112 protein-coding genes, 1 tRNA gene and 1 pseudogene (2 of these 114 cut by a window edge) are annotated in these 113,721 nt (G+C 63.6%); 51 read left to right on the top strand and 63 right to left on the bottom strand.

The genetic code is table 11. The features are described from left to right. The 7 genes from X751_RS156710 to X751_RS156680 form a co-directional block, all read right to left on the bottom strand. A protein-coding gene (locus tag X751_RS156710; RefSeq protein ID WP_023683251.1) for a homospermidine synthase crosses the window boundary here: on the bottom strand, positions 1-752 show its 5' portion. The gene continues 694 nt to the left of window position 1, outside the view; the window shows 752 of its 1,446 coding nt (coding positions 1-752); the start codon lies at positions 750-752; its stop codon lies off the left edge, out of view. Between the two features lie 127 nt (positions 753-879). Continuing rightward, positions 880-2,118 carry a hypothetical protein gene (locus tag X751_RS156705; RefSeq protein ID WP_023683252.1) on the bottom strand — a complete coding sequence of 413 codons (1,239 nt, stop codon included), beginning with the start codon at positions 2,116-2,118 and terminating at the stop codon, positions 880-882. Between the two features lie 2 nt (positions 2,119-2,120). Further along, positions 2,121-3,044, bottom strand: a complete 924-nt coding sequence (locus X751_RS156700) for a DUF3445 domain-containing protein (RefSeq protein ID WP_023701040.1) — start codon at positions 3,042-3,044, stop codon at positions 2,121-2,123. Positions 3,045-3,096: 52 nt separating this feature from the next. Further along, positions 3,097-3,759 (bottom strand): aminotransferase class IV family protein, encoded by a 663-nt coding sequence (locus X751_RS156695; RefSeq protein ID WP_031199162.1) that lies wholly within the window; start codon positions 3,757-3,759, stop codon positions 3,097-3,099. After that, positions 3,708-4,853, bottom strand: coding sequence for an aminodeoxychorismate synthase component I (locus tag X751_RS156690; RefSeq protein WP_023683255.1), 1,146 nt, complete (start codon positions 4,851-4,853; stop codon positions 3,708-3,710). The genes X751_RS156695 and X751_RS156690 overlap by 52 nt, the downstream gene beginning before the upstream one ends. 163 nt (positions 4,854-5,016) lie before the next feature. Further along, on the bottom strand, positions 5,017-5,733 hold the full coding sequence (locus X751_RS156685; RefSeq protein ID WP_023683256.1) for an NADH:quinone oxidoreductase: 717 nt from the start codon (positions 5,731-5,733) through the stop codon (positions 5,017-5,019). Between the two features lie 414 nt (positions 5,734-6,147). Beyond that, positions 6,148-7,986 (bottom strand): M3 family oligoendopeptidase, encoded by a 1,839-nt coding sequence (locus X751_RS156680; RefSeq protein ID WP_023744200.1) that lies wholly within the window; start codon positions 7,984-7,986, stop codon positions 6,148-6,150. A 145-nt stretch (positions 7,987-8,131) separates the two neighbouring features. Between X751_RS156680 and X751_RS156675 the strand changes: the two genes are divergently transcribed. The 3 genes from X751_RS156675 to X751_RS156665 all read left to right on the top strand — a co-directional run bounded on the left by X751_RS156675 (position 8,132) and on the right by X751_RS156665 (position 12,080). Continuing rightward, positions 8,132-9,670, top strand: a complete 1,539-nt coding sequence (locus X751_RS156675; RefSeq protein WP_023671940.1) for a sigma-54 dependent transcriptional regulator — start codon at positions 8,132-8,134, stop codon at positions 9,668-9,670. Between the two features lie 389 nt (positions 9,671-10,059). Continuing rightward, positions 10,060-11,886: a DUF882 domain-containing protein gene (locus tag X751_RS156670; RefSeq protein ID WP_023686395.1), complete on the top strand. Its 1,827-nt coding sequence runs from the start codon at positions 10,060-10,062 to the stop codon at positions 11,884-11,886. Positions 11,887-12,006: 120 nt separating this feature from the next. Beyond that, positions 12,007-12,080: transfer RNA gene (locus X751_RS156665), tRNA-Gln, on the top strand. Positions 12,081-12,218: 138 nt separating this feature from the next. Here the strand turns inward: X751_RS156665 and X751_RS156660 are convergent. After that, positions 12,219-12,857 (bottom strand): 2-dehydro-3-deoxy-phosphogluconate aldolase, encoded by a 639-nt coding sequence (locus X751_RS156660; protein WP_023744201.1) that lies wholly within the window; start codon positions 12,855-12,857, stop codon positions 12,219-12,221. 174 nt (positions 12,858-13,031) lie between these two features. Between X751_RS156660 and X751_RS156655 the strand changes: the two genes are divergently transcribed. Further along, positions 13,032-13,958 carry a rhodanese-related sulfurtransferase gene (locus X751_RS156655; protein WP_023744202.1) on the top strand — a complete coding sequence of 309 codons (927 nt, stop codon included), beginning with the start codon at positions 13,032-13,034 and terminating at the stop codon, positions 13,956-13,958. Between the two features lie 23 nt (positions 13,959-13,981). Here the strand turns inward: X751_RS156655 and X751_RS1000000167830 are convergent, their stop codons facing one another. Then, positions 13,982-14,170, bottom strand: coding sequence for a hypothetical protein (locus X751_RS1000000167830; RefSeq protein ID WP_245265740.1), 189 nt, complete (start codon positions 14,168-14,170; stop codon positions 13,982-13,984). Positions 14,171-14,187: 17 nt separating this feature from the next. Here X751_RS1000000167830 and X751_RS1000000167835 point away from each other — a divergent pair, with 17 nt between their 5' ends. Together X751_RS1000000167835 and X751_RS156650 are read left to right on the top strand one after the other, a co-directional pair. Further along, complete coding sequence (locus X751_RS1000000167835; protein WP_245265741.1) at positions 14,188-14,385, top strand: hypothetical protein; 198 nt, start codon at positions 14,188-14,190, stop codon at positions 14,383-14,385. A 163-nt stretch (positions 14,386-14,548) separates the two neighbouring features. Continuing rightward, positions 14,549-15,286 (top strand): tellurite resistance TerB family protein, encoded by a 738-nt coding sequence (locus tag X751_RS156650; protein WP_023744203.1) that lies wholly within the window; start codon positions 14,549-14,551, stop codon positions 15,284-15,286. Between the two features lie 87 nt (positions 15,287-15,373). Here X751_RS156650 and X751_RS1000000168415 read toward each other — a convergent pair whose 3' ends face one another. Beyond that, a complete protein-coding gene (locus X751_RS1000000168415) occupies positions 15,374-15,496 on the bottom strand; it encodes a hypothetical protein (protein ID WP_023710951.1) in 123 nt (40 codons plus the stop codon). 115 nt (positions 15,497-15,611) lie between these two features. On the opposite strand from X751_RS1000000168415, the gene X751_RS156645 reads away from it, so the two are divergent. After that, on the top strand, positions 15,612-16,373 hold the full coding sequence (locus tag X751_RS156645; protein ID WP_023744204.1) for an SDR family oxidoreductase: 762 nt from the start codon (positions 15,612-15,614) through the stop codon (positions 16,371-16,373). A 12-nt stretch (positions 16,374-16,385) separates the two neighbouring features. On the opposite strand, the gene X751_RS156640 is transcribed toward X751_RS156645, so the two are convergent. Further along, positions 16,386-17,570 (bottom strand): pyridoxal phosphate-dependent aminotransferase, encoded by a 1,185-nt coding sequence (locus tag X751_RS156640; protein ID WP_023744205.1) that lies wholly within the window; start codon positions 17,568-17,570, stop codon positions 16,386-16,388. An 83-nt stretch (positions 17,571-17,653) separates the two neighbouring features. On the opposite strand from X751_RS156640, the gene X751_RS156635 reads away from it, so the two are divergent. The 4 genes from X751_RS156635 to denD are packed head-to-tail and all read left to right on the top strand — an operon-like array spanning position 17,654 to position 20,587. Beyond that, complete coding sequence (locus X751_RS156635) at positions 17,654-18,340, top strand: GNAT family protein (RefSeq protein ID WP_023744206.1); 687 nt, start codon at positions 17,654-17,656, stop codon at positions 18,338-18,340. Positions 18,341-18,355: 15 nt separating this feature from the next. Next, the gene (locus tag X751_RS156630) at positions 18,356-19,327 is read left to right on the top strand and encodes a cation diffusion facilitator family transporter (protein ID WP_023744207.1); all 972 of its coding nucleotides are present in this window, start codon (positions 18,356-18,358) and stop codon (positions 19,325-19,327) included. A 58-nt stretch (positions 19,328-19,385) separates the two neighbouring features. Further along, positions 19,386-19,592 (top strand): hypothetical protein, encoded by a 207-nt coding sequence (locus X751_RS156625; RefSeq protein WP_023683268.1) that lies wholly within the window; start codon positions 19,386-19,388, stop codon positions 19,590-19,592. Between the two features lie 11 nt (positions 19,593-19,603). Next, on the top strand, positions 19,604-20,587 hold the full coding sequence (gene denD, locus X751_RS156620) for a D-erythronate dehydrogenase (protein ID WP_023744208.1): 984 nt from the start codon (positions 19,604-19,606) through the stop codon (positions 20,585-20,587). A 10-nt stretch (positions 20,588-20,597) separates the two neighbouring features. Here denD and X751_RS156615 read toward each other — a convergent pair whose 3' ends face one another. The 4 genes from X751_RS156615 to X751_RS156600 form a co-directional block, all read right to left on the bottom strand. Further along, positions 20,598-21,770: a nickel/cobalt transporter gene (locus X751_RS156615; protein ID WP_023744209.1), complete on the bottom strand. Its 1,173-nt coding sequence runs from the start codon at positions 21,768-21,770 to the stop codon at positions 20,598-20,600. Further along, entirely contained in the window at positions 21,767-22,435 is a 669-nt protein-coding gene (locus X751_RS156610) for a DUF1007 family protein (RefSeq protein WP_023744210.1), read from the bottom strand. Before X751_RS156610 ends, X751_RS156615 begins: the two co-directional genes overlap by 4 nt. 89 nt (positions 22,436-22,524) lie before the next feature. After that, positions 22,525-23,424 carry a LysR family transcriptional regulator gene (locus X751_RS156605; protein ID WP_023744211.1) on the bottom strand — a complete coding sequence of 300 codons (900 nt, stop codon included), beginning with the start codon at positions 23,422-23,424 and terminating at the stop codon, positions 22,525-22,527. 2 nt (positions 23,425-23,426) lie between these two features. Further along, a complete protein-coding gene (locus X751_RS156600; RefSeq protein WP_023744212.1) occupies positions 23,427-24,626 on the bottom strand; it encodes an amidase in 1,200 nt (399 codons plus the stop codon). A 541-nt stretch (positions 24,627-25,167) separates the two neighbouring features. On the opposite strand from X751_RS156600, the gene odc2 reads away from it, so the two are divergent. After that, a complete protein-coding gene (odc2, locus tag X751_RS156595) occupies positions 25,168-26,301 on the top strand; it encodes an ornithine/lysine decarboxylase (protein WP_023671923.1) in 1,134 nt (377 codons plus the stop codon). A gap of 147 nt (positions 26,302-26,448) precedes the next feature. Further along, positions 26,449-27,120, top strand: coding sequence for an N-acetyltransferase (locus X751_RS156590; RefSeq protein ID WP_023744213.1), 672 nt, complete (start codon positions 26,449-26,451; stop codon positions 27,118-27,120). A 69-nt stretch (positions 27,121-27,189) separates the two neighbouring features. Here X751_RS156590 and X751_RS156585 read toward each other — a convergent pair whose 3' ends face one another. The 7 genes from X751_RS156585 to flhA form a co-directional block, all read right to left on the bottom strand. Next, entirely contained in the window at positions 27,190-27,474 is a 285-nt protein-coding gene (locus X751_RS156585; protein ID WP_023744214.1) for an SCP2 sterol-binding domain-containing protein, read from the bottom strand. A 198-nt stretch (positions 27,475-27,672) separates the two neighbouring features. Continuing rightward, positions 27,673-28,221 (bottom strand): hypothetical protein, encoded by a 549-nt coding sequence (locus X751_RS156580; protein ID WP_023714023.1) that lies wholly within the window; start codon positions 28,219-28,221, stop codon positions 27,673-27,675. A gap of 28 nt (positions 28,222-28,249) precedes the next feature. Next, complete coding sequence (locus X751_RS156575) at positions 28,250-28,666, bottom strand: hypothetical protein (protein WP_023671919.1); 417 nt, start codon at positions 28,664-28,666, stop codon at positions 28,250-28,252. 13 nt (positions 28,667-28,679) lie between these two features. After that, positions 28,680-29,252 (bottom strand): rod-binding protein, encoded by a 573-nt coding sequence (locus X751_RS156570; RefSeq protein WP_023744216.1) that lies wholly within the window; start codon positions 29,250-29,252, stop codon positions 28,680-28,682. A gap of 290 nt (positions 29,253-29,542) precedes the next feature. After that, positions 29,543-29,926, bottom strand: coding sequence for a hypothetical protein (locus X751_RS156565; RefSeq protein ID WP_023744217.1), 384 nt, complete (start codon positions 29,924-29,926; stop codon positions 29,543-29,545). Between the two features lies 1 nt (position 29,927). Further along, a complete protein-coding gene (gene fliR, locus X751_RS156560) occupies positions 29,928-30,680 on the bottom strand; it encodes a flagellar biosynthetic protein FliR (RefSeq protein WP_023691740.1) in 753 nt (250 codons plus the stop codon). After that, entirely contained in the window at positions 30,677-32,764 is a 2,088-nt protein-coding gene (gene flhA, locus X751_RS156555) for a flagellar biosynthesis protein FlhA (RefSeq protein WP_023671908.1), read from the bottom strand. Before flhA ends, fliR begins: the two co-directional genes overlap by 4 nt. A gap of 123 nt (positions 32,765-32,887) precedes the next feature. On the opposite strand from flhA, the gene X751_RS156550 reads away from it, so the two are divergent. Beyond that, a complete protein-coding gene (locus tag X751_RS156550; RefSeq protein ID WP_023683279.1) occupies positions 32,888-33,187 on the top strand; it encodes a putative quinol monooxygenase in 300 nt (99 codons plus the stop codon). Positions 33,188-33,226: 39 nt separating this feature from the next. Here the strand turns inward: X751_RS156550 and X751_RS1000000166830 are convergent, their stop codons facing one another. Next, entirely contained in the window at positions 33,227-33,541 is a 315-nt protein-coding gene (locus X751_RS1000000166830) for a hypothetical protein (protein ID WP_156936365.1), read from the bottom strand. 170 nt (positions 33,542-33,711) lie between these two features. Between X751_RS1000000166830 and X751_RS156545 the strand changes: the two genes are divergently transcribed. The 8 genes from X751_RS156545 to X751_RS156510 all read left to right on the top strand — a co-directional run bounded on the left by X751_RS156545 (position 33,712) and on the right by X751_RS156510 (position 40,503). Continuing rightward, positions 33,712-33,978, top strand: coding sequence for a hypothetical protein (locus X751_RS156545; RefSeq protein ID WP_023744218.1), 267 nt, complete (start codon positions 33,712-33,714; stop codon positions 33,976-33,978). A 90-nt stretch (positions 33,979-34,068) separates the two neighbouring features. Beyond that, positions 34,069-34,722, top strand: a complete 654-nt coding sequence (locus tag X751_RS156540) for an XRE family transcriptional regulator (protein WP_027049833.1) — start codon at positions 34,069-34,071, stop codon at positions 34,720-34,722. Positions 34,723-34,759: 37 nt separating this feature from the next. After that, on the top strand, positions 34,760-35,836 hold the full coding sequence (locus X751_RS156535; RefSeq protein ID WP_023728389.1) for an extracellular solute-binding protein: 1,077 nt from the start codon (positions 34,760-34,762) through the stop codon (positions 35,834-35,836). A gap of 22 nt (positions 35,837-35,858) precedes the next feature. After that, entirely contained in the window at positions 35,859-36,731 is an 873-nt protein-coding gene (locus tag X751_RS156530; protein ID WP_023744219.1) for an ABC transporter permease, read from the top strand. Continuing rightward, entirely contained in the window at positions 36,731-37,528 is a 798-nt protein-coding gene (locus tag X751_RS156525) for an ABC transporter permease (protein ID WP_023744220.1), read from the top strand. The genes X751_RS156530 and X751_RS156525 overlap by 1 nt, the downstream gene beginning before the upstream one ends. Then, positions 37,525-38,640, top strand: coding sequence for an ABC transporter ATP-binding protein (locus tag X751_RS156520; protein WP_023744221.1), 1,116 nt, complete (start codon positions 37,525-37,527; stop codon positions 38,638-38,640). The genes X751_RS156525 and X751_RS156520 overlap by 4 nt, the downstream gene beginning before the upstream one ends. Positions 38,641-38,690: 50 nt before the next feature. Then, on the top strand, positions 38,691-40,076 hold the full coding sequence (locus X751_RS156515) for an FAD-binding oxidoreductase (RefSeq protein WP_023744222.1): 1,386 nt from the start codon (positions 38,691-38,693) through the stop codon (positions 40,074-40,076). Positions 40,077-40,134: 58 nt separating this feature from the next. After that, positions 40,135-40,503 (top strand): cupin domain-containing protein, encoded by a 369-nt coding sequence (locus X751_RS156510; protein ID WP_081725355.1) that lies wholly within the window; start codon positions 40,135-40,137, stop codon positions 40,501-40,503. 23 nt (positions 40,504-40,526) lie between these two features. On the opposite strand, the gene X751_RS156505 is transcribed toward X751_RS156510, so the two are convergent. From X751_RS156505 to X751_RS156345, 33 genes and pseudogenes are all read right to left on the bottom strand, one after another. Continuing rightward, a complete protein-coding gene (locus tag X751_RS156505) occupies positions 40,527-42,170 on the bottom strand; it encodes an MFS transporter (protein ID WP_023744223.1) in 1,644 nt (547 codons plus the stop codon). Between the two features lie 222 nt (positions 42,171-42,392). Further along, positions 42,393-43,427, bottom strand: coding sequence for an asparagine synthase C-terminal domain-containing protein (locus X751_RS156500; protein WP_084558253.1), 1,035 nt, complete (start codon positions 43,425-43,427; stop codon positions 42,393-42,395). A 55-nt stretch (positions 43,428-43,482) separates the two neighbouring features. Next, positions 43,483-44,337 (bottom strand): annotated as a pseudogene (locus X751_RS1000000168420) (asparagine synthetase B); the annotation flags it as partial. 71 nt (positions 44,338-44,408) lie between these two features. Then, on the bottom strand, positions 44,409-44,675 hold the full coding sequence (fliQ, locus tag X751_RS156490; RefSeq protein WP_023671896.1) for a flagellar biosynthesis protein FliQ: 267 nt from the start codon (positions 44,673-44,675) through the stop codon (positions 44,409-44,411). 24 nt (positions 44,676-44,699) lie between these two features. Beyond that, complete coding sequence (gene flgD / locus X751_RS156485) at positions 44,700-45,107, bottom strand: flagellar hook assembly protein FlgD (protein ID WP_023671895.1); 408 nt, start codon at positions 45,105-45,107, stop codon at positions 44,700-44,702. Further along, positions 45,107-45,550, bottom strand: coding sequence for a flagellar biosynthesis repressor FlbT (gene flbT / locus X751_RS156480; RefSeq protein WP_023744226.1), 444 nt, complete (start codon positions 45,548-45,550; stop codon positions 45,107-45,109). The genes flgD and flbT overlap by 1 nt, the downstream gene beginning before the upstream one ends. Continuing rightward, positions 45,547-45,894, bottom strand: coding sequence for a flagellar biosynthesis regulator FlaF (gene flaF / locus X751_RS156475; RefSeq protein WP_023671893.1), 348 nt, complete (start codon positions 45,892-45,894; stop codon positions 45,547-45,549). The genes flbT and flaF overlap by 4 nt, the downstream gene beginning before the upstream one ends. Positions 45,895-45,924: 30 nt before the next feature. Beyond that, positions 45,925-46,968 carry a flagellar hook-associated family protein gene (locus X751_RS156470; RefSeq protein ID WP_023744227.1) on the bottom strand — a complete coding sequence of 348 codons (1,044 nt, stop codon included), beginning with the start codon at positions 46,966-46,968 and terminating at the stop codon, positions 45,925-45,927. A 3-nt stretch (positions 46,969-46,971) separates the two neighbouring features. Next, positions 46,972-48,426, bottom strand: a complete 1,455-nt coding sequence (gene flgK, locus X751_RS156465) for a flagellar hook-associated protein FlgK (protein WP_023744228.1) — start codon at positions 48,424-48,426, stop codon at positions 46,972-46,974. Between the two features lie 176 nt (positions 48,427-48,602). After that, the gene (locus tag X751_RS156460) at positions 48,603-49,856 is read right to left on the bottom strand and encodes a flagellar hook protein FlgE (protein ID WP_023691731.1); all 1,254 of its coding nucleotides are present in this window, start codon (positions 49,854-49,856) and stop codon (positions 48,603-48,605) included. A 91-nt stretch (positions 49,857-49,947) separates the two neighbouring features. Beyond that, positions 49,948-50,616: a response regulator transcription factor gene (locus tag X751_RS156455; protein ID WP_023683295.1), complete on the bottom strand. Its 669-nt coding sequence runs from the start codon at positions 50,614-50,616 to the stop codon at positions 49,948-49,950. A gap of 220 nt (positions 50,617-50,836) precedes the next feature. Then, positions 50,837-51,430, bottom strand: coding sequence for a transglycosylase SLT domain-containing protein (locus X751_RS156450; protein ID WP_050587388.1), 594 nt, complete (start codon positions 51,428-51,430; stop codon positions 50,837-50,839). Further along, positions 51,357-52,742: a flagellar hook-length control protein FliK gene (locus tag X751_RS156445; protein ID WP_023686354.1), complete on the bottom strand. Its 1,386-nt coding sequence runs from the start codon at positions 52,740-52,742 to the stop codon at positions 51,357-51,359. Before X751_RS156445 ends, X751_RS156450 begins: the two co-directional genes overlap by 74 nt. Then, entirely contained in the window at positions 52,739-54,169 is a 1,431-nt protein-coding gene (locus X751_RS156440; protein WP_023744229.1) for a chemotaxis protein, read from the bottom strand. Before X751_RS156440 ends, X751_RS156445 begins: the two co-directional genes overlap by 4 nt. Next, a complete protein-coding gene (locus tag X751_RS156435) occupies positions 54,166-55,512 on the bottom strand; it encodes a MotB family protein (RefSeq protein WP_023744230.1) in 1,347 nt (448 codons plus the stop codon). The genes X751_RS156440 and X751_RS156435 overlap by 4 nt, the downstream gene beginning before the upstream one ends. 31 nt (positions 55,513-55,543) lie before the next feature. Then, positions 55,544-56,170, bottom strand: a complete 627-nt coding sequence (locus X751_RS156430) for a hypothetical protein (protein ID WP_023686351.1) — start codon at positions 56,168-56,170, stop codon at positions 55,544-55,546. 3 nt (positions 56,171-56,173) lie between these two features. Next, positions 56,174-57,814: a flagellar basal-body MS-ring/collar protein FliF gene (gene fliF, locus X751_RS156425; RefSeq protein ID WP_023686350.1), complete on the bottom strand. Its 1,641-nt coding sequence runs from the start codon at positions 57,812-57,814 to the stop codon at positions 56,174-56,176. Positions 57,815-58,003: 189 nt separating this feature from the next. Further along, positions 58,004-58,888, bottom strand: coding sequence for a flagellin (locus X751_RS156420; protein ID WP_023683302.1), 885 nt, complete (start codon positions 58,886-58,888; stop codon positions 58,004-58,006). Between the two features lie 281 nt (positions 58,889-59,169). After that, positions 59,170-60,054, bottom strand: a complete 885-nt coding sequence (locus tag X751_RS156415; RefSeq protein WP_023683303.1) for a flagellin — start codon at positions 60,052-60,054, stop codon at positions 59,170-59,172. 210 nt (positions 60,055-60,264) lie between these two features. Next, on the bottom strand, positions 60,265-60,996 hold the full coding sequence (fliP, locus tag X751_RS156410) for a flagellar type III secretion system pore protein FliP (protein ID WP_023686348.1): 732 nt from the start codon (positions 60,994-60,996) through the stop codon (positions 60,265-60,267). Then, positions 60,993-61,493: a flagellar basal body-associated FliL family protein gene (locus tag X751_RS156405; RefSeq protein ID WP_023686347.1), complete on the bottom strand. Its 501-nt coding sequence runs from the start codon at positions 61,491-61,493 to the stop codon at positions 60,993-60,995. The genes fliP and X751_RS156405 overlap by 4 nt, the downstream gene beginning before the upstream one ends. Before the next feature lie 17 nt (positions 61,494-61,510). Further along, a complete protein-coding gene (flgH, locus tag X751_RS156400; protein WP_023673654.1) occupies positions 61,511-62,215 on the bottom strand; it encodes a flagellar basal body L-ring protein FlgH in 705 nt (234 codons plus the stop codon). Further along, positions 62,212-62,793, bottom strand: a complete 582-nt coding sequence (locus X751_RS156395; RefSeq protein ID WP_031246985.1) for a MotE family protein — start codon at positions 62,791-62,793, stop codon at positions 62,212-62,214. Before X751_RS156395 ends, flgH begins: the two co-directional genes overlap by 4 nt. Before the next feature lie 3 nt (positions 62,794-62,796). Beyond that, positions 62,797-64,038 carry a flagellar basal body P-ring protein FlgI gene (locus X751_RS156390; protein WP_023695751.1) on the bottom strand — a complete coding sequence of 414 codons (1,242 nt, stop codon included), beginning with the start codon at positions 64,036-64,038 and terminating at the stop codon, positions 62,797-62,799. Beyond that, positions 64,035-64,562 carry a flagellar basal body P-ring formation chaperone FlgA gene (flgA, locus tag X751_RS156385; RefSeq protein WP_023686344.1) on the bottom strand — a complete coding sequence of 176 codons (528 nt, stop codon included), beginning with the start codon at positions 64,560-64,562 and terminating at the stop codon, positions 64,035-64,037. Before flgA ends, X751_RS156390 begins: the two co-directional genes overlap by 4 nt. Positions 64,563-64,568: 6 nt before the next feature. Next, positions 64,569-65,357 carry a flagellar basal-body rod protein FlgG gene (gene flgG / locus X751_RS156380; protein WP_023686343.1) on the bottom strand — a complete coding sequence of 263 codons (789 nt, stop codon included), beginning with the start codon at positions 65,355-65,357 and terminating at the stop codon, positions 64,569-64,571. 11 nt (positions 65,358-65,368) lie between these two features. Next, a complete protein-coding gene (locus tag X751_RS156375) occupies positions 65,369-65,704 on the bottom strand; it encodes a flagellar hook-basal body complex protein FliE (RefSeq protein ID WP_023701074.1) in 336 nt (111 codons plus the stop codon). Beyond that, a complete protein-coding gene (gene flgC, locus X751_RS156370; RefSeq protein ID WP_023744231.1) occupies positions 65,704-66,120 on the bottom strand; it encodes a flagellar basal body rod protein FlgC in 417 nt (138 codons plus the stop codon). The genes X751_RS156375 and flgC overlap by 1 nt, the downstream gene beginning before the upstream one ends. Positions 66,121-66,122: 2 nt before the next feature. After that, positions 66,123-66,503, bottom strand: coding sequence for a flagellar basal body rod protein FlgB (flgB, locus tag X751_RS156365; RefSeq protein ID WP_023683310.1), 381 nt, complete (start codon positions 66,501-66,503; stop codon positions 66,123-66,125). A gap of 85 nt (positions 66,504-66,588) precedes the next feature. After that, complete coding sequence (locus X751_RS156360) at positions 66,589-67,455, bottom strand: hypothetical protein (RefSeq protein WP_023673646.1); 867 nt, start codon at positions 67,453-67,455, stop codon at positions 66,589-66,591. Further along, positions 67,442-68,863, bottom strand: a complete 1,422-nt coding sequence (gene fliI, locus X751_RS156355; protein ID WP_023710976.1) for a flagellar protein export ATPase FliI — start codon at positions 68,861-68,863, stop codon at positions 67,442-67,444. Before fliI ends, X751_RS156360 begins: the two co-directional genes overlap by 14 nt. Positions 68,864-68,867: 4 nt before the next feature. Next, on the bottom strand, positions 68,868-69,593 hold the full coding sequence (gene flgF, locus X751_RS156350) for a flagellar basal-body rod protein FlgF (protein ID WP_023671749.1): 726 nt from the start codon (positions 69,591-69,593) through the stop codon (positions 68,868-68,870). A gap of 7 nt (positions 69,594-69,600) precedes the next feature. Further along, positions 69,601-71,412, bottom strand: coding sequence for a DUF1217 domain-containing protein (locus tag X751_RS156345; protein ID WP_023744232.1), 1,812 nt, complete (start codon positions 71,410-71,412; stop codon positions 69,601-69,603). Positions 71,413-71,556: 144 nt separating this feature from the next. Between X751_RS156345 and motA the strand changes: the two genes are divergently transcribed. From motA to X751_RS156315, 6 genes are read left to right on the top strand one after another with little or no spacing between them, the layout of a single operon-like run. After that, positions 71,557-72,432 (top strand): flagellar motor stator protein MotA, encoded by an 876-nt coding sequence (gene motA, locus X751_RS156340; RefSeq protein ID WP_023671751.1) that lies wholly within the window; start codon positions 71,557-71,559, stop codon positions 72,430-72,432. Positions 72,433-72,467: 35 nt separating this feature from the next. Then, positions 72,468-73,400: a FliM/FliN family flagellar motor switch protein gene (locus X751_RS156335; protein WP_023683478.1), complete on the top strand. Its 933-nt coding sequence runs from the start codon at positions 72,468-72,470 to the stop codon at positions 73,398-73,400. Positions 73,401-73,433: 33 nt separating this feature from the next. Then, positions 73,434-73,823, top strand: coding sequence for a flagellar motor switch protein FliN (gene fliN, locus X751_RS156330; protein ID WP_023683477.1), 390 nt, complete (start codon positions 73,434-73,436; stop codon positions 73,821-73,823). Between the two features lie 38 nt (positions 73,824-73,861). Beyond that, positions 73,862-74,878, top strand: a complete 1,017-nt coding sequence (locus X751_RS156325) for a flagellar motor switch protein FliG (RefSeq protein WP_023683476.1) — start codon at positions 73,862-73,864, stop codon at positions 74,876-74,878. Positions 74,879-74,891: 13 nt separating this feature from the next. Next, the gene (flhB, locus tag X751_RS156320) at positions 74,892-75,974 is read left to right on the top strand and encodes a flagellar biosynthesis protein FlhB (protein WP_023683475.1); all 1,083 of its coding nucleotides are present in this window, start codon (positions 74,892-74,894) and stop codon (positions 75,972-75,974) included. Further along, the gene (locus X751_RS156315; protein ID WP_023671756.1) at positions 75,971-76,408 is read left to right on the top strand and encodes a hypothetical protein; all 438 of its coding nucleotides are present in this window, start codon (positions 75,971-75,973) and stop codon (positions 76,406-76,408) included. Before flhB ends, X751_RS156315 begins: the two co-directional genes overlap by 4 nt. A 31-nt stretch (positions 76,409-76,439) precedes the next feature. Here X751_RS156315 and X751_RS156310 read toward each other — a convergent pair whose 3' ends face one another. The 3 genes from X751_RS156310 to X751_RS1000000167845 all read right to left on the bottom strand — a co-directional run bounded on the left by X751_RS156310 (position 76,440) and on the right by X751_RS1000000167845 (position 78,652). Further along, positions 76,440-77,210: a helix-turn-helix transcriptional regulator gene (locus X751_RS156310; protein WP_023683474.1), complete on the bottom strand. Its 771-nt coding sequence runs from the start codon at positions 77,208-77,210 to the stop codon at positions 76,440-76,442. After that, a complete protein-coding gene (locus tag X751_RS156305; RefSeq protein WP_023683473.1) occupies positions 77,207-77,917 on the bottom strand; it encodes a helix-turn-helix transcriptional regulator in 711 nt (236 codons plus the stop codon). The genes X751_RS156310 and X751_RS156305 overlap by 4 nt, the downstream gene beginning before the upstream one ends. A 492-nt stretch (positions 77,918-78,409) precedes the next feature. Beyond that, entirely contained in the window at positions 78,410-78,652 is a 243-nt protein-coding gene (locus tag X751_RS1000000167845; protein WP_031244341.1) for a hypothetical protein, read from the bottom strand. Positions 78,653-78,992: 340 nt separating this feature from the next. Between X751_RS1000000167845 and X751_RS156300 the strand changes: the two genes are divergently transcribed. Next, positions 78,993-81,341: an insulinase family protein gene (locus X751_RS156300; protein WP_280806704.1), complete on the top strand. Its 2,349-nt coding sequence runs from the start codon at positions 78,993-78,995 to the stop codon at positions 81,339-81,341. Between the two features lie 60 nt (positions 81,342-81,401). Beyond that, a complete protein-coding gene (locus X751_RS156295) occupies positions 81,402-82,595 on the top strand; it encodes a TMEM43 family protein (protein ID WP_023744235.1) in 1,194 nt (397 codons plus the stop codon). An 87-nt stretch (positions 82,596-82,682) separates the two neighbouring features. On the opposite strand, the gene X751_RS156290 is transcribed toward X751_RS156295, so the two are convergent. Continuing rightward, positions 82,683-83,714, bottom strand: coding sequence for a histone deacetylase family protein (locus X751_RS156290; protein ID WP_023725145.1), 1,032 nt, complete (start codon positions 83,712-83,714; stop codon positions 82,683-82,685). A gap of 24 nt (positions 83,715-83,738) precedes the next feature. After that, the gene (locus X751_RS156285; protein WP_023686329.1) at positions 83,739-84,392 is read right to left on the bottom strand and encodes a TetR/AcrR family transcriptional regulator; all 654 of its coding nucleotides are present in this window, start codon (positions 84,390-84,392) and stop codon (positions 83,739-83,741) included. 277 nt (positions 84,393-84,669) lie between these two features. Here X751_RS156285 and X751_RS156280 point away from each other — a divergent pair, with 277 nt between their 5' ends. The 9 genes from X751_RS156280 (at position 84,670) to X751_RS1000000166835 (ending at position 95,537) form a co-directional block, all read left to right on the top strand. Then, positions 84,670-86,349 (top strand): amidohydrolase, encoded by a 1,680-nt coding sequence (locus X751_RS156280; RefSeq protein ID WP_023744236.1) that lies wholly within the window; start codon positions 84,670-84,672, stop codon positions 86,347-86,349. Between the two features lie 156 nt (positions 86,350-86,505). After that, the gene (locus X751_RS156275; protein WP_023683467.1) at positions 86,506-87,606 is read left to right on the top strand and encodes an ABC transporter ATP-binding protein; all 1,101 of its coding nucleotides are present in this window, start codon (positions 86,506-86,508) and stop codon (positions 87,604-87,606) included. Between the two features lie 2 nt (positions 87,607-87,608). Next, positions 87,609-88,529, top strand: a complete 921-nt coding sequence (locus tag X751_RS156270; protein WP_023683466.1) for an ABC transporter permease — start codon at positions 87,609-87,611, stop codon at positions 88,527-88,529. Next, positions 88,522-89,322 (top strand): ABC transporter permease, encoded by an 801-nt coding sequence (locus tag X751_RS156265; protein WP_023671766.1) that lies wholly within the window; start codon positions 88,522-88,524, stop codon positions 89,320-89,322. Before X751_RS156270 ends, X751_RS156265 begins: the two co-directional genes overlap by 8 nt. A gap of 23 nt (positions 89,323-89,345) precedes the next feature. Beyond that, complete coding sequence (locus X751_RS156260) at positions 89,346-90,380, top strand: extracellular solute-binding protein (RefSeq protein WP_023671767.1); 1,035 nt, start codon at positions 89,346-89,348, stop codon at positions 90,378-90,380. A 62-nt stretch (positions 90,381-90,442) separates the two neighbouring features. Continuing rightward, entirely contained in the window at positions 90,443-91,639 is a 1,197-nt protein-coding gene (locus X751_RS156255; protein ID WP_023710982.1) for a serine hydrolase, read from the top strand. A gap of 32 nt (positions 91,640-91,671) precedes the next feature. Continuing rightward, positions 91,672-92,853: a serine hydrolase gene (locus X751_RS156250; RefSeq protein ID WP_023744237.1), complete on the top strand. Its 1,182-nt coding sequence runs from the start codon at positions 91,672-91,674 to the stop codon at positions 92,851-92,853. 114 nt (positions 92,854-92,967) lie between these two features. Then, positions 92,968-95,289, top strand: a complete 2,322-nt coding sequence (locus X751_RS156245; RefSeq protein WP_023744238.1) for a Tex family protein — start codon at positions 92,968-92,970, stop codon at positions 95,287-95,289. Between the two features lie 65 nt (positions 95,290-95,354). Beyond that, a complete protein-coding gene (locus X751_RS1000000166835; RefSeq protein WP_023820690.1) occupies positions 95,355-95,537 on the top strand; it encodes a hypothetical protein in 183 nt (60 codons plus the stop codon). Positions 95,538-95,548: 11 nt separating this feature from the next. Here the strand turns inward: X751_RS1000000166835 and X751_RS156240 are convergent, their stop codons facing one another. Continuing rightward, entirely contained in the window at positions 95,549-96,460 is a 912-nt protein-coding gene (locus tag X751_RS156240) for a LysR family transcriptional regulator (RefSeq protein WP_023686321.1), read from the bottom strand. A gap of 105 nt (positions 96,461-96,565) precedes the next feature. Here X751_RS156240 and X751_RS156235 point away from each other — a divergent pair, with 105 nt between their 5' ends. From X751_RS156235 to X751_RS156185, 11 genes are all read left to right on the top strand, one after another. Beyond that, positions 96,566-97,762, top strand: a complete 1,197-nt coding sequence (locus X751_RS156235; protein ID WP_023699743.1) for an acyl-CoA dehydrogenase — start codon at positions 96,566-96,568, stop codon at positions 97,760-97,762. Positions 97,763-98,010: 248 nt separating this feature from the next. After that, on the top strand, positions 98,011-101,370 hold the full coding sequence (locus X751_RS156230; RefSeq protein WP_023744239.1) for a transglutaminase family protein: 3,360 nt from the start codon (positions 98,011-98,013) through the stop codon (positions 101,368-101,370). Positions 101,371-101,376: 6 nt separating this feature from the next. Further along, positions 101,377-103,788 (top strand): circularly permuted type 2 ATP-grasp protein, encoded by a 2,412-nt coding sequence (locus X751_RS156225; RefSeq protein ID WP_023744240.1) that lies wholly within the window; start codon positions 101,377-101,379, stop codon positions 103,786-103,788. Position 103,789: 1 nt separating this feature from the next. After that, entirely contained in the window at positions 103,790-104,674 is an 885-nt protein-coding gene (locus X751_RS156220) for a transglutaminase family protein (RefSeq protein WP_023725136.1), read from the top strand. A gap of 101 nt (positions 104,675-104,775) precedes the next feature. Then, a complete protein-coding gene (locus X751_RS156215) occupies positions 104,776-105,711 on the top strand; it encodes a glycosyltransferase family 2 protein (RefSeq protein ID WP_023725135.1) in 936 nt (311 codons plus the stop codon). After that, positions 105,704-106,582: a glycosyltransferase family A protein gene (locus tag X751_RS156210; protein ID WP_023741010.1), complete on the top strand. Its 879-nt coding sequence runs from the start codon at positions 105,704-105,706 to the stop codon at positions 106,580-106,582. The genes X751_RS156215 and X751_RS156210 overlap by 8 nt, the downstream gene beginning before the upstream one ends. Then, positions 106,579-107,340, top strand: a complete 762-nt coding sequence (locus X751_RS156205; protein WP_023686315.1) for a hypothetical protein — start codon at positions 106,579-106,581, stop codon at positions 107,338-107,340. The genes X751_RS156210 and X751_RS156205 overlap by 4 nt, the downstream gene beginning before the upstream one ends. A 63-nt stretch (positions 107,341-107,403) precedes the next feature. Beyond that, positions 107,404-108,504, top strand: a complete 1,101-nt coding sequence (locus tag X751_RS156200; RefSeq protein WP_023744241.1) for a DNA topoisomerase IB — start codon at positions 107,404-107,406, stop codon at positions 108,502-108,504. 82 nt (positions 108,505-108,586) lie between these two features. After that, positions 108,587-108,961, top strand: a complete 375-nt coding sequence (locus tag X751_RS156195; protein ID WP_023671781.1) for a YciI family protein — start codon at positions 108,587-108,589, stop codon at positions 108,959-108,961. Then, positions 108,958-110,232: an RNA polymerase sigma factor gene (locus X751_RS156190; RefSeq protein WP_023707663.1), complete on the top strand. Its 1,275-nt coding sequence runs from the start codon at positions 108,958-108,960 to the stop codon at positions 110,230-110,232. The genes X751_RS156195 and X751_RS156190 overlap by 4 nt, the downstream gene beginning before the upstream one ends. Positions 110,233-110,407: 175 nt before the next feature. Further along, positions 110,408-111,922: an aldehyde dehydrogenase family protein gene (locus tag X751_RS156185; protein ID WP_023744242.1), complete on the top strand. Its 1,515-nt coding sequence runs from the start codon at positions 110,408-110,410 to the stop codon at positions 111,920-111,922. A gap of 207 nt (positions 111,923-112,129) precedes the next feature. Here the strand turns inward: X751_RS156185 and X751_RS156180 are convergent, their stop codons facing one another. Next, entirely contained in the window at positions 112,130-112,999 is an 870-nt protein-coding gene (locus X751_RS156180; RefSeq protein WP_023744243.1) for a hypothetical protein, read from the bottom strand. A 583-nt stretch (positions 113,000-113,582) separates the two neighbouring features. On the opposite strand from X751_RS156180, the gene asnB reads away from it, so the two are divergent. Then, positions 113,583-113,721 carry the 5' end (the start) of an asparagine synthase (glutamine-hydrolyzing) gene (gene asnB, locus X751_RS156175; protein ID WP_023744244.1) on the top strand. The gene runs 1,799 nt beyond the window's last position, so only the first 139 of its 1,938 coding nucleotides appear in the window; its start codon is at positions 113,583-113,585; its stop codon lies beyond the right edge, outside the window.

The following is a 113,721-nucleotide window of genomic DNA, read 5'->3' on the forward strand; positions in this document are numbered from 1 at the left end:
CCCCAGCCGAGCTCGGCCGGCTGCAGCCCTTCCGAGATGAAACCCTCGACCGACCAGGTGTTCCAGAACACGTTCATCGGCTTCGGCTTCTTGGTGCGCTGGGTGTCGCGCTCGGCGATGTGGATGCCCTTGACGCCGGCCTTTTTCATCAGCTTGGCCCAGCGGTCACGGTCGTCCTGCGCGGGTTCGGAAAACTCGAGGCCGAGGTCGCCGGCAAGGTTCAGCAGCGCCTGCTTGACGAACCACGAGACCATGCCCGGATTGGCGCCACAGGTCGAAACCGCGGTAGCGCCGCCGGGCTTGTCGTGCTTCTCCTTGATCAAGGCTTCGCGCAGCGCGTAGTTGGTGCGGCTGGCATTGTCGGCCCTGGCGTCGAAATAGAAGCCGCGCCACGGCTCGACGACGGTGTCGATGTAGAGCACGCCGAGCTTGCGGCAGAGCCGCATCAGGTCGACCGAGCCGGTATCGACCGACAGATTGATGCAAAAGCCCTGGCCGCCACCATTGGTCAAAAGCGGCGTCAGCAGTTTCTTGTAGTTTTTCTCGGTCACGTGCTCCTGGACGAAGGCGATGCCGCGCTCGTCGAGCAGCTTGCGGTCGGTGTCGAGCGGGTCGATGACCGTCATGCGCGACTTGTCGAATTTGAAATGGCGCTCGATCAGAGGCAGCGTTCCCCGTCCGATCGAACCAAAGCCGATCATCACGACAGGGCCGGTGATTTCACCGTAAACGGGCCAGTTTTCATTCGCCATTTTATCGAGCACTCCTTCAAGCAACGCGCCAAAACGGCCGTTCGACCGCCGCGCGACAAACCATAGATCATTGTCACAATAAAGCGAAAAGCAGGGATAAGGTTAGTTCCCGACGGCGCAGATGCGCCTACGGTTCGAGCAGTTTCGCGAATTCCGGCGTGAGCAGCGCTTGTGCTTCGGAGTCCGGGATTTCAACGAGATCGCCGCCGCAAGCCTGGATGACGTTGGGCAAACCTTGCAGGCCGAAGACCAGAACCTGCCTGTCGCCATCGCGCTTCAGGCTGGCGCCGAGATAGTCGCCGATCAAATCGTCGATGCCGCATTCGGCCTCGTAATCCACCTCGGTCTGGTCGCTTGGCTTCTTGCGCTTCTCCTTGACGAAGGTGGCCAGCGAGGGGCCTGGCTTGCCGTCGACCGTATCGGAAAACATGTCCTGAAGGGTAAGCAAGGCGCCACGGCGCACGTCCATGACATAGGCGTCGGAATAGTTGTTCGGATGCGCACCGCCGCAATAGAGGCTGCCGGATTCCGACCAGCTCATCAGCTTCGGCGTCAATGACGTAACTTTGGACGTCGTGTCTTCATAGCCGCCAAGCGAATCGTCGTCCATGCCCTCCATCGGCGGCCCGTCGTGGAAACCGGCATATTGCAGCGCCGCGCATGTCAAGGCGCTGAGGCTGTCATGCCAATGGCGGTTCTGCAGCAAGGCATTGGCGGCTTCGATCGGCGCACTGCCGGCGAGATCGACGATGCGCGGCCTGGCGAATTTGGTGCGCGGATCGGTGACATAGTTGTAGGCTGCATCCGGCCAACCTTCCTTGGCGTCTGCCTTGGGCGCGAAATCCAGCTTGAGATAGTCGTAGGGCGATGCCGCCATGGTGATCGGCGCATCGTCACCCGAGAATGTCATGTCGGTGAAATCATAGAGATCGCGTGGCGTCGTCGCCGGCGTCTCTGTCTGGGCACGGCTGGCGATCCTTGTCAGCTTCAGCGGCAGGGTCTTTTTGGCCGTCCAGGTGCCTTCCAGCGTCTTGCCCTTGTCGGCGGAACTCAACCGCCAGACGGCGCCGATGGGTGGAGCCTGGCCGTCGCCGCACTTCTTGGCATCGCAGGCTTCTTCCTCGGCCAATTGAAAGGTGGCGCCCTTGCTCGACTTCGCCTGCAGAGGAATATCGATGCCCTTGGTGCGGTAGAAATAGCGCGCCGCCAGTGCCTCTCCAGCCGTCGCCGGATCGCCGGTAAACTCGACGACGATGTCGATGTTGCCGAGCTTGCCGGCATAGGTGACGGGGTCGGCGAGCGCCGTTGCCGGCAACGCCAGCAATGCACCGAGCAATACGGCTTGCTCCAGGATTTTTCGGATCATCGTCACTCCAGCGTCATGGCTTGCAGGCGTTGCACCAGCCTGTCACGGTCTGACGTCATCCCCTTATAGTCGAGTTGAGCCTCATCCAGCGCCTGCAATTGCGCCGCGAAAGAGGCGGCAAGCGTTGCCCGGTCGGGATGCCGCGCCAGCACTTTCAGCGGGTCGAGGTGGATGCGGATGGTGAACAGGATGTCGCGCGACAGAGGCAGTTTGCGCAGCGTCTGGCGCTCGACGCGGATGAAGGCGTGGGTGTTGACGTCGCCGTCGGGAAATCGCGAGGGGCGCCTGGTGGCGCGGTCGATGCGCTCGACATTGGAGAGCGGATGATAGAGCGCGTCGTCGGCCTGGATCGACCAGTTGAAGCGTTCGACAGCCTGACCCTGCAGGCCGTCGAACATGCGGTTGATGAGCTCGGCCGGCCTGGTGCCCGGACCGAAGCCCGGCACCGGTGCGTGGATCTGCTGCAGCGGCCGGCCGAATTTTTCGACCAGCGACCAGGATGACGGGAAGCACAGCGAGCCGGCGGCGAGTCGCCAGCCGGTGTCGTCACGGCGCATCAGGATCAGGTCTTCCTGGACGAGCAGCGACGCTGCGACCAGCGGGGCATCGGGGAAGGTGGCGTCAGAGTCGGCTTTGGCGCCAATGACCTCAACCCCGGCATTGGTGCGCCGGTACATCCCGGGAAATGTCGACAGCAGATGTGCTTCGATGAGGCCGCGCACTTCGCGCTGGGCGTCGCGCGTGCCGTCTTCCTCGACAAACACCTTGTCGGGGATTTCGGCATACAGCCGGCGCTTTTCGGCGAGATGGTCGAAGAGATACCGGTCGACCTCGATCCACTTGTCGAGTTCGAGCGGCTTCAGCCCGATGGTGAAGAGCTTTGAGGAGCCATCATAGGGCGTGTGCGTGGGCTGACGAGAATTCATGCTTCGCTAGAAAGTGTCCAATGCCGGCGGTTATTCTCGCAGCCGCTTCGTATCAGGCCAATGTTGCCGGGATCAAGCCGCGCAGAGAATTGCCGACGAACAGTGTTTTGGCGGATTTCAACTCGTCATAGCTGTAGATCGCCTCCTGGGCGCGGCCTTCGTCCAGCAGCTCGGCGCGCAATACGCCAGGCAGCAGCCCGCAGTCGAGCCTGGGTGTCATCAGCATGCCATCACCGAAATCGGCGAAGACGTTGGTGATGGTGCCTTCGCAGATTTCACTGCGCTCATTTGCGAGCAACACTTCGTCGGCCTGGGTGATCAGATATTCGGAGCGGGCGTGAGTGTAGACTTGCCGCCGGCCGGTCTTGTGGCGCAGCAGCGTGTCGGTGGAGGAGAGCCGCACCCGTGCCAGCTGCAGCCGCCAGACCTTGTCGGCGGCGAACGGCTCATAGGGCTGGACCGAGGCGGTCACTTCGCCATTGCGCTGCAGGACGAGCCGGGTGCGCAGCGCCTTTTGCTGCGCCCCGATAGTATTCGCCAGCACCTCGCCGATCCGCTGCGGATCGCAGGCAAAGCCGAGTTCTTCCGCCGAGCCATAAAGGCGCGCGAGATGGCGTTCGAAGCGCAGAAAGCCCTGGCCGGGCTCCCAGCGCATCGTCTCGATCAGCTCGAAATCGGCGGTGTCCCCGTCGCGAAGCGCGCCTTCAGCAGACACTCCTGATACTCCTCTTGCGCCGTCGAATCGAAGACGACGCCGCCGCCGACATTGTAAACGGCCTCGCCACTGGAAAAGAGCGATATGGTGCGGATCGCCACCGAAAAGCGCATCATGCCGGCAGGCGCGATCCAGCCGATGGCGCCGCAATAGACGTCGCGCGGTGTCTCTTCCAGCTCGTGCAGGATTTCCATGGCGCGGATTTTCGGTGCGCCGGTAATCGAGCCACAGGGAAACAGCGCGCCAAAGATTTGGCGGATGCCGAGATCAGGCAGAAGCTTCGCCCGCACACGGCTCACCATCTGATGGACGGTCGGGTAGCTCTCGATGCGGAACAGTTCCGGCACTTCCAGCGTGCCGATCTCGCTGATCAGGGAGATGTCGTTGCGCAGGAGATCGACGATCATCCGGTTCTCGGCCTGGTTCTTTTCATCGCTGCGCAAGAAGGACTTCAACCGCGCGTCCTCGGCCTTGGTCGCGCCGCGCGGTGCGGTGCCCTTCATCGGATGGGTTTCGATCATGCCTAAGGCATCGATCTCGAAGAACAGCTCGGGCGAACGCGACAAGACGATGGGATCGCCGAGCGAAATCAGTGCGCCATACTTGACCGGCTGGCGTCCTGTCAGTGCGTCGAAGGCAGCAAGCGGATCGCCCGACCATTGGGCACGGACCGGAAAGGTCAGGTTGCCTTGGTAGCAATCGCCCTTGCGGATGTGGTCGTGAAGGCGCGCGAAGCGTTTGGCGTAGTCCTGAGCGGACCAACTGGCCCTGGCGTCGAAGATGGGGCCATTGGTGGCCGGCGCATCGTTGCGCGGCACGGCCTCTTCGGCCGGGGCATCGAAGACACCCAGACAAACCAGTGGCGCGCGCCGGCCTTCAGGCAACAGCGGCACCAGTTTCGGTTCGAGCAGATAGCCCGCTTCGTAGGAGAAATAGCCGGCCAGCCATTTGCCGGCATCGCTCGCCGCCTGCGCGGCCGCCAGCGCCGGCAGAAAATCCTTGCCATCATAGGCAATGATGATGTCGGCCGGGTGGTCGAAGACCAACTGACGGCCGCTTTCATCGTTGCGGAAAATGGCAGAGGGCAGGGGCATGGGGCTCGGGTACTGCGGTCGATGACGCCAGAACCGCTCTATATGGGGGCCGGGCGGCGTGCAATCGAGGGAGCGGCGTCGCAGGGCGCAAAGACAGTGGCGAATGCAAAAACAAAGACGGCGCCCGAGAGCGCCGCCTTCTGGTTATGTTGCCGATGACAGATCAGCTGTTGTTGGCGGTCCCGGCGCTCGGGAATTGGCGTGCGAACTCCTTTTCGTCGCCGGCGGCAAGCAGCTTGGCCTGCTCGACCCACTTTTCGCGAGCGATGCGGCCGTCGAAATTCAGCGTGTCCTCGATGCGCTTGACGTCGGCCGCGGTCCAGCCGGCGATCTGCGCGTAGGTCGTGACGCCAAGGCCCTTGAGCAGTTTGTCGTTGACCGGGCCGATACCGATCAGGCGACGCAAGTTGTCGGCCTTCCCAGCTGCCGGGGCGGCCTTCTTCGGGACGGCGGCGGGCTTTGAAGCCGCGGCTTTGGGCGCGGCCTTGGCGGCGGCAGGTTTGCTGGCCGCTGGTTTTGCGGCCGCGGATTTGGCCGCAGCTGGTTTGGCCGCGGCGGGTTTGGCGGGGGCAGGTTTCGCGGCCGAGGCGGACTTGGCCGTTGCCGCTGTCGACACCAGCGCGGCCGGCGCCGAACTGGAAGGCTTGGCGGATGGAGTCGATGTTTCACGCAGCCGGCGTTCGAGATCGGCGCGGGTCTTGCCGCAGGCGTCGAGTTCGCCAGTCAGACGATCGGCGTCGGCGCGCAGTCTGTCACGCTCGCTGCGGGTGCGGTCGAGATCGCCGCGCAGGCTGTCAAGTTCGCCGCGCAGCCGGCCCCAGATAAACCAGCCAACCAACACACCTACAAGGAACGCCAGGACAATGTAAAAGAAGGTCATCGTCTCTCTCCAGTCGGATCCGTCCGCCGCCGTCCCAAGTCATGACCTTGGCAGATCGGATCATCCAATGTGGTTCGGCGGCTCAGGGAACAGCCGGTCTGTCGTCGACTGTCGGCGTTCGGCTTTCCCGCCCATTGCCAACCGTCGCTGTCGCATTCGTCAGACCGCTGCCATGGGCCGGGATGCTGTCCGGCCTTAAGCCGCGCGCCCGGCTGAGCTTCGGTCGGAAAGCTATCATACGGCTTCGGGAAAGCTAACGGAAAATTTCGCCGGAGAGTTATTCAAGAACAGATATTTAGAACAAGAACAACGCTGCCGTCACATGCATTCCGGCTAAACTGTTCTGCGATTCCGCAAAGTCGAGACCGCTCCTGAACCTGTCACTCTGCGCCATCGGTCCAATGGGTGCGCGCATTAACTGTCGAGCGCTTCCAACTCGTCGATCAGGCCGCCGATCACGCCAAGCCCGATCTGCCAGAAGGCGGGGTCGGTGGCGTCGAGGCCGAAGGGCGCGAGAAGCTCCGAGTGATGCTTGGTGCCGCCGGCGCGCAACATCTCGAAATACTTGTCCTGGAAGCCATGCTCGGCGTTCTGGTAGACCGCGTAGAGCGAGTTCACCAGGCAGTCGCCAAAGGCATAGGCGTACACGTAGAAGGGGGAGTGGACGAAGTGCGGGATGTAGGTCCAGAAGACCTCATAGCCCTCACGCAGCTTGATCGCCGGCCCCAGGCTTTCGGCCTGCACCTCGAGCCAGAACTGGCCGAGCTTGTCGGAGGTCAGTTCGCCGTTCTTGCGCTCTGCATGCACCTTGCGCTCGAACTCGTAGAAGGCGATCTGGCGCACGACCGTGTTGATCATGTCCTCGACCTTCTGGGCGAGCATCGCCTTGCGCTCGCGCTTGTCGGTGGTCTGGTCGAGCAGCGAACGGAAGGTCAGCATCTCGCCGAACACCGAGGCCGTCTCGGCCAAAGTCAGCGGCGTCGAAGCCATCAGGGCGCCCTGGCCGCCGGCCAGCACCTGATGCACGCCGTGGCCGAGTTCATGCGCCAGCGTCATCACATCGCGCGGCTTGCCCATGTAGTTGAGCAGCACGTAAGGGTGCGCCGAAGGCACGGTCGGATGGGCGAAGGCGCCGGGCGATTTGCCGGGCCTGACCGGCGCGTCGATCCAGTTGCGGTCGAAGAAGGTGCGGGCGATCTCCGCCATGTCGGGGGAAAAGCGCTGATAGGCCGACAGCACAGTGTTCCTGGCATCATCCCAAGGAATCACCGCTTGCGGCGTTTCGGGCAAGGGGGCGTTGCGGTCCCAGTGGTTCATCACCTCCATGCCGAGCCAGCGCGCCTTCATCGCGTAGTAGCGATGAGACAGGCGCGGATAGGCCTCGCGCACGGCAGACGCCAGCGCATCGACCACGCTGCGCTCGACGCGGTTGGCGAGATGGCGGGAGTCGGCGATGTCCTCGAAGCCACGCCAGCGGTCGGAAATCTCCTTGTCCTTGGCCAGCGTGTTGGTGATCAGCGTGAAGGTGCGCAGGCTCTTGCGGAAGGTTGCGGCCAGCGCTTCGGAGGCGCGGCGGCGGACCTCCCCATCGGCGTCCTGGAGGCGGTTCAGCGCCGGCTCCAGCGTCAGTTCCTCGCCGTCTATGTCGAAGCGCAGATCGGTCATCGTCTCGTCGAACAGCCGGTTCCAGGCACCGCGTCCGGTGATCGATTTCTCATGGAACAGCTGCTCGACCCGGTCCTCGAGCTGGTAGGGCTTGTCCATTCTGAGGTCGAGCACCCAGGGGCGGTAATGGGCAAAGCCGGCGTCGGCGGCGAGGGCTGCTTCGAGCGCCTTGTCGTCGATCAGGTTCAGCTCCAGCGCGAAGAACAAAAGATGCGCGCTGGCGTCGGTCATCTTCTCCTGGATGTCGCCATAGAGCTTTGCGCGCTGCGGATCGGCGGTGTTGCCGGCATAGATCAGGCCGGCATAGGAGACGATGCGGCCGATCAGTTCCTCCAGCGCCTCATAGGCTGTCAGCGCCTCGCCAAGCCTGCCGGCGCTGCCGCGCTCGGCCTCCGCAGCCAGCGTGCCCTTCCAGCGGTTCTCGAAGGCGACGGCATCGGCCGCCGCCTTGGCAAGGTCGCGCTTCAGTTCGGGCGCCTCCATGCCGGAATAAAGATCGGCGAGATTCCATTCCGGCAGGTCGCCGAGTTCCGCCGCGCCCTGACCGGACGCTACCGCCGCAAGCTGCCGACCGAGAATCCTGCTCATCAACAATTACCTTCTGGAATCAAGGGGAAAGGACAAGCCGGTCAAATCCTAAGGAATTCGTTCACCGGGTTTTTTGAAACCTTGTTTAGAACCCTGTGCCAAGATGATCCATGGGAATTTCCCAGGCGGGCAACTCAAATCAGTCATGACAGGTTCCATTCTTATAGTCGATGACGATCCCGTGCAGCGCCGGCTGCTCGAGGCGGCGGTGACGAAATTCGGCCACAGCGCCATCGTTGCCGATGGCGGCGAGGCCGGTCTGAGCGCGCTTGACGGACCCAATGCGAGGGATATTTCGGCAGTCATCCTCGACCTTGTCATGCCGGGCCTCGACGGCATCGGCGTGCTGAAGGCGATGCGCGAGCGCGGCATCACTGTTCCCGTCATTGTGCAGACTGCGCAGGGCGGCATCGAAACGGTGGTTTCGGCGATGCGCCACGGCGCTTTCGATTTTGTCGTCAAGCCGGCGTCTCCCGACCGGCTGCAGACCGCGGTCGGCAACGCGCTCAAGGTCGAGGCGGTCGAGGACGAGGTCAAGCGCACGTCGCGGCGTCGCGGCGGCCACCTGACCTTCAAGGACATGATCACGCACAGCCCGGCGATGGACCGGGTGATCCGCCTCGGCCAGAAGGCTGCGGCCTCCAACATCCCGATCCTGATCGAGGGCGAATCGGGCGTCGGCAAGGAATTGGTGGCGCGCGCCATCCAGGGCAGCGGCGAACGCCGCACAAAGCCGTTCGTCACCGTCAATTGCGGCGCCATCCCCGACAATCTGGTCGAATCGATCCTGTTCGGTCACGAAAAAGGTTCGTTCACCGGCGCCACCGAAAAGCACACCGGCAAGTTCGTCGAGGCGCATTCGGGCACCCTGTTCCTGGATGAGATCGGCGACCTGCCGCTCGACGTGCAGGTCAAGCTGTTGCGCGCCGTGCAGGATGGCGAGGTCGATCCGGTCGGCGGCCGTTCCACCGTCAGGGTCGACATCAGGCTGATCTCGGCCACGCACCGCAACCTTCTGCAGCAGGTCAAGGACGGCAAGTTTCGCGAGGACCTGTTCTACCGGCTCAACGTTTACCCGATCGTCGTGCCGCCGCTGCGCGACCGCCGCGACGACATCCCCTATCTGGTCAAGCATTTCATGGACAAGGTGGCGCCGGCGGGCAATCGCCTGCACGGCATCTCGGATGCCGCACTGGCCATGCTGCAGGCCTATGATTGGCCGGGAAACATCAGGCAGCTGGAAAACGCCGTGTTCAGGGCCTCGGTGCTTGCCGAAGGCGATGTGCTCACGACTGACGAATTTCCGCAGATCCGGGCGCAGGTCGACGGCACCGTCAATCTCGACGCCGATGCGTCCTTGTCGGACCCCGGCATGGCCTTGAGCACCGGATCGCAAGGCGATGGCGCGCAGACTGATGACGCCGGTACTGCAGCTGCCGAGCTCGCCCCTCCGGCCAGGTTGCTTCAGCGTTTCGGCACATTGAGGGCGCTGGACGAGCGTGGCAATGTGCGTGCGCTGGCCGATGTCGAACTCGAAATGATCAAGCTCGCCATCGACCATTACAACGGCCAGATGAGCGAGGTCGCACGGCGTCTCGGCATCGGCCGCTCGACGCTCTACCGCAAGCTCAAGGAATACGGCATCGACCCGGAAACCGGCCGCCTCGACCGCCTTGCCTCCTGAACGCCGAATTCCACAGCTTGCCAACGCAACGCCGGGACCAGCTTGCCATGCCACATCCGGCGCTGCATAAGGGGTTGGGGCGGGAATATGGCTGATGCGACGCCGTTGTTCACGCATTAAGGCCAGCGGTAACAGATCGTGTAGCGGGAAAAGGCTGAATCTTGATCTAAACCAGCAGTTTACCAAGAAATCCTGTGTATTATTTTTGACGGGATATCGCCACGGTGTTACCGCATTTCGGCTTCAATAAGCGATGATTAACCATTAGGATCGATATTCGGATGTGAGAACCACGCATCCGTTTGGACAAATCCGGGGACAAACGGCAGCCTGCAAGGCCTTTTGATTTGAACAAAGTCGAACGACACAGAAACGGGCGGCGCGATCACATGGGCGTCTGGCCGAGATGGCTGGCAGCGTTGATCGTTGCGTTCGCTTTCCTCGCCGCAACTGCTGCCGGCGCCAGCGCTGAAACGCGCTCGCTCAAGCTCTATCACCTACACACGCACGAAAAGGCCGAGATCGTCTACAAGCGCAATGGCCGCTACGATCCGGCAGGCCTCAGGAAGATCAACATCATCCTGCGCGACTGGCGTCGCAACGAACCGACCAAGATGGATCCGCGCCTGCTCGATCTGGTGTGGGAAGCTTACCGGCAGGCCGGCGCCACCGACTACATCCAGGTCGTTTGCGGCTATCGCTCGCCGTCGACCAATTCGATGCTGCGCAGCCGCAGCCGCGGTGTCGCCAAGGAAAGCCAGCATATGCTGGGCAAGGCGATGGACTTCTACATTCCGGGTGTGCCGCTGAAAAAGCTGCGCAACATCGGCCTGAAGATGCAGGGCGGCGGCGTCGGCTACTATCCGTCGTCGGGTTCGCCCTTCGTCCACATGGACGTCGGCAATGTGCGGCATTGGCCAGGCATCAGCCGCCAGGAACTGGTCAGCCTGTTCCCCAATGGCAAGACGCTGCATGTGCCGAGCGACGGCAGGCCGTTGCCGGGTTATGACCAAGCGCTCGCCTCCTACAAGGCACGCAAGGGCGCCGGTTCTCCTGCCATCATGATGGCCAGCGCAGGCGGCAGCACCAAGAAATCCGGTGGCTTCCTGTCCGCGTTCTTTGGCGGTGGCGGTGAAGACGAAGCCGACGACAGCGCCGATGTCGCTACCGCCGCGCCGCCGCCGAGAAGCGTGAAGCCGGTGCTGGCTGCCACGAGCAACAACAACAGCAATCTGCCTGGCATCGCGATCGTGTCGCCGCAGAACGCCAAGCGCGCCAACATTCCGCAGCTTGCCGACGACAGCGCTGACGATGCGGAGCCGCAGGACACGCCGGAGACGATCATCGCCGCGCTGCCCGCCAAGGAAGTGCCGCTGCCCGCTTTCGCACCGCGGCCGAAGGCCGATGTCGGCGCGCAACAACCTGAGACCGTGCCGTTCGGCGTGGCCGATGCCACCACCGAACAGACGGTGGCGACGGCGCAGGCGCCGGCCAATGTGCCGTTCGGCACGGCCGATGCGAGCAATGCCGACCAGGGGGCCGATCAAGCTGCCGCTCCGGCGCAGGTCGCGGTCAACGTCCCGTTGCCGACCTGGCGTCCCGACCGCTCTTCGCCGCCGGCTGAGCTTGCGCCGCAGGACAAGGGCGTTCTGCTGGCGCTGGCCGATACGGCTGCCCACAAGCAGACCGCAACCGACGCGTTCTCGGTGCTGCCGTCGCAGCGTCCGGACGAGGTCAAGGCGGTTCTCGAACAGGCCAGCGCCGCCGATACAGCCGGTGCTACCGACGACTATCAGGTTGCGTCGCTTGAGCCGCGCTCTGCGTTCAACGATCCGTCAGGTGTCGATGCCGCATCGCCGCGCGGCGCTATTGCTGCCCGTCCCGCCGGTACCGATCCAGCCTCGGTGATCGGCGCCGGCGTCAAGACGACACGCAAGGAAGCCAGGGCTTCGGCCCGCGACCTGAAGCCAGGACCGAAGGCAGTGGTGGTGGCGGCCGAACCGCAGGCGGCCCGCTGGGCGCTGAGCAGCGGCGACAACATCGCCACCGTTTCCAGCCCAACGACAGCGCCGCGCTATGCCTACAACATCGTGCATACGCCGCCGAGCGAGGTCTACACCGCAGGCTTCCAGGCGGACAACCAGATGGCCGATGCCAACCGCTTCACCGGCAATGCCGTAAAATTCCTTTCGGTCGCCCGCTTCCAGACGAAGTAAGGGCGTGACCGGGGCGTTATCGACTCGAAGCCGCGCTGGGCAACCTGTGCGGCTTTTGTTTTTAGCGAGATCTCGAGCACTGGCTTCCATCGCCACAGAATGCTAACCACCAAGCTGCATTCCCGCTTCGTCTAATGGTAGGACAGCGCCCTTTGAAGGCGTGAATCGTGGTTCGAGCCCATGAGCGGGAACCAAAATCTCAACGCGTAGCAAACCCAGTCGGCGCAGCTGGCGGGTTTTTGTGCCGAGTGCAATTCCGGGAACACTGTGATTTTCCCGGAAAAGCGCGGAGCGCTTCCCTTGGGAATTGCGCAAAGACAAAGTAGCGGAGGTTATTTTCCGAGCTTGCTCGCGGTCTGTGCGAGCGCCTCGATCTCATCCCACTTGCCGGCCTTGACCAACTCGTCCGGCGCCACCCACGAGCCGCCGACGCAGATAACGTTGGACAGGCTGAGATAGTCGGCGGCGTTCTTGGCCGAGATGCCGCCGGTCGGGCAGAATTTCACGTCGGCCAGCGGCGAGGCAAAGGCCTTCAGCGAGGCGATGCCGCCGGATTGTTCGGCCGGGAAGAATTTCAGGAACCGCAGGCCGGCCTCGCGGGCAGCCATGATCTCGCCGGGCGTGATGGCGCCGGGCAGCAAGGGAACGTCGCTGTCCTTGGTCGCCGCCAGCAACTCTCGCGTGACGCCGGGGCTGACGATGAATTTCGATCCGGCGGCCGCTGCCTCGTCGAACTGCTTGGCATCGAGAATTGTGCCGGCGCCGACAATGGCGCCCTCGACCTCACCGGCGACGCGGCGGATCGCTTCCAGCGCATCGGCGGTTCTCAGCGTGATCTCGATCGCCGGCAGGCCGCCGGCGGCGAGCGCCCGGGCGAGCGGGACGGCGTCCGCGACATTGGCGATCTTCAGCACCGGAATGACCGGCTGGCCATTGAGCAGCGACAGGAGCTTTTCGGTCTTGCTGGGCATTGGCTTGTCTCTCCCTAGGTGATTTCAACCGATTAGCAGAAGGCCGATTCCGAGTCCACGAAACCCGGCCTGCCGCGATGTCACATGTCGGCCAACGAGCCTGCTGGCGAATACCGACAAGGTGTCTTTAGCTCTGCCTTGAATCCGCTTTGACCACGGTTTAGTGGCTCGGCGATGACCAATCATGAACCCGTGCGCGTCGCTGCGCTCTACAAATTTGCGAGGCTAGGCGACTTCGACGCGCTGCGAGAATTGCGCACGCCGCTTGCCGCCTTCTGCTGCGGGCGCGGCATCAAGGGCACATTGCTTCTGGCGCAGGAAGGTATCAACGGCACGGTCGCCGGCAGCGAAACCGACATAGCCGACCTGATCGCTTATCTCGAGGCCATCGAGGGTCTTGCCGATCTCGAGGTCAAATACAGCACTGCCGCCGAAATGCCGTTCCATCGCATGAAGGTGCGGCTGAAGCGCGAGATCGTCACCATGGGCGTCGAAGACCTCGACCCGGCGACGGGTGCGGGGACCTATGTCGCGCCGGCCGACTGGAACGCGCTGATCTCGGACCCCGGCACCATCGTCATCGACACTCGCAACACGTACGAAGTGTCGATCGGCACGTTCGAGGGCGCGGTGGATCCACGCACGTCGAGCTTTCGCGAATTCCCGGCCTGGGTGGAAAAACACCGCGACCAACTCGACGGCCGCAAGGTTGCGATGTTCTGCACCGGCGGCATCCGCTGCGAAAAGGCGACGGCCTATGTGAAGTCGCTCGGCTTCGAGGATGTGTTCCATCTCAAGGGCGGCATCCTCAGATATCTTGAAGAGGTGCCGGCCGAAGACAGCCTGTGGCAGGGCGAGTGTTTCGTCTTCGACGAGCGGGTCTCGGTGTCGCATGGGTTGACCGAAGGCGAGGCCGAACTCTGCCGCGCCTGCCGGCATCCGCTGACGCCGGAGGACCGGCTGTCGCCGCATTTTTCCACCGGCGTGTCATGCCCGCATTGCTACGAGGCACGCTCGGATGAGGATCGCACCCGCTATGCCGAGCGCCAGCGCCAGGTCGAACTTGCGCAGGCGCGGGGCAGGGGACATATCGGCAGTTAAGTGCCGCCGACGCCCTGACTGGATCACCACACGACAGAATAGCGGTCGATCACCCACAGCCATGTGCCGTCGGCCTGCCGGCGCGCGACCTCTGAGGTTATCGAGCCGTCGGCAAGCCTGGTCGACGTCAACGCGAGGTCGCCGTTGATGGCCGCCGGGCGCTGCTCGCCGCGCTGGAACTTTCGTCCGCTCGCGGCAAAGGCTTCGAACAAAGCGCGGGGATCGCCTCGTGGCCACGCGTCAATTCGGCTGCTCCGGTGTCGATGACGGCATCGGGTTGGAACAGCGCCACCATGCCGTCAATGTCTCCGGCCCACTGCCGGTCGATCAACAAACGTTCCAGATCCTGCGGATCGCGCGCCGGTTCCCGGCCAGGTTGATCGGTCACGGCAAGGTTCCTCCCTCGGCAATGCGGCGGCGACATTAGCGCAAGCCGAGGCCGGTATCGACACACCGATCACCGATTTGCGGCATTGCCGGCGCCGATAGTAAAGCGCGTCTCCGTCAAAATGTCAGTGTGCGGGACCTACCTCTGCAACGTCCAAAACCTGCCCGTTCACGTTTGGCGCGGGCCCTTTTCTGGAGGCACCATGTTCGACCCCAAGAAGCTTCTCGACGATCTGCTCGGCTCGCAAGTTCCCGGCACAACCGGCACCGTTCGCGACAAGGCCGGGCAGGCTGTGCAGATGGCCAAGGACAATCCGCTGGCCGCCGGTGCGCTGGCCGCGGTGCTGCTTGGAACCGGCACGGGACGGCAGGTCACCGGCACGGCCGTGAAGCTCGGCGGACTGGCTGCGATCGGCGGTCTCGCCTACAAGGCCTACCAGAATTACAAGGCCGGCAATGCACCCGAGCAGGCGCCGGCGGCCGGCCAGCCGGAATTGCTGCCGCCGCCCGCCGACACCGGCTTTCATCCTTCACAGGCGCCACAGGGGGAGGACGAGTTCACGCTGACCCTGGTGCGGGCGATGATCTCGGCGGCCAAGGCCGATGGCCATGTCGATGACGCGGAACGCCAAAAGATCGCCGGCAAGCTCAGTCTGGCCGGCATCGGCACGGAAGCGGAAAAGTTTCTGATGGCGGAGCTGGACAGCCCGCTCGACCTCGATACGCTGATCGCCGGCGCCAAGACCGATGAGCAGAGGCTCGAGCTCTACACGGCGTCGCGACTGACGATCGACCCCGATACGCGCGCCGAACGCGGCTATCTCGACCTGCTCGCCGGCCGGCTCGGCCTGCCGGATGCGCTGGTCGACCATGTCGAGGCGACCGTGTCTGCGGCCAAGGTGCCGGTTCCGTCAGGCACGGCGCCGAACCCGCGCTGGTAGACAACGCAGCCGCGCGCCTGAGGCAGGGGGGCCGAGGCGGAAAAAATGCGTTAACGTCTCGTTTACCGAGGAAGCGCATGATTTTAGTCAGTCGGATCGGCTTTCCTCCTCCCAAGCCCGGTTCAGATCAGGGCGGTCGCCAATGACCGCCCTTTTTGTTGGACCGATCACATAAAGCGCGTCGCGCTTCATGTTTTTGTCCTGATGCATGTCGTTGTCTCAAAACTGGGGCCACTTGCCATGATCGCCTTCATTTGCGATGGGTCGGTGCATTCGGATGCACCCCGATCTGTGCCGGGATGCGCGGCGCGCAGGAGCAAAATCCATGACAGCCCTCCCAGAGAAAACCGCCATCGTCACCGGCGCCGGCACCGGCATCGGCAAGAGCGTCGCCACGGCGCTGCTGAAGGCGGGCTGGAACACGGTGTTTTGCGGCCGCCGCAAAGCGGTGCTCGATGCCGCCATTACCGAGGCCGGGAAAACGGACGCCAAGGCGCTGGCGGTTGCCTGCGACATCAGCAAGGCCGGCGAAGTCGATGATCTGTTCGAGACGGTGGCCGCAGCCTTCGGCCGCGTCGACCTGCTCTTCAACAATGCCGGCATGAGCTACAAGTCGACGCCCATCGACGAGATCCCGGTCGAGGTCTGGAACGATATTGTCGGCGTCAATCTCACCGGATCGTTCCTATGCGCCCGCGCCGCCTTCAGCGTCATGCGCAAGCAAAAGCCAATGGGCGGCCGCATCATCAACAATGGCTCGGTGTCGGCCTATGCGCCACGGCCGGGCTCGGTGCCCTACACCGCGACCAAGCACGCCATATCGGGGCTGACCAAGACGCTGGCGCTCGACGGCCGGCCCTATGACATCGCCTGCGGCCAGATCGACATAGGCAACGCGCTGACCGATATGGCGCACGCAATGACCGTCGGCGTGCCGCAGGCCAATGGCACCATCGCCGCCGAAGCGGTGATGGACGTCCAGCGCGTCGCCGACGCCGTCGTCCACATGGCCAGCCTGCCGCTCGACGCCAACGTGCTGTTCATGACCGTGATGGCGACCAAGATGCCGTTCGTGGGGCGTGGGTGAACAGCCGAAGGCCTACTTCTTCAAAAACGCCTCGATCCGCTCCAGCGCGTGCAAGATGTTCTCTTCGGAATTGGCGTAGGAAAGCCTGATGTAGCCTTCGCCGAGAATGCCGAAATCGGGGCCGCCGATCAGCGCCACGCCGGCCTCCTCGAGCAGTGCCGAGGCGAGCTTCTTGGCCTTCCAGCCGGTCTTCGAGACATTGGGGAAGGCATAGAAGGCGCCCTTGGGCGTGATGCAGGAGACGCCGGGCAGCGCGTTCAGCCCCTCGACCACGATCTTCCTGCGGTTGTCGAAGGCGCGCATCATCTTGTCGACATCGTCCTGCGGGCCGTCGATGGCGGCGATGCCGGCGAACTGGCTCGGCGCGTTGACGCAGGACCAGCAATTGACCGCCAGCTTGCGGACCTTGTCGTAGAGATGCCCGCCCTTGTGGCCATTCGGCCAGATCGACCAGCCCATGCGCCAGCCGGTCATCGCCCATGTCTTCGACCAGCCGTTGAGCACGATCAGCCGGTCGCGAATTTCCGGAAAATTGAGCAGCGAAAAATGCGTCTCGCCGTCATAGGTCATGACGTCGTAGATTTCGTCGGAGAGGATAGCGACCTGCGGATGCGCTTGCAGTCCCTTCACCAGCTTCTCCATCTCGGCGCGCGGCGTGACGCCGCCGGTCGGGTTGGCCGGTGAGTTGAGGATTAGCAGCCTCGTCTTCGAGGTGATCAGCCCCAGCGTCTCCTCGGCCGAGAAGGCAAAGCCGTTCTCCTCGCGGATCGGCACCGGAATGGGCGCGGCGCCGGTGAACTCGATCATCGAGCGGTAGATCGGAAAGCCTGGGTCTGGATAGAGGATCTCGGCGCCGGGTTCGCCGAACATCAAGATGGCCGCGAACATGGTCGGCTTGCCGCCGGGCAGGATCATTACATTCTCGGGCGAGACTTCGACGCCGGTAGTGGTCAGCGTGCGCCGCACCACCGCTTCGCGCGTCGCCAGCAGGCCATTGGCCGGGGTGTAGCCATGGTGGCCGTCGCGCAGCGCCTTGATCGCGGCCTCGACAATGTGCTGCGGCGTTTTGAAGTCGGGCTGGCCGATGCCGAGATTGACGATGTCGCGGCCCTGTTGAGCCAGTGCAGTCGCGCGCGCCAGCACGGCAAAGGCGTTTTCCTCGCCGAGACGGTCGAAGGCCGAAATCGTGTGGAGCATTTTTCCCGTCCGTGTGGTTCTTGCTGTTAGGTCGCGTTTTTGTGAGCGTCTGCTCACAAAAGTCAAACGGATTGGAGTTTTGCGTGTCGGAAAATCTCAAAGATTGGCAAGCGCGTCCGCGGCCCGGGCGCAAGCCCATTGACGGCCGCTATGTCCGGCTCGAACCGCTGAGCGCCGAAAAGCACGGCGATGGGTTGTACGAGGCGTCGTCCGTGCCCGACATCGATGGACGCTTTGCCTGGCTGCCCGACTACCCGCCACAAACCCGCGCCGATTTCCAGCCATGGCTAGACAAGGTCGAGGCGAGCGAGGATCCGCTGTTCTTCGCCGTCATCGACAAGGCCAGCGGCAAGGTCGCCGGGCGACAGGCGCTGATGCGCATCGATCCCACCTATGGCGTCATCGAGATCGGCAACATCTATTGGGGGCCGCTGATCTCGCGCAAGCCGGCAGCGACCGAAGCGCAGTTCCTGTTCATGAAGTACATTTTCGACGGGCTCGGCTATCGCCGCTACGAGTGGAAATGCAACAACCGCAACGACCCTTCGAAGCGCGCTGCGGAGCGGTTCGGCTTCAAGTTCGAGGGCATTTTCCGCCAGCATCTTGTGGTCAAGGGTGAAAACCGCGATACGGCATGGTACTCGATCATCGACAAGGAATGGCCGGCGCTGCGCAAAGCCTATGAGGCATGGCTCGATCCTGCCAATTTCGATGGCGAAGGCCGGCAGAAGCGGCGGCTCGAGGATTTCCGCGCCGAGTTCGGCGCGTAACAGGAGTTTTTTTCGATGGCGCACAGCCATGATCATGGTTCGCATGCTGGGCATGGCGCCGGCCATGTGCATGGCTCGACCGACAAGAAACGCGTGCTGATCGCAGCCTGCCTGACCGCCGGCTTCATGGTTGCCGAAGTGCTTGGCGGCCTTTTGACGGGATCGCTGGCGCTGCTGGCCGACGCCGGCCACATGCTCGCGGACTCGATCGCGCTTGGCCTTGCCTGGTACGCCTTCCATCTTGGCGGAAGGCCGGCGACAGTGCGCCTGACCTATGGCTTCGGCCGGGTCAAGACGCTGGTCGCCTACACCAACGGCATCGCCATCTTCGCCATTGCGTTGTGGATCGTCTACGAAGCCTGGGGCCGGCTGATGACGCCGGCGCCGGTGCTGGGCGGGCCGATGCTGGTGGTGGCGATCGCCGGCCTTCTGGTAAACTTCGCCTCGTTCTTCGTGCTGCATGGCGGCGACCACGACAGCCTCAACATGCGCGGCGCCATCCTGCATGTGCTGGGCGACCTGCTCGGTTCGGCGGCGGCGATCGTGGCGGCGCTGGTCATCCTGGCCACCGGCTGGACGCCGATCGACCCGATTCTGTCGGTGCTGGTCTCGGTGCTGATCCTGTCCACCGCATGGTCGTTGATGCGCGAAGCCGCCCACGTCCTTCTCGAAGGCGTACCGGCAAGCCTCGACCGCGACATCATCGCCAAGGACATTGCCGGCACCGTCAAGGGCGTGCGCGAGGTGCACCATATGCATGTCTGGTCGCTGGACGGCTCCAGCAACATGGCGACGCTGCATGCCTGCCTCAACGATGGCGTCGATCCGCACCAGGCGGTCAGCGCCATCAAGAAGCGGCTCGCCGCCGAACACGGCATCAGCCACGCGACGGTCGAACCGGAATTCGGCCAGTGCGCCGACAGCCATGACGAGCACGATCATGACCACGACCATGGTGCGCCACCGCATCACGGCCATTATCACTGACAGGGAATTTCATGGCATTGGCATCCGAGTTGACGAGTTCCCAATGTGGCGGGACGGCATGATGGATCGCGACACGCGAAACGCGCTGATTGCCGCAGCCTGGATCATGCTGCTGTTCGGCATCGCGGCGTTCTATCTGCCGACGGTGATGCTGGCTGTCGGCAATATCTCGACCGTACTTGCCGGCATCGTCGGCATCGCCTTCGTGCTGGCATTCTTTCTGGTGTTCTGGTTGCGGGGTCGCAGCCAGAACAAGGGCAAATAAGAGGCTTTGAAATGCGCATCCTGATTACTGGCGCCGCCGGCATGGTCGGCCGCAAACTTGTCGACCGGCTGGCCAAGGACGGCACGCTCAACGGCCGCAAGATCACCGGGCTCGACCTGCACGACATCGTGCCGCCGCAGGCGCCGGCGATGGACGGCGTCAGCATCGCCACGCATACCGGCGACCTTGCCGACGCCGGTGCTGCCGAGAGCCTGGTGGCGTCACGCCCCGACGTCATGTTCCATCTCGCCGGCATCGTGTCGGGTGAGGCGGAAGCCAATTTCGATCTCGGCTACCGCGTCAATCTCGACGGCACACGGGCTCTGTTCGATGCGGTCCGGCTGGCGGGCTTTTCGCCGCGTCTGGTCTTCACCTCGTCGATCGCGGTGTTCGGCGCGCCGTTCCCCGATGTCATCCCGGACGACTTTCATCCGACGCCGCTGACCTCCTACGGCACCCAGAAGCAGATGAGCGAGGCGCTGCTGGCCGACTATTCCAGGCGCGGCTTCTTCGACGGCATCGGCATAAGGCTGCCGACCATCTGCGTGCGGCCCGGCAAGCCGAACAAGGCGGCGTCAGGTTTCTTCTCCGGCATCATCCGCGAGCCGCTGAGCGGCCACGAGGCGATCCTGCCGGTGCCGCGCTCGGTGCTGCACACCCATGCCAGCCCGCGTTCGGCGGTGAACTTCCTGATCCATGCCGCCGGGCTCGACGGTGCCGCTGTCGGGCCGCGCCGCAACCTCACAATGCCCGGCGTTGCCGTCACCGTCGGCGAGCAGATCGAGGCGCTGGAGCGCATTGCAGGCGCCGACGTCGTGAAGCTGATCCGCGAACAGCCGGATGAGACCATCTGGGCGATCGTCAAGGGTTGGCCGACGCGCTTCGAGGCGCGCCGTGCAACGGACCTCGGCTTCAGCGCCGAAAACAGTTTCGATGAAATCATCCGCGCTCATATCGAGGATGAGTTGGGCGGAAAGATCGCGGGTCAGGCCTGACCCGCCGAGGTCATACAGTTCCGGACAGGCTCGCCGACAACAGCAACAGCCCGAACAGGAAGACGAACGCGGCGCCGCCGATTTCGACGAATGTGTGGATACGGTTGCCCATGCGGCCATCGCCGGCGAAATAGACCGCCCAGTTCTTGGCTGTCACAGCGATCGTCGCCAACGCCGAGACTGTGATGGCGGTGCCGATAGACATCGCCAGCACCGACAGCAGGCCGCCGAGCCACAGGCCGTTGAGCAGCGCGAAGCTGAGCACAATCAGCGCGCCGGAGCAGGGGCGGATGCCGACGGCGGCTACAGCCGACCAGGCCGTGCGCCAGTCGAAGCGATCGCCCGACAGCAGCGCCGGATCAGGCGCATGCGAATGGCCGCACGTGTCGCAGACCTCGCCGGCCGGTTGATCGTGAGCGGCGTGATTGTGATGAGCGTGGTCGTGATGGGAATGATCGTGTGTGTCGTCGTCGTGCGCGGCGTGATCGTGATGATCATGCGAATGGTCGTGATGCACATGCAAGGCATGCGCCTGCGCCGCGTGGCTGTGACCGGCATGCGAATGGCCGCCATGGCCGGCGTGGGCTGCCGACAGGCTGTAGGCGGGCGCCCTGCCGAACCAGCGCTGGACCGTGGGCCCAAGCTTGCGCCACAGCAGCCAGGCGCCGAACAAAGTGACGAAGACATAGCTCATGATCTCCATGAACCAGGCTGCGTCGGTCATCGAGATCGCGGTGCCGCGCAGGACGAAATAGGCAAGCAGCATCACCAGGATCGCGGTCAGGCCCTGCAGCAGCGCCGAGACGAAGGACAGCAGGATACCGCGCCTGAGCGCCACTTCATTGGCCACCATGTAGGACGAGATCACCGCCTTGCCATGGCCGGGGCCGGCGGCGTGGAAAATGCCGTAGGCGAAGGACAGGCCGATCAGCAGCCACATCTTGCTGCCGTCCTCGCGCATTGCTTTCATCGCCGTGGCCAGTGCGCGGTAGAATTCCTGCTGGCGCAGATTGATCCACATCAGGATGTGGGCGAACGGGCCGGTCGTGGGCGCCATGCCGTCATTGACACCGATGCCGAGTGAACTCTGGGCATGGGCCTGCCCGAGAAAGTGCGTCATCAGCAGGGCAGCGGCCACGAGGCCGAATGCCAAACGCAGGGACGTTTTCATCACCGGATCTATCCTTCTGGCGGGCAATTCAGTTCGAGCTTGGTGGCGAAGATCTTGCTCATGTCGGTGCCTGTCGGGTCGTTGAAGAACGCGTCCGTCAGGGTCTTCTGGTTTTCCTTGATCGCCTCGTCTGGATCTGGCCGGATGACGCTCTTGGTGCAGTTCGAGGGCAGGCCTTCCACGGTGATGTTGCTATCCTCGGTGAAGTCGATCGCTGTGTAGAAGGTTGGATCGTAGACGCCGAAATCGATCTTGCCGGCGAGCTTGATCGGCACCTTGGGTTCGGATTCGAACAGGATGATCAACTGGTCGTTGTCGAAATTGGCCATCAGATGCGGTGGCGGCGTCATCGGCACGTCCTTGCCGTCGACGGTGACGAGCTGGAAATAGTTGAATTCGGCCAGCGAGGCATGAACGGTGTCGGCGACATCCTTCAGCTCCTTGTCGTCAAGCTTCAGGTCGGAGTTCTTGTCGAACTCCATCATCACCGTACTCGAAAACAGATCATCGAAACGCCAGAGGTGGCGCAGCGCTTTCACACTTTGGTGATCCGGAGAGAGGATCACGTCGAGGCGGGCCTCGGCGAAGACATGAGGATGCGCGCCAGCCGCTCCGACGGCAGCAAAAGGCGCCGTCAGGGCCGAAGCCAGCATGATTGCGTGCCGTTTCAGATGCATTCTCGGTCGCTGTTCCATCGGCCTCGGAGAGATTTCGAGAGGTTACCAGAAAGCGGGCGAAATTGGGACCGCGACACAGCAAGACCGGGTCAGGCGCTCTCGCGCGTCTTGAACCACTGCACCAGGAAATCGACGAAAACACGGACTTTGGCCGGCAGATAGCGACGGTGCGGGTAGACGGCGAAAATCCCGCTGCCCGACTGGATGCGGTCGTCGAGCAACGACACCAGCAGCCCGGATGCGAGGTCGGGGGCGGCGATGAAATCGGGCAGGATGGTGAAGCCCAGGCCGGACACGGCGGCGGCTCGCGCGGCCATCGGGCTGTTGACCTCGATGGGACCCGATACGTTGACACTGACTGACTCCTCGCCCTCGCCCCTGAAGCGCCAGTTGGCGAGCGAGCGGCCATTGGTGTCGACGATGCAGGGCAAGTTGGCGAGATCCTGCGGGCGTGTCGGCTTGCCGTGCTTGGCGATCAGCTCCGGCGAGGCGCAAAGCTTGATCGAAAACGGCCCCAGGCGGCGGGCGATCAGCGATGAGTTCTCCAGGCGCGAGATGCGCACGGCGAGATCGAAACCTTCCTCGACCAGATCGACAAAACGGTCGTCGAGATGGATGTCGAGCACGATGTCGGGATGCTGTTTGGCGAAATCGATGAGCGACTGGCCGATCGGCGCGTCGGCGAAGGTGCGCGCCGCCGACAGCTTGATCCTGCCGCGCACGTCGCCGGAGGATTCGCGCACGGCGTCGGCCAGGCTGTCGACCTCGCGCACGATTTCCGAAGCGCGGCTGTAATAGGTATGGCCGGCCTCGGTCAACGAGAACTGCCGCGTGGTGCGGTTGAGCAGCAGCGCGCCGAGTTCGTCCTCAAGTTCGCGCACATATTTCGACAGCAGCGCCTTGGAGCGACCGATCTTGCGCGCGGCCGCCGAAAAGCCTTCGGCCTCGACGACGTCGATGAAGGCGCGCATGCGGGTCAGTGTATCCATCATCAGGCCTTTCGAGCCGCATCGAGAATTCGCCGGCCGAGCCGTATCAGGGCAATGTCGCTGCCGGGAGGGCCGAGCAGAGAGAGGCCGAAAGGGGCACCGTCGACCGAGCCCAGCGGCAGGGTGATTTGCGGAAAGCCTGAAAGACCCGAAAGGCACAAAAGATGCAAGGCCCTTGCGCGGTAGGCTTGGAGCTGCTGCGGCTCGCTTTTGACCAGAGGTGCGGGGCCTGGAACGGTAGGCAGGACAAGAAACCCGTCCTGGCCGAGCAGCGCGGCTAGCTCGGAGCGGAACGTCAAGCGTCGCACCGCCTCGGCCCGCGCGGTCTTTTCGTCGATTGTCCGGCCGAAACCAAAGCGCTCCTCGACGCCCGGCCCGAGATCGCGCTCGCCCGAAATGATCCAGGCGCCATGCTGCTGCCAGGCCTCGGCGGCCTGGAGGCGGCGAAAGCACCAGTAGAGCTCGTCGGGGAAGGAGGCGAAGCTGTACTCTACCGGCGCCGGCTCACCGACAAGACTGGCGGCCAGCGCTCTCATCCTGGCATATTCGGCTGCCTCGGCGGGGCCGGCCACGAAAGCGTCCAGCCAGCGGATCGAAAGCGGCCGGTTGAGCGGATGCTGATGCGGGTCGCGGCCAAGCAACAGCTTGCCGATCGTCTCATAGGTTTCGATGTCGTCGGCGAACCAGCCGAACGTATCGAAGCTCGGCGCCAGCTTCATCGTGCCTTCGAGCGAGATGCGGCCATGCGTGGTGCGCAGCCCGATCAATCCGCAAAAGCTCGCCGGGGCGCGGATCGAGCCGCCGGTGTCGGAGCCGGTGGCGATATCGGCAAGCTTGCCGGCCACCGCCGCCGCCGATCCGGAGGACGAGCCGCCGGTGACGCGATCGGGAGCGGCCGGGTTCACCGGAAACGGAAAATGCGCGTTCTGGCCCATCAGCGAGAAGGCGAACTCGTCGGTCTGCGTCTTGCCGATGAAACGCGCGCCGGCGTCGAGAATCATCTGCACGGCCGGTGCCGTGCTGGACGCGGCGTGGGACTCGGCGAACTTCACCGGATTGCCGCAACCGGTGCGGTAGCCGGCGACGTCGTAAATGTCCTTCACAGCCAGGCGCAGCCCGGCCAGTGGCCCCAGTTCCGCATTGGCGACCGGCATTCGACGCAGGTCGAGAAGGGCGTTGAGCGGGCCGTGCGTGCCTGGCATCGTTCGATATCCGTATACAGTAGGCCCAGCATTGTTCGATGCCGGAAATTTTACAACCTGGAGTACGATTTTTATTGATTGTGAAATCTTTCGATCTTATATCGCGCTTGCCCAAAGTCGCACGTGCCTGTGGGTGTCCGCCGATCCTCGAATGGTGAGGGAAATCGGTAAGGTAACTGGAGCTAACCCCTCCAGTCGGTCTAGCGGCCAACCGCCAGCCCGAGGACACCTTGAAGCAACGACGGTGCGGGCCTTTCTGGTGTTCTGCCGGTCGTCCAAAGACCGGGGTTACTGAAGAGGCACACCTTCATTGCCGGCAGTGCGGACGGGTCTCCCATCCAAGCCAAGGCAGACAAAGCGAACCGAGGCCGGGCAAGGCCAAGGTTCACCGCCGCGAGACGGCGTTTCATGGTTCCGGGGTCTCCACCGGCTGGTTCCATGGATTTCCGTCCCGCCTTTGTTTGACCGCGTGTTCGCGAGGCCGAAAGCCCGCGTCCCGCAGCCTTATTGCGCGCCGCAAGGCGTTAATGGAGAGACCCCGATGGCCACCCAGCGCATCCTCGACTTCCTCGCCACCCGACGTCCGTCCGGCCCCTGCCTCGTCGTCGACCTCGATGTCGTGCGCGACAATTTCCGTGCCTTCGAGAAGGCGCTGCCCGATTCCAGAATCTACTATGCGGTGAAAGCAAACCCTGCGCCGGAGATCCTGCGCCTGCTTGCTGCGATGGGCTCGTCCTTCGACACCGCTTCCGTTGCCGAGGTCGAGATGGCGATGGACGCCGGTGCGCCGGCGGACCGTATCTCCTTCGGCAACACCATCAAGAAGGAGCGTGACATTGCACGCGCCTACCAGCTCGGCATTCGGCTGTTTGCCGTCGATTGCGTCGAGGAGGTCGACAAGATCGCCCGCGTCGCTCCCGGCGCGCGCGTGTTCTGCCGCGTGCTGACCGACGGCGAAGGCGCCGAGTGGCCGCTGTCGCGCAAGTTCGGCTGCGTGCCGGCGATGGCCGTCGATGTGCTGCGCCATGCCAGGACGCTCGGCCTCGACGCCTATGGCGTGTCGTTCCATGTCGGCTCGCAGCAGACCGACCTGACGGCGTGGGACCGTGCGCTGGCCGACGCCAAGAAGGTGTTCGCCACGCTCGCCGACGAAGGCATCGTCCTCAAGATGGTCAATATGGGCGGCGGTTTCCCGACGCGCTATCTGCGTGATGTGCCGGCGGCTCAGGCTTACGGCCAGGCCATCTTCTCGGCGCTGCGCAAGCATTTCGGCAATGCGATCCCTGAGACCATCATCGAGCCGGGCCGCGGCATGGTCGGCAATGCCGGCGTCATCAAGTCGGAAGTCGTGCTGATCTCGAAGAAGGCCGAAAACGACAATGTGCGCTGGGTGTTCCTCGACATCGGCAAGTTCGGCGGTCTGGCCGAGACGATGGACGAGGCGATCCGCTATCCGATCGTCACCCGCCATGACGGTTCGGAGACCGCACCTTGCGTGCTCGCCGGCCCGACCTGCGATTCGGCCGACGTGATGTACGAGAAGACGCCGTATCCGCTGCCTCTGTCGCTGACCATCGGCGACGATGTGCTGATCGAAGGCACCGGCGCCTACACGACCACCTACTCGGCGGTCGCCTTCAACGGCTTCGAGCCTCTCCGATCCTACGTGATCTGACGGCTTCGGCCTTCAGATCACCCCAGGCGGACGTTTGCGTCCGCCCGGGTTCGCCTGTGGAACAAGCTCCGCTCGTGAAGGATCGCGGAAATGGACATTGTAAATTACATTGATGGTGCCGTGGGAATCTCCCCCCTTGAGGGGGAGATGGCAGGCAGGCCAGAGGGGGTCGTCTCGCGTGAAGCGCCGGCATCCCTCGTCCACGACGCGGTGTCGCGTCACGTCGTGCCGACCCCCTCTGTCGCCTTCGGCGACATCTCCCCCTCGAGGGGGGAGAGTGCCCGCGCCATTCCCATCGTCGCCGAAACTGCGGCAGACATTGCATTGCGTGAAGCGTTGCTCGATCGCGCTATGGGGCCGATGCGGCGCAAGAAATCGTCGGAGAAGCTGCGGCGTGGCCGCCGGCCTTCCAAAGGCCTCGCTTTTGTCGTGCGCGATGCAACCGGCGCGGTTGCTGGTACGGTGCGGCTGTGGGACGTGCGTCTGGGCGAGGGTGGCCCGGGAGCACTTCTGCTCGGACCGCTCGCCGTCGATCCGGCGCTGAAGAACGCCGGCATCGGCTCGGCGCTGATGCGCCATGCTTTGGCCGAGGCCGCGCGTCTCGGCCATGCCGCGGTGCTGCTGGTAGGCGATGCGCCTTACTATGGCCGCTTCGGCTTCTCGGCGGAGAAGACCGGCGCGCTCGCCATGCCTGGTCCGTACGAGCGGCACCGCCTGCTGGCGCTGGAATTGATCGATGGTGCGCTCGACGGCGCGCATGGCACGCTGAAGGCTGCAGGTCGCAAGCTCAAGACACAGAGGCTGTCGCTGGCCGCCTGATTGTCCAAAAACAAACGCCGCCGGTCCTTTGCATTTCAGCGAGGGCGGCGTTTTGTTTTTGCGAAGGGCTCAGCCGATCAGCTGGCTGAGCGCCATGGCGACCGACATATCGCCTTCGACCTTTATCTTGCCGGACATGAACGCCATGGTCGGATTGAGGTCGCCGGCGATCAGCGAATCCAGATCGTCGAGCGACAGCTTGATGGTGCAGTCGGTCGGCGCATCAGTGTTTGAGACGGTCGCACCGTCAATGACGATGACGCCGTCACTGCCGGTATCGAACTTCACGGAATGTTCGAACCCGGCGCTCGCCACGCGCGACCTCATCTTCTCGGCAATGTCCTGAACGCTCATGACTGTTCTCCTGGTCTCGTTGCGTTTTGCCGCGCTTCAGTGACCGGCCTCCGCCAAAGTCGCTGTCTCGCGCGTGCCGCGATCCTGGTCGCTTGGCGCATATAGCTTCGAGTTGACGTAAACGTCAACGCGGTCGCGATGCGTCATCTCGTTTCAGTCGGAAGGAATGCGGCAGAGACATTCACCCTGCGATGAAGGTTAGTGTTCAGCAGCGGACTTCGCCGCCTCGGCCTGGGCCGATTCCGCCGGGGCCGGTTCGGTCGGCGTGGCCGGATCCTTGCGGCGGCGCATGGCGTTGTCGCGGATTTCGTCCTTGGTCAGGAAGTTGACCTGGTCGATCAGCACTTCATGCACCAGGTCGGCGCCGACGCGCGCGTTGACGGTGTCGCGTATGGCCTTGCGGAAGGCATCGAGATCGATGGTTTCCTTCTTGGTGAAGTCGATCTGAGGATTGGAGTAGAGATAGGAATAGACCTGATCGGTCATCAGGGCTTCGGCCGGAATCGACATCTTCTTTATCTCGGCCGGCTCGACCGTGTAGACGAGCTTGGTGAGGAAATAGCCGTCGATCTTGGAATCGCGGATCAGCGGCACCGAGATGATGTCGGTCTTGACGTAGTCGAGGCCACCCAGCATCGGTTTCGGCGTCTCGCCGACGCCGCGCTCACCGGCCGCCTGGAACGAATAGAACACGGCGCCCAGCGTGGCGGCGCAGATCCAGATCGCGGCGGCGATGAATTTGATCACCGGTTGTTCCCGCCTGGTGCCGAGATCATCAGCTCGCCCAACCGAATTCGCCGGCCGAATAGGTGCCGTCGGCTTCGGCGCGCTGAATGGCGTTCTTCAACAGCGTGGCGACTTCGTTGACCGCGTTGAGGTGGGCGAGGATTGCAGCCTCGTTTTTCGCGAGCTTCTGGCGCAGCCGCGCCAGACTGTCGCGATGCTGTTCCAGGAATTCGATCTCGTTGGCGCCCTTCATGGCGCGGGTCAGCTCATAGAGGTAGCGGCTCTTGCGGGCGTTGGAGGCCTTGAGGTCATAGCTGGTGTCGTTCTTCAAACCGGCCGTCTCTTCCTCGACCGCTTCCTCGATGCGGCCGATGATGGCGGCAAGGTTGCCCGGCCGTGCAAACGGGATCGGCGCTTCGGACGTACGCGCCGGCAGGTTGGAAGAGTATTTTGAAAAATCGGCCATTGAAAATCCTGGTCTAGATCTTGATTTCGGTTTTGATGGTCGTCTCGTCGCCGGTCATCGACCGTGCGGCCTTGCGCTGCAATTCCTCGACCAGCGAGGTGGACAGCCGGGTCTGCTGGTCGATCTCGGTCTTGTGCGGCCCGGTTGACACCGGGCCGATCGGCACGGTGCGCTTGCCGTCCTTGTAGTGGTCGGCGACCAGCGATTTGGCGATGCCGATCCCTCCGCGCTCGGCCATGACGTCGGCGACACGCTCGGCAAGCTGCGATTTCCACATGTCGCCGGCCAGCCCCTTGCCGTAGACGCCCTCTGTGTCCTTGGGCAGCATGTTCTGGATGAAGGTCTGCAAGACCATCGCCTCGAACTTCTTGAACTTGCTGGCGGGATCGTCATTTGCGGCGGCCTTGTCGGCGGTGGCGCGCGACAGAATCGAGCCGGCATCGACCGAAGCAGCCATGTCGACAGAAAAATTACCGCCAACGCCGTTGGCCCGCTTGGCCAGCGCGGCACGGGCAGCCTCGATATCCGCCGGGTCGACGGCTCGGGCAACATCGAGAACGATGTCACTGGGTGGAGAAATCGCCAAGAAAGTCCGCCTCTTTGCCGGGTTTCCTGAGCGACCATGCCGCAACAAGCTTGTGGCAGGCTTGCCGGCTCGAAATTCTTCGCCGGATGCTAGGCCATTGCTATCAGCAGCGGCAACTCCGGCTGGGTCGATGCGATCTGGTCGTTTGCGGTGGGCGCTGCCGGCTCGCCATGGTCAGATCGTAGGTGGCGTAGGCGCAGAGGCCGAACACGGCGCCGTACACCCAACACAGCCCGCCGCACGGAACGAAACCGAACGCCGTCCGCAGGTGACCCGGCTCTAACTTCCGATTATTCCTGCCCTCGCCTCTGCGCGATCAGATCGAGCCGGTCGCGGTCGGAGCGTTCGCGTTCGTCGCGGCTTCGGACGTCCTTGTAGGCACGTTCGACCATGTTGGTGCGCGCCGTCGCAGTGGCGATGAGCGTGATCTCCTGCCTGGCGCTTTCCAGGCTCGCTTCCTGCCGGACCAGCGCATTGGCGATGCGGCGATGGTAGAGGTCAGGGAACAGCACCGCCATCGACTGGTCGGCGTCGAAATGCTGGACAAGTTCCCTGGCCTCGGTTTCGGCGGTTGCCGCTGCCGCCAGGAAGGCCGCATGGCGCGTCTCGTGCAGGGCCTTCAGCTGCTCCTGCACCTTGACCAGTTTCTTCAGCCGTTCCTTGCGCGTGCTCATCTCACCTCGCCAGCGTCAGATCGACAAAGCCGTCGACGAACAGCGACAGCATGGTGCCGATGGCGAAGTAGAAGATGATCATGCCGCCGGCGATGACGAAAGGCAGTGAGATGAAGTAGACCGGAATCTGCGGCGTCAGCTTGTTGACGAAGCCGATCGTCAAATTGACCAGGATGGCATAGGCGATGAACGGGCTGCCGAGCCGGATGACCAGGAAGAAGGCGTCCGACACCGTGTCGGTGAGATCGACCAGGGCGGCCTGCGGATTGAAGAAGACGTTGACCGGCGCCACCGTGTAGGAGGCGACCAGAGCGCGGATGATCTCGTGGTCGAAATCGAAGACGAAGAGCAGCAGCAACGCTGAAAACGAGATGATGGCGGCGAGGGCCGCCTGCGGCTCTGGCTCCTCGATGGCGGGGCCGCCGGTGCCGCCATAGCCGATCAGCATGGCGATGGCCGAACCCATGAAGCGCAGCGCCTCCATGTAGAGCCTCGTCATCGCGCCGATCAGCCCGCCGACCAAAAGTTCGGAGATGATCATCGGCGCCAGCACCTGCGGACGCGCATCGACGAAGGGAAAGATCTTGTCCCACAGGAAGGCGAGCAGGCCACCGGTGGCGGCGATCGACACGAACAGCCGGACCTGGACCGGCACGCGGGCGCTGGACAGGCCCGGCATCAGCATGAAGCAGGCGCCGATGCGACAGAAGGCGAGGAAGGCGGCGATGACGACGCCTTGCGACAGTATGTTCACGAGATCGTCCCGAGCACCTTGATCTCGACGCCCTTGGCGATTTCGACATGGGAGAGAACGGGAAGCGTCGTGAACAGGCGCTCGATGATCATGCGCACATAGGGGCGAGCATCGGGCGCGGTGACGAGGACAAAACGCTCGCCGGCCTCGAGATGCTTGCGGATCGCCTTGGTCGCGTCCTGGCCGAATTCCTCCAGCTGGCGCGGGTCGATGTCGAATTCGCGCACCTCGCCCTTGGCGTCGCGCTTGAGGCTCTGGTGGAAGGCGAGGTCCCAGCGGTTGCCGAGGCGCAGCACCTTGAGCATGCCGCCCTCGGAGAGATCGCCGCAGATCTGCTGGGCCATGCGGATGCGGACATGCTCGACGATCTGCTCGGTGCGGCGCACATGCGGTGCGATCTCGGCGATAGCCTCGATGATCAAATGCAGGTTGCGGATCGATACGCGTTCGGCCAGCAGCAGTTTCAGCACCGCCTGCAGGCCGGGATAGGAGATGTGCGAGGTGCAGATCTCGTCGGCGAGCTTGCGGTATTCCGGATCCTGGCGCTCGAGCAGCGCCTTCATGTCCTTGTAGGACAGAAGCTGCGGCAGGTTGTTGCGGATCACCTCGGACAAATGGGTGAGCAGCACCGACATGTTGTCGGCAAAGGTATAGTTCTCGCGCTTCAGATCCTCGGCGAAGGTTTCCAGCACCGAGAAGGCGCGCATGCCGAAGGCCGGCTCGCGGATTTCCTCGCCGGGAACGTCGGGCAAATCCCGGTTGCCGAGCAGCACCATGATCTCGCCGACGCGCATCTGGTATTCGGCGACGACGGTGCCGTGGACCTTGATCTGGTAGCTCTTCGGCGGGATGCCGAAATCGTCGGCGACGCGCACTTCCGGCACGACGAAGCCGTATTGCGTGGCAAATTTCTTGCGCATCTTGGCCATGCGGAACACCAGTTCCTGATGCGACACCAGCAGCCGCGTCGACAGCTGCTTGCCGATCAGAAGCTCGATCTCGGCGGTGGTCAGCGAAGCCTTGACCGAGTTCTTCTCTTCCTCGACCTTGTTCGCCTTCTCCAGATCCTTGATCGCTTCGGCGGCGGCAGCCTCTCGGTTGGCGCGCATCGGGATGACGTAGCCAAGGCCGGCCATGCCTGCAGCCAGCGTGAAGAACGGGAAGAACGGCAGGCCGGGCATCAGGCCGAGCAGGACGAGCAGCGAGGCCGCGACATAGAGCGCGCGCGGATGCGCGCCGAGCTGGCCGAACACCGCCTGGTTGGTCGAGCCGCGCGTGCCGCCCTTGGACACAAGCAGGCCGGCGGCGAGCGAAACGATAAGCGCCGGGATCTGGGTGACGAGGCCGTCGCCGACCGACAGCTTGATGAAGACATCGGCGGCTTCGCCCATGCCCATGCCGTGCCTGATGTAGCCGATGGCGATGCCGCCGACGATGTTGATTGCGGTGATGATGAGGCCGGCAATGGCGTCGCCGCGGACGAATTTCGAGGCGCCGTCCATCGAGCCGAAGAAGGAGGATTCCTCTTCCAGCTCGCGGCGGCGCAGTTGCGCTGTCTTGTCGTCGATCATGCCGGCGGACAGGTCGGCGTCGATCGACATCTGCTTGCCGGGGATAGCGTCGAGGGTGAAGCGGGCGCCGACTTCGGCAATACGGGTGGCACCCTTGGTGATGACGATGAAGTTGACCACAATCAGGATCATGAAGACGATCAGGCCGATGACGAAATCGCTGGCCATCACAAGTTTGGAGAAGCCGGCGATGACATAGCCGGCGGCGTGCGTGCCCTCATTGCCGTGCGACAGGATCATGCGCGTGGTGGCGATGTTGAGCGATAGCCGTAGCATGGTGGCGATCAGCAGCACGGTCGGGAAGGACGAGAAATCGAGCGGCCGCTGGATCCACAGCGCCACCATCAGGATCAGCACCGACAGTGCGATCGAGAAGGCGAGGCCGATGTCGATGAGGAAGGCCGGGATCGGCAGGAACAGCACGGCCAGGATGATGACGATGCCGATGGCGAAGAAGACATCGCGGCCGTTCTTGGCCACTGTTCCTGTCGCTAAGCTTTCGCTGACCGCCATGTCGTCCCCAATCACAAGCCTGCCGAGCACGCGACAGCCCTTCGAGCCTAACCGGTCAAGCTTGCGCGAGGGTGGGAGGACTGGTTACTTGCCAGGACGACAGAGGCCTTGAGGAGAGAGATCATGCTGGTGATCATCGGCACCATTCGCCTGCCTGCGCAACGGCTCGACGAGGCAAGGCCGGCCATGCGGCGCATGATACTGGGCAGCCGTGCGGAGCCCGGCTGCATCGAATACTCCTACGCGCAGGACGTGCTCGACGTCGGGCTCATCCATGTAACCGAGGTGTGGAGCGACAGGGCCGCGCTCGACGCGCATTTCCGCTCGCCTCACATCGCCGATTGGCGGGCGAGTTGGGCATCGCTCGGCATAGGCGAGCGCAACCTCATGCTCTATGAGGCCGGCGAGCCGAAGCCGATCTGAGGACCGGGCACAGTCAAGAAGGCGAGGCCCCAAGAAAGTCTAGCAGGCGTTGACCTGTCTGCAGGACCATCCGCCGCCATCGGTATCGTGGCAGTCTTCATAGCTGCCGTAGCAGGTGTTCGTTGAATTGCGATACCAAGGGTAGCCGCCAGGACAGCAAACATCTTGTTGTGCAGTATGGATAAATTCCTTTGCCGGCCGGCTTTGGTTTTCCGGATTGCCTCCCGCCAAAAAAAGAGACATCGGGTGTGACACAACAGACCTAACCGGCATATCCATGCTTGAATTGCTCACCGCAGACGAGCTCAAAAAAATCATGCCAACAGCTAATGAAAAAAATCCCCGCGCACTCATCTTCTCCTCCTTGAGGGAAATAGAGACGGCCAAAAATAACACAGCTGCGTCGATTGCGTAAGCGATCGCTCATATACCTCGACACGCTCGCGGGGAATTGAAGCGGGGCGGCAAGCCTGACTGCGCCTCAGCGCCAGAATGGCGCCGCAAGCAGCCGGCATTATGTCGGCGTGCTGATCGTCGCCGAACTGCACAGCGATCCGTCCGATGGTGAGACGCCGGTGCTGGCGCCGGCCAAATTCCGGCATGCGGTGCTGGTGCCGACCATGAACGTCCAGTCCACCGCCGAAACCTCCAGCGCGCCGTCGCCGAGGAACTGGCGGTGGTCGAGAATTTCGACAACCGGGCCGTTGTCGGCTTTTGACCGAGGGCCATCTGATGCGACGCTACGCCGAGGACTCGACAATGCGCGGCGCGACCTGTCGGGCGAAGACTAGGCCTCGGCCGGCATCTTAAATGTCCCTACTCGGCGCTTGCCACGTGTACAGTGTCACTGTACAAATTGTTCAGTGGGAGAAAAAGACGGGATGAGCACCGACCAGGCTCCGGTCAAGAATGGCGTCGCCTCGACGGCGACGCATGCCCATCAGATGCTGGGCCAGCGGCTGAAGAGCCTGCGTCTCGGCCGGCGGCTTTCGCTGCGCGAACTCGCCGAGCTGACCGGGACCAGCGCCAGCTTCATCAGCCAGCTCGAGCGCGGCCTGACCGGCGCCAGCACCGCCTCGCTCAACCAGATGGCCTCGGCGCTTGGGGTGAGCGTGGCGATGCTGTTCGAGGATAGTGCCGCCGGGCAGCGCGGGGTCTTGCTGCGCAGCGAGCGGCCGAGCCTGCCGCCCAGCGACGGCTGCCGCAAGATGCTGCTCTCGCGTCCCCCTTTAAGCGACATGGAAGTCTATGTCGGCGAGTTCGAAATCGGCGGCTCGACCGGCCCAGCGCTCTACACCCATGGCGACGCGCACGAGATGCTCGTCGTGCTGCGCGGCATCGTCGAGGTTTCGCTCGGCGATGTCAGGCATGTGCTGGAAGAGGGCGACAGCATCGAATACGCGACATCGACAGCACATCGCTCAGAGAACATCGGCAGTGGCCGAGCCGAGGTGATGTGGATCATTGCGCCACCGACTTCGGTGCGCGCCGAACTCGATCAATACAGGGCCTGGAAACCGCTCGCAGCCAGGTAGGTTCAATCCATGCGGGTCAAATGGGAGAACAATAATCATGCTGAAAACAAGACATCTTGGCCTTGGCGCCGTGCTGGCGCTCGGCGTTCTGGCAACCGCAGCGTTCGCGCAGGAAAAGCCTGTCGCGGGTGAGGTCAAGGAAGGCTCGCTCAAGGGCAAGACGCTGACGCTCGTCTCCTATGGCGGCATCTACCAGGACGGCCAGGCCGCCGCGCTCAAGGAGTTCGTCGAAAAGTCCGGCGCCACGCTGCTCAATGACGGGCCGACAGAGATCGCCAAGCTGCAGGCGCAGGTCGAATCCGGCAACGTCACCTGGGACGTCGTCGACACCGCCGACCTGCCGCCTTACGTCTATTGCGGCAAGCTGTTCCAGAAGCTTGATTTCAGCAAGCTTGACGTCTCCAAGGTGCCCGAGGGCCAGGTCGGCGAATGCTCGGTGCCGGCCATGAACTACGGCGTCGTGCTGATGTACAACAAGGAGAAGTATGGGGATAACCCGCCCAAGAACTGGGCCGATTTCTTCGACACGGCAAAATTCCCCGGCACGCGCGCGCTCGACGGTTCGGGCGACCCGACGGGCGGCCTGCTGGAGCAGGCGTTGAAGGCGTCTGGCGGCGACCCGAAGGCGATGACGGCGGCCGACATCGACAAGGCCATCGATGTCATCCGCAAGCTCGGTCCCGACACGATCTATTGGAAGACCGGCGCTGAGTCGCAGCAGCTTGCCGAATCTGGCGAAGCCGACATGCTGATGATGTGGACCGGACGTGCCATGACGGCGGTGAAGAACGGCGCCAAATATGCGCCGGCCTGGCAGGACTGGCTGGTGGTGATGGACCAGATGACCATTCCGGTCGGCGTCAAGGATACGGATGCGGCTTATGCGCTGCTCAATGCCTATCTCGGCAAGGGGGCGCAGGAGATCCTGGCGCAGCAGACCTCCTATACGCCGATCAACAATGACGCGCAGCCCAAGGTCGATGCGTCGGTCGCCGCCTTCCTGACCAACACGCCCGAGCGCCAGAAGCAGGGTTACAAGCAGAACATCAAGTTCTGGGTCGAGAACTTCCCGGTGGCGCAGGAGAAGTGGTCGGCGCTGATGGCAGGCAACTGAACAGCCAAGTGAGAGCCAGGCCGTGAGCGCGTCCGAACCCATCGCCCAACCCGCCGCCCATGCGCGGCCGGGTCGGGCATGGCGGCCGTTCGCGCTCACGGCGCCGGCGCTCATCCTGCTTGTCGCGGTGATCGGCTACCCACTGCTCACCATCGTACTGCGCAGCCTGTCGGAACCTGAGTGGGGGCTGCGGAACTATGCCTGGTTCTTCGGCGCGCCGGTCAACCTGACAGTGCTGCAGCGGACTTTCGTCATTTCGGCCTGGGTGACGCTGGTCTGCGTCATCGCGGCCTATCCCTATGCCTATCTGATGACCGCGGTCGGGCCGCGCGTCCGGCTGGTGCTTGTGCTTTGCGTGCTGATCCCGTTCTGGGTGAGTGGTGTGGTGCGAACGCTGTCATGGGTGATCCTGCTGCAGGATTCGGGCGTCATCAATTCGTTGCTGCGCTCGGTCGGGTTCGACGGCGTCAAGCTGATCCGCACCCAGACCGGCGTGGTCATCGGCATGGCGCAGGTGCTGTTGCCGTTCATGATCCTGCCGCTCTATTCCGTGATGCAAGGTATCGACCTCAGGCTGATGCGTGCGGCGCAAAGCCTCGGTGCGCGGCCGTCGCGCGCGTTCTTCACCGTCTATCTGCCGCTGTCGCTGCCCGGCGTCTATGCCGGCGCGATCATCGTCTTCATCCTGTCGCTCGGCTTCTACATCACGCCGGCTTTGCTCGGCGGCCCGCGCTCGACCATGCTGTCGACGCTGGTGCAGACGCAGGTGCTCAGCCTGCTGCAATGGGGCAGGGGCGGCGCCATGGGCGTCGTTCTGCTGGTCACCACCTTCGTGCTGCTGGCGCTGGCAGCACCCGTGATGCGGTCCAGTCATCGGGAAGCGGGGCGGCGCTGATGGAGATGAAGCCGCTCACCCGCGTTCTTCTCGGGCTCGTCTGCCTGCTGGTGGCGATATGGCTGGTGGCGCCGACGCTGGTCGTGGTGCCGATGTCGTTCAACGAAAACAAATCGCTGGCGTTTCCGCCGCAAGGCTTTTCCTGGCAGTGGTACCAGAATTTCGCCACCAATCCGGACTGGTCGAACAGCTTCCTGAACTCGCTGAAAGTCGCCTCCATCGTTGCCGTCCTGGCAACGGTGCTCGGCACGCTTGCCGCCTTCGGCCTCGACCGCATGAAGGCGCGGCCGGCGAACCTTTTGCGTATGCTGATGCTGACGCCGATGGTGGTGCCGGGCGTGGTGCTGGCGATCGGCATCTATGCCGTCTATCTCGACACGCAGCTCGTCGGGACGCTGCTCGGCTTCGTGCTGGCCCACACCATCCTTGCGCTGCCCTTCGTGCTGATCGCGGTCTCGGCCAGTCTCGAAGTGTTCGACCGCCGGCTGGAGACAGCCGCCGCGAGCCTGGGCGCCAGCGCACTGACCACGTTTCGCACGGTGACGCTGCCGCTGATCGCGCCGGGCGTGCTCTCAGGCCTGCTGTTCGCTTTCGCCACCTCGTTCGACGAGATTGTCGTGTCGCTGTTCATCACGAACCCCTATCTCAAGACATTGCCGGTGCAGATTTTTGCCTCGATCACGCGCGACGCCGATCCGACGGTGGCGGCTGTCGGCACGATCCTGCTTTTCGCGACCACGATCCTGATCGGCGGCGGCATGCTCCTTCTTGGCCGCGAGCGGAAAGGACGCCAATGAATCCGAAGCCGACAAGCAAGGGCGCGGCGATCGATCTCGAAGCGATCAGCAAGGCCTATGGCGGCTTCAAGGCGCTGGACGGCGTGTCGCTGCGCATCGAGCCCGGCGAGTTCATGACGCTGCTCGGCCCCAGCGGCTCGGGCAAGACGACGACGCTCAACGTGATTGCCGGTTTCACCGATGTCACCAGCGGCAAGCTTCTGGTCGGGGAAAAAAGCGTCGTCGGCGTGCCGGCGCACAAGCGCAACATCGGCGTCGTCTTCCAGCATTACGCGCTGTTCCCGCATATGAGCGTCGGCCGCAACGTCGCCTATCCGCTGACGCTTCGCGGCGTCGACCAGGCGACGAGGCAGACACGCGTGGCAAGGGCGCTCGACATGGTCAAGATGGGCGATTTCGCGCATCGCTATCCCAGCGAATTGTCGGGCGGCCAGCAGCAGCGCGTGGCGTTGGCACGCGCCATCGTCTTCGACCCGCCGCTGCTCCTGATGGACGAGCCGCTCGGCGCGCTCGACAAGAAGCTGCGCGAATGGCTTCAGCTCGAGATAAAGCGCATCCATCGCGAACTCGGCACCACCTTCGTCTATGTCACGCACGATCAGGAAGAGGCGCTGGTGCTGTCGGACCGCATCGCCGTGTTCAACCGCGGGCGCATCGAGCAGGTCGGCACCGGCCGCCAGCTCTATGACGAGCCGGCAACGCTGTTCGTCGGCCGCTTCATCGGCGATTCCACCGTGCTGCGCGGCAAGGCGCGCAGCGATGGCAACAGCACCGCGCTGAGCATCGCCGGCGAGACGGTGACGGTACCGCGTAAGCTGTCGGGAGAAGCCAGTCCGGTGATGCTGCTGCGTCCCGAAAAGCTCGCGATCCGAAGAGCCGGCCAAAGTGCTGCCAATGGCGCCAACCGCCTGTCGGGGACGATCGCGGAAGCCATCTATCTCGGCTCGGAATCGAAATACGAAGTTAAGCTCGCCGACGGCTCGGCCGCGATCGTGCGCTCACCACTGACCGGCGAGAGTTTTGGCCTCGGCGACAAGGTCGAGCTCTGCTTCGACGGCACCGACGCCAAGCTGCTGGCGGACGACGCAAGCGCCGACACCACACTCACCTGATTCCATCTGGCCTGATCCCATCTGGCCTGATCCCATCTGAAAGTCATTCCATGCAAGCCAAGCGCAACGGCGACATATCGTTCTGGTATGCGGATCTGGGGGCGGTTCCCGTTCCGCGCCCGCCCTTGCCTGGAAACATCGAGGCCGATGTCGCCATTGTCGGCGCCGGCTATACCGGCCTGTGGACCGCCTACTATCTGAAAAAGGCGAAGCCATCGCTGCGCGTCGTGATCGTCGAGCGCGAATTTGCCGGCTTCGGCGCTTCGGGGCGCAATGGCGGCTGGCTGTCGGGCGGCTTCAGCTGGTCGCGCGAAAAATATCTCAAGACATCGAGCCGGCAAGGCGTGATGGCGATGCAGGCTGCGATGGCAGGCTGCGTTGACGAAGTGATCCGGGTCGCGACCGAGGAAGGCATCGACGCCGACATTCGCCGCGTCGACAACCTGACGGTGGCCACCAACGCAGCGCAGTTGGAGCGCGTGCGCGAAGAATGCGAGACGATCCGTTCCTGGGATGTCGACCCGAACCGCGTCGAGATGCTGAACGCCGCCTCAACGCGCACGCGCATCAACATCCGTAACGTCATGGGCGGCTTCGTAGTCCATGGCCAGGCGCGGGTGCAGCCGGCCAAGCTGGTGCGTGGGCTTGCCGATGCCGTCGAGCGGCTGGGCGTGCCGATCTATGAGAAGACGACGGTGACAAGCATCGCCAAGGGCAGCGTGACAACAGACCGCGGTACGGTGCAGGCGGAGACGATCATCCGCGCGACCGAGGGTTTTACATCAGGCATCCCCGGCGAGGAGCGGACCTGGCTGGCGCTCAACAGCGCGCAGATCGTGACTGAGCCGCTGCCCGCCGACCTGTGGCGCGACATCGGTTGGGAAGGGCACGAACTGCTCGGCAATGCGGCGCATGCCTATTGCTATGCCCAGCGCACGCGTGAGGGACGCATCACGATGGGCGGACGCGGCGTGCCTTATCGCTACGGCTCGCGCACCGACGTCAACGGCCAGACGCAGCAGGCCACGATCGACCAGCTGCACACGATCCTGACGACGCTCTTGCCGCAGACCAAGGGATGCCGCATCGATCACGCCTGGTGCGGCGTGCTCGGCGTGCCGCGCGACTGGTGCACCACGGTCGGCCTCGATCCCGCGACCCGCATCGGCTGGGCCGGCGGCTATGTCGGCCTCGGCGTGTCCAGCTCCAACCTTTCGGGGCGCACGCTGGCTGACCTTGTTCTCGGGGCAAACACCGAGCTGACGAAGCTGCCCTGGGTCAACCGCAAGGTCAGGCCATGGGAACCGGAGCCCTTCCGCTGGCTGGGCGTGCATTCGATGTACCAGCTTTATCGCATTGCCGATGGCCGCGAGGCGGCAGGGCTTGCGCGCACCTCGAAGCTGGCCGCGTTGGCCGACAGCATCACCGGCCACTAAAGCCATTTGTTCTCACGCAATTCCGGGGCAGACCCCTTTCCTGGAATTGCTCTTATCCATGGAGCTAGACTTGATCGATCTTTCGACCTTCCACGATCTCGCCAAGGCCGAGATCGGCGCGTTCTCTCCTAAGCCAAGCTCGATTGAAGGCGATCAGGTCGAGGCCGTGCGCTCGTTCTTTCAATCGCCTGACGGGACTGTCGATGTCGGCATCTGGGAATGCACGCCCGGCCGCTTCACCGCCGATCGTTCGGACTCGTCGGAGATCTGCCACATCATTTCGGGGCGCGTGGAACTGAGCCGCATCGATGGCGAGGTGCGGGAACTCGGTCCGGGCGATCTCCTCGTCCTGCCGCAGGGCTGGAAGGGCGAGTGGCTGATACGCGAGACCACGCGCAAGCTCTACATGATCCAGAGCGCCGGCTGACCGGCGCTACGGCTATGGCGAGCTCAGTGATCGATCGGCCCCTTCGGCGAGACCAGCGCGGTGCCGGCGGTCGTCGGGCGCTCGATCAGGCGGCGCACGCGCGGCGGTTCGTCGCCGCTGTGCAGCGCCCGCACCCGCTCGCCGACGACGGCGTCGGCATGGGTGGCGCGCCGGTTGTGGCGGATGTATTCCAGCCAGGTCGGCGTGTGGTAGTGTTCGATCCAGACTGCGGGATTTTCTAGGTCCCGAGCCAGCGTCCAGTTGCGGGCGCCGTCGCGGCGGCGGATGCGCCCGCGCTCGGCCATGGTGGCGAGGAATTCGGGCACATCTTCGTCGCGGATAATGTACTCTATCATGATGGCGATGGGGCCGCTGCGCGGCTTCAGGTCGAGGCCGAGATGCGGCTCCTTGAAGCGGTTGAGCGGGTCGAGGTTGAGAGTCGTCTGCTGCGGCAGCGGCAGGAACAGGCCGATGGCGCCGCCAACAAGCATCGCGATGGCCGCCGCAATCAGCGCGGTTTCGGCGCCATGCGCATCGGCAACGACGCCCCAGATCCAGCTGCCCAGCGCAATGCCGCCGAAGGTCGCCGTCTGGTAGACCGACAGCACCCGGCCGACGACCCAGCGCGGCGTCGACATCTGCACCGTGACGTTGAAATGCGACAGCGCGATCACCCAGCAGGCGCCGCCGATGAGCAAACCCGCCGCAGTCTGCCAGGCATTGAGGCTGATGGCGGCATTGAAGGCGCAGACGGCAAAGCCGGCGAAGGCCATCCGCACCATCGTCTCGCTGGACAGCAATTGTCTGAGACGCACGCTTATCAGCGCGCCGCCGACGGCGCCGATGCCGAAGGCGCCGAGCATGATGCCGTAGGTCAAGGCATCGCCCTTGACGACGTCGCGCGCCACCAGCGGCAGCAGCGCCAAAACCGCGCCGGCGCTGAAGCCGAAGGCGAAGCCCCTGACCAGCACCTTGCCGATGTTGGGCGACATGGCGACATAGCGCAGGCCGGCGCCCATGGCGGCGCCCAGCGTCTCGCGCGGCAGCGTCGAGACCGGCAGCTCCGGCTTCCAGCGGAAGAGCACGATGATAAGACCTATATAGCTCAGCGCATTGGCGGCGAACGCAGCAGCCGCACCAGCGGCGGCAACGATGATGCCGCCGATCGCCGGGCCGACGCTGCGTGTCAGGTTGAAGCCCAGTGAATTGAGTGCAACCGCGGCCGGCAGCTTGTTGCGCGGCACCATGTCGCCGACCGATGCCTGCCAGGACGGGTTGTTGAGCGCCGTGCCGCTGTCGATCAGGAAGGTGAAGGCAAGCAGCGTCCACGGCGTCATCCAGCCGTTCCAGGTGAACAGCGTTAGAAGTGCAGAGACGACCAGCATGAAGATTTGGGCGATCAGCATCACCTTGCGCCGGTTGAAGCTGTCGGCGATGGCGCCGGCGACGAGTGCAAACAGCATGATCGGCAGAGTGGCCGAGGCCTGGACCAGCGCCACCTGATAGGGCGACGTGGCGATGGTGGTCATCATCCAGGCGGCGCCGACGCCCTGGATCAGGCCACCGAAATTCGACACCAGACTGGCCGACCAGACGGCGCGGAAGATGCCGTGCCGGAACGGCGCCAGCGCCGAAACGCGTTCGCTGTCCGGCTCGTCATCGATCATCAGACCTGTCCCACCTTAACGTGCTGGTTTCGTCCGCCGGGACGACAATCATGGCATCCGTTTGAAATAGAGCACGACATCCAAAAGGGCGAACGCGTCTTCGAAAAAGATCATGATCCAACAACAGGATAGCAAGGCGAAAATACGTCAGCCGGGAAGGGTTCGCTACCCAGAGCGATGTTCTCATTGGTCCACTGCTCGGGCTGTCGGCCGCGCGCGAAGTCAGCTTCTGTCCCGGGCAGCGGTATGCAAGGCTTCGGTCAGCGTGCCTGTCGTCTCGCCGCCGGCGTGAAGGCGCAGGAAAAGCTCCATGCCGACAAGCCGCAGCCTGGACGGTTGCTCGCGCCGGGCCAACTGGACCATGTCCTCCAAATTGGCGGCGGGCCATTTCAAGGCATCGCGCAGGAAACCGCCGCGTAGCAAAGTCTCCGTGCCGGCCGAAAATTGCGACGACATCTCGAAGCCGATCTTGCGCGCATGGACGTTCTGGCGCGGAATATGCTTTTCAGCGACCTTTCGCAAAAGCCATTTTCCTGTCTTGTCGCGGTATTTCTGCCGCCTCGGCAAATGGATGGCGAAGTCGATCAGGCGGTTTTCCAGGAACGGGACCCGCAGTTCCACGGACGCCGCCATGCTCAGCCGGTCGTGCCGGTGCAGGATGTCCTGCAGATGCGAATAGAGGTCGTAGAGGCAACTACCGAGAAAGGCGCGATCGGCGGGCGGCGTCACCGGCTCCAGCCGGTCGAAGATCTCGGTTTGCAGGAAATTCAGCTCCGGCGACAAAGCACGCAGGACCATGCTGCGATCCATTTGTGAGTGGCTTCCAGCCGAGACCTTGTAGGGGGCATGACGCTGTTGCTCGAATCTCCGGTCGAGCGAGCGCTTCGAATGGACCAGGAGCCGGGGCCACGACCAGGAACGCCACTTCTTCATGCTCAAGGCCTGCAATGGGTAGCCGCCAAACAATTCGTCTGCGCCTTCGCCGGTGAGCAGCACCTTGACGCCATCGGCCCGGCATTGTTCAGCAAGCGCCAGCAGCGCGACATGGCTGGCGTGCCAGCCATCGCTTTCAAGATGCCAGATTACCCTTGGCCAAAGTTCGAAAAACCGGTTCCTGTCGACCTGCACCCGGCGCAAGGGCACGCCCACATGGCGGCCGGTGCGTTCGGCGTCTTCGGCCTCGCTGTGACCGAGCTGCGGGTCGACGACATAACCATGGACTTCCGGCCTGAACCGCTTTGCCAGCGCCGTTATCAGGCCGGAATCGACACCGCTGCTGCAGGCGGTGGCAACGCTGGTATCGNCTGAACCGCTTTGCCAGCGCCGTTATCAGGCCGGAATCGACACCGCTGCTGCAGGCGGTGGCAACGCTGGTATCGGCGATGCAGTGAAGTCCGACGCTGTCCTTGAGCAACGCCTCGAGCGTCGCCATCTGTTCAGCATCAGCGGATGCATCGCCGGTAATGCGCGCGGTCTCCAGCACGTCCAGCACATGCCAGAAGCGGCGCTTCTCGATAACGCCATCGGTGATCTTCCACAGGCCGGCGGGCGGCAGGCGCTCGATGCGGTCGAACAGGCTGTAGCTGGAATCGCGGCTCTGCCAGGCAAGCCGCAAGGTGATCTCGCGGCTGTCGATGTCGCGCGGAAAACCGTCGCAGGCGAGGATCGCCTTGTCCTCCGAGGCGAACAGGATTCGCTCCGGCGTGTCGGCCACCGACATCGGCTTGATTCCAAGACGGTCACGCGCAAGCCACAGCGCACTGTTGCGAGCGTCGAAATAGGCGAAGGAAAACATGCCGTCGAACAGCGGCACGGCTTTTTCGGGACCCCAGTGATGCAAGGCTTCGAGAACCACTTCGGCATCGCAGATGGTTCGAAAGACGACGCCTTGGGCCTGCAGCGTTTCGCGCAACGAGCGGTAATTGTAGACCTCGCCATTGTAGACGAGAACGCCATCGCCGGAAGAAGTCAGCATCGGCTCACGGGCGGCGGGCGAGGGATCGATGATGGTAAGTCGGCGGTGACCGAGCGCCAGCCGATTGTTGTGCCAGCTGTCATGATCGTCGGGGCCGCGATGTACCAGCGCCTGCATCATGCTGGCGACATCCGACAGGTCGTTGGCGTCGATCGGGTTTCGTTTGCGCCAGACGCCGGCTATTCCGCACATGGCCTGCCGGTGAGTTCTGCCTGAGTCATGGCCTGCAATCTAGCCGGAACACAGCCGCCTGCAAGCGCTGCCTAGAACCCGTTTTCGATGCGCTCGAAGATGACGTTGGTGAAGGCCGAGATCTGGCTGCCGATGAACGGACCGGTCAGCGCCACGACCAGCATGATGGCGACGATCTTGGGCACGAAGGTCAGGGTGATTTCCTGGATCTGGGTCAGGGCCTGGATCAGGGCGATGCCGATGCCGACCACCATGGCGACCAGCACCACCGGCGCGGACGCGACGAGCACCGTCCACACCGCATACTGGACGATGTCTAGGGCGTCGGCCTCGTTCATGTGAGCGCGCCTCTATGGAACTGTCTAGCTGGCCGGCTTTATCGAAACGCCCGCGCCGACCGGCACTTCGGTGCCGTTCTGCAGCACGGCGATCACGCCGTTGCTTGCAAGCTTGACCGAGGCCACGACGCCGGTCGTCTTGCCGTCGGCCGAGGTGATCGAGCGGCCGATCAAGGCATCGGCCTGCGACAGCGCCGACGACTGCATGATCTGGTCGAGCTTGGTGTTGGTCTGCACCGATTGCTCTACCTGCGAGAAGGTGGCGAGCTGGGCGACATACTGTGTCGAATCCATCGGTTTCGTCGGATCCTGGTTCTTCATCTCGGCGATCAACAGCTTCAGGAACGACTGGTAGTCGACCGCTGTCTTCGACGTCTGCTGGGTACCCTGGTTGGCGCCCGTGGGGATCGTCGTCGTCATGTCCACATTCATCAGCATTGTGCTCCCACGGCCAGCGGGCGCTTCGCACCCTGAACATCGTCATTGCCGCCAAGTGCGCGGCGTTCGAGCGGATAAAGCGCACGGATAGCCTTCAGCGCTTCATAGATATGGCCTTCGCCGACCATGCGGTCGATCTGCTTCAGCGCGCCACTGATCTGCTCATCCTCGAAGCTTGCCAAAAGCAAGGGCAGCGAGCGGCGGAACATGGCGCGCGCCTCGATGGCGCCGGCCGGGTTCATCAGCATCACCTGCAGGATGAAATAGAGCTGCTTGAGCGGCGTCGAGGCATCGTCGGCCTGGATGACATGGTTCTCGAGCAGGAACTGGACGTCGTTCATCAGCTCGACGGTGACCTTGCGGTCGACGCGGATGACGGCGCCGTTGATGTAGATCTTCTCGTTCGGCTTCAGCGATATCTTCAGCGTGTTGGTCATTGAATGCCGTCCCGGATGATCTGGGACACTTCGATCAGCCCTTCGAAATTGTCGGTGCGGCCCTGGCGGATGTCCTCGGCCTCGCGCAGCAGCCACAGGCCGATGGAGATGAGGTTGGCGCGCAGTTCCTTGGGCAGGACATTGTCGCTGGAACCGAGATCCTCGACGAAGGTGGTCCAGACCCGGTTGGTGAAGTGCAGCGCCTCGACCGCTTCCATCGAGGTGTGGCCGACCGCCGCCGCCGCCGCCAGCATTTCGATCGAGCGGGTCAAAAGCTGCCGCTCGCGATCTTTCGCATCGGCAACGGAGTCGGTCTGGATGTCGGCGTAGGAGAATTGGTACATCGTTTGGCTCTACCGTTGCGGTTGAGATTGTCAGGTCAGGTAGTTCAGCAGGCTCATCTGCTGCAGGCGCGCGGTCAGCGCGAAGGACGTCTCGATATGCTGCGTCAGATCCGCGACGCGGGTGGCGGCCTCGGCCGGATCGACGCCCTCCAGATCGAGGATATGGCGCTCGAACAGGTCGACCTGCGTCTTCATGCGGTCGCTCGCGTCGGAAACACGCTTCTCGGCAAGGCCGGTCTCGGCCTGCAACTGGCCGAGTCCGCCCAGCGCCTCGCCGACCATCGCCTGGGCGCGACCGACGACGGTGGTCTTCGCCGCCTGGCTGATGTTGCCGGAGAGCAGGCCGGTGACCAGGGCGGAAGCCATGGCGAGCTTGCGGATGCTGTCTTCATTGGCGCTGGCCGAGGTCTGGGTGGTTTCGCCCAGCGAAATGCGGCTGACGATCTGCTGGTCGGTGGCGTTCGACCAGTTGGCCTGCCAGCCGGCGCCCATGAACTGCGGCACGACATTGCTGGTGATGAAGCCGTCCATCTGGGCGGCGGTGATGTTGGCGGCGAGCGGATCGGTCTGCGTGAAGCCGAAATACGACGAGAAGGAAGCGTCGAACGCCGCCTTGGCCGGCGAGCCGGCGGCGGTGAAATCGTCGATCGGCTTGACGTCGGTGTTGGTGCCGGCAAACAGATATTCGCCGTTGACGCTGGCATTGAGGATAGAGGTCATCTGCTGCACGGCGGCCTTGCCGGCTTGCTGCGTGATGGTGCTCGAGGAATTGCCGGCGGCGGTCAGTGCGGTCAGCAAATTCTGCGCAGTGTCGGAAAGCTGGCCAAGCGCAGCCTGCGTCGAGGACAGCCGAGCGGTGACCAGCGAATTGGAATCGATGATGACGTTCAACCGGTCGAGGTCGCGCGAGAAGGTGACCGCCTGCGAGGTGCGCGCGCCGAGCGCCAGACCGACATCGGCGACGGTGCCGGTCATCGATTCCTTAGTGGCTTTGACCAGTTCGCCCTGCATGCGCATCTGCTGATAGCGCGCGGCGTTGGAGAGAGCGGCTGAGGAGACGGATGTGGCTTTCATGGCTTATCCCACGGCATCGAGCAGGGCCGACAGCATGTCGTCGACGGTTTTCATCATGCGCGCCGAGGCCTGATAGGTGTGTTCGAGGTCGAGCAGCAGCGACATCTCCTGGTCGACATTGACGCCGGTGTCGTTGGACAGCGCCTCGGCGGTGCGCGATGCCAGCGCCTCCTTGGCGTCGGCGTTGCTCGAGGCCTGCTGGCGCTGGCCTTCGAACCAGCCAATGGCATTGGCGGCGTAGTCGGAGACGCTGGACGTGACGGTGATGCCGGCCGCAGCGTCGAAAGGCATCGGCTTGTCGAGCTTGTCGCCATAGCCGATCAAGAGCTGCGAATAGGAGGCGTTGCCGGCAGTGTTGGCGATATAGGCCGCACCATTGGCGCCGCCGTCGCGCAGCAGCACCGGATTGCCGCCGACGCTCGAGTCCATTGCGGCGTTGACCTTGATCGAGCCGGCAAGCCCGTCGATCAGCGTGCCGGCGGCCGGAATGGCGGGCGCACCCGACCAGGTGAACAGGCCGGTTCGGTCGGGCTGCGAAGGTGCTGTTTCGGCAAAGGCGGTGATGAGGCCGCGCGCCACTTCGTCGAGCTGGCTCTGCATCGTGGCCGCGACGCCGTCGCGCAAGGTGATGAGCCCGGCGAGCTTGCCGTCGGCGCTGGTGTTGCCGCCAGCCCCGGCGCTGACCGGCACATTGTCGATGTAGATGGTGTTGCCTGGTGTGCCGGCCGTGTAGCCCGCCGACGGGGTGAAACTTACCGAGCGCGGAATGGTCTCGAACAGTGTCGTGCCATCCTTGGTGGTGATGACCATGTCGTTGTCGCCACGCGTGAAGGTCGACACCGGCACATAGTCCGCGATCTTCTTCAGCAAAGCGTCGCGCTGGTCGAGCGCGTCGGATGCGTCGGTACCCGAACGGGTTGCGGAGATGACCGCCTTGTTGGCGTCCTGGAACTGACTAAGCAGCGAGTTGAGATCGTCGACCGCCGTCGATATCTCGCCATCGGCCTGGGTGCGGAAATCCTGGATCGCGTTGGTGCCGTCGTTCAGAGCGCGCACCACCTGCTGGGCCGCGTCGATGACGCTGGAGCCGAGGTTCTGGTTCGATGGCGTAGCGGCGTAAAGCTGCAGCGCGTTCTGCAGCTTGCCGATCGCGGTCGAGGCAGAGGAGGCGTTGTCGACGCCGTTGACGGCAACGGCGAGGCGGTCAATTCCGCTGTAAAGCGTGCTCTGGCCGCTCCATGCCGATTGCGCGCTGAGGTTCTGGCGAAACAGCAGGGCGTTGGTGGCGCGCTGGATCTCGACCGAGCGGGCGCCGGGCGCGCTGCTGACGACGACCGCCGTGCGGCGGGCATAGTCGGGGTTGCTGGCGTCGGCAATATTGCGGGAAAGGACGCTGGTCTGCTTCGATGTGGTCTGAAGCGACTGTTGGGCTATGGTCAATGCGGAAGTCAGCGACATGCGGGTCTTTCACGAGGCCAGTGGGGAGGGGATGACGTCTCTGCCCTGTCGGCGGCGTCGGCGTTCGGAAACCTGCAATTCCAGACCACCCCGGCCGGTTTGCCGGTGTGGCCTTGAATTCGAAATCCGCGCACCGCGCTGCTCTGGTTTGGGTTCATTCCCCTGGCGCCCGTCGTTTATCTCTTCAGGTTGACAAGGACATCCATGAGGTCGGAACCGGTCTGGAACACTTTCGAGTTAGCGGTGTAGCTGCGCTGCGCCGCGATCATGTTGGTCAATTCCTCGGCGATATCGACGTTGGAATTTTCCAACGCGCCGGAGATGATGCTGCCGAGCTTGCCTTCATTGGCGAAGCCGATGCGCACGGTGCCGGAGTCGGTGGACTGCGCATAGACATTGCCAGGCAGTGCGGTGAGGTTGTCGGCGCTCTGGACGTCGGCCAGTGGGATCTTGAACAGCGGCTTGGTCGAGCCGTCCTGATACTGGGCGTAAATGACTCCGTCCTCGCCGATCTGGATCTTTTCGATCGTGCTGGGCGCGTTGCCGTTGACCTTGGCTTCGGAGACCGTGAAGCCGGTGCCGAGCTGAGTCAGCTTGGACAAATCGAGGTCGAGCGACGCACCGCCCGGTACGGGGATGGTAATCGAATCGACGGCGCCGGTGAGTTTGCCGGTGGTGGTGTCGAAGGTCAGGTTGGCCGTGGCCAGCGCGCCGCCCGTATAGGGAAAGGATGTGCCCGGCGTCGCCTGGGACTGGTCGAACACAGAGACCGACCAGGTGCCGGTCCCGGTGTTGGTGAAATAGAGGTCGAGCAGCTTCTTGTTGCCGAGATTGTCGTAGGTGACCATCGAGGATTTCGACGTGTATTCCGCCGTCGGGCTGTTGGTGGACGGCAGCGGACCGGCGGGCGGCGTGGCGCCGGCCGGCAGATTGGCGTTGAAGTTGCCCGCGGTGCTGGGCGTCGCGGTCATTTCCTGGTCGGAGATCTGGACCGGCACCAGCCCTTCGAAACCGTTGGCGGTGGCAGCCGGTGTGCCGTTGGCGTAGCTGTAGGCCATCAGCTGGTAGCCGGCGGCGTTGACCAGTCTGCCCTGAGCGTCGGGAACGAATGCGCCGGCGCGGGTGAGGAAAGGCGTTCCGCTGGGGTCCTGGACGACGAAGAAACCGTTGCCGTTGACCGCAAGGTCGGAAACCGAGGTCGTGTACTGCAGCACGCCCTGGGCGCTGATGGCCGAGCGGATGGTGGTGTTGACGCCGCCGGAATTATAGGCGCCGCCGACCTGCGGCATGATCAGCGTCGAAAACTCGGCCGAGGATCGCTTGTAGCCGGTGGTGTCGGAATTGGCGATGTTGTCGGCTGTGGCCGAAAGGCGGTTGGCCTGCGCGTTCATGCCGGAAACGCCGGTCCGCATCATTCCGTAAAGGCTCATCGAACGTCTCCTCAATGCCCAACATCGTTGGGCCCATCTGTGGTCGCGAGGATATAATTTCTGTCTTGCGCGAGGCTGGCGCAGACCGCCATCAGAACACCAGCCGGTAGCCAAGGAAGCGCTTGGAATCTATCGGGTCCTGGCCGAGCTTTTCGCGCAGCTTCTTGCGCAATTTGGAGATGTGGCTCTCGACGACGTTCTCCTCGACCTCTTCGTCGAAGATGCCGTAGATGGCGTTGAAGACCTGGGTCTTGGTGACGCGGCGTCCGCGGTTGCTCGCCAGATATTCGAGGATGCGGCGTTCGCGGCGCGGCAGAGGCAACGGCTGGCCATCGATCTCGGGATCGCGGCCGTCCATGAAGATGCGCATGGCGCCGATCTCGGTATAGCTGACGTCCTCATGGGCGCGGCGGCGGATGGCGGTGATGCGGGCCAGGATCTCCCGGATATGGACCGGCTTGCGGATGACGTCGTCGACACCGCTCTCGAACAGCCGCAGCGTATTTTCAAGCGAGTGCTGTTCGCTGAGCGCGATAACCGGAGCGCCGGTGCGGTCGCGGATCTGGCGTGGCGAGATGGCGCCTTCGCGGCAGTCGCCGATGAGGAAGGCTCGGACCGATCGCAAATCCGTGTCGGCGGCCGATGTCACCCACTCGCCGAATTCACCGGACGCGAAGCCTGCACAGGCGACGCCCTCACGATCGAAAAGTGAATTATAGCCTTCAGTTACGAGCTCACGCTCGTCAACGATTACAATCATCGGCCCCGCCTCCGAATCAGATCATCTGCCCCGTGGGAAGAGCCGTAACCGGTGCCGGGAATCCTGAACAACCATCATTTCTTGTAGCTATTTTCTTGGGAGTTATTTCGAGTTTCGAAATAACCGCAATCAGGAGGTTGTATCGTTGGTTGCCGAACGGGTGACGTGGCACGTCACCCGCCGGGCGTGGATTTGCAGCCGTTCGCAAGAGATGATTCACCTAATGGTTGCAGAAGTTGCGGGCGTTCGGGGTCCATTTGCCGAAGCCGGTGGCGACCATATTGGCGATGACGCGGCAGACATAGAATTTCTGCGCGGGGTCATTGTCGGGGCCGGCGTGGTAGCGGGCGACGGCCATCGACCAGCTGACATGACGCGCATGCAGGCTGGCCAGGAAGCGCGCGGCATAGTCGACATTCTGGCGCGGGTCCAGCATGTCGTCGACGCTGCGGAAATGCGCGGCGTGATAATGATGGTTGATCTGCATGCAGCCGAGATCGATGAGTGTCTTGCCCTCGCGCCGGGCTGCTTCGAAGGCGGCCAGGGCCTCGGTGCGGTTCCTTGGAAATACCGCTTTCCCCTCTATATTCAACGCATTAGGCTGCAGGCTTCCCTTCTTGCCGGTCTCGGTCAGTCCGACCGCATAGAGGATGCCGGCCGGCACGCCATAGCGATCGGCGGCACGCAAAATCTCGGGCTCGCAAGGGTTGGTGGCGGCGGTGGCCGGCTTGGTGGCGAGGCTAGATAAACATATCGTCGCCAGCACGCTCGCGAGCAGGCGCGCCAGCGCGGCCGAATTCCTGGGCATCGTCATTGCGGTTTCTTCCCGACTGGTGGCCGCCCGAACCCGTATTGTTGCCGCTCGAGTTTCCGGGCTGAAAAGCGGACTGGTCGCGGCCTTGCGGCATTGGATGCGAGTTCGCTGCATCGCTGCGGGCCGCTGCGTGGATCGCTATCGAGGGTTGCAGGATGGTCACCTTGTCGACATCGAAGCCGAGCCCGCGCAACGACTTCACGATGGCGTCGCTGTCGGTGGCGAGACGGCGGTAAGCCTCATGGGTTTCGGGCTTCAATTCTATCGAAAGTTGTTCTCCGGAAAGCCTGAGACTGGCGGTGACCATGCCGAGCTCTGCCGGGTGAAGCTCGATCTTCAATATATGTGTCGGAACGGCAACAGAACCGGCCGTCTGGGCGGTCGTCGACGGCGTCGAAACCGCTTGCCGCAGGCCGTTATCCGAAGCCAGCGCGTCGATAAGCGCCGAAGTCGTTTGGTTTATCGGACTATGCGCCGGCGCGGGGAAGCTCTGTTCGGCGACAATGTCGACGCGCGCAGCGAATGGCGGCTGTTTTCCCTGTGTGGACGATGCCGCGGAATGGGCTCCATCGACGGACTTCGCCGACGGCGCGGACCGTTTTGCCTCGGGTGCCGAAACGTCGCTTGCCGTCTGGCCCGCCGGTAGAGGAGGCGTCGGACCATCCTGGTGCGGCAGTTTGCCGGACTGGAGCCCGATCGCGGGCAGCTTTTGCCCCTGATCCTGTGCGGAAACGCTGGTACCGGGCTTGGCCCGTTCCGATCGCGTCGTCGTGTCGAGTCTGTTGTCAATGCCGGACGCTGCGCGGTGTCTCTTCAGAGGCGACGTCTGTGCAGAAGTGGCCTCGCCAGCGGGCGCCGGTTGCCCAGTCTGTCCATTCGTCGCGATGCCGTTCCCGCTTGTCCGGACCGTTGAGAAATGCCTGATATCGTGCAGCGCCAGCACCAGTGGCAAATGATCCTGCAGCGATCCTGCATCCGCGTCTCGTCCGGCCACCTCAGCGTCCTTGGATGGTTTGTCCGGGCCACTATCGGCATGTTCTTTTGCGGCCTTGCCGGCAGCGGATTTCGTCCCCGTTTTGCCAGACTGGGTGTGTGGGATTTCGCTTTTGCCGGGACCGGCAGGGCTGCGTTTGGCCCAATGCAGCTCGTGCGACGCGGCCTCAATTGCTCCCTGGCCTATCGGTGTCGGCGCATCGTCGTCGCCGCGCACCATGTCGCCGAAGCTTTTGTCGCCGCCCTTGGCGTTTGAGGCCGACTGCTTCGATCCGGCGTGCGCGGGAGCCGGCAGGGCCTGGCCAACATTGGTGGTCATTTCGGGGCTGCTCCAAGCATCTGGTCGATCAAATCGAGCTGGTGACGCGTCCTCGCCATGGCGGCGTCGGTGGGATCGGTAGGCTCTACTGCGGCGGGGGCCGGCACCGATGCCGGCACGACCGGAGCCGCATCGCTGGCCGAGGCGACTGCAGGCGTTTCCGCCGCCTTTGGCTCGGGCGTGCTCGGTGCCTGCGCGGCCGGCTCACTTGCCGCCTTCGGTTGGTCGGTTGCGGGCTGTTCACTCGACGTTGTGGCGGCTGGCTGTTCCGGCATCGCGCCTTCGACCGGCGGCAGCTCTGGCTCGTCGGGTCTTTCCACGGCCGCGGTCTTGACCGGCTCCTGCCTGGCCGCGGCAGGTGCGGGCTTTTCGGCAGGCAGCGGCGCCGGCGGGGCGATGACTTCACCCGCCACGGCCTGCGCGGCATCGAGCAGGTCGCGGTCGCTTTGCGAAAGCTGGTTGCGATCGATCTTGTCCAGCTTGGCGCGGACCTCGCCGATGGTGCCGGACGTTACCGTGGACAGGCTGGAATAGAGCTGGGCGCGCGGATCGTCCTGATTGTGGATGCCGTCGCGGCCCCGTTCAGCCCTGGCCGAGGCAAAGGCGGAGAGATCGGCAAAGCCGTCGATCGCGGCGCGGCGGGCGATGCGCAGATAGATCACCTTCTCGCGTTCTGGATCCATCATTGCGGTGATGTCGGCGAGCTTGTCCTGGCTGATCGCCATGTGCAGCGTGATGACGCCGGAGACGAAGGCGTCGGCGAACTGGCTGGCATAGGGCGAATAGAGGTAGTCTTCGACGTATTGGGTTGAGGCAAGCGCGAAACGCGCACCGTCGCCTTGCGCGGCGGCGATGCCGACCGAGCGGCGCAGTGCTGCTTCCTCGACCAGCGTGCCGGGGCTGAGCAGGCGAGCATCGTCGAGCAGCGCAAGCGCGCTGACCGGTTGCTCGGTGGCGAGAAGCGAGCCCTTGACCAGCGCCAGAAAGGCACCGACATCGGGGGGCAGGGTCATCGGATCGATCGGCTTCAGCGCCTCGATCGCAGCCGCCTGCCGGCCGTTCAGATAATCGACAATGCCCTTGGCGATGGTCAGGCTTTGCGGGTCGGTCTTGGCGCGCGACACCGCCGCCTCGACGGTGACGGGGTTGCCGCCACTCATGCCATAGACCAGCAAGGCGCGAAAATTCTTCGGGTCGCTGAAATCATCTGCGTCCGCCGCGCGCAGCCTTGTGTCGGCCATTTCGAGCAGCTTGGCCTGCATCGGCAGCGCGGCGTGATCGCCGGCGGCGATGCGGTCCTGCACAAGCTGCAGCGAGCGCACCAGCTGATAGGGCTGCAAGCCGTCCTCGGCGAAGGCCGATGGCGGATGGACAGCGCTCAGCAGCAGCAGCCCGACGGCGCGGCCGATGATGGCGGCGCGCCTCATCCGTCGGTCGCCATCAGGATTTCGATGCGGCGGTTCGCGGCCGCCATCGGGTCGGCTGCAATTTTCGGCTCGCGATCGGCGAAGCCGGCGACCTCGGTGATGCGGCGCTCGTCGACGCCGCCGCGCACCAGCATGTAATAGGCGGAATGGGCGCGCGCCGTGGACAGCCGCCAATTGTCGTAAGTGTCGCTGCGGAACGGCCGCGCGTCGGTGTGGCCGTTGATGCTGATCGTGCCTTTCTGCTCGTTGACGATGCGGCCGATCTTTTCCATCGCCAGCACCAGTTCACGCCTAGGCACCGCCGATCCGATCTCGAACATGCCGAAATCGAACTGGTCCGTGATCGAAATGACGACACCCTTGTCGGTGGCTTCGACGGAGACGCCATTATGCAATTTGTCGCCTGGCTTGAAGGCCTCGGCCAGTTCCTGCTTGACCTGCGCCGCGGCTCTAACAGTGGCGGCCGTCGGCGCTTTTTCCGCGGCTTCGGGTTTGGGTGCGGGTTGTGCTTCGGCGGCTTCGGCCTTTGCAATTTCGGCCTTCGCTGCTTCAGCCTTGGCCTCTGCTTTGGCTTCAGCCTTGGTCAGCGGCTTATCGGAAACGGATTTCGCCAGCGGCTCGAGCGGCGCCGCGGCCACTGGCGGCGCGGCCGGCACGGCCTTCACCTCCGCCACTTGCGTCTGTGCCGCCTTGTCACCCGGCTTCAGGGGATCGCCTTCGATCTTGGTGCGTTCGGCGGTGGCTTCGGCGCCTGGTGCAGCCACCTGCTGCGACCAGAAATCCGGCGCGAACGGGTCGCGGTAGGATTGGCCGCCGGATGCGCCGGTAGCCGGGCCGGACGCCTGCGCGCCGCCATCGCCCTTCTCGCTGACATTTTGCATGACGCCGGTGTCGGTGGCGATTTCCGACAGCACCGCATAGGGATCGGCAAACAGATGCTCGTCGGAAAGATCCGTCTTTGGCGCCGATTCCTTCGATTGCTCCTTGTCGGAAGTACCGGCGCCGCCGACGCCGTCCTGTCCGGCCTTGCTGGTCTTGTCCCGCGGGTCGTCCGCCGTCAGCCCGACCTTGCTCGGGCCATCGCCGAGGTCTTCGAGGCCCTTGCGGCTGGCGTTGCGATCGACCAGCTTGACCGGATTGAAGTAGCTGGCGACGGCTGCCTTGGTCTGCTCGTTGGCGGCGTTGATCAGCCACATGACGAGGAAGAAGCACATCATGGCAGTCATGAAATCGGCAAAGGCGATCTTCCAGACGCCGCCATGGTGGGCGTCGTCGTGGTCGTCGTGGTTGCGCCGCACGATGATGATCTCATGCCTGGCGTCTGCGGCCTCGACAACGCTCATGACGTCCACTCGTTCGTAAGAGGGCCCTCGCTCATGACAGGGCCTCCGACAAGGCGGCCGACCATTCGGCAATGCGGGTTTCGAACACCGCCTCGTCAATGGCGACGGTAAGGTCGAAGCCGGGCGCCTCGACGAAATCGAGATTGGCCGCGCGTGGGCCGAGCGAAGCCTTCAGCGTCTCGAACAATGACAGCGGTCCGCGCACGGCGATGCGCACCGCCTCGCTGTCGCCGACGGCTTCGCGGATCGTGCCGGCAAGGGTTTCCAGCGAACGCTTCTGCAGATCGTCGCTGACAAGGCCGCCAATGATGCGCGCAATGGTGGCGCCGACGAGGTCGCTGACCTTGGCCTCCATGATCTCGATGCGGGCAGTGACGACCGCGCCGAGATCGCCGCCGAAACTTTCTAGAAAGGCCTTTGCTTCATCGGCGTTGGCCTGTCTCTGCGCCTCGAGCGCTGCCTGGTGGGCGATGGCAAGGCGGGCTTCAAGGGCGGCTTCGGCATCGATGACCGCTTCGGCGATCAGCGCGCCGATGTCGGCCTGCGGCGCCGACGTCTCCGGCCTTGGCTCGGCCATGGCGGCGAGCGAGGGCTGGCCGGCACGCTGGCTGCGTGCGCCGAAATCCGGCAAAAGGTCGAAAAGCGCTGCCGAGGCCATGGTCTATACCGCTGCTTCCTGGGCCGCCCATTTGCGCAGGATCTGCGCGGTGCGCTCCTCATTGATGTCGACCATGCGGGCAAGCCGCTCCTGCGGCGCCGGCCTGATCTTCTGACGAAGATCGTCGAGTGGAGTCGGGCCTGGGCGGCTGCCGGGCAAGGCAGCCGGCGCCTGTTCGGCGCTGGCGGCTTCGGGTGTCGGCAGTGAACGCTGGACGTCGTCGAAGCTCGGACCGGCAAGTGCCGGCGTCGGCCGCGCGCTCAGCGCGGTGGCCATCGGCCTCAGGCCGAAGAAGGCGACCAGGAACACCACGACGATGAAAGCGCCGGCGTTGATCATCGTACCGGCATGGGTTCCGATCGACGCCATTATGCCCGGCTGTTCGACCGCCTCGCCGTCGAGCCCGTCGATGAACTCGACGGCCGAGACATCGATGATGTCGCCGCGCTTGTCGTCGAAGCCAGTGGCCGAAGCCACCATCTTCTGGATGTCGGCAACGCGCTTGGCGATCTGCTCGGGCGTTGCGTCCTTGCCGAGGATGGTCATCAGCCGCTGCTGATTGACGACGACGGCGATCGACATCTTGGTGACGGAATAGCCGTTCGAGACTGTGGCGATCTTCTTGGAGTTGATCTCGTAATTGGTGATCTCCTCCTTGCGATCATTCTCCGATGACGTCTGCGGACCATCGGTGCTGGTCGCCTGGGTCTCGGGCAGGTTCTGCTCGACGGTGGCCGGGGTCGAGGCCTGCCTCTGATTGCTGTTTTCGTTGGCGCGCACCGACTGCACGGAACGCTCCACGCGTGACTCCGGATCGAAGATCGTCTCTTCGGTCTGGCGGGTGTCGGTGTTGACATCGGCCTTGACGCTGGCGCGGAAATTGTCGGGGCCGAGATAAGGCGTCAGCGCGCGGCGGATGTTGTCGCCGATCTGCGCCTCGACGGTCTGCTCGACGCCGAGCGTGCGGGCAGCACTTGTGTTGGAGGGATCGTCGCCGGCGGCGAGAAGGTTGCCGTTGGAATCGAGCACGGTAACCTTGTCGGCCGACAGGCCCGGCACGGCGGCGGCGACGAGATGGCGGATCGACATGGCGCTCTTTTCGGCGTCGATGCCGGAATAGCGGATGACCACCGAGGCGGAGGGTTGCTGTTCGTCGCGGCGGAAATTGGCGCGCTCGGACATGACGATGTGAACGCGGGCGGCCTTGATGCCGGATATCGACTGGATGGTGCGGGCGATCTCGCCTTCCAGCGCGCGCACGCGGGTGATCTGCTGCATGAAGGAGGTCAGGCCAAGAGAACCGACATTGTCGAACAGTTCGTAGCCGGCATTGGCGCTGGTCGGCAGGCCCTTTTCGGCGAGCAGCATGCGCGCCTGCGCGGTGGTGCCGGCCGGCACCAGCACGGAGGTGCCGTCGGAGCCGACGTCGAAGCCGATGCCGGCTTCGCCGAGCACCAGGCCGATCTGGTTCACGTCGGAGCGATCGAGCCCGACATAGAGCGTCTCATAGGCCGGGCGGTTGAGATAGACCGAGCCGATGCCGATGACGGCCATCACCAATGCGGCAATGCCGGCCAGCATGGCAAGGCGCCTGACGCCAAATGCCCTGAGATTCGAGATGATGCTCTGGATCTGTTGCGGCACGATTCAAGCGCTCCCAGCATGATATTCCGTGGGAACACTAGACCGCGAAGCTTGTGCGAAGATGATAGAGCATGTCGCCCGGAAGTGTGCAGCGGTTCCGGGTCAACGACATGCGTCAAAACACACCCATACAGGAAAGGGCCGCGCTGTTGGCGCGGCCTATTCAAGGAAGAGAAAGCCGGGTCAGGCTTACTGCTTGAACAGCGCCAGGATCGACTGCGAGTTGCCGTTGGCGATCGACAGCGACTGGATGCCGAGCTGCTGCTGGACCTGGAGGGCCTGCAGCCGCGTGGATTCCTTGTTCATGTCGGCGTCGACCAGCGCGCCGACGCCCTTGTCGATGGAGTCCGAGAGGTTCGACAGGAAGCTCTTCTGGGTGTCGATGCGCGACTTGGCGGCGCCGAGATAGGCGGCACCCGTGGACAGCTTGGCAAGCGCCGTTTCAACGGCGCCGAGTGCGGTGTCGATGGCCGCCGGGAGGACCTGGGTGGTGCTGGGATCGAAGAAGGTCGTCGCCAGCAGAGCGCCGACGATGCCGCCAGTGCCAGGAAGATCGAGAACCTGCGTGTCGGCCGCCTTGACGTCGATGGTGTCGATGGCGACGGTCGTGCCGGTGCGGTTATAGGACGCGACGATCTTCAGGTCGGAGGTCGCAGCAGCGTCGTTCTGCAGCAGGTTCGAGCCGGCATAGGAGGCGTTGGTGACCGACGACTTGATCTGGTCCTGGATGGCCTTGATTTCGGTCGCGATCTTCTGCTGGTCGTCCTTGCTGGCGCTGCGTGCAGTGACCAGCTTGGCCTTGATCAGGTCGACCTGGTCCTTGATGTCGGTGATGGCGGTGTAGGCGGTATCGACCTTGCCGGCGCCGAGGCCAAGCGCGTCCTGAACGGCCGAAAGCGCCTTGTTGTCGGACTTCATCGTGGTGGCGATCGACCAGTAGGCGGCGTTGTCGCTGGCGGTGGCGACGCGGTAGCCGGTCGAAATGCGTGACTGGGTGGTTTCAAGCTGCTTGTTGGTGTTGTTCAGGCTCTGCAGCGCGGTCAGAGCCGAAGCGTTCGTCATGATGCTAGCCAAGATATTTACCCCTTTTCAAACACTGGCGTGTCCCGAACACGCCGGATCAACTTCATCAAGGGGGTAGGCATAAGCCCATCGACCGTATGGTCTGCCCGCCATGGAATGGTTAACCATGACTACCGGGATATGGTTAACGGCCTGTTAAACCAAGCCATTCAGGGCGCTGGCCAAGAGCAAAAATCGGCAGCCATTCAGCAAGACAATCAACAGCCGCAAAAGAAATCGGGCCGCGCTGTTGGCGCGGCCCGACGGATGGTGTCAGTCGTAATGTCGAGAGATCAGCCGCGGAAGAGCGACAGGATCGACTGCGAGTTGCCGTTGGCGATCGACAGCGCCTGGATGCCGAGCTGCTGCTGGACCTGCAGGGCCTGCAGCCGCGTCGATTCCTTGTTCATGTCGGCGTCGACCAGCGCGCCGACGCCCTTGTCGATCGAGTCCGACAGGTTCGACAGGAAGCTCTTCTGGGTGTCAATGCGCGACTTGGCGGCGCCGAGCGAGGCAGCGCCGGTGGACAGCTTGGCAAGCGCGGTTTCAACAGTGCCGAGCGCGGTGTCGATGGCGGCGGGGGTAACCGCCGTGGTGCTCGGGTCGAAGAAGGCAGCGGCGAGCAGGCCGCCGACGATGCCGCCCGTGCCGGCGACATCGAGAACCTGCGTATCGGCTGCCTTGACGTCGATGGTGTCGATGGTGACGGTCGCGCCGGTACGGTTGTAAGCCGCAACGATCTTCAGGTCGGACGCAGCGGCAGCGTCGTTCTGCAGCAGGTTCGAGCCGGCGAAGTTGGCGTTGGCGACCGAGGACTTGATCTGCGCCTGGATGGCGTTGATTTCGGTCGCGATCTTCTGCTGGTCTTCCTTCGAGGCGCTACGGGCAGTGACCAGCTTGGTCTTGATCAGGTCGACCTGGTCCTTGACGTCGTTGATGGCGGTGTAGGCGGTGTCAACCTTGCCGGCGCCGAGGCCGAGGGCGTCCTGCACGGCCGAGTTGGCCTTGTTGTCGGACTTCATCGAGGTCGCGATCGACCAGTAAGCGGCGTTGTCGGAAGCGGTGGCAACGCGGTAGCCGGTCGAGATGCGGGCCTGCGTCTGCTCGAGGGATTTGTTGGTGTTGTTCAGGCTCTGCAGCGCGGTCAGCGCCGAGGCGTTCGTCATGATACTGGACATGGCTACTCGTACCTTGATTTTTACAGGGTGTTTTTGACATACCGGCTTTTCCGGTATGACGGAGCGGCATCATGCCAATGATCGTGAGACCCGATCACCCGCCATCTGCGAGCAATATGCGGGCAAGTCCCTACCAAAGGGCTAAACGGGACGGTTAACCGGAAATATATTGCATAAAACTTTAGCAAGGCGCCAACGGCGCGCGGACGGTCAGGTGAAGGAGCGCACCAGGCTGCCGACAAGCAGGTTCCAGCCGTCGATGAGGACGAAGAACAGGATCTTGAAGGGCAGCGAAACGACGGTCGGCGGCAGCATCATCATGCCCATGGCCATGGTGATGGTGGCGACGATCAGGTCGATGACGAGGAACGGCAGCACGATCAGGAAGCCGATCTCGAAGCCGCGGCGGATTTCGGAGATCATGAAGGCCGGCACCAGGATGCGCAGGTCGACGGTGTCCCTGGCAACGACCTGGCCGCGTTCGCGGGCGAGATCGGCGAACAGGTCGAAGTCCTTGTCGCGGACATTGTGCAGCATGAAGGTGCGGAACGGGTCCGAAATCTTTTCGAACGCCTCGGTCTGGCTGATCTGGTTGTCCATCAGCGGCTTGACGCCGGTGTTCCAGGCCTGGTCGAAGGTCGGCGCCATGACGTAGAAGGTCATGAACAGCGACAGCGAGATCAGGATCAGATTGGCCGGCGTCGACTGCAGGCCGATGCCGGCGCGCAGGATCGAGAAGGCGATGACGAAGCGGGTGAAGCTCGTCACCATGATCAACAGGCCCGGCGCCACCGACAGCACGGTGATCAGACCGAACATCTGGATGATATAGCCGACGGTGGCGCCGTCGGCCTTGCCGATGCCGCCGAGATCGAGCTGCTGGGCGGCGGCGACAGAGGTGGCGGCGACGACGATCGCGGCGGCGAGGACGAGTTTTCTCATTCGAGCAGCAATGTCCTGATCAGAACCTGTTTGGCATGGCCACCGCTGCGGATTGCGGCGCGCTCCTCGAGGTCGGCTTTCAAATGCTGGTAGCCGCTGGCGCCTTCGATCTGATGCATCTTCAGGGTGCGGACCATGGCAAGCAGGTCCTGGTGAATGCTTTCGGTAAGTTCCGGCGGCTGCGGCGCATCGTAGACCACCGACGCTTCCAGCCTTATCCAGGTGTCGGCAGGCGAAGCCAGATTGGTGGTGATCGGCGCCAGCTGGACAAGCGTCGGCCCGGTGCCGGGCGCATGTTCGGCCGCCTTGCTCGGTTGCTCGGCGTTGGACTGGTTCTCGGGCGCGGCGGGCACCGGCACCGGTCCCCCGACGCCCTTCAGATAGCCGCCGGACATCCAGCCCATGCCGATCGCGGCGCCCGTCATCGCCAGCAGCATCGCAAGCTGGATGACAAGCGACGGGCCCTTTTTTTGCTGAACCTGTTCGACATTTGCCACGGCGCCGTTCTCCAGTCCTAAAAGGGGAGGACTTGGTCGAGGATCTGCTGACCGTAAGCGGGCTGCTGGATTTCGCTGACGCGGCCGCGGCCGCCATAGGAGATGCGCGCCTCGGCGATGCGTTCATAAGAGATGGTGTTTTCAGCGCCGATATCGGATGGACGCACCATGCCGGCGATGGTCAGCACCCTGAGCTCGTAATTGACGCGCACCTCCTGTGAGCCCCGGATCATCAGATTGCCGTTGGGCAGGACTTCGGTGACGACGGCGGCGACGTTGAGCTCGAGGTTCTCCGAGCGCTTGATTTCGCCGTCCGCATTGGTTTCGGTGGTGGAGCTCAGCCCCGCGTCGCCCTTGCCGCTGGTGGTGGCACCTTCCCATCCGAGGTTGACGTCATAGCCGAGCTTGCGCCCGGCGGTGCGGCTGCGGTCGTTCTGGTTCTTGAAGTTGGCCTTGTCGTTGAGCTTGATCCTGACGGTGAGGATGTCGCCGTCGCGCAGCGCGCGTGGGTCGGTGAACAACCGGCTCTGGCGATCATCCCACAGCGAGAATTTCTTCACTGGCGCGGGTGGCGTTTCGGGATAGGAGTAGGGCGCATTGACGCTGCCGGTAATGCCGGTGCCAACCGGCGACAGCGCCGGCTCCCTGCCGATCTCCCTGGGGTCGGAGGCGCAGCCGGCAAGTGAAGCGGTGGCGACCAGGGCGAGTATATGCGACTTCATGACGGGTCTACCCTTCGCGCCGCGCTGGCCATGATGCCGGTGAGCGTGGCTGCCGCCTTCTGGTCCATTTCGTTGAGAATGACGCCGGCCTTGCGCGAATCGAGTTTCATCAGGATGGCGGCGGCGAGATCGGTGTTGACCATGGCCAGGCGCTCGGCCGCGGCATCCGGTTTCATGCCGGCATAGATCTTGACGACGCCATCCTCGGCGCGGGCCAGGAAAACTTCACGCCGCTTCAGCCATTGCTCGTATTCGGCGCGCTTGTCGTCCAGCGCCTTCATGCGCTGGTCGATGCCAGCCTGCAACTGCTTCAACTCGTCGGCCTGCAGCGCGTAACGGCGGTCGCGGGCGGCGTCGGCGATGTTGGAGCAGAAGCGCTGGATCTCGCTTTCATCGGGCACCTTCTCGCGGACCAGCTGCTGCACTGCCGCCGGCTGTTGCCCGCCAGGCAGAACCTGCCGCACCGCTTCTTCCGCGCGGACAGTGCCGCCGGCAAGGACGGTGGCGGCGATGACGCAAGCTGCCAAGGCTGCGCTGCGTCGGTGCTGCTTTTGGGAAAAGAAATCGATCATCGGCATGGCCTATTGGAGAACCAGATCGGCCTGCAAAGCGCCGGCCGACTTGATGGCTTGCAAAATGGCAATGATGCCGTCCGGCTTGACGCCGAGACGGTTGAGGCCCGACACCAGCGTTTCGAGGTTCGGTCCGTCGAGCACATTGACGCGGGCGTCAGGCCGCGTGGCATCGATGGTGGTGAAGGGTTCCTCCGCTGTCACGCCCTTGGAGAACGGTTCCGGCTGGACGATCTTCGGCTGTTCGGTGATGCGCACGGTGAGCGTGCCGTGGCTGATCGCCACCCGCGAGATCTTGACCTCGTTGCCGATGACGATGGTGCCGGTGCGTTCGTCGATGACGACGCGTGCCGGCGTGTCGGTCTCGACCACCAAATTCTCGATCTCGGCGTAGAAGCGCGCCGCCGAAACATTCTTCGGCCGCCTGATCTGCACGGTACGTGCATCGCGCTCCGCCGCCACGCGCATGCCGAAGCGTTGCGAGGTGTAGCCGTTGATGGCGTCGGCGATGCGAACGGCAGTGGAGAAATCGGGGTTGCGCAATTGCAAGGTGAGCAGCGCCTGGTCCTCGAATTCGGCGCGCACCGTGCGCTCGACGATGGCGCCGTTGGGCACGCGGCCGGCCGTCGGCACGCCCTGCGTCAGCTTTTCGGCATCGCCCTGGGCAGTGAAGCCGGAAACGATGACCGAGCCTTGCCCGACAGCATAGATTTCGCCATCGGCCGCCTTCAGTGGCGTCATTATCAGCGTGCCGCCGGCAAGCGATGTGGCGTCGCCCATCGAGGAGACGTCGATGTCGATGCGGGCGCCCGACTGCACGTAAGGCGGCATGTTGGCGGTGACGATGACGGCGGCGACGTTCTTGGCCCGCGCGCTGCCGCCTTCGGTGGCGATGCCGAGATTTTCGAGCATGGCGCGGATCGACTGTTCGGTGAAGGGCGAATTGCGCAGGCTGTCGCCCGATCCGGCGAGGCCGATGACGAGGCCGTAGCCGACGAGCTGGTTGTCGCGCGAAGCCTGCAGCTGCGCAATGTCCTTGATGCGCGATGCGACCTGGCCGGGTGGCAGAGAGCTTGGGCCGTTGGAGACCCTGAACATGCGGTTGGTGGTGGCCGGATCATATTCGGGATCGACAAAGGCGCCGCCATTCTGGCCGGCAAGATCGCGCTTTTGCTTCGGCGTAAGACCGTCGGCCAGCGCCGGCTGCAGGCCGACAACGGTCGCGAGCAGAAGGGCAGCTCCGCGTCTCATGACGCGCTGACCCGGACGGTGCCGTCCGCCATCACCGTGCCGGAAAAGATCTTGCCGCTGTCTGTGTTGCGGACCTTGATCAAATCGCCGGCGGCACCCGGCTGCAGCGACACCGCCGTAGCCGAAATGGTGAGGTCGCCGGCGATGAAATAGACCTGCACGGCGGCGCCCTGTTCGACCAGCCAGGCGTCGCGGATGGCGGCGGCCGGGATGTAGCGGCCGGGCAGCAGCGTGCGCTTGGCGACCTTGCCCTGGAGTTCCATGGCCTGCGTGGCGACCGCATCCGGCCTGTGCTTTCCGGGGAGCAGCGTCACCGGTTTCAGCACGCCGGTGTCGATCATCTCGCCGGGATAAATGACCCGGTTGGGGATCAGAACGATCTCGCCGGTTGCCTGACTGCTCGCGACGTGGGTGCTGGTCTGCTGGTCTGCGCTCTCCTGGGCAAACGCCGGCACACCGCCGGCTACCAGCGCGAGCATCAGCGCGGTGCGGCAAAGCGCGGAGCGGGAGGCCGGAGAGAGCATCAAACCTTACCTGATGTTCTTGGACACGACGGAGGCCATGTCGTCGGCGGCCTGGATGACCTTGGAGTTCATCTCATAGGCGCGCTGCGCCGAGATCAGCTCGGTGATTTCCTTGACAGGATCGACGTTGGAGGCCTCGAGATAACCCTGCTCGACCGAGGCGAAGCCGGGATCGCCGGGCACGCCGACATTGGCCGGGCCCGAGGCCGGCGTTTCCTGGAACAGATTATCGCCGAGCGGCGCCAGGCCGGCTTCATTGGCGAAGTTGGCGAGTTGCAGCTGGCCGAGCAGCTGGAGGTCGGTCTGGCCGTCGATGCGGGCAAAGACCTGGCCGGTCTTGTTGACCACGACTTCGATGGCATCGGTCGGCACGGTGATGGCCGGGATGACATTGGCGCCGTCGACGGTCACCAGCTGGCCGGTGGCGTTGGTGTTGAAGGCGCCGGCGCGGCTGTAGAGTGTGCCGCCGTCGGCGCCCTCGATCTGGAACCAGCCTCGGCCGGTCAGCGCCATGTCGAAACTGTTGCCGGTCGAGGTCAGTTCGCCCTGGGTATGGACGTTGCGCACCGCCGTCGTCTTGACGCCAAGGCCAATCGACACGCCTTCCGGCACCAGCGATGAATTGGAGCGGTTGGGCACGCCCTGCGTGCGGTCGACCTGGTAGAGCAGGTCGGAGAATTCGGCGCGCGCGCGCTTGTAGCCGGTGGTGTTGATGTTGGCGATGTTGTTGGCGATCACTTCCAGATTGGTCTGCTGGGCATTCATGCCGGTCGCTGCGATGGCGAGTGCTTTCACGGCAAGTCTCCTCAGATGCCCATACGGCTGATTTCGAGATAGGCGGAGACGACCTTGTCGCGGATGGCGATCGTGGTCTGCAGGGCCTGCTGGGCGCTCATGACGGCGTCGACGACCTGACGGGTATCGGCGTCGCCCTTGAGCGCCTGGATCGAGACCTGCTCGGCGTTCTGCAAGGTGTTGACGGTCTTTGAAGCAGCCTGGCTCAGCGCTTCGGCGAAGGTGGCGCCGATTTCGCTGCCGGCCATCGGCGCCCTGGTGCCCTGGAACAGGTCGGTCGTGGTATCGGCGCCACCGATCTCCGGCTTGAGGGGAAGCGATCCGATACCGCCAATGCCGCTGATCATTACTGGTTCCTCATCAGGTCGATGGTCATGGAGATCAGATCACGCGCCTGCTTGATGACCTGAAGGTTGGCTTCGTAGGAGCGGTTGGCCTCGCTCATGTCGGCCATCTCGACCAGCACGTTGACATTGGGCATCTTGACGTAGCCCTTGTCGTCGGCGGCCTCGTTGCCGGGCTGGAATTCGACGGGAAAGTCGCTGGGGTCGCGGTCGATGGAGTTGACCTCAACTGTCGTGCCACCGGAGGCACGGTCGAGTTCCGAGACGAAACTGATGGTCTTGCGGCGATAGGGGTCAGCGCCCGGGGTGTTGCCGGTCGACTGCGCGTTGGCGAGATTTTCCGAGACGACGCGCAAGCGGTCCGACTGGGCGCTGAGGCCGGACGCGGCGATCTTGAGGGCTGAGGTCAAGGAGTCCATGGTCAGCTCTTCACCGCCATCATCATCATCGAATGGAAGGCCTTGACGATCGCGGTGTTGAGTTCAAACGAGCGGCGGACCTCGCCGGCCTTCATCAGTTCGTTCTCGACCACGACCGTGTTCTTCGAGGGCATGATGGCGCCGGTCGTCTCTTCTGGCTTGACCGTGAAGCCGGCATTAGTGGCGGCAGTGCCGAGGTGGCCTGCCTGGGTGGCGGTCAGCGACACTGCCGTGCGGTCGAGCACCTTCTCAAACGGCTCGACATCGCCGGCGGTGTAGCCCGGCGTGTTGACGTTGGCGATGTTGCCGGCAATGGCCGACTGGCGCACCGACAGCCATTGCGACTGCTTGGCGGCGAGATCGAAAAGATTGACGGGCTCCATGGGGATCTCCGGGCTGGTACGTACAAGACTAGGCTGCCAGTCTTGCGCGGACCTTGCGCGGCTCGGGGGTAAATCCGGTGTGCCGCTATTTGGAGAGTTCGATCACCTGGTCGGTGCTGGTGACCATGACCCACTTGCCGCCCCGTTGCTCGATCGACGAGACGACGCTGGTATCGGGCAGCTTCGAGCCGCGCTGGACGATCCACAGGCCGGCATCGTCCTCGATCATGGCGCGGCCATTGGCGACATGAACCATGCGAAATTTGGCGTCCGCCGGGAAGGGCTGCTCGTCGACGCCGGGAGGCTGGGTCTTGTCCTCGGGGTCCTGCAGCGTGCCGGTGGCGAACAGGTCGACATCGGGAACATCGTTTGCCGTCAGCGGCTGACCGCTGTTCTCCATCTGCGAGCCGCCGCTGACCCGCCCTGCATTGGTGCCGCTGCCGCCGAACTTGATCGCCTGCACGCCGAACTGGTCCTGATTGAAGAAGATATACCAGGGAAACAGCGCGCAGATCAGGCCAAGCGTGATGCCGAGCGCGGCAAAGACGATATCGCTGCGGCGGTCGGATTTCTTGTCGAGCCTGGGATATTGCGGCCTTGGCGGCTGCGGCCATTCGGTGACCGGGAACAGCCCGTCGAGAAGCGAGTCACGACTGGTCTCGATCGCTTCTTTGGGGCCGGCGCGAGGGGTCCTTGGCAATTCAGGCTTGACGACGCTGGGCAAGGCAGGCTCGGCCAAGCGAGGCACAGTGGACTCGACTACGCTGGCTACCCTGGGCAAGAATGGCCTGGCGGCCCTGGCCAGAATGGCCTCAGCCTTGGCGGCCTTGTCGAGATCGGCCTTTGCCCTGACAGCTCTCGCTTCGTTGGCCCGGGCTTCCTCGGCGGCACTGGCCTCTGCGATCATCTCGCGCAAAAGCCGCTCGGTGTACTGAAGCTCAGTCTCCTGCATCGACACTTTGCTTGCCTTTCAGATGACGGGCGAGGTCGGAGAATGCGTCGCTCGAGGCGCGATCCCTGGGCGACTGCGTCAGCGCCTCGTAGATCAGCGGCACCTGGCGCACGGCAATATCGAGCTCGGCATCGGCGCCGCCCTGATAGGCGCCGAGCAGGCGGATGTCGCGCGTGTCCTCGAAGCGCGAGATCATCGACTTCAGCCTGGTCACCAGCATGCGTTGCTCGGGGCTCCATGCCTTGTCGGCGAGGCGCGAGATCGACGACAGCGGATTGACCGGGGGGTAGCGGCCCTGTTCGGCAATGGCGCGGTCGAGCACGACATGGCCGTCGAGAATGCCGCGTACCGAATCGGCGACCGGGTCGTTGTGGTCGTCGCCGTCGACCAGCACCGAGATGATGGCAGTGATTGATCCCTGTCCTTTGATACCGGGGCCTTCAGCGCCCGGGCCAGCGCGTTCGAGCAGCTTGGGCAGGTCGGTGAAAACCGAAGCGGGATAGCCGCGGGCGACCGGCGGCTCGCCGGTGCCGGTCGCTACCTCGCGCAGCGCATGGGCAAAGCGGGTAATCGAATCCAGCACCAGCAGCACGCGATGGCCCTGGTCGCGAAAATGTTCGGCAACGCGCATGGCGGTATCCGGCGCGCGCCGGCGCATCATGGCGCTCTCGTCGCTGGTAGCGACGACGGCGACCGTCTTGGCCATGCTCTCTGCGCCGATCGTGTCTTCGAGGAATTCGCGTACCTCGCGGCCGCGCTCGCCGATCAGCGCCACGACCACGGTGTCGAAGGCGTCGGCGCCGGCCAGCATGGCGAGCAGCGTCGACTTGCCGACGCCGGAACCGGCAAAGACGCCGAGGCGCTGGCCGAGGCAGAGCGGCGTGAAGATGTCGATGACCTTGACCCCGGTCGTGAAGGCGGTGCCGACGCGCTGCCGCGCCATGGCGCCGGGCGTTGTGCCGTCGCCGCTCGCAGCCTCGCCGATCCTGATCAGCGGCGGGCCGCCGTCGATGACGCGGGTCAGCGCGTCGATGGCGCGCCCACGCCACGAAGCATGCGGCGTTACCGTCAGCGGGCCGCGGCGAAACACGGCGTCGCCGATGCCGGCGTCGGCGCTGCGTTCGAAAGGGGCGATGACGACTTCGTCGCGGCCGATCCTGACGATCTCGCCGCGGCGCGTGCCGGCATTGCCGCGCTGTTCGACGAGGTCGCCAAGCCTGGCGACTTCAGACAGGCCGCGCACCTTGTAATGCGTTGGCGAAACCTCCGAAACACGGCCGCCGCGCCGCAGCAACGTCTCGGTGTCATCGAAGCGGCGCCAGATCCGCTCCAGCGCAGCCAGCCGGTTTTCCGGTGCTGTCTCCGGTTGCCGTTCAAGCGCGCGTATCGATGATTTGCTGCTCGACATGCTGCTACGACTTGGAGCCGAGCGTCTTGATGGCGTCGTCGGTCGAGGCATCGGTCTGGCGCATCAGCGCCGCCGTGTTCTCGAAGGCGCGCTGGACCATGATCAGGCGCGTCATCTCCAGCACCGGATTGACGTTGGATTCCTCGACATAGCCCTGCGCGACGCCGAGATCGGAACGGTCGGTGACCGGCTCCGGCGCACGCGCGGGCACGATGCCAGAATTGCCGTAGCGGACGAAATTCGGGCCGGGATCGAAATTGAACAGGCCGATGGCGCCGACGAGCTTGTCGCCCTGGCGCAGCGAGCCGTCGGCGCCCGCCTTGGGTGGGCCGTCGCGCGGGTCGAGCTGGATCGGCGCACCGCCGGCGTCGAGCACCGGATGGCCTTCGAGCGACATCAACTCGCCGTTCTCGTTCATCGAAAAGCGTCCGTCGCGCGTCATCACGGTGCCGGCCGGGGTGTCGATGCCGAACCAGGCATCGCCCTGGACGGCGAAGTCGAACGGGTTGCCGGTCTGCGTCATCGCGCCATGCGCGCCGGACAAATAGGTCTTGCCGGAGGAGGCGAAGGACACCGATTTGGGGCCGCTGCCGGAGACGACATCCTCGAACTTCACGCCGGTGGCGCGAAAGCCGATGGTCGAGGCGTTGGCGACATTATCGGCGATGGTGTCGAGACGGCGCTCAAGCGCGATCTGCGAGGAAAGGGCGACGTAAAGGCTGTCCTGCATGGTGTTCTCAGAATCTCAGTTTCTGCATGGCCATCATCAGATCGGTCGAGATGCCGACGGTGGTCGGCTGCGCAAACAGCACACCGATCGATGTCTGGGCGGTCGAGGTCGGATGATTGATTTCCCAAAGGCTGGTGAAGCGGGTGAGGAATTTCTCGAGCTTGGCCGGGTCGGTGAAATCGGTGAGGTCGAGCTTTGCCTCGAAGGCCTGCGCCTGCTTGTCGATATCTGCGGCAGCGAAGGAATCGGGCAGGCCGATGGCGGTGCGTACCACGCTGGCCAGGGCCGTGTCGGCCAGCACGTCGTACCAGTTGGTGATGGTCGAGGCCTTGCGCTCGAAATAGAGCGCCAACCGCACGCCCTCATTGGTCTTGCCGGCGTCTTCTTCCAGGGTCTGGCGCATGTATTTGTCGACCACCGGCTGCTGCGACGGGCTGCGGGTCGTTGCCGCTTCGCCGTAGGCCTCGAAATTCAACGAGGTGGCGAGCCTGGCATAGGCCTTGTTGGAGAGCTTGTTGGCGACACTGGCGGGATCGCGGACACCGCCCTCAAGGACATCACGGACGAGATCCTTGTTGGTGGTCGCCGGATCGAGCCCGCTTGCGGACAGAGCATAGTTGTAGAGGCGGCTGTCGGCCATCAGATCGTCGACCGATTTCACCTTGATGATGTTGGCGAGGTAGTAGCTGGTCTCGGCCTGGACAGCGTCCGCGTTCGGCTTGATCAACCCAAGGCTGGACTCGGTCGTGTAGAGCTTGCGCGTCGTCTTCAGCACGGCGTCGCGCGTGGTCGTCTGATCACCATACTGGGCGAAATTGAAGGCCGTGACGAAGTTGGCGTAGCTTTTGTCGGTCAACAAATTGGCGGGACTCAACGGATCGGCAACGCCGCCGGTAAGCATGGTGCGGATCTGCTTCGTCGTCTGGGTCGATGCATCGAGCCCATAGGCAGCCATGGCGAAGGTCAGCAGGCGCTTGTCCTTCAGCAGGTCTTCGATGGACTTCACCTTGGAGATGTTTGCTGCGTAGTAGTCGGCCTCGCCCTTGATGTATTGCGCGGTCGGCTTGACGAGCAGCAGCCCGGTCCCGCCGATCACAGCTTTTGGGACCGCCTGCTGGACGGCGTCGCGCGCCGTTGCCTGGTCGCCATATTGGGCAAAGTCGAAAGCCGCGACGAAAGCCGCATAGCCCTTGTTTGTTGACGTGTTTGCGGGGCTGTTCGGGTCGGTGACGCCGCCTTCCAGCATGGCCCGCACAGTCGCAGCCGGCTCGGCGTCGGCGTCGAGGCCGAACGCGGCCATGGCATAGGTGAGCAGGCGATCGTTGCCCATCAGGTCGTCGATCGATTTTACGTTGGAGATGTTGCTCAGGTAGTACGAGGTTTCGCCCTTGTAGTAGGTGAAGCCGTTCTGCGAAGGGCCGACCGAGACCTGGAGGCCGTAATTGTTGGTCACGCCCTGCTGTGCCGAATTGTAGCTCGTGGCATTAGCGCCAAGTGCGGCGAAATTGAAGGCCGACACGAACTCGGCATAACGCTTGTCGCTCAGTTTGTTGGCGAAGCTGTCGGAATCCGACACCCCTTCCTTCAGGGCTTTGACCATGAAGGCCTTGGCGTAAGCCATGTCGCCGAGACCGAAGGCTTTCATGGCATATTTGAACAGCCGGTCGTTCTTGACGAAATCGTCGATCGATTTCACGCTGCCGATGTTGGCGAGATAGTAGTCGGTGTCGCGCTTGGTGATCGGCTCCGCCTCGATGCGGTCGATCGCCTTGGGGATGTCCCTGGCGATGAGCTGGTAGCTGGTAAAAGTGCTCAACACGACATGCCTCCGGTCGCAGCTTCAAAAGCAAGACTATGCGGACTTGCTTGCGCGAGGCTGAATCGCCTCACCTTGCATGATTCAAGCCTCACACAAGGCACGGGGGCTATCGGTTAGGCCTGACGTGATGCGGAAGGATCTGGCGTGGGCATTCTGATCGGACTTGTGGTGACGCTCGGCTGTGTTCTCGGCGGCTTCATGGCGATGGGCGGCCATCTGCATGTGCTGATGCAGCCTTGGGAAGCGGTGGTCATCTGTGGCGCCGCACTTGGAACCTTTCTCGTCGCCAACCCGATGAAGACGGTCAAGGACACCGGCAGGGGTATCCTCGAAGCGTTCAAGCAGGCGGTGCCGAAAGAGCGCGACTATCTGGAGACGCTGGGCGTGCTGCACAGCCTGATGCGCGAACTGCGCTCGAAGTCGCGCAGCGAGGTCGAGGCGCATATCGACAATCCGGAGGAGTCGGCAATCTTCCAGGCGTTCCCGACCGTGCTCAAGAACCACGACCTGACGAATTTCATCTGCGACTACTGCCGCATCATCATCATCGGCAATGCCCGCTCGCATGAGATCGAGGCGCTGATGGACGAGGAAATCCAGACCATCAAGTCCGACAAGATGAAGGCCTACCACGCGCTGGTGGCAGTGGGTGACGGTCTGCCTGCGCTCGGCATCGTCGCCGCCGTGCTCGGCGTGGTCAAGGCGATGGGCGCGCTAGACCAGTCGCCCGAAATCCTCGGCGGCCTGATCGGCGCCGCCCTTGTCGGAACCTTCCTCGGCATCTTCCTGTCCTATGCGGTGGTCGGGCCGGTCGCCACCAAGATCAAGACGGTGCGCGAGAAGAAGAACCGCCTCTATATCATCGTCAAGCAGACGCTGCTTGCCTACATGAACGGCGCCCTGCCGCAGGTGGCCATCGAGTTCGGTCGCAAGACCATCTCGTCCTATGAGCGGCCGACGATCGACGCCGTCGAGCAAAGCACGATGAACACAGCTTCCGCCGAGAAGAAAGCGGCTTGAGCCATGCATGACGACAGACAGGACCGCACGCCGTCATGACAAGTCCTGGCAGCCCCTCGCAAGCCCGCTCGCTGATCATTGAGCGTCTGGTCGGTGACAGCGGTGAGGCCGCTCATGTCATCGGCACCGGGCGCTCGATGGGCGAGCGCGCCCTGCCGCTGCTGCAGAAGAGCCTGGCCGGCGAACTCGGCGCACCGGTCACCGTCGACCTGCGCGCGGTCGAGATCAGCCGTGTTCCCGATGCCCGCACGAATGCCGGCGATGCCTTTGCCATGGCCATCATAGCATCGCCGACGTCTTCGGATGCGATGACGCTGGTGGCTGATGCGCCGGCCATCGCCGTGATGGTGTGCGCGCTGTTCGGCGGCGATCCGGATCAGCCGGTTTCGCCGATCGAGCGCGCTCTGTCGCAGATCGAGACCGATGTCGCGACCACGGTCTTCCAGGAAGTTGCGCAGGCGTTGAACGGATCGGGCCGGCGCTCGCTCGAGCTGCGGCTGCCGGTGCCGCGGGCGCTTTCGGGCAGCGAAGCCAAGCGTCGCGTGCTGCGCGATGGCGCGGCGGTGCGCATCGTCTTCGGCATCTCGACGCCGACCGACAGCGGAACGGTCACGGTGATGATCCCGCAGCGCATTCTGCTTGCCACACGCGGTATCGCCGATGTCCACGACAGCGAAGGCACGACCTCCGACTGGCGGGCACGTTTTTCCGAAGAAGTGATGCGCTCGACGGTGACGCTCGAAGCGACCATGCCGCTGGCCCGCCTGACGCTCGGCGATCTCGCCGGTTTCGAGCCAGGCCAGGTCATCGAGTTCGAGGAAACCGCGCAGTCGCAGGCCAAGCTGAGCGCGCGCGACAAGACGCTGTTTGTCTGCGAGTTCGGTAAACTCGGGCAGAACTACACCGTCCGGATCAGGCATCCTTACGATGCCGGTCAGGATTTTATCGATGGGCTCATGCCGGGCTGACGCCGGGCAAGCCCAAGCATTTGGAGACGACTGATGGCCAAGACCAAGGTGGAAGCCAATATCGACCAGCCGGACGAACAGCTCGACCGCGCCATCGAGGAATTGCGCGGCGTCCTCCAGGAGGAGGAAAAGCGCCCCGACGCCGCCTTGCGGGCTGCCACGTCCGGCGCCAATTCCAACATCATCATGAGCATCCCGGTCGATGTGCAGATCATCCTCGGCAGTACGGAAATGCCGGTGTCGGACCTGATGGCGCTGCAGAAGGGCTCGACGGTGGCGCTCAACCGGCGCATCGGCGAACCGGTCGATGTCGTGGTCAACGGCCGCAAGATCGCGCGCGGCGAGATCACCGTGCTGGAAAGCGATCCGTCGCGCTTTGGCATCAGGCTGACCGAAATTATCGCGGCGACCAAGGGCGCTTGAGCAATGAATGACATGCGGTCTCAGCAGGAGCGGATGCCATGACGACGCCGGTGACGCTCACGCGCCCGCAAAAGGCCGCCGCCATCCTGGTGGCGATGGGCAAACCTTCGGCCAGCCGGCTGCTGAAATTCTTCAAGCAAGAAGAACTGAAGGCACTGATCGAAGGGGCGCGGCTGCTGCGCACCATTCCGCAAAGCGACCTCGAACGCATCGTTGCCGAATTCGAGGCCGAGTTCACCGAAGGTGCGGGCCTGCTCGATTCCGCCGACCGGATGGACACGATCCTCAATGAATCGCTGTCGCCCGAAGAGATGAGCGCCATCATGGGCGACAAGCGCTTCGAGGTTGCGCCGGAAGGGCCACCGCCGATCTGGCCGGAGCTGGAAAAGCTCGAACCGACGCGTCTGGGCACATTCCTTGCCGCCGAGCATCCCCAGACCGCGGCCATGGTGCTGTCGAAGCTTGCGCCGCAAGCCGCCGCCAACATTTTGCTGACCATGGAAAAGCCGATGCGCAGCGAGATCATCAAGCGCATGGTGACGATGGCGACCATTCCGGACGCGGCCACCAGGATCATCGAGAACCAGCTGCGCGCCAGCGTGCTGGCGCAGACCGCGACCAAGGATATCTCGGCGGGACAGGCGCGCGTCGCCAGTATGCTCAACGAGATGGACAAGCCTCAGTTGGAAGAGGTCATGCAGGATCTGGAAGAGGCCGGCACGCCGGACCTCGGCGGTGTTCGCTCCAGGTTGTTTGCCTTCGACGATCTGCCGCTTTTGACGCAGAAGGCGAGGGTACTCCTTTTCGACGGGCTGTCGACCGAACTGATCACGCTGGCGCTGCGCGGTGCGGCGCCCGCATTGACGGAATCGGTGCTGTCGGCGATCGGCGCACGGTCGCGGCGCATGATCGAGTCCGAGCTCGGCCAGGGCTCGGAAGGCATTCAGCTTGCCGACATCATGACGGCGCGCAAGAACATCGCGGTGGCGACAATCCGGCTTTCGCGCGAGGGGGCTTTCGAACTGCCCTCATCGCAGCAGAGCGAAGCGGCTTAACGCCGAGCGCTGAATGGCTGAAGCGGCGGACAAAGACTCCAAAACCGAAGACGCGACCGAAAAGAAGATCCGCGACACCGTCGAACAGGGCAAGCTGCCCCATTCGCGAGAGGCCGCACTTCTGGCGTCCTTCATCGCCATACTGGTGTTCACCGTCTTCTACGCCAAGGACGCGGTCGTTGATCTCGGCATGTTCCTGTCGATGTTCCTGGAAAAGCCCGAGGCGTGGCCGATGGACACCGAGACCGACGTCATCGCGCTCTACAAGACCGTGATGATGGAAATAGGCAACGCCGTCGTCAGCCTGCTGGTGCTGCTGGTGGTGGCCGGCATCGGCGCCTCGGTGCTGCAGAACATGCCGCAAGTCGTCGGCGAGCGGATCCGGCCGCAACTGTCGCGCATCTCGATAGCCAAAGGCTGGACCAGGATGTTCGGCATTCAGGGCTGGGTCGAGTTCCTGAAATCGCTGGGCAAGCTCGGCTTCGCCAGCATCGTGCTCTACTTCACGCTATCGCAGGACTACCGCCAGCTCCTGGCCGGCATGATCACCAACCCCGTCGCTTTCGGCCTCGTCATCAAAAGCATCACCGTCGACATATTGGTGGCGATCGTCTTCGTCATGGGGCTGATCGCGGCGGTCGACGTCGTCTGGTCGCGCTTCCACTGGAAGCAGGATCTGCGGATGACCAAGCAGGAGGTCAAGGACGAGTTCAAGCAGTCCGAGGGCGACCCGATCATCAAGTCGCGGCTGCGCTCGCTGGCGCGCGACCGGGCGCGCAAGCGGATGATGACGGCGGTGCCGCGCGCGACGCTGATCATCGCCAATCCGACGCACTTTTCCATCGCGCTCAGATATGTCCGCGACGAGGATTCAGCACCCATGGTGCTGGCCAAGGGCCAGGACCTTGTGGCGCTCAAGATTCGCGAGATTGCCAAGGAGCACAACATCCCGATCTTCGAGGACGTGGCGCTCGCCCGCTCCATGTACAAGCAAGTTTCGGTTGATAGCGTGATCCCGTCGCAATTCTACCAGGCCGTCGCCGAACTGGTGCGGATCGTCTACTCCAAAAAGGCTGAGCGGAGACAAATTTCATGAACCGCCAACCGCACGCAAAATCCCGCGAACTCATCGTCGCCAAGGCCATCGAGCAGGTGGTCGACGAGTTGCGGCTGATCGACGTCGCCGACTACATCGCCTTCATCCGGCTCGAGCATTTCGCTTGCCTGTCGGATCTGGTGGATTCGGCTGTGGAGCTTTTTTTCCTCCCAGGCACGCTCAGGCTCGGCCATGGCGGAGAGGCACATGTCGACTGGAGCGGCAGCCCGCGCATCGTGCTCGATCTCGAGCTTCGGCCGCCGGGCGTCACCGTCTATTTCCAGCTGACGCTGAGCGAGGAGAGGTCTTCGGTCGCGGTCAACTATGTGTCGTTCGAAAAGCCCGGGGAAGACCCCGAGCACAACACCGCTTTGCTGGAGACGGTGATCGAAGAGGCGCGAATCCGCAGGACCGAGCCGCTCGCCTATCGCTGATCTTTTGTCTTACTCCAACTGCCAGACGCGATCACTCGATCAGCCCCAGCCGCAGCGCCTTGGCCACCGCCTGGTTGCGGTTGACCGCGTTGAGCTTCTGCGTCGACTGGGTGAGATACTGGTTGGCGGTGTGGACCGACAGCTTCAACAGCCTGGCGATCTCTTCGCTGGTGTTGCCGTTGGCGGTCAGCTTCAGGCACTCCAGTTCACGCTTGGAGATCGACCGCATCCGGCCGGCATCGTTCGGACGAATGCGGGCGACGGCGGCGAACAGCGAAAAACAGCGGGCGTGGATTTCGTAGAGCGTGTCCTCCGGCAAAGCGATCGTCGAGCCGAGGAACACCACCAGCCCGCAATGGCCGCGATCGGCATGGACGGGAAAGCCAATGCCGTTGGTGCCCGGCGCCAGCGGCTCCGTCCGCTCCGCCCAGGCGAGGTTCTTGAAGACGGCGTCCGAGCCGGCGATGCCGTCATCGGCCCACCAGCGCGGCGCTGTCGAGGCGCCGCTGTGGCGAACCATCTCCTCACCGTTGGCGCCGGCAATGAATTTGGTTGTCACCGCGGTGGCGGGATAGTCGGAATCGAAGCTCGGCACCAGGCGCGCCCGTTCCGGCGAGGGGCTGACGAAGTAGAGGCCAAACGCCGACGCGTTGATGTCGACGGCGATCCAGCGGCAGCGGCGCACCGCGTCCGGGATGGTAACGGCATGGTGCGTCTCGGAACCGATGGAGAAGGCGCCGAACGGATTGCGCTGCTCGTTGAAAAGGGCTTCGGCCGCCGCCTTGATGTCAGCATGTTTCAAATGATGCCGCTCCTGATCGCCGTGGCGATGGCCATCGCGCGGTTCGACGCCGCGAATTTCTGGATGGCGTGGGTGATGTAGCTGTTGACGGTGTTGGACGAGACCCCGAGGATCACTGCGACCTCATCGGTGGTTTTGCCTTCAGACACCCAGAACAGGCATTCGCGCTCGCGGTCGGACAGCGGGTCCTGCATGGCGACGGCGGCGATCAATTGCGGGATGGCGGACAGCGCGTAACAGCACTTCAACTGAGCCTTCATCAGCGCCGGCTGGTCGATACTGCCGGCCTCGGCCGCCGAGAAAAGCGCAAACAGCCGCTGGCGGCCGACATTGAGCCGCAGTGAATAGACTTCGGCATGTCCAAGCACGTCGAGCAGGCGCGCCTCTTCGCCTGTGAGCAGTCCGCCGGCGTCGGGTGCCGCGGCGGCGACCAGGGGCCTCGGGCGGATGCCAGGTGCAACGGTCAGCGGTCCCTGGGCAAGGCCGGCGATCAGCCGCTTGCCGATCAGTTCAATGGCGTCGAAGATCCAGTTGGATGAGACGATGCGGGCGTCGTTGCGGTCCTGGTCGTGGACGATGGCGACGAGCATGTAGCTGTCGGCGCCGATCTCGGCGGCAAGCTGCATGAAAAAGGAGGTGAGATCGCCGCGCGATTCGAGGCGCGAGCCTAACGTATCGGATTGGAGAAGCGCGGCGGAACTGCTCATTGGATGCTTTGGTTGTATGTCATGGCCGGAGTCTTTTCTTGAGCCCGGACGCTGGGGTTAGCAGCGGCCGAACTTGAAGACGCATCACGTTTACGAAGCACTCACACGGCGCGGCGGTCGCGCTGATCGCCGAATCCATTCAGGGAACGCGAAGCCGTCCGCGTCTGGTGCCGGTCATTGGCCGGAACTTGAGACTTTGGGTGGTCGCCGCGCCCCCCAAGGACCGGCTGATTCGGGTCTAATCTACCCGCAGATGAATCCGACATCAAACGCGATTTGACAAAATCAATATTATTGGACTCAAGCGACTCAGGGGCTGCTTTCGCGGCCTTTTCCGCCGCAAAAGGCCTGAAACGCCGACACGAAAAAGCCAGAGGGTGTTGCGATACTGCCGTATCGAGGGCCGATCGATTCCGATAGGGTCTCGGCAGCCGGCAGGGGTGGGCATCCCTTCGGTCATACGGCGGATTTGGCGGCGCTTGCTCGCGGCCATCAGCATCGGGGGTCATGATGAAGCAGGTTTTCCTGGCGTTCACGGTGGTGCTTGCGGCTCTTGCCGGCATGGCAGCGCCCGCCAAGGCTGAGCCGACCGTTACCTATGCGCTCGACAACGGGCTGCAGGTGGTGCTGGTGCCCGACCATCGCGTGCCGAAGGTGGTGATGAACCTGCGCTACCGCGTCGGGTCGATGAATGAACCCGCGGGACGCTCGGGCTTTGCGCATCTGTTCGAACATCTGATGTTTTCCGGCACGCCGGCCTGGCCGAACGTGTTCGGCGCGCACGCCGCGCTCGGCAACGAGATCAATGCCTGGACCACCGAAGACGGCACGGTTTATTACGTCGACGGGCTGTCGTCGTCACTGCCGATGATCTTGTCGCTGGAGGCCGACCGCATGGCCAATCTCGGCCGCTCGGTGACTCAGGCCAAGCTCGATCTGCAGCGCTCGGTGGTCAAGAACGAGATGCGCCAGAACGTGCTCGACAAGGCCGGCGCATCCGGCTGGGAAGCTTTCTGGTCCGGGCTGTTCCCGAAGCCGCATCCCTATAGCCGCATGGTCATCGGCTCGGTCGCCGATCTCGANCGATCTCGATGCGGCGACGCTCGACGATGTCAGGGGTTTCTTCAACAGCTACTATCTGCCCAACAATGCGGTGTTGGTGCTGGTCGGCGACTTGGAGATCGACGACACCAAGGCGCTGATTGCCGACACGTTCGGCCGCGTGGCGCGCGGCGCCGATGTGGCGCGGCCCGCCGTGCCGGAACCGACGCAGGCCCGGCTCAAGCTGGTGCTCGAGGATCGCGTGCCAAGCCCCATCGTTGTGGTCGGCTTCAGTGGCCCGGTGGCGCAGTCGCCCGACAATGGTGCGCTCAGCATTGCCGCCGAACTGCTCGGCAACGGCGAATATGGTTTTTTGCGCAACCGGCTGGTTTCGCAGTTGGGCATTGCCACCTATGCCAGCGCGAGCTGGACCGGCGGTCTGCTCGGTGGCCGCTTTACCTTCGAGGCGGGTGCCGCCGAAGATGTGGCGCCGGAAGCGCTGGAAAGCGCGATGAAAACGGCGTTTGCGGATTTCCTGAAGACCCCGCTCGATCCGGTCGATGTCGAGCGTGCGCGCACCGGCATCTTGCAGGCAGCGCGGCTCGGCAGCGAAGCATTGAAGGATCGCGCCGGCGTCGTCTCCTACAATGCCGACGTGCTCGGCGATGCGCAGAGCGCGCTGGTCGACGACCCGCGGGTGAAGGACGCCAGCGTGGCGGATCTCGAGGCAACGATGAAGCGGCTGTTGAAACCGGAAGACGCCAGCGTGCTGGTGCTGAAGCCCGGCCCGCGCGGCGGCTATCCCGATGCACTGATCGGCTCGTCCGGCACACCGCAGCCGTTCACCGCGCCGGAGCGAGCGGCGATCGACATTCCGAAGCATGCGGCCGGGCAAGCGCCTTCGGCAACACTGCCCGCCATGGAAACGGCGACGCTCTCGAATGGCATCAAACTCGTCCACTACACAATGCCGGAAGCGCCGATGGTCTATGTCGCGGCCAGTGCCGCCGGCGGCTGGAACAGCGTGCCGGAAGGCAAGGAGGGATTGCTGGAGCTTGCAGCAAGCATGGCGACACGCGGGGCCGCCGATCGCGGCTCGGCTGATTTCGCCAAGGCGGCCAGCGACATCGGCGCCGGCGTCAGCCACCAGGCCGGAACGCTGGCCACGATGATGACGCTTGGCGTGCCGCCGGAAAAGCTCGACCAGGGTATTGGGCTGCTCGCCGACGCGGTACTGAAGCCTCGTTTCGACAAGACCGAATGGACGGTGCTGATGGCGCAGACGGTCGACTGGCTAAACGGCCGCGAGGCGGATCTGCCCGGCGTTGCCGGCCGCATGGCAAAGGCGACGCTGATCCCGCAGGTGCCGGGCAAGGCAGCGGTGGACTGGTCGGCAAAGGCGCTGGCCTCGATCTCGCTCGACGAGGCGAGGGACGCATTCAAGGCGGAGTTCACGCCGAAGGCGGTGACCTTCTACAGCGTCGGCCCGATGCCGGTCGCGACCGTCGCCGCCAGCCTTGAAAAAGCATTTGGCGCGTGGACAAGCGACACCGCCGGCTATGCCGTCGAGCCGTCGCCGGCGGCGCATTTCAACGGGGGACAGAAAGTGCTGCTGGTGCCCGAACCCGGCGCCAGCCAGTCGGCGCTGTTCGTGGCGCGGCCGGCGCCCGGCACCGACGAGAGCGAGCGCGCTGAATCGACCGCGGTCTCCAACCTGCTTGGCGCCGATTTCTCCAGCCGGCTGAATTCGGTGATCCGCGAGGAGAAGGGCTACTCCTATGGCGTGTCGAGCTATCTGATGAGCCCGATGAAGGCCGGCTCGGGATTGGTCGTGGCAACCACCGTCGAGCGCGCCAACACCGGGCCGGCGATTACCGAAATCCTGAAAGGATTTGCCGGCCTGACAACCTTGCCGGTAGCGCAGGACGAGGTCGACCGCACGGTGACCGTCTATCGCCGGGCGCTGGCTGGATCGGCCGAGACGTCGGCTGGTCTGTTCTCCTCGCTGATTGGCGCGGTCGGCAGCGGATCGACGCTGGAGGACCAGCAAACCCGCATGGCGGCGCGCACAAAGCTGACGCTCGATGCGGTTCAGAAACAGGCGCTGGCCCTGGCGTCGCTCGATCCGTCGCTGATCGTGGTGGCGGGCGACCCCGATGTGGTGATGCCGCAGCTTGCCGCGATCGGCCTCAAGGACGTCGAGATCGTCAAGCGTGACGAGGCTGGCGAAGACACGGCGATGCGGGCGCTCGATCTTCTCGGGGGCAATCGCCAGGCGCCGCTGTCTGCCTCGCCGTGGCGGGTTGGCGATGGCGGCACGACACGCGCGGTGCACGCCTGCGCCGGCGACAGGGATTGCGGCGCGCAGATCCACGCCGACTGATCGATACGAGGCGGCCGCCGGCCGCGTTTAAATCTTGGGCAACTTTGTTTCGGGGAAACGATGAGCGATTCATTTCGGGAAGTAACGTCCGTCTCGTGGTTCGGGCGGATCAAGCGCGCGGTCGGCGGGGTCATCTTCGGCCTTATCCTGATCGTGCTGATGGTGATCGGGCTGTTCTGGAACGAAGGCCGCGCCGTGCAGACGGCGCGCTCGCTGGCCGAAGGTTCTGGAGCGGTGGTTTCGGTCGGCGCCGACAGCGTCGATACCGCCAATGACGGCAAGCTGGTTCATGTCAGCGGACTGGTGACGGCGGACAGCGGCCTGGCGGATCCGGATTTCGGCATCGCCACGCAAGGGCTGCGGCTGTCGCGCAGTGTCGAGATGTATCAGTGGAAGGAAGAGTCCAAGTCGGAGACGACCAAGAAGCTCGGCGGTGGCGAAGAGACGGTGACCACCTACAGCTATTCCAAGGTGTGGGACGACAGCCAGATCGACTCGTCGGACTTCAAGAAGCCGGACGGCCACCAGAATCCGCCGATGGAAATCCACGGCCGGACCTTCCAGATTCCTGAGGGCAAGCTTGTCGCCTTCGATCTCGATACGCCAGTGCTGGACCGTATCGAGGGTGACAAGGACTATTCGCTCTCAGCCGACCAGTCGGCGGCGATAAAGGCTGCCTATACCGGAACGAAACCGCTCAGCATCGTCGATGGCAAGATTTTTCTCGGCAATGACAACACGACGCCCGCTTTGGGCGACTATCGCATCGGCTACGAACTGGCGCCGCTGGGCGTGATCAGCATCATCGCGCGCCAGGCCGACAGCCGCTTCGAGCCCTACCAGACGCAAGCCGGCGATGCGCTGCTGATGGTCGACACCGGCAACGTCCCGGCCGAAAAGATGTTCGCCGACGCCGTCAGCGCCAACACGCTGATCACCTGGCTGCTGCGCGGCGCCGGCTTGCTGTTGCTGACCATAGGCTTTGCGCTGTTCCTCAGCCCGATCGGGGTGATCCTCGATGTCATACCCTTCCTCGGCAGCATGGCGCGGATGGGTACCGGCATTATCGCCTTCGTCCTGGCGATCCTGGTCGGCACGGTGACGATTGCGATTGCCTGGTTCTGGTACCGGCCGTTGCTGGCGGTGGCCATCCTGGCGACAGGCGTGATTGCGGCGGTGATTGTCTACCGCATCGGCCGGTTGCGAAGGCCAGCCGTTCCGGTGGTTGCACCCAACCCGGCTGCGGCCGCCTAGATGGTCGGGGCGGCCGGAGCCGCCCCATATCTCCTTGGCGCAATTCCGGCCGGAAAACCGCCTCACACTTATCCTGGAATTGCTTTCCTATTTGTCCTCGAAGCCGGTGAGCACGCCGACGGCGTTGATGCCGATCTCCTCGACGGCGTAGCCGCCTTCCATCACGAACAGCGTCGGCAGGCCGAGCTTGGCGATGCGATGGCCGATCTTCGGATAGTCCGGGCTTTTCAGCTTGAACTGGCTGATCGGGTCCTTCTCGAAGGTGTCGACGCCGAGCGACACGATGACGATATCGGGGGCGTAGGCGGCGAGCTTGGCGCAGGCATCCTCCAGCGAGGCGTTCCAGGCGTCCCAATTGGTGCCGAAGGGCATGGGATAATTGACGTTGAAACCTTCGCCGGCGCTGGCGCCGCGTTCATCGGCATGGCCGAGGAAGAACGGATACTCCACCATGGGATCGCCATGCAGGTTGAGAACCTGCACGTCGGCGCGTTCATAGAAGATCTCCTGCGTGCCATTGCCGTGGTGATAGTCGACGTCGAGGATCGAGACGCGTTTTGCGCCCTGATCGAGGAACCACTGCGCGGCGACCGCGGCATTGTTGATGTAGCAGTAGCCGCCCATGAACCCGGCACCGGCGTGATGGCCGGGCGGGCGGCAGAGCGCGAAGGCCGACCGCTCGCCACCCTTGACCAAGGCCGCCGCCGTCAGCGCCACGTCGTAGGACGATTTGATCGCGGTCCATGTGCCTTCGACGAAGGTGGCGCCGGCGTCGAAGGAATAGTAGCCGAGCAAGGCGTCGACGCGCTTGGGTGGCACGTCGCCGCGCAGGCCGCGCGTCGGCCAGGTGAAGGGCATCGCCGTGCCCTCGAAGCCGGCGGCCTTCCACGCCGGCCAGACGGTCGGCAGGAAGTCGATATAGTCGGCCTTGTGGATGCGCTTGGCGGCTGTGAGATCGTGCTCGACCGGTCCGATGATCGGCCCCAGCTTCTCGCTCTCGACCCGCGCCTTGATGAACTCGGCCCGCGACGGCTTTTCGAAACCCGGCACGATTGCCGACGTGACCAGTTCCATCTGGCCGGCATGGCCGGTATGAAGCGGCGAATAGACAGTCTTCATGAATTTCCTCTCGAAATAGCGAAATCAGTCAAGGTTGAGATAGGGGGTGACCAAAGCGAGCCACATTCTTTCCACATCGTCCTCGATGAGGTCGTATGTCTTGCGATCCCGCTTCAACCCCACAAGCCGGCAGGCGTGCCCGACATCCATCATCAGCACGCCGAGCCGGCTGGCGATCTTGTCTTCAAGGGCCGGGTTCACATGCTGCAGCCACGCGGCGTAAAGCGCGATGATCTGCTCGTCATATTCGTCCTGGATCGGCCTGAGGTCGGCATTGCCGGATATCGCCTCGATCACCGGCATCAGGGTGGCGTTTTCGAGATATATTCTGGAGGTATCGATGAAGAGCTTGCGCACCTCCTGCCGAAACTCGTCGCGGTTGGTGGGTGGGGTGACCTCGATGCGCCTGGCGATCACCTCGGGAAACGACGACAGCCAGCGCCGGGCGAGGTCGAGGAGAATGGCTTCCTTGTTGGGAAAGTACTGGTAGACCGAACCGACCGACAGGCCCGCGCGCCGGGCAATGGCGAGCGTCGTCGGCGTCTTGGTTCCCTGCTCCCGCGTCAGGATCAAAGCCGCGTCGAGTATCCGGTCGACCACCTTGCTCGACCGTTCCTGCCGCGGCTGCTTGCGCGGTTCGAGCGCCATCCTGGTTTCGCGGCTGAGACTGCGCTTCACGGATTGATGCCTTCGTTCCCTGCCGGTTTCAACACAGGTCCCGGTCTCAACATTGGCGTGGTGTGTTGTCCACAATACATTCGAAATTCGGCACGTTGACAAACGCGAATAATTAGTCGCATTCTTTTATCCACGCTGTTTTGAGAGATCACAAGGGGAATTTCGAAACAGCGCACTGGCATCAGTTTTCGTCCGATAACGCCGCTCCAGCGGAGTGGCAGCTTGTCGGACAAGAGGGTTGTCGGTCTCAGCCAGTCGTCAAAAGCGCGGAGTCGCGATGTCTGTCACGGGTGCGGGTCAAAATGCTGATCTGATCGTCATCAATGGTCGCGTGCGGACCATGGACGATGACAATCCCGCCGCCGATGCGATTGCCGTCAAGGACGGCGCCATCATCGCCATAGGCAACCACGCCGCCATCGAAAAACTCAAGGGAACGACCACAGAGGTGATCGACGCCAAGGGCGGTTCGGTCCTGCCCGGTTTCATCGAAGCCCACATGCATCTGTTCTCGGGAGGGGCCGAGCTCGCGCATCTTCAACTCGGCGGTATCCATGGCTTCGAGGCGCTTCAAAGCGCCATCCGCGACTACGCAACGACGCGGCCCGAGGCGAAAATGCTTGTGGGCCAGGGCGTCGACTACACCGTGCTCGGCGACGAGCGGGTGACACGCCATCATCTCGACGCCATCCTGCCCGACCGCCCCTTCTGCATGGCAGCGCCCGACCACCATACGATGTGGGCCAACACCAAGGCGTTGGAGATAGCCGGCATCCTGAAGGGACGCACGCTCGGTCCGGGCAACGAGATCGTGATGGGTGGCGACGGCCTGGCCGCGGGCGAATTGCGCGAGGGCGAGGCCTTCGGTCCGGTGCTCGACCTTGCCGGCGAAAGCCGGGTGCGGCTGGGGCTGTCGACCGGCGGTGAGCCCGACCCAATGCCGTCGGCCGCCGAGCGGGCCGCTGACCGTGACATCATGCGGCGCGGGCTTGCATGGTCCGCGCGCCACGGCATCACCTCGATCCAGAACATGGACGGCAATCTCTACCAGCTCGAACTGCTTTCCGAGATCGAGGCCGAGGAGGGATTGCCCTGCCGCGTCAAGATCCCGTTCCACTACAAGAATTTCATGACACTCGACATGCTCGAGAAGGCGTCCGTCATGGCCGAGCGCTACCACAGTGAGTGGCTGTCATCGGGCATGGTCAAGGTGTTCTATGACGGCGTGCTCGATTCCTGGACCGCTGTTATGGTCGAACCCTATGCGGATCGTCCCGACTGGGTCGGCGAGCCGCTGTTCACGCCGCAGCAATTTATCGATCTCGCCGTGGCTATCGACAAACGCGGGCTGCAGATCGCGGTGCACTCGATCGGTGACGGCGCGGTGCGCGCAGTGCTCGACGGTTACGAGGCAGCGCAGAAGCTCAATGGCAAGCGCGACAGCCGGCACAGGGTTGAGCACATCGAGGTCACCACAGCAGCCGACGTGCCGCGTTTTGCCGAACTCGGCGTCATCGCCTCGATGCAGCCGTCGCATCCGCCCGGCGCCATGGATTTTCCACTGGAGCCGACGGTGTCACGCATCGGACCGGCCCGCTGGCCGCTGAGCTATGCCTGGCGCACCCTGAAAAGCGCCGGCGCCCATGTCGTGTTCGCCTCGGACTGGCCGGTGGCGGCGATCGACCCGATCCTGAGCATTCAGGCGGCAGTGCAGCGCAAACCATGGGCAGAAGGCGATCCTGACCAGAGTTTCTCGCTGCAGGAAGCGATTGCCGCCTACACGGTCGAGGGCGCCTATGCCGAATTCGCCGAGCATCGCAAAGGCGTTCTGAAACCCGGCTACATGGCGGATCTGGTGGTTTTGTCGGCCGATATCGAGAAGACGGCGCCCGCCGATCTGCACAAGCTGCGACCGGTGACGACGGTCTGCGGTGGCAAGGTCACCTACCAGGCCTGACAATGGCATGCGGCTTGCACAGCTTGCCGCTTGCAAGACGAAATGACCGACTGAACTGTGATTCAATGCCGGACTTGCCAACCTACCGGCCGTGTGGTCACATCGAACAGGGGAAAAACTCCGCCAGCAAGAGCGGGGTCAACAGTGAGGCGTATCGTGCCGGAAAAACCGGATCGGAATGCAATTGAAGTCGTAAACGTCAGTAAAATTTTCGGATCGGGTGAGGGGCAGGTCGCTGCCCTCGATACGGTCTCGGTATCCATCCGCGAGAATGAGTTCTTCACCCTGCTGGGACCATCCGGCTGCGGCAAGACCACGTTGCTGCGGCTGATTGCCGGCTTCGACTTTCCAACCGCCGGCGAAATCCTCCTCTACGGTCAGGACATCGCGCCGTTGCCGCCCTTCAAGCGGCCGGTCAACACCGTCTTCCAATCCTACGCGCTGTTCCCGCATATGACGGTCGCCGACAATATCGGCTTTGGCCTGGAAATGCTGGGCAAGCCGAAGGCCGAGATCAAGGCGCGCGTCGCCGAGATGCTGAAACTGGTGAAGATGGAGGCGCTGGCGGGTCGCCGAACCAGCCAGATCTCCGGCGGCCAGCAGCAGCGCGTGGCGCTCGCCCGGGCGCTGGCGCCGCAGCCCAAGGTGCTCCTGCTCGACGAACCGCTCTCGGCGCTCGACTACAAGCTGCGCAAGGAAATGCAGATCGAATTGAAGCGGCTGCAGCACGAGACGGGCATTACCTTCATCTTCGTCACCCACGACCAGGAGGAAGCGCTGACCATGTCGGACCGCATCGCGGTGATGTCGTCGGGCAAAATCCTGCAGGTCGGCTCGCCGCGCGACATCTACGACCGGCCGGCCGAGCGTTTCGTCGCCGACTTCATCGGCGAGTCGAACTTCCTCAAGGCGGATGTGGTTAGCGCGACTGGTGGCCGGGCGACGGTGAAGCTGCCGTCTGGTGTGGAAATCCCAGCCTCGCTGCCGGAAGGCTTCAGCCCCAGCGGCAAGGTCACCATCGTCGTGCGTCCAGAGCATGCGCAGTTGGGCACGGCCAGCCCGATCGCTTCGCTGTCCGGCACCGTCGAAAACATCGTCTATCTCGGCACCGACACGCACTTCCATCTGCGCCTTGCCGGTGGCGAGCCGTTCATCGTGCGGCGTCAGAACAGCCGCGGCGCCGGTGACGGCTTCGTGCAGGGCGGCCAGATCGGCATCATGATCGGCAACGACGCCGCGCAAGTGCTGAAGGACTGATCATGGCGACCGCGGAACAAGTCGCCAAGGCAGCGGAGCGGCGCGATGTGCGCGACCGCTGGCTGCTGTCAGCGCCAGCCTTGCTGGTGATCTTCCTCGCCGCGACCGGCCCCTTGCTGATCGTGCTGATCTACTCGTTCCTGACGCCTGGCCCCTATGGCGATGTGAAGTGGCAGTTTTCGCCCGATGCCTGGCTGTCGGTGTTCATGGAACGCGACATTTTCGACGATACGCTTTCGCTTGCGGCAGCGCATGTCACCATCTTCTGGCGCTCGATCAAGCTGGCGGTGATAACGACGATCGCCACTTTGGCGTTGGGGTTTCCAACCGCCTATTTCATGGCGACGCGCAGCGAGAAAACCAGGGATCTCTGGCTGTTCCTGATCACCATTCCGTTCTGGACCAACCTTCTGATCCGCACCTTCGCCGTGCTGCAGATCATCCGCAACGAAGGCATCATCAACACCATCCTTATGAAGCTTGGTATCGTCTCAGCGCCGGTGCAGATTCTCTTCACCGACACGGCGATTCTGATCGGCATGGCCTATGTCTATCTGCCGCTGATGGTGCTGCCGATCTATGCCAGCATGGAGAAGCTTGATTTTCGCCTCGTCGAGGCGGGCTACGACCTCTACGCGACCCGTTTCAATGTATTGCGGAAGATCATTTTCCCGCTGGTCAAACCCGGCGTCATTGCCGGCTCCATCCTGGTCTTCATTCCAGCCCTTGGCGCCTATGTGACGCCGAGCGTGCTTGGCGGCGGCAAGAATATGATGCTGTCCAACCTGATCGAATTGCAGTTCGGCCAAGGCCGCAACTGGCCGCTCGGCTCGGCGCTGTCGATCACGGTGATGATCATCGTCATGGTGGCGCTGCTTGCCTATGTGCGCAATGCCGGCAAGTCGGGGGCGCGGCATGGCTAAGAACTTTTCCATCAAGCACCAGACCGGCTTCACGGTGATCGCTGCGACCTGTTTTATCGTGCTCTATCTGCCGATCATCGTGCTGGTCGCCTATGCCTTCAACGCGGCGAACTCGACGTCCGAATGGGGCGGCTTTTCGATGCGCTGGTTCCAGTCGGCTTGGCAGAACGTGCAAGTTATCGACGCGACGCTACGCTCGTTCCAGATCGGCGCCGTCGCTGCGGTGCTGTCGACAATCTTTGCCACCATGGCCGCGCTCGCCACCACGCGCACCGCGTCCTATCCGGGCCTCACCTTCAAATATGCGGCGATCAACCAGCCGCTGATGGTACCCGAGATCGTCACCGGCGTGGCGCTGCTGATCTTCTTCTCGCGCATCAAGATCTTCACCGGCTATTCCGGCATTGGCTATCTGATCGCCGCGCACACGGCGTTCTGCATCCCGTTCGCCTATCTGCCGATCCGGGCGCGGCTGGAAAACATGGACCTGACGCTGGAGCGCGCGGCCGCCGATCTGTACGCGACGCCTTGGAAGACCTTCCGCCGCATCACGCTGCCGCTTTTGTGGCCCGGCATACTGGCCGGACTGATGCTGGCCTTCGTCATCTCGCTCGATGACGTCGTCATCACCGAGTTTGTCAAATCGGGCGGCCAGGATACGCTGCCCACCTACATGCTCGGCCAGATCCGCCGCGGCATCACGCCTGAGATCAACGCGATATCGACCGCCTTCCTGCTGCTTTCGGTCGCGATCGTCACGTTGTTTTTCTTCGTCAGCAGGAAAAGAGACTGAACCGACAAATGGGAGCTAAAACCATGAACTGGAAAACAACGACAGCCGCCATCGGGTTGGCGCTGCTCGCAACGACGAGCCTGGCCCGCGCCGATGGCGAGCTGAACATTTACAATTGGGGCAACTATACCAGCCCCGATGTGATCAAAAAGTTCGAAGCCAAATACAACGTCAAGGTGACGATCACCGATTACGATTCCAACGATACGGCGCTCGCCAAGGTACGCCAGGGCGGCACCGGCTTCGACATCGCCGTTCCGTCGCAAACCTACGTGCCGATCTGGATCAAGGAGGGCCTCGTGCAGGAGACCGATCCGGGCAAGATGGAGAACTTCAAGAACGTGGCGCCGGAATGGGCCAATCCAGACTTCGACCCCGGCCGCAAATATTCCGTGCCGTGGGCGCTGGGCACTGTCGGCGTCGTCGTCAACACCGATGCCTACAAGGGACCAGCCGACAGCTGGGGCATCATCTTCAACACGCCGGACGAGCTGAAGGGCAAGACCAATGTCGTTCCCGAGATGAATGACGTTATCTTCGCGGCGATCAAATATGTCGGCGGCCAGCAGTGCACCGACGACAAGACGGTGCTGAAGAAGGTGCGCGACACGCTTGTCGCGGCCAAGCCGAACTGGATCGCCATGGAATACAACACCATCGAAAAGATGGGCGCCGGCGACTTCAAGGCGACCAGCGACTGGAACGGTTCGGCGCTGCGTCAGCGGCTGGCCAATCCGGCCATCCATTACAATTATCCGAAGGAAGGCTACGGCCTGTGGAGCGATAACGTCGTCGTTCTCAAGGAAGCCAAAAATGTCGAGAACGCCAAGCTGTTCCAGAACTTCATCATGGATCCGGAAAACGCGGCCGGCCTCTCGGCCTTCCATCGCTACGCAAACGCCATTACCGGCTCGGACAAGTACATGCCGGCCGATATGAAGGATGCCCCGGAAGTCGTCATTCCGGAGGCTGCGAAGGCACAAGGCGAATTCCAGAAGATGTGCGCGCCTGAGATCCAGGACATCTACACCAAGATCTGGACCGAACTGCAGAAATAACCGCAGTCTGACAGACCCGGCGGCATGCGCCGCCGGGTCTTTTCTTTTCCGGAATGGCTTTCATGGACTCCTATCGCAACAGCGATCCGCGGCCGTCGATCATGCAGGGCTCGCCGCCTCAAATGGTGCTGCCGAAGCTCGACTGGGACCGGCCGCCATGGAATCGCTGGGCCTTCCAACACATCCGCGAATTCCTGCCGACCATCGAGGTCTGGCGCGGTAACGGCCATCGCCATCGTCTTGAGCGCGCAGAGACCGATCTCGACGCGCTGCCGGTGGAAGACAGCAAGGGCCGTCCGACGACGCTCGTTGGCCTGCTCGACGAGACCTACACGGACGGCTTCCTGGTGCTCAAAGACGGCAAGGTCGCCTATGAGCGCTATTTCAACGGCATGGCCGAGCGCACGCTGCATCTGTCGCAGTCGATGGCGAAGTCGGTAACAGGCACCGTGTTCGGTATTCTGGTTGGGCGCGGCTTGATCGACCCGGCCAAACCGGTGACCGCCTATCTGCCGGAGCTCGGCGCGACCGGCTGGGACGGCGCCAGCGTGCAGCATGTGCTCGATATGACCACCGGCGTGCGCTTTTCCGAGGAATACACCGACCGTTACTCCGACATCGGCCAGGTTGATGTCGCCACGGGCTGGAAGCCGGTGCCGCCGGACAGCGATCCGGATTTCCAATGGCCGCCGCATCTGTTCGAGTTGATCCTGCAGCTGAAGGACAAGGTGCGGCCGCATGGCGCCGCGTTCGAGTACCGCTCGATCGAGACCGACGTGCTTGCCTTCATCATGGAGCGGGTCACCGGTAAACGGCTGGCGCAGCTGGTGTCCGAGGAGCTGTGGCAAAAGCTCGGCGCCGACGAAAGCGCTTGCTTCACGGTCGACAGCGCCGGCTATGCGCTGGCCGATGGCGGCTTCAACGCGACGCTGCGCGATTACGCCCGCTTCGGCCAGCTGATCCTCGACAAGGGCCGCGGCATCGTGCCGGCCGACTGGGTCGAGGCGACGCGCAACGGCAGGCATGGGCCGGACTTCAATCCGAGCCTGCCCGAAGGCAGCTATCGCAACCAGTTCTGGATCGAAAACCCGCGCTCACGCGCGCTGATGTGCCGGGGCGTGTTCGGGCAGATGATCCATATCGACTGGGACACCGGCATGGTCGTGGTCAAGCTTTCGACCTATCCGGATTTCAGCAATGTCGCCTATTCGGTGGCAACGCTGAAGGCGGTGCACACCATCGCCATGGCGCTTGGTTGACCCACAACAAATCACCCTCTGAGGAAACGTTCATGACCGGCAAGACCGCGTTCGAGACCCGCTACGGCTTCGCCCGCAATGAGGTGCTGCTCTCCAACTGGCGCGAAAGCCCGTTCAACCGCTGGTCGTTCCAGAACCTTGGCGAGCTGGTGCCTACCGCCCCCGTGGCGGCGACGCCGGGAAGCGTCGAGGCACCGGTGCGGGACCTGAGCGGCCTGCTCGGCGAAAACGTCCCCGTCGCCGGCGCGCCGGAGACGGTGGCCGAATTCCTCACACGTTCGAGCAGCGACGCGCTGACGGTGATGAAGGCTGGCAAGGTCATCGGCGACTGGTTCGCGCCCAATATGGATTTCGGTGCCCGTCACATCATCTTTTCGATCAGCAAATCGGTCACCGCGATCATCGCCGGAATACTGGAAGGCGAGGGCGTGTTCGACCCGGAAGCGCCGGTGACCCAGTACATTCCGGAAGCCGCCGGCTCGGCCTATGCCGATGCAAGCTGCCGGCATGTGCTCGATATGAGCGTCAGCCTCGATTTCGAGGAGGCCTATCTCGATCCCGAAAGCGCCTTTGCCCGTTACCGCCGCGCGACGCTGTGGAATCCGGGCGGCGGCACTGAAAGCTTGCGCGAATTCATTCTGACCTTGCAGCGGCTCGAAGAACCGCACGGCAAAACCTTCCGCTACCGTTCGCCCAATTCCGATCTGCTCGGCCTGCTGCTCGAACGAGCTTCCGGCCAGCGCTTCCCGGACCTGATGCGCGAGAAACTGTGGCTACCGCTGGGTGCAGTCAGCGAGGCTTCGATCGGCGTCGACATGGAAGGTACGGCGCGCACCGCCGGCGGCATTTCGGTGACGCCGCGCGACCTGGCGCGTATCGGCGAGATGATGCGGCAGGGCGGCACGGCCAATGGCCGCGGCATCGTGCCGGAAGGCTGGGTGCGCGATACGACCGTTGCCGGCGGCAGCGCGGAGGCCTGGCAGCGCGGCACAATGGTGCATCTGTTCCCGAAGGGCCGCTACCGTAACAAATGGTACCAGACGGGGGCGGCAAACGGCGCCTTCTGCGGCATCGGCATCCACGGCCAATGGCTCTACGTCAACCCGAAGACGGAAGTGGTGATTGCAAAAATGGGGTCGCAGCCGGTGCCTGAAGATTATCCGCTCGAACGCGAGATCGTTGCCTTTTTCGAGGCGCTGAGCGGGATGGTCTGAGGACGAGCCAAAGCAAGGCGCTTTCCTGTGGACCTCTTTGACGCTTGAGAACACTGCGGTTGGCGTGACGGACATCAGCGCCTATGGTCGCCGCTCTTTGCGACAGGGACCAGCATGGCAGCAGACAGCAAACGCATCGCATCCATCATCGCGGCAGAGATCGGGGCGCGGCCGGAGCAGGCATCAGCAGCTATAGGGCTGCTCGATGAGGGCGCGACGGTGCCGTTCGTGGCGCGCTACCGCAAGGAGGTCACCGGCGGGCTCGACGACACCCAATTGCGCGACCTTGCCGAGCGATTGGCCTATCTGCGCGAACTCGATGCGCGCCGCGATACCATTCTCAGTTCGATCCGCGAGCAGGGCAAGCTGACCGAAGAACTTGAGGCCAAAATTGTGGCTGCCGCCACCAAGGCTGAACTGGAAGACATCTACCTGCCCTACAAGCCCAAGCGGCGCACCAAGGCCGAGATCGCCCGGGAGCGCGGGCTGGCGCCATTGGCGGAGGCTATTTTGGCCAACCGGTCGTTGGTGCCCGCCGAGGCGGCGCTGGCTTATGTGACCGAGGATGTGACCGACGCCAAGGCCGCACTGGAAGGCGCACGCGACATCCTGTCGGAACAGTTCGCGGAAAATGCCGATCTGGTCGGCAAGCTTCGCACCTACATGAAGGAGCGCGCTTTCATGCGTGCCCGTGTCGTCGACGGTAAGCAGGAGGCCGGGGCGAAATTCTCCGACTATTTCGAGCATGTCGAGCGTTGGGCAAATGTTCCGAGCCACCGCGCGCTGGCCATGCTGCGCGGCCGCAACGAAGAGGTGTTGTCGCTAGACATCGAGGTCGATGCCGACGATGCCTCGCCGGTGAAGCCGGTCGAGCGGATGATCGCCAATGCCTACGCCATCGGCGGCAGCCTGCCGGGCGACCGCTGGCTGATGGAAGTCGCCGGCTGGACCTGGCGGATCAAGCTTTCGCTGCACCTGACGCTCGATTTGATGCGCGACCTGCGCGAGCGGGCGGAGGAAGAGGCGATCCATGTCTTTGCACGCAACCTCAAGGATTTGCTTCTGGCGGCACCCGCCGGCTCGCGGCCGACCATGGGGCTCGATCCCGGCATCCGCACCGGCGTCAAGGTCGCGGTGGTAGATGGCACCGGCAAGGTGCTGACGACGACGACCGTCTATCCATTTCCGCCGCGGAACGATGTGCGCGGCACACAGGCCCAGCTCGCAGCACTCATCCGCCAGCATAAGGTCGAGCTGATCTCGATCGGCAACGGCACCGGCAGCCGCGAGACTGAAAAGCTGGTCGCCGACATGCTGTCCGACATGCCTTCGGATGGTAGGCCAAAGCCGCTCAAGGTGATCGTCAGCGAGGCCGGCGCCTCGGTCTATTCGGCCTCGGCGACAGCGGCGGCTGAGTTTCCCGGGCTCGACGTGTCGCTGCGCGGTGCGGTGTCCATAGCCAGGCGGCTGCAGGATCCGCTCGCCGAACTGGTCAAGATCGAACCGAAATCGATCGGCGTCGGCCAGTACCAGCATGACGTCGACCAGTATCGGCTCGGCCGTTCGCTGGAAGCGGTGGTGGAGGACGCGGTCAATGCCGTCGGTGTCGATCTCAACACCGCCTCGGCGCCGCTCTTGGCCCGCGTGTCAGGCCTAGGCGCTTCGCTTGCCGACGCCATTGTCGCGCATCGCGATGCGACCGGGCCGTTCGCCAGCCGCAAGGAGCTGCTCAAGGTAGCGCGGCTCGGACCGCGCGCGTTCGAACAGTCCGCAGGCTTCCTGCGCATTGCCAATGGCAGCGAGCCGCTCGACGCCTCGTCGGTCCATCCGGAAGCCTATGGCGTGGCCAAGAAGATCGTCGCCGCCTGCGGTCGCGATGTGCGCTCGCTGATGGGAGACAGTGCCGCGCTCAAGGCGCTCGATCCGCGCGTCTTCGTCGACGAACGGTTCGGCCTGCCGACGGTGCGCGACATCATTGCCGAGCTGGAAAAGCCCGGCCGCGACCCGCGCCCCGGCTTCAAGACCGCAACCTTTGCCGATGGCATCGACGACATCAAGGATCTGAAGCCCGGCATGCTTCTGGAAGGCACCGTCACCAATGTCGCTGCCTTCGGCGCCTTCGTCGATATCGGCGTGCACCAGGACGGGCTGGTGCATGTCTCGCAACTGGCCGATCGTTTCATCAAGGACGCGCATGAGGTGGTGAAGGCCGGCGACGTGGTGAAGGTGCGGGTCGTCGATGTCGACATCAAGCGCAAGCGCATCGCGCTGTCCATGCGCAAGGACGGCGGCGAGGGCGGGACGCCGAAGGGGCCGCGCGACAATGGCGGCGGCAAGCCGGCGCAACCTTCGCCGATGCCGCAGCGTCAGCCGGAACGACCGGCACAGCAAGGCGCGTTTGGCGCAGCACTGGCCGATGCCTTGAAGCGGAAGTAGCCTCGAATGGTTCCTTGCAATCGCTAGAGCGTTATCTACCATCCTTGTGTGGAGATACGCGCGATATGGCAAGTTTCGAGAAAGTGAGTGTCCAAGAGTTGGGGCGTCTTTGGGACGAGGGCATGGCGAGTGGCAGTTCGGTCGATGGAGACCAGGCTTTCGCCCGGATCAAAAGCAAGCTCGATGCGAAAGTTGCCGAACGCAAGTCGCAAAAACGCTGCGCTTCCAGCCGGAAACCGTGCCGATGAAGCGGAAGTAGCTACCAGGCCAGAACGGCCGGTTCCTTCTCAACCTGGCCCAGCAGCCAGTCGCGAAAGCTGACGACGGGCGGGTGGCCGCGCTTGTCGTTCGGGACGACGAGGTAGTAGGCGCTGCGGCTTTGCATCGGCTGTCCCGGCGCCGGCACGAGCTGACCGCGCTGCAATTCGCCGGCGATAAGAACTTGCGGCAGGAGCGCGACGCCAAGCCCCGCCATGCAGGCTTGGGCAACGGTGCCGAATTGCTCGAACTGCATGCCGGGTCCGATCGGTGCGCTCAAGCCCTGTTCCTCGAACCATTCGCCCCAGGCCCCGGGACGCGTCGCCATGTGCAGCAGCGGCAGGCGGCTGATGTCGGCCGCAGTGGTGATATCGCGGCTGGCAAGGAAGTCGGGCGAAACCACCGGCATCACGGTTTCGCGCATCAACAATGTGGAATCGGCGTCCGGCCAGTCGGGCTGGCCATGATGGATGGCGGCGTCGAGCCGCTCGCGGGCGAAGTCGAAGCGGCCGATGCGGGTGACAAAGTTGATGGTGATGTCAGGGTTTTCTGCGACGAAATCCGGGATCAGAGGCATCAGCCAGCGCGTGCCGAAGGTCGGCAGTATGGCGAGGTTCAGCATGCCGCTATGCCGATTGCTCATCAATCCGAGCGCGGCGTCGCGCAATTGCCCGAGTGCCGCCCGCACGGCTTCGGCATAGATTTCGCCCGCCGTGGACAGCCGAACATTGCGGCTGTCGCGCTCGAACAGCCGGCGGCCGAACTGTTCCTCCAGAAGGGCTATCTGGCGGCTGACGGCCCCTTGGGTCAAATCGAGTTCCTGGGCGGCAGCGGTGAAGGAGCCAAGGCGGGCCACGGCCTCGAAGGCGGCAAGGGCGCTGGTGCTGGGTAAAAGCCGGCGTTGGACGTTCATGATCCATTACTAAACCTCATTGATCTGTGATGCAATTTTGTTTGATTTTTCCGAAGCGGAGGTGGATAAGCCCGAGCACTTCAAGATTTGGGAGAGGGCGAAGCCATGGCCGCCGACAAGAACGCGTTCGTCTGGGAAGACCCCTTCCTGATCGAGAACCAGCTTTCCGAGGATGAGCGTATGGTGCGCGATGGCGCGGCCGCCTTTGCCGCCGACAAGCTCGCGCCGCGCATCGAGGAGGCCTATCTCGAGGAAAAGACCGACGCCGGCATTTTTCGCGAGATGGGCGAGGCCGGCCTGCTCGGCATCACCATTCCCGAGGAATATGGCGGGCTCGGCGCCAATTACGTCACCTACGGGTTGGTGGCGCGCGAGGTCGAGCGGGTCGATTCCGGCTACCGGTCGATGATGTCGGTGCAATCGTCGCTGGTGATGTACCCCATCCATGCCTATGGCTCGGAAGAACAGCGCAAGAGGTACCTGCCGAAGCTGGCTTCGGGCGAATGGATCGGCTGTTTCGGCCTGACCGAGCCGGATGCCGGTTCCGATCCGGGCGGCATGAAGACGCGGGCCGAGAAGACGGCGAACGGCTACAAGATTTCCGGCTCGAAAATGTGGATATCCAACGCGCCGATCGCCGACGTGTTCGTGGTCTGGGCGAAGCTGAAGGGCGACAACGGCAAGGACGAAATCCGCGGTTTCGTGCTGGAGAAGGGCATGAAGGGGCTGTCGGCGCCGAAGATCGGCGGCAAGCTCAGCCTTAGGGCCTCGATCACCGGCGAGGTGGTGATGGAAGGCGTCGAAGTCGGCGAAGACGCGCTGCTGCCCAACGCCAGGGGCCTCGGCGGCCCATTCGGCTGCCTCAACCGGGCCCGCTACGGCATTTCCTGGGGCGCGATGGGCGCCGCCGAGGATTGCTGGCACCGGGCCCGGCAGTATGGACTCGACCGCAAGCAGTTCGGCAAGCCGCTCGCCGGCACGCAGCTGTTCCAGAAAAAGCTCGCCGACATGCAGACCGAGATTGCGCTCGGCTTGCAGGGCTCGCTGCGCGTCGGGCGGCTGATGGATGAAGGCAAGATGGCCCCGGAAATGATCTCGATCGTCAAGCGCAACAATTGCGGCAAGGCGCTCGACATCGCGCGCCAGGCCCGCGACATGCATGGCGGCAACGGCATCCAGATCGGCTACCACGTCATGCGCCACGCGCAGAACCTGGAGACGGTCAACACCTATGAAGGCACGCATGACGTGCATGCGCTGATCCTTGGCAGGGCTCAGACGGGGATACAGGCGTTTTTCTAAGCTGTGCCGAATTCAAGTGAGGCCGGCCTGCAAATGGCCGATACCTGCGCTTCCGGTGCTCGCGTACCAAAAGTACGCTCTGCTCCGGTTCTCGGTATCAGCCATTTTCGACTCGGCCTGACCTGAATCTCGACACAGCGTAGCCGACTTCGGCTGCTTAATTTAGGTGCAGCGCAACATCTCTGCTTGGAGAATGGCCAATAGATGTGTCAGGGTTCGGCTGAAGAAACGCCGATCTCCGGGGCCCCATGGCAATACTGGCAGCCGTCTACCACCTGACCCATTACAAATACGACCGGCCGGTGGTTCTCGGGCCCCAGGTCATCAGGCTGCAGCCGGCACCGCATTCCCGCACCAAGGTGCTCAGCCATTCGCTGAAGGTCGGGCCGGCGAACCACTTCGTCAATCTGCAGCAGGACCCCTACGGCAATTTCCTGGCCCGCTTCGTCTTCCCGGAACCGGTGACGGAATTGAAGATCGAGGTCGACCTCGTCGCCGACATGACGGTCTACAATCCGTTCGATTTCTTCGTCGAGCCATCGGCCGAGACCTTCCCGTTCGAGTACCCCGAAGACATCAGGGACGATCTCGCCATCTACCGCACGCCGGAGCCGGCAGGGCCGCTGCTGTCTGCTTTCCTCGCAACCATCGACCGTAGCGCCACCAACACCGTCAATTTCGTCGTCGACCTCAATGCGCGGCTGCAGCGGGAGATCGCTTATATCGTGCGGATGGAAACCGGCGTGTTCTCGCCGGAGGAAACGCTGGCCGCGAAAAAGGGATCGTGCCGGGATTCGAGCTGGCTGCTGGTGCAAATCCTCAGGAATCTCGGCCTCGCCGCGCGTTTCGTCTCCGGCTATCTGATCCAGCTGAAGCCCGATCTGGTCGCGCTCGATGGCCCCGCCGGAACCGCCGTCGACTTCACCGACCTGCACGCCTGGTGCGAGGTCTATCTGCCGGGCGCCGGCTGGATCGGCTTCGATCCGACGTCCGGCCTGCTCACCGGCGAAAGCCATGTGCCGCTGGCGGCCACGCCGCATTTCCGCAACGCCGCACCCATTTCCGGCATGGCGAGCTTCGCCAATGTCGAATTCGGCTTCGACATGCGTGTCGACCGCATCGCCGAACATCCGCGCATCACCAAGCCATTCTCGGACGAAAGCTGGCAGGCGCTGGATGCGCTGGGCAACAAGGTCGACGCCGCACTTCAAGCGGGCGACGTCAGGCTGACCATGGGCGGCGAGCCGACCTTTGTCTCCATCGACGATTTCGAGTCCGCCGAGTGGAACACCGCCGCCGTCGGCCCGACCAAGCGCGAAAAGGCCGATGCGCTGATCCGTAAATTGCGCGAACGCTTCGCGCCGGGCGGCTTCCTCCACTACGGCCAGGGCAAATGGTATCCGGGCGAAAGCCTGCCGCGCTGGACCTTTTCGCTCTATTGGCGCACCGACGGCCAGCCGGTGTGGAGCGATCCGTCGCTGATCGCACGCGAAAAGAGCGACGCAAAGGTGGGGCCGCAGCAGGCCGAGAGCTTGCTGACGGCAATCGCCGGCGAACTCGGCATCGACAAGGCGATGGTCAGCGAGGCCTATGAGGACCCGGCCGAATGGCTGCTGAAAGAAGGCAAGCTGCCCGACAATGTCGATCCGTCCAACTCCAAGCTGGAAGACCCGGAAGAGCGCAGCCGCATGGCGAAAGTGTTCGAGCGCGGGCTGACCAAGCCGTCGGGCTACGTGCTGCCGGTGCAGCGCTGGAACAGCCAGGCTTCGGACCCGCGCTGGCGCTCGGAGAAGTGGAAGACCCGGCGCGGGCGGCTGTTCCTGGTGCCGGGCGATTCCCCTGTCGGTTACCGCCTGCCGCTGGGCACGCTGCCCTATGTGCCGCCGGCGCAGTTCCCCTATATTGTGCCGGTCGATCCGTCGCTGCCGCGTGGACCGCTGCCGGCGCGGGAAGCCATACTGCCAGAACCGGCTCCGGCCGAGCTGGAAGGCGCCGACGAGATGGCACGACGCCAGCAGGCGATTTCTTTCACGGCGACGACCGGCCAGCAGGATAGGGTCGAACAGGAGATCACCGAGATCGGCGGCGCGGTGCGTACAGCACTTTCGGTCGAGCCACGCGACGGGCGGCTGTGCGTGTTCATGCCGCCGGTCGAGGCGCTGGAAGACTATCTCGAACTCGTCGCAGCCGCCGAAAACGCGGCCAAGGCGATCGGCCTTCCCGTGCATATCGAAGGCTATGGACCGCCGCACGATCCGCGCCTCAACGTCATCAGGGTGGCACCCGATCCCGGCGTCATCGAGGTCAACATCCATCCGGCTGCCAACTGGCAGGACTGCGTGGCGACGACGACGGCGATCTACGAGGAAGCACGGCAGACGCGGCTTGGCGCCGACAAGTTCATGATCGACGGCCGCCACACCGGTACCGGCGGGGGCAACCATGTCGTCGTCGGCGGCGCGACGCCCAATGACAGCCCGTTCCTGCGCCGGCCCGATCTGTTGAAGAGCCTGGTGCTGCAATGGCAGCGGCGCCCGTCGCTGTCCTATCTATTCTCCGGCCTGTTCATCGGCCCGACCAGCCAGGCGCCGCGCTTCGACGAGGCGCGGCACGATTCGCTTTACGAACTCGAGATCGCGATGGCGCAGGTGCCGCACCCGGGCCAGGGCAACCCACCGCAGCCTTGGCTGGTCGACCGACTGTTTCGCAACCTGTTGACCGATGTCACCGGCAATACGCACCGCTCGGAAATCTGCATCGACAAGCTGTTTTCGCCCGATGGCCCGACCGGCCGGCTTGGGCTTGTCGAGTTCCGCGGTTTCGAGATGCCGCCCAATGCGCGCATGTCGCTGGCGCAGCAATTGCTGGTACGCGCCATCATCGCCCGTGCGTGGAACAACCCGCTTGATGGCCGCTTCGTGCGCTGGGGCACCTCGCTCCATGACCGTTTCATGCTGCCGCATTATGTCTGGGCGGATTTCCTCGACATGCTCGACGACCTCAAGCTCAACGGTTTCGAATTCCGGCCGGAATGGTTCGATGCCCAGCTGGAGTTCCGCTTTCCGTTCTGCGGCGAAGTCCAGCATGCCGGCATCAAGCTGGAACTGCGGCAGGCGCTGGAGCCGTGGCATGTGATGGGTGAGCAAGGCGCCATCGGCGGCACCGTGCGCTTCGTCGATTCCTCGGTCGAACGGCTGCAGGTCAGGACCGAAGGCCTCAACCCGGAACGTCATGCCATTGTCTGCAATGGCCGAATCGTGCCGATGAAGGTCACCGACAATCGCGAGGTCGCGGTGGCCGGTGTGCGCTTCAAGGCCTGGCAGCCTTCGTCGGGCCTGCATCCGGCGCTGCCGGTCAACACGCCTTTGGTCTTCGACATCTACGACCGTTGGTCGGGGCGGGCGGTGGGCGGCTGCGTCTACCATGTCGCGCATCCAGGTGGGCGCAGCTACGACACGTTCCCGGTCAACGGCAATGAGGCCGAGGCGAGGCGTCTCGCCCGCTTCGAGCCGCGCGGCCATACGCCGTCGGCCTATGTGCTGCGCAATGAAGAAGCCTCTGAAGACTTCCCCATGACCCTTGACCTCAGGCGGCCAGCAAGAGTCTGATCAGCGATGGCAAAGGGGAATCAGAAAAAGGTCCGCGGCAAGCCGCTGAGGCACAGTCTGCTGGAGCACTACCAGCCGATTGACGGCGTCGTCGACGAGATGGTCGATGCTTCGGGCCATCCGCGTCCGGCCTGGGCACCCTTCATCGAGGCGTTGGAGGAACTAGGCCCGGAAAAGCTCGGCCAGCGCTTTGCCCGCGCCGACCAGTATCTGCGCGACGCCGGGGTTTATTACCGCGTCTATGACAAGGCCGGCGCCAATGAGCGCGAATGGCCGCTGGCGCATATCCCGCTGCTGATCGAAGACAAGGAATGGGCCGGGATCAGCGCCGGTCTCGTCCAGCGCGCCGACCTTTTCGAGGAGATAGTCGCTGATATCTATGGCCCGAACCGGCTGATCGAGAAGGGAATCCTGCCGGCAGGCCTGATTGCGGCGAGCCCCGAATTTTTGCGCCCCGTCGTCGGCACCATGCCGGCCAGCGGTCATTTCCTGCATTTTTGCGCCTTCGAGCTCGGCCGTGGGCCGGATGGAAGCTGGTGGGTGCTGGGCGACCGCACGCAGGCGCCGTCGGGCGCCGGCTTTGCGCTGGAAAACCGCGTCGCCACGACGCGGGCTTTGTCCGACGTCTATGGCGAGATGCATGTGCATCGCCTGGCCGGTTTCTTCCGCCGCTTTCGCGATGCGCTGATCGGCATGGCGAAGGAGAATGACGGCCGCGTCGCCATTCTGACGCCGGGGCCGCTCAACGAGACCTATTATGAGCACGCCTATATCGCCCGCTATCTCGGCATCATGCTGCTCGAGGGCGAGGATCTGACCGTCTCCGGCGGCAAGCTGATGGTGCGCACGGTTTCGGGGCTGATGCCGATCAGCGTGCTGTGGCGGCGGCTCGATGCCGCCTTTGCCGATCCGCTGGAACTGAGGTCGGACTCGCATATCGGCACGCCGGGGCTGGTCGAGGCGATCCGCCGCGGCACCGTGTCTACGGTCAATGCGCTGGGGTCGGGCTTGATGGAAACCCGGGCGCTGCTCGCCTTCCTGCCGAAGATTTCGCGCGCATTGCGCGGCGAAGAACTTCTGTTGCCAAGCGTCGCCACCTGGTGGTGCGGGCAAGCAACCGAACGGGCCCATGTGCTTGCCAACATCGATCGCATGGTGATCGGTCCGGCGCTGTCGACGCGGCTGGCCTTCGAGGATGACGGCCAGACCAGGCTCGGTTCGGCACTGACGCCGGAGGAACGCATCGCGCTGATCGCGCGCATCGAGAGCGATGGCAGCGGTTTCGTCGGCCAGGAAGCGGTGACGCTGTCGACGACGCCGGTCTATGTCGGCGGCTGGCTGGAACCGCGACCGGCAAGCCTGCGCGTCTATCTGGCGCGCACGCCCGATGGCTGGACGGTAATGCCGGGCGGTTTCGCCCGTGTCGGCCTTTCGCTCGACCCGACGGCCATCGCCATGCAGCGCGGCGGCCAGGCGGCCGACGTCTGGGTGGTCAGCGACCGGTCGGTCGAGCGCGAGACGCTGCTGCCGCAGGAGCATGACAGCTTCGTCCGCACCATGCCGGGGAGCCTGCCCAGCCGCGCGGCGGAAAACCTGACCTGGCTCGGCCGCTATATCGAGCGCTCGGAGGACACGGTTCGCATCCTGCGCGCCTATCATGTGCGGCTGGCCGAGACATCCGATCCTGACATGCTGCTGCTCGCCGATATAAGGGACTATCTCGAACCCTTCGGCATCGATCTCGAAGCGGCCATTCCGCCCGGATTGATCGGCACGCTGGACAGCGCCGTCTACAGCGCCGGACAGATCCGCGACCGCTTTTCGCCCGATGGCTGGCTGGCGCTGAAGGACCTGTCGAAGACCATTCATCAGTTCGCCACCACGGTGGCGCCGGGTGACGACGCGACACGGGCCATGACGGTCATGCTGCGCAAGCTCGCCGGTTTCTCCGGCCTGTTGCACGAGAATATGTACCGTTTCACCGGCTGGCGTTTCCTCGAGATCGGCCGGCGGATCGAGCGCGGCATCCAGATCGCCCGTACGCTAGCCCGACTGACAAGGTCCGGTGCGTCGGACGGCTCGCTCGACATGATGCTGGAGATCGGCGACAGCGTCATGACCCACCGCCGGCAATATCCGGTGCGGGCCGGACGGCGCACGGTGATCGACCTCTTGGCGCTCGACCCACTCAACCCGCGCTCGATCCTGTTCCAGCTCGAACGGCTGAAGGCGGAGATCGGCCTGTTGCCATCGGTTGGGCCGGAGGGGCATATGTCGGTCGCGGCCAAGGAAATCCTGCAGCTCAACACGGCAATTGCCGTCATGGAGCCATCGGAGATGTCGGCGGAGGTGCTGGACGATCTCGCAACTGAGATCGGCAACCTCTATAGCAGCCTGGCTAAAGCGTATTTTGGTTAACATGCTGTACGATATCAGGCTTCATCTCAGCTACGATTATGACGCCGCGGCCGGCGGCAGCCGGCATCAGGTGCGTGTATTGCCGCCGACCATTGCCGGCGTGCAGCGCGTGATCGCGGCCTCGCTTTCGTTTGTGCCGACCCCATCGGAGCGCACGGATTTTGCCGATTTCTTCGGCAACAATGTCACCGCGATCGCCTTTCGCGACGTCCATGACGGGCTCGACATCAGAATGAGCGCGCGCGTGTCGGTGTCACGGCCGGAGCCTGGGCTCGACGTGTCGCCCGATCTGCAGCGCCTGCAGGAAGAACTCGGCGCCGTACGGTCACTGGCGCCGGATGCACCGCATCACTTTCTCGCCGCCAGCGATCATGCCGGCATCGATGCGGCGATCACCGCCTATGCCCGCGACAGCGCCGGCGGCTCGACGGTCGGCATGGCCATCGATCTGTGCAACCGCATCCACCGCGATTTCACCTATGACGGGGAAGCGACCACGGTGCGTACCGGGGCCAGCGATGCCTTCGGTTTGAAGCGGGGCGTGTGCCAGGACTTCTCCCACATCATGATCGCCGGCCTGCGCGGGCTAGGTATTCCTGCGGGTTATGTCAGCGGCTTCCTGCGCACCATTCCCCCGAAAGGGAAGCCGCGGCTCGAAGGCGCCGATGCCATGCATGCCTGGGTCAAGGTGTGGTGTGGGCGCGATGCCGGCTGGCAGGAATTCGACCCGACCAATGGCATGCGGGCCAGCAACGACCACATCACCGTTGGCTATGGCCGCGACTATTCCGACGTGGCTCCGATCGTCGGCGTGCTGAAAACCACCGGCGGCCAGGTCGGCGACCAGGCCGTCGACGTCATCCCGGTCGCGCTCGAGAAGGCCTGACAGCCTCGAAGCACAGCTTCTCAACAACGGCGATGCCCGTTATGCTCGGTTGAAACTTCGGGGAGGATCGGTCGGCAGGCATGCTGATGCGGAGTTCGGTATTGACGGCAATCAGTGTCATCATCCCGGCGCACAATGCGGCGGCAACCATAGCGGCCACGCTGGCCTCGCTTCGTTCCGAAGCCGAGGTTATCGGCGAGGTGCTGCTGGTCGACGATTCCTCCTCGGACGGGACGGCAGAAGCCGCGCTGAATGCCGCCACGCAATTCTCGTTGCCGTTGCGCGTGCTCATGAGCAACTGCCGGGACGCGGGCGGCTCCCGCAATGTGGCGCTGGCGCAGGCGCAATGCTCCTGGATCTACCTGATCGACGCCGACGACTTGCATCTGGAGGGCGGGCTGCGGTCGATGCTGGTCCGGGCGGGGGCGCAGCCGGCCGCCGACATGGTGATCGGCGCCTACCGTCGGCGCACCGATGGCGAGAACCGGAACCTCAAGCTTCCAGCCGGCTACATAGAAGATGGTATAGCCAATGCCTCGGCCTATCTGGAAGGTCACATTCGCTCGATCGCCGTGGGCAGTGCGCTGGTTTCCCGGCGCGTCGTCGGCGACACGCGCTTCCCGACCGGGCTTGCCTATGACGAGGACACGCTGTTCTGGTCCAGGCTGATGGGCAGGGCGTCGCTTGCCCTGATCGTGCATCCCGTCATGATCTACCACGTTTCGGCAGTGCGTTCCGATGATCGCTTCATCACCAGGCCGGTGCGCCGCTTTCTCGACTGGCGGCTGGCGCTGCGCGAGCTGACTGACTGTGGCATCCCACTGTCGTCGCTAAAAACCAGGGAGGGGCTGGTCGCCCTCAAGATCGCCAGGGTTCACTATGCGCGCGGCGATCTGGAGACGGCGGCGCGGTTCCTGAGGATCGCGGCGGCGGCGCCGAAGGTGCGGTCGAACACCTGGCGTTGCAGGCGCTACCAGCTGAAGCTGGCGCTGCGGCGCTGGTTTTCCTCTCCGCGCGTCCAGTTGCAACGTGCCTGAATCAGCCCCGCCGCAGCTTGCCGTCATTGTCATCGGCTATCGCGCGCCGGCTCAAATCGTCGAGGCGGTGACATCCCTGCTTGATCAGAATGCGCCGCTCGAGATCATGGTGGTCAACTCGGGCGGAGGCGAGGTCCTGGCGCTGCTGACCGGCGCCGGGGTCAAGGTGCCAGTGATCGAGGTCGGTCGAAGGCTGTTTGTCGGCGCAGCCCGCAATCTCGGCATTGCGGCCACCAAAGCGCCTTTCGTTGCCTTTCTTGCCGATGATTGCCTCGCCTGTTCGGGCTGGGCCGAGGCACGGATGCAGCGGCATCTGGCTGGCGACCGCGCCGTGGCGAGCGCGATGGTGAATAGCCATCCGCGCAATCTGATCGCCTGTGCGGCTCATCTGATCATGTTCATGCGACGGCTTCCCGGTCTGCCGTCGGATCGTGCGCTGCGTTACGGCGTGTCGTTCGATCGGCGGCTGTTCGATGAATATGGCTTGTTCGATGAAACCATGCCTGCTGCCGAAGACACCGAATTCCTGGGGCGGCTGCCGCAGGAACTGCAGCCGGTCTGGGAGCCTAAGGTGCAAACCGTTCATCGCAACGAAACCCGGCTGTCCAGATTGCTTGCCGATCAGTACAGGCGCGGCTGTCGCCGCGGCGATTACCTCGCAGCGTCCGCCCTGAACACTCCGTTTCGGTGTTTTCGCGACACGTTTCGCGATCGGCGGAATGCCCGCAAGCTGGCGAAGATCGGGCTTTCCGATCGGGATCGAACTTTCGCGATGATGTCGATGCCAATTGTCTGGCTTGCCCTGCTGGTCAAATCCGTGGGTGTCTATATTGGCGTGCGAAATCGCGTGAAAGCGGCAACAAGAAAATGATAACGAGCCAAATCAAGCCTCGACGCTGGCGACGGAGCCGACTGTTCTGGACGCGCCAGAGAACGGTCGCAGTTTTCAGCTATCGTTATGACGCGCATCTGGTTGCCGATCTGATCACCAATATCGATCCGGTCGTTGACGGCTGGATTGCCTATGACGATCGCGGGGCGACCGGCGTGTTCAGCAGCGAGCCGCAGCGGCGGCGGATCTTGCTCGACGCAGCGCATGAAGCTGCCGCCGACTGGATCCTGGCTATTGATCCCGATGAGCGGCTGGAACGCGGTACCGCGGAGCGGATCGGACAGCTGACGGGGGATTACAGGCGCATGGCCTGGGGGTTCCGGCTCCGCGAATTGTATTCGCCGACCGAGTACCGGGTCGACGGGCTGTGGGCCGAAAAGTTCCAGTATCGTCTGTTCAGAGCCTACGATCCGGCGAAGTACCGACCAGAGGACCTGCACGGGCTCTGGTATCCTCCCGATCTTGGTTTCAAGGCCCGCAACAGCGGGCTCAACCTCTATCATTTAAAGATGATGGAGCCGAAGCGGCGGATCGCCCGCCGCAATCTCTACCACCACCTTGATCCAAAGGGGCTCCTGCAGGATGTGGGCTATGACTACCTTGCCGATGAGGCAGGGGCCGTGTTCGAACAGATTCCGCCCGGGCGCGACTACCATCCGCCTCACGTCGACGATGGCGGCCTCTGGATGGCCGTGCCGGCTGGTGCCACCATTGGTGGACCCGACCACATTCCATAGCAACGGGGTGGAACCAGCAGTCGGCTTAGCGCTTATCTACGAGAAAAATCTCGTGGAGCGGGCATGCTTGACAAATCTGGGACGCCATCCGGCCGGTCGGCTGCCGGACGGGGGGACGATGGAGCGCCGAAGAACGGCGCGCAGACCGCTGCCGAACAGGCCTCGCTCACCTATATCAGCGACAGCGAGCCGGGGATCCGGCGCCTGAAGGCGGGCGAAGGCTTTTCCTACAAGGGCGCGAAAGGACAGGCCGTCGGCGCGGCAGCCATTGCCCGCATCAAGGCGCTGGCCATTCCGCCGGCATGGACGGATGTGTGGATCTCGCCCGATCCCGCCGGCCACATCCAGGCGACCGGCCGCGACCAACGCGGGCGCAAACAGTACCGCTACCATCCGCTGTGGGCCGCCGAGCGCGACGGCGCCAAATACTCCAGCCTTGTCGCCTTTGCCGAAAGCCTGCCGGAGCTGCGCCGCCGGATCGATGCCGATCTGCGCCGCCGTGGCCTGCCGGCCGAGCGCGTCGTGGCGGCAATTGTCTGGCTGCTCGACAACACGATGATCCGGGTCGGCAATGCCGCCTATGCCCGCGACAACAAGAGCTTTGGGCTGACGACGCTGCGCGACCGCCACGTCGACATCAAGGGATCCAGCCTGCGCTTTGCCTTCAAGGGCAAGTCCGGCAAGGAATGGAAATTGAAGCTGGTCGACCGCCGCATCGCCCGGGTCGTGCGCGGCGCGCAGGATATTCCGGGGCAGCAACTGTTCCAATATCTCGACGAGGACGGCGAGAGGCATGGGGTGCGTTCCGACGATGTCAACCGCTATATCCGCGACGCGATCGGCGCCAATTTCAGCTCCAAGCATTTCCGCACCTGGGGCGGTACCATCCATGCCGCGTCGCTGTTTGCGCGGACGGATCTTCCCGAAAGCCAGGCGCAGACCAAGCGTGTAATGAACGCCGTCATCGACAAGGTGGCCGAGCGGCTCGGCAACACACGCGCCGTCTGCCGCAAATGCTACATCCATCCACAGGTTTTCGAAGCCTGGGTGGAAGGGCGGCTGCTTAGCGAAATGACCGAGGCCAACAAGCGCAAGCGATCGATAGACGGTCTCGATGATGAAGAGGCTCTTGTGCTGAGATGGTTGAAGGCAAGCGAAGGCTGACAAAAATGGCGTAACTTTTTTGTCGACGCCATGTCGGCATAGGCCCTACTGTTTCGTCCTTTGAGACAGAAAAGGACGTCCCATGCTCTACGCTATCCTCTGCTATGCCTCCGAAGATGTCGTCTCCTCCTGGAGCAAGGCACAGGATGACGAGGTCATGGCAAAGCTCATGCATGTGCAGGAAAAATACGCTCAAGCCGGCCGGCTTGGGCCGGTGGCGCGGCTTTTGCCCACCACCGCCGCGACGACGCTGCGCAAGGTCAAGGGCGAATCGGTCGTCATCGACGGACCGTTTGCCGAGACCAAGGAACAGTTCCTCGGCTTCTACACGCTGGAATGCGCCGATCTCGACGAAGCCGTCGACTTCGCGCGCGAGCTTTCCGAGGTCAATCCCAGCGGCGGATCCTATGAGATCCGACCGGTTTCCGTCTTCAACCCAACCAGAGTAGCCACATGACAGACCTCGCCTGGATAAGCTCGGCGATCAGCGCTGCCCGCCCGCAGGCTATGGGTGCGCTGCTGCGCTATTTCCGCAATCTCGATACGGCGGAGGAAGCTTTCCAGGACGCGTGCCTGAGGGCACTCAAGAACTGGCCGCAGAACGGGCCGCCGCGCGATCCTGCGGCCTGGCTGATCTTTGTCGGCCGCAACACCGGCATCGACGCGGTGCGCAAGCGCGCCAAGCAGGCGCCGATGCCGGAAGAGGACCAGATCTCGGACCTGGAAGATGCCGAGAGCGATATCGCCGAACGGCTGGACGGCGCGCACTACCGCGATGACATATTGCGGCTCTTGTTCATCTGCTGCCATCCGGATCTGCCGCCTACGCAGCAGATCGCGGTGGCGCTGCGCATCGTCTCCGGTCTCACCGTCAAGCAGATCGCGCGTGCGTTCCTGGTCGGCGAAAGCGCCATGGAACAGCGCATCACGCGCGCCAAGGCGCGCATTGCCGATGCCGGCGTGCCGTTCGAGACGCCCGGCGCGGTCGAGCGCTCGGAGCGGCTCGCCGCCGTTGCCGCCATGGTCTATCTGATCTTCAACGAAGGTTATTCCACCAACAGCGGCGAGGCGCCGGCGCGTGCGCCGCTTTGCGAGGAGGCGATCCGGCTGGCGCGCCTGTTGCTGCGGCTGTTCCAGACCGAGCCGGAGATCATGGGCCTGACGGCATTGCTTTTGCTGCAGCATGCGCGCGCGCCGGCCCGCTTCGACGAGAATGGCGAGATCGTGCTGCTCGACGACCAGGACCGCTCGCTGTGGAGCCGCAAGATGATCGACGAAGGCCTGGCGCTGGTCGACAAGGCCCTGCGCCACCAGAAGCCCGGACCCTACCAGGTGCAGGCGGCGATCGCCGCCCTTCATGCGCGGGCGGCAACCCCCGAGGAGACCGACTGGACAGAGATCGACCTGCTCTACAGCCTGCTGGAGGCGATGCAACCTTCGCCGGTGGTGACGCTGAACCGTGCCGTTGCGGTCGCCAAGGTGCGCGGGCCGGAAGCTGCCCTTGCCATGATCGAGCCGCTTGGCGAGAGGCTGTCCGGCTATTTCCACTTCTTCGGCCTCAAGGGCGGTCTGTTGATGCAGCTCGGCCGTGGCGAAGAGGCGCGTGTCGCCTTCGATCGCGCCATTGCGTTGGCCAACACGGCAGCGGAAGCCGCCCATATCCGCATGCATATCGACCGGCTGATGCGAGACGGAGCCGTGAAGGCGCCGGCGAAGACAGCGCACTAAGCCTGTTCCTCCTCTGGCTCAATCGTGCAATCTCGGCTTGGACCATGCCGGGGTGGCGATTTTCCCCTGAAACGAGTAATGGCACGCCATGACAGCGCCTGCGGCATGCGGGCGATAATGGCGCCAAGGCTCGACCGCCGCCCTATGATGGCGAGCGGATCTGAAAGGGACAAAAATGACGATAGCGAAGGAAACGGCCGAACTTCTGGCGAAACTGGGTGTGGCCAAGGACGCGCTGACCGGCGGCGACCTCGTCGTGCGCAGTCCGGTGACGGGTGAACAGATCGCGGCGCTGAAGACGATTTCGCCGGCCGATGCGGCCAAGACCATCGATGCCGCGCACACGGCGTTCCAGGCCTGGCGGATGGTGCCGGGTCCCCGGCGCGGCGAACTGGTGCGGGTGCTCGGCGAGGAGTTGCGCGCGCACAAAACCGAGCTCGGCCGGCTGGTGTCGATCGAGGTCGGCAAGATCCCGTCGGAAGGCCTCGGCGAAGTCCAGGAAATGATCGACATCTGCGATTTCGCCGTCGGCCTTTCCCGCCAGCTCTACGGTCTAACCATCGCCACCGAGCGTCCGGGACATCGCATGATGGAGACCTGGCATCCGCTCGGCGTCGTCGGCGTCATTTCGGCCTTCAACTTCCCGGTCGCGGTGTGGTCGTGGAACGCGGCGCTCGCGCTGGTCTGCGGCGACGCCGTGGTGTGGAAGCCCTCGGAAAAGACGCCGCTGACGGCGCTCGCCTGCGAGGCGATTTTTGCCGGCGCGGTCAAGCGCTTCGGCGCAGATGCGCCGCAGGGCCTGGCACCGGTGCTGATTGGCGACCGCTCCGTCGGCGAGATCCTGGTCGACCACCCGAAGGTGGCGCTGGTTTCGGCCACCGGCTCGACCCGCATGGGCCGGGATGTCGGCCCGCGTCTGGCCAAGCGCTTTGCCCGCGCCGTGCTCGAACTCGGCGGCAACAATGCCGGCATCGTCTGCCCGACCGCCGATCTCGACATGGCGCTGCGCGCCATCGCCTTTGGCGCCATGGGCACCGCCGGCCAGCGCTGCACGACGCTGCGGCGCCTGTTCGTGCATGACAGCGTCTATGACGCGCTGCTGCCGCGGCTGAAGAAGGCCTATGAGAGCGTCTCGGTCGGCAATCCGCTGGAGACGTCTTCGCTCGTCGGGCCGCTGATCGACAAGGCGGCCTTCGACGCCATGCAGAAGGCGCTCAAGGAAGCCACCGCTCACGGCGGCAAGCTGACCGGCGGTTCGCGGGTCGAGAATGGCCATCCCGATGCCTATTACGTGCATCCGGCGCTGGTCGAAATGCCGAAGCAGGTGGCTCCTGTCACCGAAGAAACCTTCGCGCCGATCCTCTACGTGATGAAATATTCCGATTTCGATGCCGTGCTCGACGAGCACAATGCGGTCGGCGCCGGACTGTCGTCGTCGATCTTCACCCGCGACCTGCAGGAATCCGAGCGCTTCCTCGGCGTCGATGGTTCGGATTGCGGCATCGCCAACGTCAACATCGGCACGTCGGGCGCCGAGATCGGCGGCGCCTTCGGCGGCGAGAAGGAAACCGGCGGCGGGCGCGAGAGCGGCTCCGATGCCTGGAAGGCCTATATGCGCCGCGCCACCAACACGGTGAACTATTCCAAGGCGCTGCCGCTGGCGCAGGGCGTGTCATTCGACATCGATTGAGATGCTGCGCCCGGCTTTTGACCAGTTGATCCACCCGAACCCGTCGGGCGGATCGCTGCCGCTCGCGCGGATCGTTCCGCTTTCAGGCTTCGCCCCCGCTGTCCAGATGTCCGTATCCCGACGGCGGAAAGGCCACCTCGGCCATGCGCCCGGACGGGTCCTCGCGGTCGGCACGATCGGCTGCGCAACAGCGTCTGCGCCGAACGTTCAGCCAGCGTGCGGCGACGCCGGTCGGCAGGCCTCGAACGCGGCATCGATGACGGCAAGCTTGGCGGCCTGCACGGTCATGTATTCCTGGTAGAAGCTGTTGGACACCCACATCACCGAATGCCCGCGCCGGCCCAGCCAGCCGACGCTGCCGCGCTTTTCGGCGTCGCGCAATTTGCGCGCAAGATGGGTGCGCGAGAGTTTTAGCCAACTGGCGAATTCGCCGATCGAAACCACGCTGGTCGGGATCCGGTCGAGGGCGGCATTGTCGGGATCGATGCCGGACATCAGCCAATCCATGACGATGCCGCCATTGTTGAGCCAGATGAACAGCGAAAACGTCTGCTTGGGCTCACGCACTGGGTTGGAGGAGAGCAGGCCTTCCGCCACCAGCGGCTGCAGCCTGGAAATCATGCCGTGCTGCTCGAGAAAGGCGGCGAGGCGGCTGCCGCTGTCGAGACCGTCGAGCGTGCGCAGATGCGCAACCACCCAGCCGTCGAATTCCTTCAGCGTCGCTGCCGTCACCTGAAAGGGATGGGCTCGTCCATCACCGGTGTGCGGCAGGTATTCGATGATGTGATAGTATAGCATCTCCTTGATGAAGGCTTCGGCCGTGTTGCGGCTAGCGACGGAATAGTGAAGCACGGCATCGATGAAGCGGGCCAGTGTCAGTTCCGTGCGGGGATCGCGCGGGTCGCGGGCGAAATGCAGGGCTAGGCCGGTGTGAGCCAGCAACCAGCGCTGTTGCGTGGCGAACACGGCGGCCAGGCGTGGGCTCGTTTCATAGATATGCAGCAACGCCTTCGACTGCGCCTCGACATGACGGTGCAGCGCCGGATGGCCGGCAATATATTCGAAATTCAGCGCCATCCTCCTCGTCCTCCGGCCAGCCCCCCGGCAGCGAAGACGTGCAATCACATTTCCAGCCTTAGCCGCCCGTGTCCGGCCATGCCAACCCGGACAAAAGGCCTAGAGCGATCAACCGTTCTACAGACACGTTGAAACCCCCGTCATCTCTTGATTTCGAGGCAAATTGCTTGAGAAGCGCCGCGCGCTTCTGCAGAGAAAACCGTGTCACACTTTTTTGGAAACGCTCTGGTCCGTTCGCGCCTAGGGCGTGTCGGAAAACGCTAAGCCATTGCAACCGTTGAAAAACCTACCGCAATAATAGTCAGCCCGGCAGCCTGCGGTTGAATTTGCCTTAAGATCGCCAGCACGTTGCGCGCGGTCCGTTTGTATCCAGGCGGTTCGCCACGTCGGAGCGCCTGGGCTATCGTTCCGGCTATTACGGCCGCAAGCGCGAGGTGATGGAGAGCCATCGCGTCCTAGCCACCAAGACCACATCGTGGCAAACTTCTTGTTAACCACATGCTCGGTGAAATTATCGGATTAACCCCAGATGCCACTATCGAGGTTATGTTCCGTACCTTAGCGTTCAATATGAGTTCAAGGGATGTGTGGATTCGGGGGTTATTTCGGGTCAATCCGGGATGCGGAAGCTTTGCTCACGCACATGGTAGCCGCAATTGCCCATCGTGGGCCGGATGAGCAAGGGAAATTCGTAGCACCCGATGCCGGGCTCGGGCATGCGC

Source organism: Mesorhizobium sp. LNJC394B00, from assembly GCF_000502555.1.
Lineage (GTDB): Bacteria > Pseudomonadota > Alphaproteobacteria > Rhizobiales > Rhizobiaceae > Mesorhizobium.

Excerpts from the sequence above, each read along its gene's own strand:
- X751_RS156705 (WP_023683252.1), bottom strand. The coding sequence starts at position 2,118 with ATGATCCGAAAAATCCTGGAGCAAGCCGTATTGCTCGGTGCATTGCTG.
- X751_RS156700 (WP_023701040.1), bottom strand. The coding sequence starts at position 3,044 with ATGAATTCTCGTCAGCCCACGCACACGCCCTATGATGGCTCCTCAAAG.
- X751_RS156690 (WP_023683255.1), bottom strand. The coding sequence starts at position 4,853 with ATGCCCCTGCCCTCTGCCATTTTCCGCAACGATGAAAGCGGCCGTCAG.
- X751_RS156685 (WP_023683256.1), bottom strand. The coding sequence starts at position 5,733 with ATGACCTTCTTTTACATTGTCCTGGCGTTCCTTGTAGGTGTGTTGGTT.
- X751_RS156680 (WP_023744200.1), bottom strand. The coding sequence starts at position 7,986 with ATGAGCAGGATTCTCGGTCGGCAGCTTGCGGCGGTAGCGTCCGGTCAG.
- X751_RS156675 (WP_023671940.1), top strand. The coding sequence starts at position 8,132 with ATGACAGGTTCCATTCTTATAGTCGATGACGATCCCGTGCAGCGCCGG.
- X751_RS156670 (WP_023686395.1), top strand. The coding sequence starts at position 10,060 with ATGGGCGTCTGGCCGAGATGGCTGGCAGCGTTGATCGTTGCGTTCGCT.
- X751_RS156660 (WP_023744201.1), bottom strand. The coding sequence starts at position 12,857 with ATGCCCAGCAAGACCGAAAAGCTCCTGTCGCTGCTCAATGGCCAGCCG.
- X751_RS156655 (WP_023744202.1), top strand. The coding sequence starts at position 13,032 with ATGACCAATCATGAACCCGTGCGCGTCGCTGCGCTCTACAAATTTGCG.
- X751_RS156650 (WP_023744203.1), top strand. The coding sequence starts at position 14,549 with ATGTTCGACCCCAAGAAGCTTCTCGACGATCTGCTCGGCTCGCAAGTT.
- X751_RS1000000168415 (WP_023710951.1), bottom strand. The coding sequence starts at position 15,496 with ATGCATCAGGACAAAAACATGAAGCGCGACGCGCTTTATGTGATCGGT.
- X751_RS156645 (WP_023744204.1), top strand. The coding sequence starts at position 15,612 with ATGACAGCCCTCCCAGAGAAAACCGCCATCGTCACCGGCGCCGGCACC.
- X751_RS156640 (WP_023744205.1), bottom strand. The coding sequence starts at position 17,570 with ATGCTCCACACGATTTCGGCCTTCGACCGTCTCGGCGAGGAAAACGCC.
- X751_RS156630 (WP_023744207.1), top strand. The coding sequence starts at position 18,356 with ATGGCGCACAGCCATGATCATGGTTCGCATGCTGGGCATGGCGCCGGC.
- X751_RS156625 (WP_023683268.1), top strand. The coding sequence starts at position 19,386 with ATGATGGATCGCGACACGCGAAACGCGCTGATTGCCGCAGCCTGGATC.
- denD (WP_023744208.1), top strand. The coding sequence starts at position 19,604 with ATGCGCATCCTGATTACTGGCGCCGCCGGCATGGTCGGCCGCAAACTT.
- X751_RS156610 (WP_023744210.1), bottom strand. The coding sequence starts at position 22,435 with ATGCATCTGAAACGGCACGCAATCATGCTGGCTTCGGCCCTGACGGCG.
- X751_RS156605 (WP_023744211.1), bottom strand. The coding sequence starts at position 23,424 with ATGGATACACTGACCCGCATGCGCGCCTTCATCGACGTCGTCGAGGCC.
- X751_RS156600 (WP_023744212.1), bottom strand. The coding sequence starts at position 24,626 with ATGCCAGGCACGCACGGCCCGCTCAACGCCCTTCTCGACCTGCGTCGA.
- odc2 (WP_023671923.1), top strand. The coding sequence starts at position 25,168 with ATGGCCACCCAGCGCATCCTCGACTTCCTCGCCACCCGACGTCCGTCC.
- X751_RS156590 (WP_023744213.1), top strand. The coding sequence starts at position 26,449 with ATGGCAGGCAGGCCAGAGGGGGTCGTCTCGCGTGAAGCGCCGGCATCC.
- X751_RS156585 (WP_023744214.1), bottom strand. The coding sequence starts at position 27,474 with ATGAGCGTTCAGGACATTGCCGAGAAGATGAGGTCGCGCGTGGCGAGC.
- X751_RS156575 (WP_023671919.1), bottom strand. The coding sequence starts at position 28,666 with ATGGCCGATTTTTCAAAATACTCTTCCAACCTGCCGGCGCGTACGTCC.
- X751_RS156565 (WP_023744217.1), bottom strand. The coding sequence starts at position 29,926 with ATGAGCACGCGCAAGGAACGGCTGAAGAAACTGGTCAAGGTGCAGGAG.
- flhA (WP_023671908.1), bottom strand. The coding sequence starts at position 32,764 with ATGGCGGTCAGCGAAAGCTTAGCGACAGGAACAGTGGCCAAGAACGGC.
- X751_RS156550 (WP_023683279.1), top strand. The coding sequence starts at position 32,888 with ATGCTGGTGATCATCGGCACCATTCGCCTGCCTGCGCAACGGCTCGAC.
- X751_RS1000000166830 (WP_156936365.1), bottom strand. The coding sequence starts at position 33,541 with ATGAGTGCGCGGGGATTTTTTTCATTAGCTGTTGGCATGATTTTTTTG.
- X751_RS156540 (WP_027049833.1), top strand. The coding sequence starts at position 34,069 with ATGAGCACCGACCAGGCTCCGGTCAAGAATGGCGTCGCCTCGACGGCG.
- X751_RS156535 (WP_023728389.1), top strand. The coding sequence starts at position 34,760 with ATGCTGAAAACAAGACATCTTGGCCTTGGCGCCGTGCTGGCGCTCGGC.
- X751_RS156525 (WP_023744220.1), top strand. The coding sequence starts at position 36,731 with ATGGAGATGAAGCCGCTCACCCGCGTTCTTCTCGGGCTCGTCTGCCTG.
- X751_RS156520 (WP_023744221.1), top strand. The coding sequence starts at position 37,525 with ATGAATCCGAAGCCGACAAGCAAGGGCGCGGCGATCGATCTCGAAGCG.
- X751_RS156515 (WP_023744222.1), top strand. The coding sequence starts at position 38,691 with ATGCAAGCCAAGCGCAACGGCGACATATCGTTCTGGTATGCGGATCTG.
- X751_RS156510 (WP_081725355.1), top strand. The coding sequence starts at position 40,135 with ATGGAGCTAGACTTGATCGATCTTTCGACCTTCCACGATCTCGCCAAG.
- X751_RS156505 (WP_023744223.1), bottom strand. The coding sequence starts at position 42,170 with ATGATCGATGACGAGCCGGACAGCGAACGCGTTTCGGCGCTGGCGCCG.
- fliQ (WP_023671896.1), bottom strand. The coding sequence starts at position 44,675 with ATGAACGAGGCCGACGCCCTAGACATCGTCCAGTATGCGGTGTGGACG.
- flgD (WP_023671895.1), bottom strand. The coding sequence starts at position 45,107 with ATGAATGTGGACATGACGACGACGATCCCCACGGGCGCCAACCAGGGT.
- flbT (WP_023744226.1), bottom strand. The coding sequence starts at position 45,550 with ATGACCAACACGCTGAAGATATCGCTGAAGCCGAACGAGAAGATCTAC.
- flaF (WP_023671893.1), bottom strand. The coding sequence starts at position 45,894 with ATGTACCAATTCTCCTACGCCGACATCCAGACCGACTCCGTTGCCGAT.
- X751_RS156470 (WP_023744227.1), bottom strand. The coding sequence starts at position 46,968 with ATGAAAGCCACATCCGTCTCCTCAGCCGCTCTCTCCAACGCCGCGCGC.
- flgK (WP_023744228.1), bottom strand. The coding sequence starts at position 48,426 with ATGTCGCTGACTTCCGCATTGACCATAGCCCAACAGTCGCTTCAGACC.
- X751_RS156460 (WP_023691731.1), bottom strand. The coding sequence starts at position 49,856 with ATGAGCCTTTACGGAATGATGCGGACCGGCGTTTCCGGCATGAACGCG.
- X751_RS156455 (WP_023683295.1), bottom strand. The coding sequence starts at position 50,616 with ATGATTGTAATCGTTGACGAGCGTGAGCTCGTAACTGAAGGCTATAAT.
- X751_RS156450 (WP_050587388.1), bottom strand. The coding sequence starts at position 51,430 with ATGACGATGCCCAGGAATTCGGCCGCGCTGGCGCGCCTGCTCGCGAGC.
- X751_RS156445 (WP_023686354.1), bottom strand. The coding sequence starts at position 52,742 with ATGACCACCAATGTTGGCCAGGCCCTGCCGGCTCCCGCGCACGCCGGA.
- X751_RS156440 (WP_023744229.1), bottom strand. The coding sequence starts at position 54,169 with ATGAGGCGCGCCGCCATCATCGGCCGCGCCGTCGGGCTGCTGCTGCTG.
- X751_RS156435 (WP_023744230.1), bottom strand. The coding sequence starts at position 55,512 with ATGAGCGTTGTCGAGGCCGCAGACGCCAGGCATGAGATCATCATCGTG.
- X751_RS156430 (WP_023686351.1), bottom strand. The coding sequence starts at position 56,170 with ATGGCCTCGGCAGCGCTTTTCGACCTTTTGCCGGATTTCGGCGCACGC.
- X751_RS156415 (WP_023683303.1), bottom strand. The coding sequence starts at position 60,054 with ATGTCCAGTATCATGACGAACGCCTCGGCGCTGACCGCGCTGCAGAGC.
- fliP (WP_023686348.1), bottom strand. The coding sequence starts at position 60,996 with ATGAGAAAACTCGTCCTCGCCGCCGCGATCGTCGTCGCCGCCACCTCT.
- flgH (WP_023673654.1), bottom strand. The coding sequence starts at position 62,215 with ATGAAGTCGCATATACTCGCCCTGGTCGCCACCGCTTCACTTGCCGGC.
- X751_RS156395 (WP_031246985.1), bottom strand. The coding sequence starts at position 62,793 with ATGCCGATGATCGATTTCTTTTCCCAAAAGCAGCACCGACGCAGCGCA.
- X751_RS156390 (WP_023695751.1), bottom strand. The coding sequence starts at position 64,038 with ATGAGACGCGGAGCTGCCCTTCTGCTCGCGACCGTTGTCGGCCTGCAG.
- flgA (WP_023686344.1), bottom strand. The coding sequence starts at position 64,562 with ATGCTCTCTCCGGCCTCCCGCTCCGCGCTTTGCCGCACCGCGCTGATG.
- X751_RS156375 (WP_023701074.1), bottom strand. The coding sequence starts at position 65,704 with ATGATCAGCGGCATTGGCGGTATCGGATCGCTTCCCCTCAAGCCGGAG.
- flgC (WP_023744231.1), bottom strand. The coding sequence starts at position 66,120 with ATGGACTCCTTGACCTCAGCCCTCAAGATCGCCGCGTCCGGCCTCAGC.
- flgB (WP_023683310.1), bottom strand. The coding sequence starts at position 66,503 with ATGGAGCCCGTCAATCTTTTCGATCTCGCCGCCAAGCAGTCGCAATGG.
- X751_RS156360 (WP_023673646.1), bottom strand. The coding sequence starts at position 67,455 with ATGCAGGAGACTGAGCTTCAGTACACCGAGCGGCTTTTGCGCGAGATG.
- fliI (WP_023710976.1), bottom strand. The coding sequence starts at position 68,863 with ATGTCGAGCAGCAAATCATCGATACGCGCGCTTGAACGGCAACCGGAG.
- flgF (WP_023671749.1), bottom strand. The coding sequence starts at position 69,593 with ATGCAGGACAGCCTTTACGTCGCCCTTTCCTCGCAGATCGCGCTTGAG.
- X751_RS156335 (WP_023683478.1), top strand. The coding sequence starts at position 72,468 with ATGACAAGTCCTGGCAGCCCCTCGCAAGCCCGCTCGCTGATCATTGAG.
- fliN (WP_023683477.1), top strand. The coding sequence starts at position 73,434 with ATGGCCAAGACCAAGGTGGAAGCCAATATCGACCAGCCGGACGAACAG.
- X751_RS156325 (WP_023683476.1), top strand. The coding sequence starts at position 73,862 with ATGACGACGCCGGTGACGCTCACGCGCCCGCAAAAGGCCGCCGCCATC.
- flhB (WP_023683475.1), top strand. The coding sequence starts at position 74,892 with ATGGCTGAAGCGGCGGACAAAGACTCCAAAACCGAAGACGCGACCGAA.
- X751_RS156315 (WP_023671756.1), top strand. The coding sequence starts at position 75,971 with ATGAACCGCCAACCGCACGCAAAATCCCGCGAACTCATCGTCGCCAAG.
- X751_RS156305 (WP_023683473.1), bottom strand. The coding sequence starts at position 77,917 with ATGAGCAGTTCCGCCGCGCTTCTCCAATCCGATACGTTAGGCTCGCGC.
- X751_RS1000000167845 (WP_031244341.1), bottom strand. The coding sequence starts at position 78,652 with ATGTTCGAACAGATGCGCAAAGCCCGAGCGTCCCGCGGGTTCATTCAT.
- X751_RS156295 (WP_023744235.1), top strand. The coding sequence starts at position 81,402 with ATGAGCGATTCATTTCGGGAAGTAACGTCCGTCTCGTGGTTCGGGCGG.
- X751_RS156290 (WP_023725145.1), bottom strand. The coding sequence starts at position 83,714 with ATGAAGACTGTCTATTCGCCGCTTCATACCGGCCATGCCGGCCAGATG.
- X751_RS156280 (WP_023744236.1), top strand. The coding sequence starts at position 84,670 with ATGTCTGTCACGGGTGCGGGTCAAAATGCTGATCTGATCGTCATCAAT.
- X751_RS156270 (WP_023683466.1), top strand. The coding sequence starts at position 87,609 with ATGGCGACCGCGGAACAAGTCGCCAAGGCAGCGGAGCGGCGCGATGTG.
- X751_RS156265 (WP_023671766.1), top strand. The coding sequence starts at position 88,522 with ATGGCTAAGAACTTTTCCATCAAGCACCAGACCGGCTTCACGGTGATC.
- X751_RS156260 (WP_023671767.1), top strand. The coding sequence starts at position 89,346 with ATGAACTGGAAAACAACGACAGCCGCCATCGGGTTGGCGCTGCTCGCA.
- X751_RS156255 (WP_023710982.1), top strand. The coding sequence starts at position 90,443 with ATGGACTCCTATCGCAACAGCGATCCGCGGCCGTCGATCATGCAGGGC.
- X751_RS156250 (WP_023744237.1), top strand. The coding sequence starts at position 91,672 with ATGACCGGCAAGACCGCGTTCGAGACCCGCTACGGCTTCGCCCGCAAT.
- X751_RS156245 (WP_023744238.1), top strand. The coding sequence starts at position 92,968 with ATGGCAGCAGACAGCAAACGCATCGCATCCATCATCGCGGCAGAGATC.
- X751_RS1000000166835 (WP_023820690.1), top strand. The coding sequence starts at position 95,355 with ATGGCAAGTTTCGAGAAAGTGAGTGTCCAAGAGTTGGGGCGTCTTTGG.
- X751_RS156240 (WP_023686321.1), bottom strand. The coding sequence starts at position 96,460 with ATGAACGTCCAACGCCGGCTTTTACCCAGCACCAGCGCCCTTGCCGCC.
- X751_RS156235 (WP_023699743.1), top strand. The coding sequence starts at position 96,566 with ATGGCCGCCGACAAGAACGCGTTCGTCTGGGAAGACCCCTTCCTGATC.
- X751_RS156230 (WP_023744239.1), top strand. The coding sequence starts at position 98,011 with ATGGCAATACTGGCAGCCGTCTACCACCTGACCCATTACAAATACGAC.
- X751_RS156225 (WP_023744240.1), top strand. The coding sequence starts at position 101,377 with ATGGCAAAGGGGAATCAGAAAAAGGTCCGCGGCAAGCCGCTGAGGCAC.
- X751_RS156220 (WP_023725136.1), top strand. The coding sequence starts at position 103,790 with ATGCTGTACGATATCAGGCTTCATCTCAGCTACGATTATGACGCCGCG.
- X751_RS156205 (WP_023686315.1), top strand. The coding sequence starts at position 106,579 with ATGATAACGAGCCAAATCAAGCCTCGACGCTGGCGACGGAGCCGACTG.
- X751_RS156200 (WP_023744241.1), top strand. The coding sequence starts at position 107,404 with ATGCTTGACAAATCTGGGACGCCATCCGGCCGGTCGGCTGCCGGACGG.
- X751_RS156195 (WP_023671781.1), top strand. The coding sequence starts at position 108,587 with ATGCTCTACGCTATCCTCTGCTATGCCTCCGAAGATGTCGTCTCCTCC.
- X751_RS156190 (WP_023707663.1), top strand. The coding sequence starts at position 108,958 with ATGACAGACCTCGCCTGGATAAGCTCGGCGATCAGCGCTGCCCGCCCG.
- X751_RS156185 (WP_023744242.1), top strand. The coding sequence starts at position 110,408 with ATGACGATAGCGAAGGAAACGGCCGAACTTCTGGCGAAACTGGGTGTG.
- X751_RS156180 (WP_023744243.1), bottom strand. The coding sequence starts at position 112,999 with ATGGCGCTGAATTTCGAATATATTGCCGGCCATCCGGCGCTGCACCGT.